105 protein-coding genes, 1 tRNA gene and 1 pseudogene (1 of these 107 running past the window's edge) are annotated in these 115,003 nt (G+C 67.1%); 68 read left to right on the top strand and 39 right to left on the bottom strand.

Annotated elements, in window-relative coordinates; genetic code table 11:
* Positions 1-14: 14 nt before the first annotated feature.
* The 3 genes and pseudogenes from J2W14_RS13575 to J2W14_RS13570 all read right to left on the bottom strand — a co-directional run bounded on the left by J2W14_RS13575 (position 15) and on the right by J2W14_RS13570 (position 605).
* Entirely contained in the window at positions 15-227 is a 213-nt protein-coding gene (locus J2W14_RS13575) for a hypothetical protein (RefSeq protein ID WP_307463284.1), read from the bottom strand.
* Positions 224-407 (bottom strand): annotated as a pseudogene (locus J2W14_RS21235) (hypothetical protein); the annotation flags it as partial. The gene J2W14_RS13575 and the pseudogene J2W14_RS21235, both read right to left, overlap by 4 nt.
* A gap of 51 nt (positions 408-458) precedes the next feature.
* Positions 459-605, bottom strand: a complete 147-nt coding sequence (locus J2W14_RS13570; RefSeq protein WP_307463280.1) for a hypothetical protein — start codon at positions 603-605, stop codon at positions 459-461.
* A 334-nt stretch (positions 606-939) separates the two neighbouring features.
* Between J2W14_RS13570 and J2W14_RS13565 the strand changes: the two genes are divergently transcribed.
* On the top strand, positions 940-1,620 hold the full coding sequence (locus J2W14_RS13565; RefSeq protein WP_307463277.1) for a hypothetical protein: 681 nt from the start codon (positions 940-942) through the stop codon (positions 1,618-1,620).
* Between the two features lie 17 nt (positions 1,621-1,637).
* Here J2W14_RS13565 and J2W14_RS13560 read toward each other — a convergent pair whose 3' ends face one another.
* Positions 1,638-2,003 carry a recombinase family protein gene (locus tag J2W14_RS13560; protein WP_307463430.1) on the bottom strand — a complete coding sequence of 122 codons (366 nt, stop codon included), beginning with the start codon at positions 2,001-2,003 and terminating at the stop codon, positions 1,638-1,640.
* Between the two features lie 26 nt (positions 2,004-2,029).
* On the opposite strand from J2W14_RS13560, the gene J2W14_RS13555 reads away from it, so the two are divergent.
* The 3 genes from J2W14_RS13555 (at position 2,030) to J2W14_RS13545 (ending at position 4,757) form a co-directional block, all read left to right on the top strand.
* Positions 2,030-2,473 carry a hypothetical protein gene (locus J2W14_RS13555; protein ID WP_307463274.1) on the top strand — a complete coding sequence of 148 codons (444 nt, stop codon included), beginning with the start codon at positions 2,030-2,032 and terminating at the stop codon, positions 2,471-2,473.
* Positions 2,474-3,099: 626 nt separating this feature from the next.
* Positions 3,100-3,459 (top strand): hypothetical protein, encoded by a 360-nt coding sequence (locus J2W14_RS13550; protein ID WP_307463271.1) that lies wholly within the window; start codon positions 3,100-3,102, stop codon positions 3,457-3,459.
* A gap of 683 nt (positions 3,460-4,142) precedes the next feature.
* On the top strand, positions 4,143-4,757 hold the full coding sequence (locus tag J2W14_RS13545; RefSeq protein WP_307463268.1) for a hypothetical protein: 615 nt from the start codon (positions 4,143-4,145) through the stop codon (positions 4,755-4,757).
* 347 nt (positions 4,758-5,104) lie between these two features.
* Here the strand turns inward: J2W14_RS13545 and J2W14_RS13540 are convergent, their stop codons facing one another.
* The 4 genes from J2W14_RS13540 to J2W14_RS13525 all read right to left on the bottom strand — a co-directional run bounded on the left by J2W14_RS13540 (position 5,105) and on the right by J2W14_RS13525 (position 7,802).
* Complete coding sequence (locus J2W14_RS13540) at positions 5,105-5,602, bottom strand: hypothetical protein (protein ID WP_307463266.1); 498 nt, start codon at positions 5,600-5,602, stop codon at positions 5,105-5,107.
* 93 nt (positions 5,603-5,695) lie between these two features.
* Positions 5,696-6,235, bottom strand: coding sequence for an NUDIX domain-containing protein (locus tag J2W14_RS13535; protein ID WP_307463264.1), 540 nt, complete (start codon positions 6,233-6,235; stop codon positions 5,696-5,698).
* Between the two features lie 122 nt (positions 6,236-6,357).
* A complete protein-coding gene (locus J2W14_RS13530; RefSeq protein WP_307463261.1) occupies positions 6,358-7,185 on the bottom strand; it encodes a peptidase M56 family protein in 828 nt (275 codons plus the stop codon).
* Entirely contained in the window at positions 7,185-7,802 is a 618-nt protein-coding gene (locus J2W14_RS13525) for an RNA polymerase sigma factor (protein ID WP_307463258.1), read from the bottom strand. Before J2W14_RS13525 ends, J2W14_RS13530 begins: the two co-directional genes overlap by 1 nt.
* Positions 7,803-8,056: 254 nt before the next feature.
* Here J2W14_RS13525 and J2W14_RS13520 point away from each other — a divergent pair, with 254 nt between their 5' ends.
* Together J2W14_RS13520 and J2W14_RS13515 are read left to right on the top strand one after the other, a co-directional pair.
* Complete coding sequence (locus J2W14_RS13520; RefSeq protein ID WP_307463256.1) at positions 8,057-8,395, top strand: hypothetical protein; 339 nt, start codon at positions 8,057-8,059, stop codon at positions 8,393-8,395.
* A gap of 363 nt (positions 8,396-8,758) precedes the next feature.
* Complete coding sequence (locus J2W14_RS13515) at positions 8,759-9,358, top strand: recombinase family protein (protein WP_307463253.1); 600 nt, start codon at positions 8,759-8,761, stop codon at positions 9,356-9,358.
* A gap of 114 nt (positions 9,359-9,472) precedes the next feature.
* Here the strand turns inward: J2W14_RS13515 and J2W14_RS13510 are convergent, their stop codons facing one another.
* Together J2W14_RS13510 and J2W14_RS13505 are read right to left on the bottom strand one after the other, a co-directional pair.
* Positions 9,473-10,186: a response regulator gene (locus J2W14_RS13510; protein WP_307463251.1), complete on the bottom strand. Its 714-nt coding sequence runs from the start codon at positions 10,184-10,186 to the stop codon at positions 9,473-9,475.
* Positions 10,183-11,907, bottom strand: a complete 1,725-nt coding sequence (locus J2W14_RS13505) for a sensor histidine kinase (protein WP_307463248.1) — start codon at positions 11,905-11,907, stop codon at positions 10,183-10,185. Before J2W14_RS13505 ends, J2W14_RS13510 begins: the two co-directional genes overlap by 4 nt.
* Positions 11,908-12,045: 138 nt before the next feature.
* On the opposite strand from J2W14_RS13505, the gene J2W14_RS13500 reads away from it, so the two are divergent.
* The 11 genes from J2W14_RS13500 (at position 12,046) to J2W14_RS13450 (ending at position 23,107) form a co-directional block, all read left to right on the top strand.
* Positions 12,046-13,392 carry a cation:dicarboxylate symporter family transporter gene (locus J2W14_RS13500; protein WP_307463246.1) on the top strand — a complete coding sequence of 449 codons (1,347 nt, stop codon included), beginning with the start codon at positions 12,046-12,048 and terminating at the stop codon, positions 13,390-13,392.
* 319 nt (positions 13,393-13,711) lie between these two features.
* Positions 13,712-14,611, top strand: a complete 900-nt coding sequence (locus tag J2W14_RS13495) for a ParA family protein (protein WP_307463244.1) — start codon at positions 13,712-13,714, stop codon at positions 14,609-14,611.
* 8 nt (positions 14,612-14,619) lie between these two features.
* A complete protein-coding gene (locus tag J2W14_RS13490; protein WP_307463241.1) occupies positions 14,620-15,468 on the top strand; it encodes a segregation and condensation protein A in 849 nt (282 codons plus the stop codon).
* Between the two features lie 95 nt (positions 15,469-15,563).
* Positions 15,564-16,190 (top strand): SMC-Scp complex subunit ScpB, encoded by a 627-nt coding sequence (gene scpB, locus J2W14_RS13485; protein WP_307463428.1) that lies wholly within the window; start codon positions 15,564-15,566, stop codon positions 16,188-16,190.
* Positions 16,191-16,301: 111 nt separating this feature from the next.
* A complete protein-coding gene (locus tag J2W14_RS13480) occupies positions 16,302-17,576 on the top strand; it encodes a pseudouridine synthase (protein WP_307463238.1) in 1,275 nt (424 codons plus the stop codon).
* 2 nt (positions 17,577-17,578) lie between these two features.
* The gene (locus J2W14_RS13475) at positions 17,579-18,688 is read left to right on the top strand and encodes a prephenate dehydrogenase (protein WP_307463235.1); all 1,110 of its coding nucleotides are present in this window, start codon (positions 17,579-17,581) and stop codon (positions 18,686-18,688) included.
* A complete protein-coding gene (cmk, locus tag J2W14_RS13470) occupies positions 18,688-19,416 on the top strand; it encodes a (d)CMP kinase (RefSeq protein ID WP_307463232.1) in 729 nt (242 codons plus the stop codon). The genes J2W14_RS13475 and cmk overlap by 1 nt, the downstream gene beginning before the upstream one ends.
* A gap of 79 nt (positions 19,417-19,495) precedes the next feature.
* A complete protein-coding gene (locus J2W14_RS13465; RefSeq protein ID WP_307463425.1) occupies positions 19,496-20,176 on the top strand; it encodes a lysophospholipid acyltransferase family protein in 681 nt (226 codons plus the stop codon).
* Positions 20,173-21,723, top strand: a complete 1,551-nt coding sequence (der, locus tag J2W14_RS13460) for a ribosome biogenesis GTPase Der (protein ID WP_307463228.1) — start codon at positions 20,173-20,175, stop codon at positions 21,721-21,723. The genes J2W14_RS13465 and der overlap by 4 nt, the downstream gene beginning before the upstream one ends.
* 166 nt (positions 21,724-21,889) lie before the next feature.
* Positions 21,890-21,966 (top strand) — tRNA-Pro (locus J2W14_RS13455).
* Positions 21,967-22,156: 190 nt separating this feature from the next.
* Complete coding sequence (locus tag J2W14_RS13450) at positions 22,157-23,107, top strand: carbon-nitrogen hydrolase family protein (protein WP_307463227.1); 951 nt, start codon at positions 22,157-22,159, stop codon at positions 23,105-23,107.
* 23 nt (positions 23,108-23,130) lie between these two features.
* On the opposite strand, the gene J2W14_RS13445 is transcribed toward J2W14_RS13450, so the two are convergent.
* Complete coding sequence (locus J2W14_RS13445; protein ID WP_307463224.1) at positions 23,131-24,000, bottom strand: Fpg/Nei family DNA glycosylase; 870 nt, start codon at positions 23,998-24,000, stop codon at positions 23,131-23,133.
* Positions 24,001-24,146: 146 nt separating this feature from the next.
* Between J2W14_RS13445 and gcvH the strand changes: the two genes are divergently transcribed.
* The 5 genes from gcvH (at position 24,147) to J2W14_RS13420 (ending at position 27,278) form a co-directional block, all read left to right on the top strand.
* Entirely contained in the window at positions 24,147-24,533 is a 387-nt protein-coding gene (gene gcvH / locus J2W14_RS13440) for a glycine cleavage system protein GcvH (RefSeq protein ID WP_307463222.1), read from the top strand.
* Positions 24,534-24,699: 166 nt separating this feature from the next.
* Entirely contained in the window at positions 24,700-25,176 is a 477-nt protein-coding gene (locus J2W14_RS13435) for an FHA domain-containing protein (RefSeq protein ID WP_307463219.1), read from the top strand.
* A gap of 23 nt (positions 25,177-25,199) precedes the next feature.
* On the top strand, positions 25,200-25,916 hold the full coding sequence (gene ftsR, locus J2W14_RS13430) for a transcriptional regulator FtsR (RefSeq protein WP_307463216.1): 717 nt from the start codon (positions 25,200-25,202) through the stop codon (positions 25,914-25,916).
* A complete protein-coding gene (locus tag J2W14_RS13425; protein ID WP_226762347.1) occupies positions 25,916-26,419 on the top strand; it encodes a bifunctional nuclease family protein in 504 nt (167 codons plus the stop codon). Before ftsR ends, J2W14_RS13425 begins: the two co-directional genes overlap by 1 nt.
* Before the next feature lie 262 nt (positions 26,420-26,681).
* Positions 26,682-27,278 (top strand): MerR family transcriptional regulator, encoded by a 597-nt coding sequence (locus J2W14_RS13420; RefSeq protein ID WP_307463212.1) that lies wholly within the window; start codon positions 26,682-26,684, stop codon positions 27,276-27,278.
* Between the two features lie 121 nt (positions 27,279-27,399).
* Here J2W14_RS13420 and J2W14_RS13415 read toward each other — a convergent pair whose 3' ends face one another.
* The gene (locus J2W14_RS13415) at positions 27,400-28,251 is read right to left on the bottom strand and encodes a ParA family protein (protein WP_307463210.1); all 852 of its coding nucleotides are present in this window, start codon (positions 28,249-28,251) and stop codon (positions 27,400-27,402) included.
* Between the two features lie 360 nt (positions 28,252-28,611).
* On the opposite strand from J2W14_RS13415, the gene J2W14_RS13410 reads away from it, so the two are divergent.
* Positions 28,612-32,007, top strand: a complete 3,396-nt coding sequence (locus J2W14_RS13410) for a pyruvate carboxylase (protein ID WP_307463207.1) — start codon at positions 28,612-28,614, stop codon at positions 32,005-32,007.
* 94 nt (positions 32,008-32,101) lie between these two features.
* Here the strand turns inward: J2W14_RS13410 and J2W14_RS13405 are convergent, their stop codons facing one another.
* Positions 32,102-33,922: an AMP-dependent synthetase/ligase gene (locus J2W14_RS13405; protein ID WP_307463204.1), complete on the bottom strand. Its 1,821-nt coding sequence runs from the start codon at positions 33,920-33,922 to the stop codon at positions 32,102-32,104.
* 181 nt (positions 33,923-34,103) lie between these two features.
* On the opposite strand from J2W14_RS13405, the gene J2W14_RS13400 reads away from it, so the two are divergent.
* Positions 34,104-35,195 carry an ROK family glucokinase gene (locus J2W14_RS13400; protein ID WP_307463201.1) on the top strand — a complete coding sequence of 364 codons (1,092 nt, stop codon included), beginning with the start codon at positions 34,104-34,106 and terminating at the stop codon, positions 35,193-35,195.
* Positions 35,196-35,267: 72 nt separating this feature from the next.
* Here the strand turns inward: J2W14_RS13400 and J2W14_RS13395 are convergent, their stop codons facing one another.
* From J2W14_RS13395 to J2W14_RS13385, 3 genes are read right to left on the bottom strand one after another with little or no spacing between them, the layout of a single operon-like run.
* Positions 35,268-35,948, bottom strand: coding sequence for a hypothetical protein (locus J2W14_RS13395; protein WP_307463197.1), 681 nt, complete (start codon positions 35,946-35,948; stop codon positions 35,268-35,270).
* A complete protein-coding gene (locus J2W14_RS13390; RefSeq protein ID WP_307463195.1) occupies positions 35,941-36,744 on the bottom strand; it encodes an alpha/beta hydrolase in 804 nt (267 codons plus the stop codon). Before J2W14_RS13390 ends, J2W14_RS13395 begins: the two co-directional genes overlap by 8 nt.
* Positions 36,741-37,565, bottom strand: coding sequence for an alpha/beta hydrolase (locus tag J2W14_RS13385; protein ID WP_307463192.1), 825 nt, complete (start codon positions 37,563-37,565; stop codon positions 36,741-36,743). Before J2W14_RS13385 ends, J2W14_RS13390 begins: the two co-directional genes overlap by 4 nt.
* A 111-nt stretch (positions 37,566-37,676) precedes the next feature.
* Here J2W14_RS13385 and J2W14_RS13380 point away from each other — a divergent pair, with 111 nt between their 5' ends.
* Both J2W14_RS13380 and J2W14_RS13375 read left to right on the top strand, forming a co-directional pair.
* Entirely contained in the window at positions 37,677-38,420 is a 744-nt protein-coding gene (locus J2W14_RS13380) for a lysophospholipid acyltransferase family protein (RefSeq protein ID WP_307463189.1), read from the top strand.
* A 124-nt stretch (positions 38,421-38,544) separates the two neighbouring features.
* Positions 38,545-39,933 carry a class II 3-deoxy-7-phosphoheptulonate synthase gene (locus J2W14_RS13375; protein WP_307463423.1) on the top strand — a complete coding sequence of 463 codons (1,389 nt, stop codon included), beginning with the start codon at positions 38,545-38,547 and terminating at the stop codon, positions 39,931-39,933.
* A 138-nt stretch (positions 39,934-40,071) separates the two neighbouring features.
* Here J2W14_RS13375 and J2W14_RS13370 read toward each other — a convergent pair whose 3' ends face one another.
* Both J2W14_RS13370 and J2W14_RS13365 read right to left on the bottom strand, forming a co-directional pair.
* Positions 40,072-42,240 carry a Stk1 family PASTA domain-containing Ser/Thr kinase gene (locus J2W14_RS13370; RefSeq protein WP_307463420.1) on the bottom strand — a complete coding sequence of 723 codons (2,169 nt, stop codon included), beginning with the start codon at positions 42,238-42,240 and terminating at the stop codon, positions 40,072-40,074.
* A gap of 149 nt (positions 42,241-42,389) precedes the next feature.
* Positions 42,390-43,778, bottom strand: coding sequence for a lytic transglycosylase domain-containing protein (locus J2W14_RS13365; protein WP_307463186.1), 1,389 nt, complete (start codon positions 43,776-43,778; stop codon positions 42,390-42,392).
* 309 nt (positions 43,779-44,087) lie between these two features.
* Between J2W14_RS13365 and J2W14_RS13360 the strand changes: the two genes are divergently transcribed.
* Positions 44,088-44,441 (top strand): Rv2175c family DNA-binding protein, encoded by a 354-nt coding sequence (locus J2W14_RS13360; protein ID WP_307463183.1) that lies wholly within the window; start codon positions 44,088-44,090, stop codon positions 44,439-44,441.
* 132 nt (positions 44,442-44,573) lie between these two features.
* Here the strand turns inward: J2W14_RS13360 and J2W14_RS13355 are convergent, their stop codons facing one another.
* Positions 44,574-45,668 (bottom strand): polyprenyl synthetase family protein, encoded by a 1,095-nt coding sequence (locus J2W14_RS13355; protein WP_307463181.1) that lies wholly within the window; start codon positions 45,666-45,668, stop codon positions 44,574-44,576.
* The gene (locus tag J2W14_RS13350) at positions 45,665-46,198 is read right to left on the bottom strand and encodes a hypothetical protein (protein WP_307463177.1); all 534 of its coding nucleotides are present in this window, start codon (positions 46,196-46,198) and stop codon (positions 45,665-45,667) included. Before J2W14_RS13350 ends, J2W14_RS13355 begins: the two co-directional genes overlap by 4 nt.
* A 149-nt stretch (positions 46,199-46,347) precedes the next feature.
* Here J2W14_RS13350 and dinB point away from each other — a divergent pair, with 149 nt between their 5' ends.
* The 23 genes from dinB to dnaE all read left to right on the top strand — a co-directional run bounded on the left by dinB (position 46,348) and on the right by dnaE (position 74,242).
* On the top strand, positions 46,348-47,535 hold the full coding sequence (gene dinB, locus J2W14_RS13345; protein ID WP_307463418.1) for a DNA polymerase IV: 1,188 nt from the start codon (positions 46,348-46,350) through the stop codon (positions 47,533-47,535).
* A 277-nt stretch (positions 47,536-47,812) separates the two neighbouring features.
* Positions 47,813-48,187 carry a DUF3040 domain-containing protein gene (locus J2W14_RS13340; RefSeq protein ID WP_282383623.1) on the top strand — a complete coding sequence of 125 codons (375 nt, stop codon included), beginning with the start codon at positions 47,813-47,815 and terminating at the stop codon, positions 48,185-48,187.
* 382 nt (positions 48,188-48,569) lie between these two features.
* Positions 48,570-48,998: a division/cell wall cluster transcriptional repressor MraZ gene (mraZ, locus tag J2W14_RS13335; protein ID WP_160666519.1), complete on the top strand. Its 429-nt coding sequence runs from the start codon at positions 48,570-48,572 to the stop codon at positions 48,996-48,998.
* Between the two features lie 196 nt (positions 48,999-49,194).
* On the top strand, positions 49,195-50,193 hold the full coding sequence (gene rsmH, locus J2W14_RS13330) for a 16S rRNA (cytosine(1402)-N(4))-methyltransferase RsmH (RefSeq protein WP_307463172.1): 999 nt from the start codon (positions 49,195-49,197) through the stop codon (positions 50,191-50,193).
* Complete coding sequence (locus tag J2W14_RS13325) at positions 50,190-50,864, top strand: hypothetical protein (RefSeq protein WP_307463170.1); 675 nt, start codon at positions 50,190-50,192, stop codon at positions 50,862-50,864. Before rsmH ends, J2W14_RS13325 begins: the two co-directional genes overlap by 4 nt.
* A gap of 42 nt (positions 50,865-50,906) precedes the next feature.
* Positions 50,907-52,709 (top strand): peptidoglycan D,D-transpeptidase FtsI family protein, encoded by a 1,803-nt coding sequence (locus tag J2W14_RS13320; RefSeq protein WP_307463168.1) that lies wholly within the window; start codon positions 50,907-50,909, stop codon positions 52,707-52,709.
* Positions 52,710-52,835: 126 nt separating this feature from the next.
* The gene (locus J2W14_RS13315; RefSeq protein ID WP_307463166.1) at positions 52,836-54,494 is read left to right on the top strand and encodes a UDP-N-acetylmuramoyl-L-alanyl-D-glutamate--2,6-diaminopimelate ligase; all 1,659 of its coding nucleotides are present in this window, start codon (positions 52,836-52,838) and stop codon (positions 54,492-54,494) included.
* A gap of 6 nt (positions 54,495-54,500) precedes the next feature.
* A complete protein-coding gene (locus J2W14_RS13310; protein WP_307463164.1) occupies positions 54,501-56,036 on the top strand; it encodes a UDP-N-acetylmuramoyl-tripeptide--D-alanyl-D-alanine ligase in 1,536 nt (511 codons plus the stop codon).
* Positions 56,033-57,142, top strand: coding sequence for a phospho-N-acetylmuramoyl-pentapeptide-transferase (mraY, locus tag J2W14_RS13305; RefSeq protein ID WP_307463161.1), 1,110 nt, complete (start codon positions 56,033-56,035; stop codon positions 57,140-57,142). Before J2W14_RS13310 ends, mraY begins: the two co-directional genes overlap by 4 nt.
* Positions 57,124-58,725: a UDP-N-acetylmuramoyl-L-alanine--D-glutamate ligase gene (murD, locus tag J2W14_RS13300; RefSeq protein WP_370871293.1), complete on the top strand. Its 1,602-nt coding sequence runs from the start codon at positions 57,124-57,126 to the stop codon at positions 58,723-58,725. Before mraY ends, murD begins: the two co-directional genes overlap by 19 nt.
* Positions 58,726-58,727: 2 nt before the next feature.
* Positions 58,728-60,293 (top strand): putative lipid II flippase FtsW, encoded by a 1,566-nt coding sequence (ftsW, locus tag J2W14_RS13295; protein ID WP_307463154.1) that lies wholly within the window; start codon positions 58,728-58,730, stop codon positions 60,291-60,293.
* A 6-nt stretch (positions 60,294-60,299) separates the two neighbouring features.
* A complete protein-coding gene (gene murG, locus J2W14_RS13290; protein ID WP_307463152.1) occupies positions 60,300-61,457 on the top strand; it encodes an undecaprenyldiphospho-muramoylpentapeptide beta-N-acetylglucosaminyltransferase in 1,158 nt (385 codons plus the stop codon).
* A 4-nt stretch (positions 61,458-61,461) separates the two neighbouring features.
* A complete protein-coding gene (gene murC, locus J2W14_RS13285) occupies positions 61,462-62,907 on the top strand; it encodes a UDP-N-acetylmuramate--L-alanine ligase (protein ID WP_307463149.1) in 1,446 nt (481 codons plus the stop codon).
* Positions 62,900-63,781, top strand: coding sequence for a cell division protein FtsQ/DivIB (locus J2W14_RS13280; protein WP_307463146.1), 882 nt, complete (start codon positions 62,900-62,902; stop codon positions 63,779-63,781). The genes murC and J2W14_RS13280 overlap by 8 nt, the downstream gene beginning before the upstream one ends.
* A 211-nt stretch (positions 63,782-63,992) precedes the next feature.
* Positions 63,993-65,213, top strand: a complete 1,221-nt coding sequence (gene ftsZ / locus J2W14_RS13275; RefSeq protein WP_282383607.1) for a cell division protein FtsZ — start codon at positions 63,993-63,995, stop codon at positions 65,211-65,213.
* Positions 65,214-65,312: 99 nt separating this feature from the next.
* Positions 65,313-66,122 carry a polyphenol oxidase family protein gene (locus tag J2W14_RS13270; RefSeq protein WP_307463142.1) on the top strand — a complete coding sequence of 270 codons (810 nt, stop codon included), beginning with the start codon at positions 65,313-65,315 and terminating at the stop codon, positions 66,120-66,122.
* 12 nt (positions 66,123-66,134) lie between these two features.
* Positions 66,135-66,881: a YggS family pyridoxal phosphate-dependent enzyme gene (locus J2W14_RS13265; RefSeq protein WP_307463140.1), complete on the top strand. Its 747-nt coding sequence runs from the start codon at positions 66,135-66,137 to the stop codon at positions 66,879-66,881.
* An 88-nt stretch (positions 66,882-66,969) separates the two neighbouring features.
* A complete protein-coding gene (locus J2W14_RS13260; protein ID WP_307463137.1) occupies positions 66,970-67,500 on the top strand; it encodes a cell division protein SepF in 531 nt (176 codons plus the stop codon).
* A gap of 138 nt (positions 67,501-67,638) precedes the next feature.
* Entirely contained in the window at positions 67,639-67,947 is a 309-nt protein-coding gene (locus tag J2W14_RS13255) for a YggT family protein (RefSeq protein WP_307463135.1), read from the top strand.
* A 150-nt stretch (positions 67,948-68,097) separates the two neighbouring features.
* Positions 68,098-68,784, top strand: coding sequence for a DivIVA domain-containing protein (locus J2W14_RS13250; protein ID WP_307463132.1), 687 nt, complete (start codon positions 68,098-68,100; stop codon positions 68,782-68,784).
* 147 nt (positions 68,785-68,931) lie between these two features.
* Positions 68,932-69,516 carry a signal peptidase II gene (gene lspA / locus J2W14_RS13245; protein WP_307463129.1) on the top strand — a complete coding sequence of 195 codons (585 nt, stop codon included), beginning with the start codon at positions 68,932-68,934 and terminating at the stop codon, positions 69,514-69,516.
* Entirely contained in the window at positions 69,506-70,591 is a 1,086-nt protein-coding gene (locus tag J2W14_RS13240) for an RluA family pseudouridine synthase (protein WP_307463126.1), read from the top strand. The genes lspA and J2W14_RS13240 overlap by 11 nt, the downstream gene beginning before the upstream one ends.
* A gap of 93 nt (positions 70,592-70,684) precedes the next feature.
* Positions 70,685-74,242, top strand: coding sequence for a DNA polymerase III subunit alpha (gene dnaE, locus J2W14_RS13235; protein ID WP_307463123.1), 3,558 nt, complete (start codon positions 70,685-70,687; stop codon positions 74,240-74,242).
* Positions 74,243-74,356: 114 nt separating this feature from the next.
* Here dnaE and J2W14_RS13230 read toward each other — a convergent pair whose 3' ends face one another.
* The gene (locus J2W14_RS13230) at positions 74,357-74,815 is read right to left on the bottom strand and encodes a flavin reductase family protein (RefSeq protein WP_307463415.1); all 459 of its coding nucleotides are present in this window, start codon (positions 74,813-74,815) and stop codon (positions 74,357-74,359) included.
* Between the two features lie 208 nt (positions 74,816-75,023).
* Here J2W14_RS13230 and J2W14_RS13225 point away from each other — a divergent pair, with 208 nt between their 5' ends.
* The 3 genes from J2W14_RS13225 (at position 75,024) to nrdR (ending at position 77,719) form a co-directional block, all read left to right on the top strand.
* The gene (locus J2W14_RS13225; protein WP_307463120.1) at positions 75,024-75,617 is read left to right on the top strand and encodes a hypothetical protein; all 594 of its coding nucleotides are present in this window, start codon (positions 75,024-75,026) and stop codon (positions 75,615-75,617) included.
* An 84-nt stretch (positions 75,618-75,701) separates the two neighbouring features.
* Positions 75,702-77,093: a histidinol dehydrogenase gene (hisD, locus tag J2W14_RS13220; RefSeq protein WP_307463118.1), complete on the top strand. Its 1,392-nt coding sequence runs from the start codon at positions 75,702-75,704 to the stop codon at positions 77,091-77,093.
* A gap of 134 nt (positions 77,094-77,227) precedes the next feature.
* Positions 77,228-77,719: a transcriptional regulator NrdR gene (gene nrdR, locus J2W14_RS13215; protein WP_307463116.1), complete on the top strand. Its 492-nt coding sequence runs from the start codon at positions 77,228-77,230 to the stop codon at positions 77,717-77,719.
* 144 nt (positions 77,720-77,863) lie between these two features.
* Here nrdR and ppgK read toward each other — a convergent pair whose 3' ends face one another.
* Together ppgK and map are read right to left on the bottom strand one after the other, a co-directional pair.
* Complete coding sequence (ppgK, locus tag J2W14_RS13210) at positions 77,864-78,667, bottom strand: polyphosphate--glucose phosphotransferase (RefSeq protein WP_282383593.1); 804 nt, start codon at positions 78,665-78,667, stop codon at positions 77,864-77,866.
* Between the two features lie 89 nt (positions 78,668-78,756).
* Positions 78,757-79,635 carry a type I methionyl aminopeptidase gene (gene map / locus J2W14_RS13205; protein ID WP_307463112.1) on the bottom strand — a complete coding sequence of 293 codons (879 nt, stop codon included), beginning with the start codon at positions 79,633-79,635 and terminating at the stop codon, positions 78,757-78,759.
* A gap of 70 nt (positions 79,636-79,705) precedes the next feature.
* Here map and J2W14_RS13200 point away from each other — a divergent pair, with 70 nt between their 5' ends.
* On the top strand, positions 79,706-79,873 hold the full coding sequence (locus tag J2W14_RS13200) for an SPOR domain-containing protein (RefSeq protein WP_307463109.1): 168 nt from the start codon (positions 79,706-79,708) through the stop codon (positions 79,871-79,873).
* Between the two features lie 353 nt (positions 79,874-80,226).
* On the top strand, positions 80,227-82,260 hold the full coding sequence (locus J2W14_RS13195) for a phage holin family protein (RefSeq protein WP_307463106.1): 2,034 nt from the start codon (positions 80,227-80,229) through the stop codon (positions 82,258-82,260).
* Between the two features lie 54 nt (positions 82,261-82,314).
* Here the strand turns inward: J2W14_RS13195 and J2W14_RS13190 are convergent, their stop codons facing one another.
* The 4 genes from J2W14_RS13190 to panB all read right to left on the bottom strand — a co-directional run bounded on the left by J2W14_RS13190 (position 82,315) and on the right by panB (position 85,126).
* Positions 82,315-83,073, bottom strand: coding sequence for an MBL fold metallo-hydrolase (locus tag J2W14_RS13190; RefSeq protein WP_307463104.1), 759 nt, complete (start codon positions 83,071-83,073; stop codon positions 82,315-82,317).
* A 13-nt stretch (positions 83,074-83,086) separates the two neighbouring features.
* The gene (locus J2W14_RS13185) at positions 83,087-83,404 is read right to left on the bottom strand and encodes a carboxymuconolactone decarboxylase family protein (RefSeq protein WP_307463100.1); all 318 of its coding nucleotides are present in this window, start codon (positions 83,402-83,404) and stop codon (positions 83,087-83,089) included.
* A gap of 107 nt (positions 83,405-83,511) precedes the next feature.
* Complete coding sequence (locus tag J2W14_RS13180) at positions 83,512-83,907, bottom strand: SHOCT domain-containing protein (RefSeq protein WP_307463097.1); 396 nt, start codon at positions 83,905-83,907, stop codon at positions 83,512-83,514.
* 253 nt (positions 83,908-84,160) lie between these two features.
* Complete coding sequence (panB, locus tag J2W14_RS13175; protein ID WP_307463095.1) at positions 84,161-85,126, bottom strand: 3-methyl-2-oxobutanoate hydroxymethyltransferase; 966 nt, start codon at positions 85,124-85,126, stop codon at positions 84,161-84,163.
* Positions 85,127-85,392: 266 nt separating this feature from the next.
* Between panB and glnA (J2W14_RS13170) the strand changes: the two genes are divergently transcribed.
* The 4 genes from glnA (J2W14_RS13170) to J2W14_RS13155 all read left to right on the top strand — a co-directional run bounded on the left by glnA (J2W14_RS13170) (position 85,393) and on the right by J2W14_RS13155 (position 90,897).
* The gene (gene glnA, locus J2W14_RS13170) at positions 85,393-86,733 is read left to right on the top strand and encodes a type I glutamate--ammonia ligase (protein WP_282383217.1); all 1,341 of its coding nucleotides are present in this window, start codon (positions 85,393-85,395) and stop codon (positions 86,731-86,733) included.
* Between the two features lie 9 nt (positions 86,734-86,742).
* Positions 86,743-89,754, top strand: coding sequence for a bifunctional [glutamine synthetase] adenylyltransferase/[glutamine synthetase]-adenylyl-L-tyrosine phosphorylase (locus J2W14_RS13165; protein ID WP_307463091.1), 3,012 nt, complete (start codon positions 86,743-86,745; stop codon positions 89,752-89,754).
* Between the two features lie 127 nt (positions 89,755-89,881).
* Positions 89,882-90,298: a VOC family protein gene (locus J2W14_RS13160; RefSeq protein WP_307463089.1), complete on the top strand. Its 417-nt coding sequence runs from the start codon at positions 89,882-89,884 to the stop codon at positions 90,296-90,298.
* A gap of 83 nt (positions 90,299-90,381) precedes the next feature.
* The gene (locus J2W14_RS13155) at positions 90,382-90,897 is read left to right on the top strand and encodes a GNAT family N-acetyltransferase (protein ID WP_307463088.1); all 516 of its coding nucleotides are present in this window, start codon (positions 90,382-90,384) and stop codon (positions 90,895-90,897) included.
* A 40-nt stretch (positions 90,898-90,937) separates the two neighbouring features.
* Here J2W14_RS13155 and J2W14_RS13150 read toward each other — a convergent pair whose 3' ends face one another.
* Positions 90,938-92,512: a hypothetical protein gene (locus J2W14_RS13150; protein WP_307463086.1), complete on the bottom strand. Its 1,575-nt coding sequence runs from the start codon at positions 92,510-92,512 to the stop codon at positions 90,938-90,940.
* 169 nt (positions 92,513-92,681) lie between these two features.
* Here J2W14_RS13150 and J2W14_RS13145 point away from each other — a divergent pair, with 169 nt between their 5' ends.
* Positions 92,682-92,882 carry an AsnC family protein gene (locus tag J2W14_RS13145; protein ID WP_307463083.1) on the top strand — a complete coding sequence of 67 codons (201 nt, stop codon included), beginning with the start codon at positions 92,682-92,684 and terminating at the stop codon, positions 92,880-92,882.
* A 93-nt stretch (positions 92,883-92,975) separates the two neighbouring features.
* On the opposite strand, the gene glnA (J2W14_RS13140) is transcribed toward J2W14_RS13145, so the two are convergent.
* Positions 92,976-94,400 carry a type I glutamate--ammonia ligase gene (glnA, locus tag J2W14_RS13140; RefSeq protein ID WP_307463079.1) on the bottom strand — a complete coding sequence of 475 codons (1,425 nt, stop codon included), beginning with the start codon at positions 94,398-94,400 and terminating at the stop codon, positions 92,976-92,978.
* Positions 94,401-94,696: 296 nt separating this feature from the next.
* Between glnA (J2W14_RS13140) and J2W14_RS13135 the strand changes: the two genes are divergently transcribed.
* A complete protein-coding gene (locus J2W14_RS13135; protein ID WP_307463077.1) occupies positions 94,697-95,134 on the top strand; it encodes an RDD family protein in 438 nt (145 codons plus the stop codon).
* Between the two features lie 279 nt (positions 95,135-95,413).
* Here J2W14_RS13135 and J2W14_RS13130 read toward each other — a convergent pair whose 3' ends face one another.
* The 4 genes from J2W14_RS13130 to lipB form a co-directional block, all read right to left on the bottom strand.
* Entirely contained in the window at positions 95,414-95,776 is a 363-nt protein-coding gene (locus J2W14_RS13130) for a DUF3817 domain-containing protein (RefSeq protein WP_307463074.1), read from the bottom strand.
* Positions 95,777-95,890: 114 nt separating this feature from the next.
* A complete protein-coding gene (locus J2W14_RS13125) occupies positions 95,891-96,652 on the bottom strand; it encodes a DUF4191 domain-containing protein (RefSeq protein ID WP_307463072.1) in 762 nt (253 codons plus the stop codon).
* 89 nt (positions 96,653-96,741) lie between these two features.
* Positions 96,742-97,749 (bottom strand): lipoyl synthase, encoded by a 1,008-nt coding sequence (gene lipA, locus J2W14_RS13120; protein ID WP_282383234.1) that lies wholly within the window; start codon positions 97,747-97,749, stop codon positions 96,742-96,744.
* A complete protein-coding gene (gene lipB, locus J2W14_RS13115) occupies positions 97,746-98,414 on the bottom strand; it encodes a lipoyl(octanoyl) transferase LipB (RefSeq protein ID WP_307463071.1) in 669 nt (222 codons plus the stop codon). The genes lipA and lipB overlap by 4 nt, the downstream gene beginning before the upstream one ends.
* A gap of 167 nt (positions 98,415-98,581) precedes the next feature.
* On the opposite strand from lipB, the gene J2W14_RS13110 reads away from it, so the two are divergent.
* From J2W14_RS13110 to J2W14_RS13085, 6 genes are all read left to right on the top strand, one after another.
* Positions 98,582-99,883, top strand: a complete 1,302-nt coding sequence (locus tag J2W14_RS13110) for an APC family permease (RefSeq protein WP_307463070.1) — start codon at positions 98,582-98,584, stop codon at positions 99,881-99,883.
* Positions 99,884-100,059: 176 nt separating this feature from the next.
* Positions 100,060-101,508, top strand: a complete 1,449-nt coding sequence (locus tag J2W14_RS13105) for an APC family permease (RefSeq protein ID WP_307463068.1) — start codon at positions 100,060-100,062, stop codon at positions 101,506-101,508.
* Positions 101,505-101,951: a hypothetical protein gene (locus tag J2W14_RS13100; RefSeq protein WP_307463065.1), complete on the top strand. Its 447-nt coding sequence runs from the start codon at positions 101,505-101,507 to the stop codon at positions 101,949-101,951. The genes J2W14_RS13105 and J2W14_RS13100 overlap by 4 nt, the downstream gene beginning before the upstream one ends.
* A 3-nt stretch (positions 101,952-101,954) precedes the next feature.
* Entirely contained in the window at positions 101,955-103,298 is a 1,344-nt protein-coding gene (locus tag J2W14_RS13095) for a dipeptidase (protein WP_307463063.1), read from the top strand.
* A gap of 114 nt (positions 103,299-103,412) precedes the next feature.
* Complete coding sequence (locus J2W14_RS13090; protein WP_307463060.1) at positions 103,413-105,029, top strand: serine/threonine-protein kinase; 1,617 nt, start codon at positions 103,413-103,415, stop codon at positions 105,027-105,029.
* Positions 105,002-105,241, top strand: a complete 240-nt coding sequence (locus J2W14_RS13085) for a hypothetical protein (protein ID WP_307463059.1) — start codon at positions 105,002-105,004, stop codon at positions 105,239-105,241. The genes J2W14_RS13090 and J2W14_RS13085 overlap by 28 nt, the downstream gene beginning before the upstream one ends.
* 45 nt (positions 105,242-105,286) lie before the next feature.
* Here the strand turns inward: J2W14_RS13085 and J2W14_RS13080 are convergent, their stop codons facing one another.
* Entirely contained in the window at positions 105,287-106,189 is a 903-nt protein-coding gene (locus J2W14_RS13080; protein WP_307463056.1) for a TIGR01777 family oxidoreductase, read from the bottom strand.
* 74 nt (positions 106,190-106,263) lie between these two features.
* On the opposite strand from J2W14_RS13080, the gene J2W14_RS13075 reads away from it, so the two are divergent.
* The gene (locus J2W14_RS13075; RefSeq protein ID WP_307463053.1) at positions 106,264-109,896 is read left to right on the top strand and encodes a S41 family peptidase; all 3,633 of its coding nucleotides are present in this window, start codon (positions 106,264-106,266) and stop codon (positions 109,894-109,896) included.
* A gap of 135 nt (positions 109,897-110,031) precedes the next feature.
* Here the strand turns inward: J2W14_RS13075 and J2W14_RS13070 are convergent, their stop codons facing one another.
* The 5 genes from J2W14_RS13070 to J2W14_RS13050 all read right to left on the bottom strand — a co-directional run.
* Positions 110,032-110,460 (bottom strand): OsmC family protein, encoded by a 429-nt coding sequence (locus J2W14_RS13070; RefSeq protein ID WP_307463050.1) that lies wholly within the window; start codon positions 110,458-110,460, stop codon positions 110,032-110,034.
* Between the two features lie 204 nt (positions 110,461-110,664).
* The gene (locus J2W14_RS13065; RefSeq protein ID WP_307463048.1) at positions 110,665-111,015 is read right to left on the bottom strand and encodes a hypothetical protein; all 351 of its coding nucleotides are present in this window, start codon (positions 111,013-111,015) and stop codon (positions 110,665-110,667) included.
* Positions 111,016-111,197: 182 nt separating this feature from the next.
* Positions 111,198-112,991: a 2-oxoglutarate dehydrogenase, E2 component, dihydrolipoamide succinyltransferase gene (gene sucB / locus J2W14_RS13060; RefSeq protein WP_307463046.1), complete on the bottom strand. Its 1,794-nt coding sequence runs from the start codon at positions 112,989-112,991 to the stop codon at positions 111,198-111,200.
* A gap of 125 nt (positions 112,992-113,116) precedes the next feature.
* Positions 113,117-114,502, bottom strand: a complete 1,386-nt coding sequence (lpdA, locus tag J2W14_RS13055) for a dihydrolipoyl dehydrogenase (RefSeq protein ID WP_307463044.1) — start codon at positions 114,500-114,502, stop codon at positions 113,117-113,119.
* A gap of 252 nt (positions 114,503-114,754) precedes the next feature.
* Positions 114,755-115,003 carry the final stretch of a leucyl aminopeptidase gene (locus tag J2W14_RS13050; RefSeq protein WP_307463042.1) on the bottom strand. Its footprint extends 1,278 nt past the window's final position, so only the last 249 of its 1,527 coding nucleotides appear in the window; its start codon lies off the right edge, out of view; its stop codon occupies positions 114,755-114,757.

Below are 115,003 nucleotides of genomic sequence, written 5' to 3'. Positions count from 1 at the left end.
CGCCCCGGCCGCGTTCACCGGGCCAGGTCCAGCAGCCAGTCCCGCAGCTTCCAGGTGCTCAGGCAGTCGTACTGGCTGTAGTCCTTGATGGCGGCGAAGATGTCCTTGGCGACCCGTTCGCCCGAGCCAGCTACTGGCAGGGGGGGGAGGAAACCGGCGGCCGCGTAGTGCTCCGATTGGATGACCAGAGCTTGTACTTGGCCTTCACGGCTGTCAGGCGCGGTCATGGTGATCGAGTTCGTTTGAGTAACCTTGACCGGACAATCGCACCGGGGACAACTGCGGCGATGGCCTCAATCTCGACGAGTTGGTCGCGGCAGCCAAGAACAGTGACGCCCATCAGCGTGCTCGGCACATCGTGGCCGCCAAATGCCTCCCGAACCACGGTCCCACGCCGTTACCAGATCGAAGCGACACCCTGTTACGTCCGACGCACGAACTCCGGGGGCTGGGTACTGCTATCGGACGTCGCGGCTCTTGAACTCTTCGTCGAGCTCATAGTGCCGGAACTCGGTCTCCGGGTTCGTTTCTCCCTCAGAAATGACCTCGAAGTCGAGCTGGCGCTGGATTTGGCTGTCCAGGACCTGCAGCTGTCGATCTTCCACCTCGGCAAGATTTTGAGGGAAATTTTCCGCAGGGGTGAGATGCAATTTCTCGGTCATCGTGTCTCGCCCTAAGGTCATGCCGGTTCAACTCCGGACTCCTGCAACGTCAAAATTCTAGGGCAACACGATGCGATGTCTCGCGTGTTTCCCTCGGACGACAACGCCTTTTCTCTCATGGCGAAAAGAAGCCCTGAACTGCTACGCCCCTGACGTCTCAAACCTTAGGGCTGGGGCGTCCCAGGAAGTCGCCTGAACGGCTGCTGCCGGCGTTCTTCAGGTTGTTTAGGCTAGGGAAAGCGAGACATCAATCCAGAGAAGAGGAGCAGCAACTCCCTTGACTATCCCTCGGCCGCCCGTCGCGGTTCTGCCGGACACCGCCGATACAAGGCTCTTGGTAGACCTCACCAGTCACGCCAACGACCTTTCGGAAGCCTCGCACGCCCTCGGGTGCGCCTTAAGCGCGGGCGAGGAATCAGAGCTGTGGATGCCGCTTACGTCGCATGCTGTCACGGCGTATATTCGCCCCTTCATCTTCTCTAATGTACGCAGGCGACTCGACGAGATGCCGGGTATCCCAGCCGTTCCGGCCGCCCTTCAAACGGTGCACGACATCATTCGAAAGTATCGCAACACCACCATTGCGCACTCGCAATCAAATCTGGTCATGCCGCTGCCTGTTGCCATCTTGGATGCCGAGGGGCAAGGGGTCGATGTCATGGGTGTGTCTGTCATCCATTCGATGCCATTAGCCGTGGCCGAACGCTTCGCCAACCTGATCGGTGCGATGGAAGGAAATGTTGAACTTGCAACGCAGCCAATTCTGGAGCGTCTGCGGACCTGGCTGAAGGACCAGGCCCCGGAAACTATCGCCGGTTGGCAGCTACCGGAAGTCATACATGCCATTGACTTGGAGTTCACGGCTGTACACCGAAGAAAACGAATACCGCACTTTACTAGCTACTGGCGCATTGAGCAGCCCGGTGAAGAACCGCACTATGAACAATTCTCTGGGTAAGATCCGCTGACATACCCCTATCTGCGCAGCCTGCAACCTCGTGGTCTATTAGAGGTATTGGTAGACCGTGGCGCGGGAGACTCCGAGCATCTTGCCGATGTCGGAGGCACTGATGCCTTTGCCTTTGGGCTCTTGGCCCGGGCAGCGGCAGCGTCGTCTACTTTTCGTGGCCTTCCGCCGTGGCGATTGTTGGCTGCGGCCGCGGCGAGTCCGGCCCTGGTGCGTTCGATCATCGTGTCGCGCTCCAGCTGCGCGAAGGCGGCCATGATCGTCAGCATCGCCGTGGCCATGGGTCCGGTCGCTTGAACAATGACAGGAACCAGATCGACCTGTAATGATGAGCCTGGCTCCGGCTCTCTGGCCGGGGGGCAAATAGCTGACACTTCGCTAGCTGGGGGAAGATTCACACATGTTTGAAGTCGAAGTGACCAAAGACGGCCTTGAACACCGTGTCATCGACCGGGGCACCGGCATCTACCTGAAGTGGCTAGTGGTGGGCGGCCCCTACTTCACTGAAGTTTTCAACCTCGTGCATGCAGACGGAAGTATCCCCTTTACGACGGCGCGGGAACGAAGTGTCGACCCTGAAACAGGCCTACCCTTCTTCGTATTCAAATTCCTAACTTTTGGGAGCGCCCCGAAGGCGCACAGAAATACTAAAGACCTGGTCAACCGCACCTTCGATGATGAAACCGAAAAGCGACACTGGATGAAGACTGCAGCAGAGGCTCTATTAGTATTCGGGTCCGGCTATAACGGCCTGAAACTTCCACATCCTAGCTACACCCGGGTTGACCTCGATGGGGAAATTTACACTCTTAAGGACTTCGGCTACACCCTCAGCTCGAAATAGGGTTAACCCTGCTCCGCGTCGCCTATCTGGCTGGCTTCACAGAGTCAGGAGTGCTCGATGGTTCTCCATACTCGGTGCGTGTCCCTGACTGGCCCCTGCTCACAGCAGGCTGGATCGTCCTGGCATTCTTTGCCTCACACATATGGCTGCCCTTGGGATGGAGTCAGCCTGCAGAGAACTCCACCGCTTCGGACGGCCTTTGACAGGCACTTCACAGCCGCGGGGGCGAACTCCGGACGATAACCCTCTGCGGCACCGTCCACGAGGGGATCCCTCTTCGGGGCTGCCGGGCGACAAAATAATCGCCGAACGTAACGGATGCCGTCGCGATCCGTCTCGGGGTCTATTAGAGTGACCGCCATGACTGAGATCGTCGCCCCTTGCTTTGCTGCTGCCGCCGCGACAACCCGTCAGCCTGGCGTGATGAGAGGATGTGCCCGGCTGGTCATCCACGGTGGAGGCTGTTTCGGGCATACGCATGCCTCCTCCACGGGGCCGGGGTCTTGATGGGGCAGAGCAGGGCACTTCCTGGCACGACTATCAACGACAGCATTCATGGTCCGAATGGGGAACCGGCTTATTACATACACACCTTCCCTGTGCGCCCGGGTCAGCGGCTTCGGGTTGTGTTCGAGGAAGTCAATGCTCCGTGGCAGCAGGGAATGTTTATCGCGACCGAAGGCAGTTTGACCCTCGCTGATGTGACGTCCCGAGCGCTGGTCCTGTGGCAGGACAGCGCTCCTCCGGAAGTCGACATTGATGTTGTTGAAAGCAACGGCACAATCACGATTCACAACGTCTGGGACTCCGGGAGGAACCTTGGCCGGTTTGAGTCGCAGATGGCCACATCCGGAATGCTTGTCGAACGTCTTGAACCTCACGGCTGGCGCTACCGCTGCAATGACATCGGCTTCAACCCAGATTTCAAGAAGCTAGTGGTGCGAGTGGAAGTTGTGGACGAGGCACCTTTCGAAGCCAGCTCCTGACAATCAAGGCAGCAGGCGACTCACGGCCATCCGCCGGCAGAGTGGCCCCCTACCGTGGGTTGGGCGCCACTACCTTGGAAGGCGCGATAGCCCTGACAAAGTGGCCGACCAAACGCGACGCAAGCAGGTGGCCGAAAGGTGACATCGACCTTCGGGGCGCGCCCTGGTGACGGATCTGTCCTATAGGGGATCCTTGAACGGACGCTTTAGGTTTCGACTGCTTACGACTGGCTTACCCACAATCAGTATCAGGGCCCAGAAATCGCATCCGCGGTCACGAGGACGTAGCAGCACATGCTAGGTCTACGCGCTCAAGGCTCGGCTCATGCAAATACTTCGCAAGATCCGGCAATCCGGCCGCTGGAGCACGCGGTCCTTCTGCTGTTCCTACTTGCCCGATGCAGCAGAAGCACCATGATTACTTGGGCGGACCAGCCCGGTGGCGCAGGACGCCGGCAGCGCCGTGTCGCTGGCCGATATCGGAAGTCCAGGAATATCCTGCGCAAATCCTTCGCCACTATGGATCCAGATCTTTGGATCGCAGCGTTACGCTTTGGAAATCTTCGGAAAGCGTCTTGCAGTAGCCATTTCTACAAGACCCGAGGATCGTTCAGCGCATCCCAGAACCGCATTCCGGGGAACGCGGACCAATACTCACGGAATGCAGCTTGGGGGAGCGCAAGATGAGTTTGAATTTCCTACGCAAGAAAACGATGATGGCTGCGTTGCTGGGACTGGTCTTGATATTTACCGGAATGCAGGGCGCAACGGCGGCCGTCAGTGAGACTGACCAGGAGATCATCGCAAAGATCAAAACCGTCGTTGCCAACATCGAAGGTGCCGGACTGACTGGCGCCGACAAGGCGTTTCTGGCACAGCATCCGGAGATCGCTGACAAAATTGTTGACCCGTCAAAAACAACGCATTCCGTGAAGGTGTCGAAGGACCAGGTCCAGACAATGGCCTCGTGCTACTACTCCGACCGCTACTCAATCTGGCGCTCGATCACGGGCGGAATCGTCTATCAGTACCACACCGCGGGAAATTTTTGTTACACCGGGTATTCCTCGTCAGTAAACAGCAACTACGGTTATTTCGATCGCGTAGACGGTATCTACGTGGTTCAGAATTCCAACGAAGTCAACAATAGAATCGCCTCTGGCAGTGCGACCATTCTGCACACCCAAGGCAAGATCAACGAGTGCATCCTCTACTATGGCTGCTTCCAGTCGTTCTATCCTTGGGGTAAGACGACGATCTACGCAAACGGCGCCATGTCGTTCCAATACGGAGGCTAAGCATGCGCAAACTCTTACTCGCCCTTCTCGGAGTCGCCCTGACCGTTGCCATCTGGTACGGGCTATGTTGGGGTGTCTCCCGCCTGGGGAGGCTCGAGACCTGGCATGTAGGTGTTATCTTCATCGTTGCCGTTATCGCAGCTGTGATGATCTGCAAGCGCGTCGGTCGCAGAATGCGAAAGGCGACTGCGATTGGGACCACTCGGGCTTAGTAGGAGTATTTGAGAGGGGCTGCCCGTCGTTGACCGGCAGCCCCTCTCGCGTTCCAGAGGCGACGTACCTCTCAGTCTGATTCGGGCTCCCAACGGGCTCGTCAGCTACACACCGCGCGCCCGCAAGCCAAACGTTCAGTGGGCCTGCTTTTGGCCGGTGGAATGGTATCGGCGGATAAGCCGTCGAGTATGAAAGGCTGCCAGCAACCCGGAGACTGCGGCGAAGCCGGCTCCAAATCCTGCCAGCGCCAACCCGGTTGCTCCCAGTGTATGGAAGGCGATGACGGTGTAAACGGCCGTCACCGCGGCTGCTCCCAATCCAGCGGTGAGCGCGCGTGGCAGCACAACTGATAAGGAGGTACTGGCGTCAATCCAAAGCGCCGCTACCGAACCGGCACCCGTTGCCAGCCCGGCAACGGCTCCGATAACGAGCCCAAGTATGGCGATGAAGAATATCTGGCCGCCATTCATGCCCCAGGGCCCAAACTGCTCCGGATACAGAGCTGCCTGAATGGTCGAAAACACTGAGGTGCCCGCGCCGATAAACGTACCCAGCAACGCACCGGTGGAAACAGCCCGGACCAGGAGAGGCAACGCTACTGTCTTTACATTTCGCACGGCTGCCTGACCCATATTCGACACCCTAGCGGACGGCATAGGAGCAGTAGCGCCACCTGCACTGGCAACAGTGGACGGCGGCTGTTCGCAGCCGATCGCGTCAACCAATCAGTGAATCAGTGTGATTGCCCTGCGCCGGACGTATTTCAGGCGCGCGCCGAAGCCTGTTGGCACCTGATCGGGCAATTCGTCGATTGGGAACCATCGGACGTCCTCGCTTTCGTCACTCACGGCGATGTCGACTTTAGGGTCGATGGTTGCAGCGAATCCAATATCCCAGTGGGCGGTGCATGAGAACCCTGCGTGCAGATCGTGGCGGTCAAGATCAACGATCGCGCTAGATAGTAGGACAAGGTCGCCAACTCCGGACTCCTCCCGGGCCTCCCTCTCTGCGGCTTCCGCCACCGATGCGTCGTTCGACTCGATGTGACCGCCGAACTGCACCCAGAACTGCCCCTTGCGGTGGAAACACAGAAGAACACGATCGAATGCAGGCGAAAAGACGAAGCAGGACCCTGTGACATGCTCCGGGCCGCCATCGCGACGCAACGCCGCGTCCCCGGCAAAGGTCACGAACCGAAGATAGTCGTCTCGCGAACCTGACTGAGGAACTTCCTTGAGGCGGGCGAGCAGATCTTGAAGAGGCATGCTGACATCTTGGCGCATAAGACAACGAACAACTCAATGCCACGACCAAGGGACCAGTGTCGGTTGTCGAGTCGCGCCCGTAAGACGAACCCTGTGCGAGCAGCCAGGGCAGAGAACAAGCCCTAGCCCGCAGGGTCTGCCGTGGAGTCCGGTGACGAGATTGGCGATCTGGATGGATATGCAGGTATTCCCCCTCCCGAACCCGCTGCCAAGAAGACCCCAACTTGGGTTTCCCCGTCGCTGAGGAATACCGGGATCTCGCGGGGTGGGCGTGGAGTGTTGAAGTTTTTCGCCGCGTCATCGGGGCTAGTCGGCATTGGCCCGCCGTAGAGGTCTTTTGCGTACGCGTAGCCGGATGATCCGTTGGTTGCCATCACGGCGATCAGATCGGGGGCCCCGTTTTCCGGGCTTTCAACGCCGTAGGTTTCACCTTTGGCATTGACGCCCAGTTGGGTCCGTTCCTGCTCCACGTACTTTGCGGAAAGCTGCCAGCGGTTACCCGGATCCGTCCTAATCGTTATGCTGTCCTGCCCTGGGGCCAGAGGAATGGTGTAGCCCGAAGAATTGAAGCGTGAGTCAGTACTTATTTCGGTGAAACTGGCACTTGCGCCGTCTGGGAACTGGAACCACCCAGGAGAAAGTGCGGTCAACGTCATTTCAATCCCGGTGGCACCAGCGGGAGGTTCACCGAGCCCCACGGTTGCTGTTCCCGTGTGGATCTCCATCACGGGCGACGCCAGCGGTGTCACTTGCTCCGTCCCGGGGATCTGAAACAAACCGGCGGCGGTTGCCCCGATACCGCCGAACAGGAATGCGCCGGCCAGTGCTCCGCCACCGAGCCAGACGCGGGTGTGTCGGCGAGCCCGCACCGGCGCCGGCGGGTGGACCTGGGCGACGAGTTCTGCTCGAAGTGCGTTGCTGAACCGGTCATCGACATCGAACTGTTTCATTAGCGTTCTCCTTCCAAAACCGAGGTTGCGTGGCTGCGGGCAGCAGGAGCGCCCGTGCTGGTTGTGCCAGTAAGGGCGGCTTTCATCCGTTGCTTTGCCCGGTGCATCCGGGTCTTCGCCGCGCCGGGAGTCAGATTCAGGACCACCGCTGCTGCGGCCAGAGGATAGTCCTCGAACACGACCAGACTCACCAGGTGCAGGTCCACAGCGCTTAGCGTTCCGAGAGCTTTGGCGAAGTCCTTGTCCAGCGTCCCTTGGGTGCTCGCGAAAAGCTCATTCTCCATGGCCTCTGGCGTCCCTTCGGTACGCGGCAGTGCATTCAGCAGCTTCCGGTAGCGGAGGGCTGCCCGCCCGTTATTGCGGGCCATGTTGGTTGTCGTGACGAGCAGCCAGGGAAGGATCGACCCTGCTACTAGACGCACCTTGCCGCGCCGCCGCCAGAGCTCCAGGAAGGCAGCAGCCATGACGTCTTCGGCGTCGTGATGGCTTCCCGCGAGCCTGTACGCGTGGCGGAAGACCCGGTCACGATGCCGGTCGTACAGCACCCCAAACGCATCGCCGTCACCACTTAGGCTGCGGGACCAAAGGCGGTCCTCGTCAATCTCCAGGTTCCCCATGCACTGTATTGTCCGGGACAACTGAAAAGGTTACACAAACCTAAAAATCTCCTGGAAAATCTTTGGGCCCTGACAGTGTCAATTGAATAGAACCAAACAGGCGGCCCGAACGGTTCCCACCTGAGGGCGACGCTCGAGGCATGCCCGGCGTCACGTAAGACCGTGAGTAGCTGCTGAATTGCGGCAATGGACCCACATACTCCTGGATGATAGGTTCACTATTTCGAGGTAGTTATCGATTTATTGGGGGAATCATGGCTAGGAATACTAAGCTCCTCGGTCTGGCTATCGGGCTCGCGGCGACGCTGAGCCTCGGTGCAGCCGCTGCATACGCTTCGGCGGAGCGACCTTCGAAGGACGATTCACCTGTGGTGACTTCGGAGGTGGCGTCAGATCACCCTGAATGCTACGACCCGGCCAAGTTGAACGACCCGAACGACTTCTGCTTCAAGACCATCGGCCCATGGAACAGCGTCCGCTCAAGTGACGATGAAGTCCGGGCGCTGATGCCGGTAGAGCGAATGGTCCAGGCCGGCAAGACCGTGGAGGAAATTCGACGCTACTACCCCACCTATTCGCCCGAGGATAAGTAGACCTCGTCCGGTCTGATCTTGAGGGGTCGTTCCTGTTTGGCTATTGACGAATGAGAACGTGTCCCCGCCGCTTGCTTTCCTGGAAGGCATCTCGTAACTCACGCTGCACCACCTCGCTCAAATTGGCCGGTACCGCGCCCACAAGGGGAATCAGGTAGAGCACTCCTTTTGGCCACCGAATTAGTGGCGTCGTCCCGTTAGGGGTCTGTCCGGATTGACATTCAAGCCGTCCCGTAAGCCGGTCCTCCACCGGTCGCACACACCGCTGAACTGCATCATTGCGAGCTAGGTTCCATCACCGTCCCGTAAGACCCGTCCGATGAATTGACCGGCAAGGGAGTCTTATATGACACACTATTTTTTATGTCTCAAATACTGGTCGGCTACGCGCGCGTGTCCACCGAGGCGCAAGACCTCACAGCGCAGCGTGATGCCCTGGCTGCCCTTGGCGTTGAGTCTGAACGAATTTATGTTGACCATGGCTTTACTGGCACAAACAAGAACCGTGTCGGACTTCGCGAAGCCCTGGCCGCGTGCCGGGCGGGGGATACCTTCGTCGTCACGAAACTTGACCGCCTGGCCCGTTCCGTCCGGGATGCCCACGAAATTGCAGATGACCTCGCTAAGCGCGAAATCAAACTCAGCATTGGTGGATCCGTCCATGACCCCGTTGACCCGATGGGCAAACTGCTGTTCAACGTGTTGGCGATGATCTCCGAGTTCGAAGCCGACCTCATCCGCATGCGCACCCGTGAAGGAATGAAGGTTGCCAAGGCCAAGGGCCGGCTACGAGGGAAACAACCGAAACTCACCGTCAAACAGGAAAACCACCTCCTCGAACTACACGCCGCGGGGGGATACAGCAAGGCAGAGTTGGCCGAGCTGTTTGGCGTCGGTCGCTCCACGGTCTACCGGGCAATTGAACGCGGGCAACGCAGGACGGCCGAACCATTGCGCCCCTGAGAATCATTTGTGCGTAGGAGTACTGAGCGAGGGGTGCGAAGCGCGCAGGGGATTACTGAAATGACAGGCAGTTAATGTGGCGGTATCCGTCGACACTGAGGCAAGTGCGTCCGCTTAGTTTTGCCTCCAGCGGTACTCGTTCTCCGGCCGGCCGGGCGCGCCATAGCGCGCGGCCCGGGTGACCGTGCCGGCGTCGGCAAGGTATTCCAGGTAGCGCCGGGCGGTCACCCTGGACATCCCCAGGGCTTCCATCACCTCGCTGGCCGACACGGCCCCGGACTGCAGCTTCACGAAGTCCTGCACCGATTCCAGTGTGGACGCGGACAGCCCCTTGGGCAGCGGCAGCTCCGAGGGCGCCCGTAGGCTCGCGAAGGCCTGGTCCACGTCGCTCTGCGACGCACCGGGGCCGGCCTGCCCGGCGGCGGGGGAGGCCAGCTGCTCCCGGAAGAGCCGGTAGCTGGTGAGCTTGTCCGCGAACGTGGCGAAGGTGAAGGGCTTGATCAGGTACTGCACCACGCCGGTGGCCACCGCGCTGCGGACGATGTTCAGTTCCCGGACGGCGGTGATGGCGATGATGTCCGCGAACAGCCCGGCGGCACGCATCCGCCGGGCGATGTCGAGGCCATGCAGGTCCGGCAGGTTCATATCCAGCAGGACCAGGTCCACCGGAGTCCCCGCCGCCGCGAAATCCGTCATCAGCCGGAGCGCCGACTGCCCGTCCGGGGCCGTGCCCGCCAGCGTGAAGCCCTCCAGCCGGCCGATATAAGCGGCATGGGCGGCCGACGCGATGGGCTCGTCTTCGACGACGAGTACTCGGATGTCGCTCATTGCTGTCCCTTGCTGGTCAGTGGTGCCGGCGTTGTGGCCGGTGGTGAGGCAGCCGGCGACGGCGGCGTTAATGCCGCCGGCGACGTTGGCAGCGTGACACGGAACAGCGCCCCGGCAGGGCTGGTGATGGTCATGGTGCCGCCGAGCCGCTGCACCGCCTGGCGGACCAGGGCCAGGCCGAGGCCCCGCCCGAACGGTCCCGGGGCCTTGGTGCTGAAGCCGTGCCGGAAGATGTCCTCGACGGCCTGCGGGTCGATCCCCGGACCGCTGTCCTCCACCGTGATCTCCAGGGCCTCGGCGGAATTTTCCACCGTGAGCTCGACGAGCTTCGGGGCCGGAGCCTCGGCCGCGGCGTCGATGGCGTTGTCCAGCAGATTGCCCAGGATCGCCACGAGGTCCTGCACGGCCAGCCCGGACACGCCGGCAGGGCCGCTCCCGGTGCCCGCGGTGTTCAGGGTCAGCTCGACGCCGCGTTCGTGGGCTTCCGCGGCCTTGCCCATAATGAGCGCGCCGAGCACGGGTTCCTCCAGGGAGCCCACCACGTCATCGGTCAGCCGCTGGCTCAGCTCGAGGTCCTGGGTGGCGAAGTCCAGGGCCTCCGCGCCGCGCCCCAGTTCCATCAGCGAGACGATCGTGTGGAGCCGGTTGGCGTGCTCGTGGGTCTGGGCGCGCAGTGCATCAGAGAGGGTGCGCATGGTTTCCAGCTCGCTGCCCAGCGACTCGATTTCGGTGCGGTCGCGGATCGTGGCCACGGTCCCGTACACGGCCGCGCTGCCGCGCCCGCCGGCAGAACCGGGCCCGACGGCCGGTCCTTGGTTCACCACGAGGATCCGCGAGCCGGTCAGGTGGATCTCGTCCAGGGCGGTCCGGCCCGATTCGAACAGCTCCCTGAGGCTGGGGGCCAGCGGGAGCTCCGCGAGCGACGGCGCGTCCTGCCGCCCGCCGCCGGCCGGGGTGCCGGCGTCGTCGGAGGCGCGGGGAGTGAGACCCAGCAGTTCGGCGGCCTGGTCGTTGTACATCACCACCTTGCCCCTGGGGTCGATCAGGATGACACCTTCGCGGACCGAGTGCAGGACCGACTCGTAGTAGGCGAAAAGCTGGGCAAGCTGCTCCGGTCCCCAGCCGCGGGTGACCTGGCGCAGGTACCGCCCCAGCAGCCAGGACGCCACCGCTCCGCCGGCCAGGAGGGCCAGCCCGATGGCCAGCAGCGCCGGCAGCCTGCCGGAGACGGCGACGTCCACCGTATTCACGGTCACGCCGGCCGCAACCAGCGCCCGCACCGTGCCGTCCGCGTCCTTGACAGGGGCGATGGTGCGCACCGACGGGCCGAGCGTGCCGGCCGTAATCTCGGTGAACACCTGCCCGTCCAGGGCGGCGTCGACCGAGCCGATATAGGGCTTCCCGAGTTCCTCCTCCCGGGGGTGGGTCCACCGGGTGCGGTCCGGCGCCATGATCGTGATGAAATCCGCGTCCGCGTCCTCGGTCACCTTCAGGGCATACGGCTGCAGCAGGGCGGTGGGATCCGCGGCTTCCGCCGCCTCCAGCACGAACGGGCTGTCCGCCACCGCGGTCGCGACGGCGGCCATCCGCCGGCCGGCCTCGTCGTAGGCGTGGTCGCGCGCATCAACGAACGTCGCGGTCCCGACGATTGCGGTGAGCGTCAGCATAAACAGCAGATGGGCCACAAACAGCCGTCTGGCGATGCTCCAGCGGTGGATCATCCACACCTTCCATGACCAATATGAACGCAACGGTGATGCGCGTCACTCCATCCCCAATGATGGTGGAACACGCAGAACGGACGCGATGGGCCCACAGCCTGTGCCGCACCGACGTCCAGCCTATCCAAGGAGAACACCATGACCTCTCAACGAGGAGAGTCGGCCGTGACGCCGGTCAAGAAGCGCAAGGGTCTCGACAAGTCCCATTATCTCTACATTGCGGTCATCGCGGCCGTCATCCTAGGCGCCCTCGTCGGGCTGCTGTTCCCCGAGTTCGCCAAGTCCCTGAAGCCGCTGGGCGACGGGTTCATCAAGCTCATCAAGATGATGATCGGCCCGGTCATCTTCTGCACCATCGTGCTGGGCATCGGTTCGATCGCCAAGGCGGCCACGGTCGGCAAGGTCGGCGGCCTGGCCCTGGGCTACTTCATGGTGATGTCCACCTTCGCACTGGCCATCGGCCTCGTCGTCGGCAACCTGATCCACCCGGGCGAGGGCCTCAAGCTCGCCCCCTACGACCCGAGCAAGAAGGCCGCCACGGACAGCACGGTCGAGTTCCTGCTGGGCATCATCCCGGGTGACATCCCGGTCCTGCCGACCCTGCTCGCCGCCCTGCTGGTCGGCTTCGCCCTCCAGCAGATGGGCACCCAGGGCGCTCCGATCCTCAAAGCCGTCGGCTACGGCCAGGCCCTCGTGTTCCGCATCCTGGTCATGATCATGTGGCTGGCCCCGGTCGGAGCCTTCGGTGCGATCGCCGCCGTCGTCGGCGCCACCGGCATGCAGGCCATCCTCAGCATGGCCACCCTGATGGGCGCCTTCTACATCACCTGCGCACTGTTCATCGTCGTGATCCTCGGCGGCCTGCTCAAGGTCGTCGCCGGCCTCAACATCTTCCGGCTGATGAAGTACCTCGGCCGCGAATACCTGCTCATCTTCTCCACCTCGTCCTCCGAAGCCGCCCTGCCCCGCCTGATCGCGAAGATGGAACACCTCGGCGTGTCCAAGCCCGTCGTCGGCGTCACGGTCCCCACCGGCTACTCCTTCAACCTCGACGGCACCGCCATCTACCTGACCATGGCTTCGCTGTTCGTCGCCAACGCCATGGGCACCCCGCTGGACCTCGGCGCTCAGGTGTCGCTGCTGATCTTCATGATCATCGCCTCCAAGGGCGCTGCCGGTGTCACCGGCGCCGGCCTGGCCACCCTGGCTGCCGGGCTCCAGGCCCACAAGCCGGAACTGCTCGGCGGCGTCGGCATGATCGTCGGCATCGACCGGTTCATGTCCGAGGCCCGCGCCCTGACCAACTTCACCGGCAACGCCGTTGCCACCGTCCTGATCGGCACCTGGGTCAAGGAGATCGACGGCGCCCAGGTCGAGCGTGTCCTCTCCGGAAGCGAACCTTTCGACGAGCAGACCATGATCGCCGGACACGGCGCACCCGAGGAAGCACCCGCACCGGCACAGCCCGTGCTGGCCAACGCCTGAGCTGTTCCAGCACCCCTCACGAACCACCAATGACCGCCCGGACGCCCGCCAGCGTCCGGGCGGTTTTTCGCGCCCCGGCAGGAACCTTCTACTTCTACCAGAAGGTTGAGGCTCAAAAATTGGCCGCTGTCAAGGTCCGCGGAATACCGTGTCGGGCGCTGTAACCTTGGGAGGAAATAAGATCCGCGCTGGAAGTCCAGCACAGAAAAATCAAGCCTGCAGCACTATCAAACCTGCGGAAGTATCAAGTAGGCAGCAGTGCTAAGCACGACAATCACCAGGCACGACCATCACCGTCATCGAAAGTGTGGATAGATACGTGAGCAGCGAACAGGGTTCAGCAACTCTGGAAGGCACCGAACTCGATCTGGAAGACGCCGTCATGGGCCCCACCGGGCGCCCTCAGCGCGACTTTCCGGAGCCGGCACGGCTGTCCTCCCACGGTCCCGCCCGGGTCATCGCCATGGTCAACCAGAAGGGCGGAGTGGGGAAAACCACTTCCACCATCAACCTTGCGGCAGCGCTGGCGGAATTCGGCCGCCGGGTGCTGGTGGTGGACTTCGACCCGCAGGGTGCCCTCTCCGCGGGCCTGGGCATCAACCCGCACGAACTGGACCTCACGGTTTACAACGTCCTGATGGACCGCAAGGTCGACATCCGCGACGCCATCCACAAGACCGGCGTGGAAAACCTGGACCTGCTCCCGGCCAACATCGACCTCTCCGCCGCGGAGGTCCAGCTCGTCAACGAGGTCGCCCGCGAACAGGTGCTGGACCGGGCCCTGAAGAAGGTCGAGGATGACTACGACGTCGTCCTGATCGACTGCCAGCCCTCCTTGGGCCTGCTCACGGTCAACGCCCTGACGGCCTCCCACGGTGTCATCATCCCGCTGATCTGCGAGTTCTTCGCGCTGCGCGCCGTCGCGCTGCTGGTGGAAACCATCGACAAGGTCCAGGACCGGCTGAATCCGCGGCTCCAGGTCGACGGCGTCCTCGCCACCATGTACGACGCCCGAACCCTGCACAGCCGCGAGGTGATCTCCCGCCTGGTGGAGGCCTTCGGCGACAAGGTCTTCGAAACCGTCATCAAGCGGTCCATTAAGTTCGCGGACGCCACCGTCGCGGCCGAGCCGATCACCAGCTACGCCGGCAACCACATCGGCGCCGACGCCTACCGCAACCTGGCCAAAGAACTGATCTCGCGCGGCGGCGCGCCCTAGTCAGGGCCGTGGCAGCGACAGGCACCCCGACCGCGGAGCTTTCGCCGGCCGGGAAGAAGCCCGGCTTCGAGGTCCGGCTGGCCAACTTCACCGGCCCCTTCGATCTCCTCCTGGGCCTGATCTCCAAGCACCAGCTGGACATCACGGAGGTGGCGCTGTCCACCGTCACCGATGAGTTCATCAAGTACATCAAGCGTTTGCAGAACCTGGGCGAGGAATGGGCCCTTGATGAGGCCAGCGAATTCCTCGTCATTGCCGCCACCCTGCTCGACCTCAAGGCGGCCCGGCTGCTGCCTGCCGGCGAAGTCGAGGACGAGGACGACATTGCCCTGCTGGAAGCCCGCGACCTGTTATTCGCGCGGCTCCTGCAGTACAAGGCGTTCAAGCAGGTCGCGGGCATGATGGGTTCTACCCTCGAGCTCGAGGGCCGCCGCTACCCGCGCCAGGTCGCGCTCGAAGGGCACTTCGCGGCCCTGCTTCCGGAGCTGCTCTGGAAGCACACCCCGCAGCAGTTCGCCGCCCTGGCCGGGAAGGCCCTCGCGGCCAGGGACGCCCCGCCCACAGAGATCGGCCTCGCCCACCTCCACGGCACCCCGGTCAGCGTCAAGGAGCAGGCCGAACTGATCGGCCTCCGGCTGCAGCGCGGCGCCCCGCTCACCTTCCGGGCGCTGATCGCCGACGCCGAATCCACCCTCGTGGTGGTGGCACGCTTCCTGGCGCTGCTGGAGCTGTTCCGGGACAAGGCGGTGGCCTTCGAGCAGCTGCAGCCGCTGGGGGACCTGACGGTCCGCTGGACCGCCGACGGCGGGCCCTGGAGCAGCGACACACTGAGCGAAGAATATGAGGAACAGCCGTGAACGATCTTCGAACCGGACAGGCAGCCGGAGAGGCAGCCGCCGACCCGGCAGCACACGACGCCAGTCGAGGCGACGCCGGTTCCGGCTTTGACGGCCTGCCCGACGTCGGCAGCCTGCCCGGCGGCGCCCGCGCCGCCCTTGAAGCAGTCCTGATGGTGATCGACGAGCCGGCGACGGCGGCCGGGCTCGCCGCCGGGCTTAACCTGACCGTCGACGTCGTCGAGGAACTGCTCGCGGAACTGCAGCGGGAGTATAACGGCTATACTGTTAATGCCCCGGATGTGCACGACGCCAGTTTCAACGGCTTCGGCGCCACCCCCCGGGGCTTTGAATTGCGGAATATCGCCGGAGGCTGGCGGATCTATTCCCGCGCTGAGTTTGCCGACATTGTCGGTGGATTCGTGCTGGAGGGACAGACAGCCAGGCTGACGCAGGCGGCGCTCGAAACTCTCGCCGTCATCGCTTACCGCCAGCCCGTATCAAGGGCGCGGGTGTCTGCAATTCGAGGAGTTAATGTTGACTCTGTCGTGCGGACGCTGACGCAGCGGGGGCTGATCGAGGACTCGGGAACAGATCCTGAGTCCGGGGCCATCCTCTACCGCACGACGTCGTATTTCCTGGAGCGGATGGGAATCGGCTCGGTGGCGGAATTGCCGCAACTTTCACCCCATCTTCCGGGGCTGGAAGGCATCGAAGAGTTCTACGACGCAGCAAGAATGTAGGCAGGAAAAACTGCCTGCGCACGAGAATCCACCGGGGCAGAAGCTTTTTGCCCCAGCAGGCGGGTGTTGTCGGGAGACAGCGGCCGTCGGCCAACAAACGAAGGACGGGTCATGACACAGGCGGGACGCCAGGGTTCACCACGTAACGGTTCGGGACGCAACAGTGCCGGACAAAACTCAGCGCAGGGCTCAGGCCGAGGCGCACAGGGCGGCTCAGGCCGCAGCGGCGGAGCCGACTACAAGGGCGGCTCAGGCCGCGGCCCGCAGGGCGGCGGAAGCCGCACCGGGGGAGCAGGCTTCAAGGGCGGAGACCGCCCCTTCAAGCACCCCAAGCCCCGCGAAGAGGCCTTCATCGATCCGGACCTGCAGGGTCCCGACGGCACGCCGCCGGCAGCCCGGCCGGCTTCCGGCGACTGGAAGTCCAAGGCGCCCTCCGGCAAGGAGGCAGCCCGCAAGGCCGCCGCCCGCAAGCCCGGCTTCGGCAAGGCCCCCGGCACGCCCGGTGCCCTCAAGCCCAAGCCGCGCACCGGCGCCCCCAAGGCCGCGGGCCCCCGCGCCTTCGGCAGCGAACGCTTCGGCCAGAACCTCGGGCCCGTGCGCAAGCCGGCCCGCAAGCGCGGCCCCCGCGCCGAGGTGCCCCAGTCCGACGCGCACGACCAGGACGGCATCCGCCTCCAGAAGGTCATGGCCTCGGCCGGCGTCGCCTCACGGCGTGTCTGCGAGGAAATGATCGCCGAGGGCCGGGTTGAGGTCGACGGCCAGGTCGTCACCGAGCTCGGCGTCCGCGTCGACCCGAAGAACGCCGTGATCCACGTGGACGGTCTGCGCATCCAGCTCGACGAGAACATGGTCTACATGGTGTTCAACAAGCCCAAGGGCGTTGTCTCCACCATGGAAGACCCGGACGGCCGCCCCTGCATCAGCGACTTCGTCCGCAACAGCCACGGCGAACGCCTGTTCCACGTCGGACGCCTCGACGTGTCCACCGAGGGGCTGCTGCTGCTGACGAACGACGGCGAACTCGCCAACCGCCTCACGCACCCGTCCTACGAAGTCCCCAAGACCTACCTCGTGCAGGTCCGCGGGCCGTTCCCGCAGGGCATCGGCGCCGAGCTCAAGGCCGGCGTGGAACTCGAGGACGGCATCGCATCGGTTGACTCCTTCAAGCTGGTGGACTCCACCCCGGGCCACGTGCTGATCGAGGTCGTGCTGCACTCGGGCAAGAACCGGATCGTCCGTCGTCTCTTCGACGCCGTCGGCTTCCCGGTGCTGCGCCTGGTCCGCGTGAAGGTCGGCCCCATCGGCCTGGGCGACCAGCGCCAGGGCAGCATCCGCAACCTCGGCAAGCAGGAAGTCGGCCACCTGCTGGCATCCGTAGGGCTGTAGGCATGTCCGCCTTTCGCACCCACGGCCGCGGCCACCTCAACGGTCCGGTGGTGGTCGTGGGGACCGGGCTCCTGGGCACCAGCATCGGGCTGGGCCTGCGGGGCCGCGGAGTGGCAGTCTTCCTCTCCGACCCTTCGCCCACCAACCAGGCCGTCGCCGTCGACATCGGCGCGGGCCTGCCTTTGGCGCGCCTTGACGGCGAGCAGCCGGAACTCGTCGTGGTCGCCGCACCGCCCGACGTCACGGCCGATGTCGTGGAACGCGCCCTCACGGACTACCCGGCGGCCACGGTCGTCGACATCGCCAGCGTCAAGGCCGGCATCCAGGCCGAACTCCGTGCCCGCGGCGCCGACCTCAGTCGCTACGTGGGCACCCACCCGATGGCCGGCCGTGAAAAGTCGGGCCCCGTAGCAGCCCGCGGCGAACTCTTCACCTCGATGCCGTGGGTCCTGTGCCCCGCGGACGAGACCCAGCCCCGGGCCCTGCAGGCAGCCCGTGCGCTGGCCGTGGACCTGGGCGCCGTGGTGTCCGAATTCGGCGCCGAGGAACACGACGAGGCCGTGGCGCTCGTGTCGCACGTGCCGCAGGTCGTGTCCTCGCTCGTGGCCAGCCGGCTGCAGGGCACCCCCCTGCACGCGCTGTCCCTCGCCGGAAACGGCCTGCGGGACGTCACCCGGATCGCGGCCAGTGATCCGACCCTGTGGGTGCAGATCCTCGGCGCGAACGCGGACAAGGTCGTGGAGATCCTGCACGGCCTCCGCGAGGACCTCAACCGCCTCATCGGGACGCTTGAGAACCCGACCGCGCCCGGTGCCCGGCTCGACCTGGCCCAGCTGATCAGCGAAGGCAACGCCGGCCAGGCCCGCATCCCGGGCAAGCACGGCGGACCCCCGCAGGCCTACTCCTGGCTGACCGTCCTGGTGGATGACACACCCGGACAGATCGCCAGGCTGCTGACCGAGATCGGCGAAATCGGCGTCAACCTCGAGGACCTCCGGCTGGACCACTCCTCGGGCCAGAACGTGGGCATGGTGGAAATCTCCGTGCTGCCGAACAAGCACGAACTGTTAATCGAAGCCCTCAATGACCGTGGATGGCGGGTACTCCAGTAATGACCCAGGAACTAATCGAAACCGTGGACGTCCTCCGCCCCGGAAAGAGCCTTGTCGTCGCCATCGACGGGCCGTCCGGATCGGGCAAGTCCAGCGTCAGCAAAGAGGTGGCACGCCGGCTCAAACTGGCCTACCTCGACACCGGCGCCATGTACCGTGCCCTGACCTGGTTCTGCCTGGACAGCGGCACGGACCTGGACGACGGCGCCGCCGTCGAGGCCGCCTCCAAGAGCTTCCCGCTGGAAATCAGCACCAGCCCGCTGGAGGAATACGTGCTGGTGGGCGGCACCGACGTCACCCTCGCGATCCGCGAGCCGTCGATTTCCGCCGCCGTCAGCGCCGTCGCCACCACCCTCGGCGCCCGCACCGAACTGATCCGCCGGCAGCGCGAGCTGATCGAAAAGCACCACCGCCGCATGGTGGTCGAGGGCCGGGACATCACCACCGTCGTCGCGCCCCACGCCGAGGTGCGGATGCTCCTCACCGCGAGCGAAGAGGCGCGCCTGCGCCGCCGGGGCATCCAGCTCGGCGGAAGCCAGAACGCCGAACAGCTCGCAGCGCAGGTCACCCAGCGCGACGCGAAGGATTCGACCGTGGTGAACTTCACCCGGGCCGCCGACGGTGTGGTGACGCTGGACTCCTCGGAGCTCGACTTCGCCGAGACCGTCGACGCCGCACTCAGCATCGTGAACAGCGTCGTCAACCATCAGGCCCTCCACCGTGACTGACGCCGGGCAGCAGCCGGCTGTTCCGTCCACGGCCCGGGCCGCGCTGCCGGCCCGCTGGACCACCATCTGGAGCCGGCCCGTGGGCTGGACCCTGAACCACGTCCTCTACCGGACGTCGGTCACCGGGCGGTCCAACGTGCCGGCGACCGGTCCGGTGATCTTCGCCGGGAACCACATCAGTTTCCTGGACGGACCGGTGATGTTCGGGGCGTCACCGCGCGCCATGCACATCCTGGTCAAGCAGGAAATGTTCACCGGCTTCCTCGGCCGCGTGCTGCGGGCCTCCGGGCAGCTGGCGGTGGACCGCTCGGGCGACCGGGCGGCACTCCTCGCGGCCAAGGGTGTGCTCGACGCCGGACGGTGCGTCGGCATCCTTCCCGAAGGCACGCGGGGGAGCGGTGAGGCCTCCGCCATCAACAAGGGGGTGGCCTGGCTCGCGCTGAACTCCGGCGCGACCGTGGTGCCCGTGGCCATCCTCGGGACCCGGATGGGCGGCGAACACCTCGACGCCGTGCCCCGGCTGCGCCGCAGGCTGCACGTCAGCTTCGGCGGAGCCCTCAATGTCAGCCGCAGGCCCGGCGAGACCGGGCGTGTTTCAATGGACAGGGCCGGAACCGAGATCCGCGCCGCGCTGGCCCGCCACGTCCAGGACTCGATCCTAAGAACCGGGCAGCCCTTGCCCGACGCGGATTCCCCGCAAGAACGTCATGAAGCAGTAGCCGGGACGCCGGCAGATCACCCCATAAGGAAAGTGCAATGAGCGATACGACTCAAACCTCCGGCCCATTTGGCGCCGGCGAAGACGAATACACGCCCACCGGCACGGACCAGGTGGCCGAGCACCTCGCCGCCCTGGACGATGAGGAAGCCGAGGTCCGCGCGGCCTCCCTCCGGGCCGGCCTGGACGACTACGAGCTGGACGAAGACGACGCCGCCCTCCTGAGCGGCGAGTTCGACGATGAGGATTTCGACGGCCCGGTCAAGCTTGACCCGGTCCTGGCCATCATTGGCCGGCCCAACGTGGGCAAGTCCACCCTGGTGAACCGCATCCTGGGCCGCCGCGAAGCCGTGGTGGAAGACACCCCCGGCGTCACGCGCGACCGGGTGATGTACTCGGCCACCTGGAACGGCCGGAACTTCACGGTCGTCGACACCGGCGGCTGGGAGCACGATGCCCGCGGCATCCACGCCCGCGTCGCCGAACAGGCCGAGATGGCCGTGGAACTCGCCGACGCCGTGCTGTTCGTCGTCGACTCCGCCGTGGGCGCGACCGCCACCGACGAAGCCGTCGTGAAGATGCTCCGCAAGTCCAAGAAGCCGGTCATCATGGTGGCCAACAAGGTGGACGACTTCGCGCAGGAAGCCGACTCGGCCACGCTCTGGGGCCTCGGCTTCGGCGAACCGTACCCGGTCTCGGCACTGCACGGCCGCGGCGTCGCCGACCTGCTGGACCATGTCATGGACACTCTTCCCGAGTTCTCCACGATCGAAGGCCTGGAGCGCTCCGGCGGTCCGCGCCGCATCGCCCTCATCGGGCGTCCGAACGTGGGCAAGTCCTCGCTGCTGAACAAGCTGGCCGGTTCCGAGCGCGTTGTCGTGGACAACACCGCCGGCACCACGCGTGACCCGGTCGATGAGTTCATCGAACTCGGCGGCCGCACCTGGCGCTTCGTGGACACCGCCGGTATCCGCCGCCGCCAGCACATGGCGCAGGGCGCCGATTTCTACGCCTCACTGCGCACGCAGAGCGCGCTCGAAAAGGCGGAGGTCGCCGTCGTGCTCCTCGCGGTGGACGAGGTGCTCAGCGAGCAGGATGTCCGCATCCTGCAGCTGGCCATCGAATCCGGCCGTGCCCTCGTTCTCGCGTTCAACAAGTGGGACCTGCTGGACGACGAGCGCCGCATCTACCTGGAGCGTGAAATCGAGCAGGACCTGGCCCACGTGGCCTGGGCGCCGCGCGTCAACATCTCGGCGCTGACCGGGTGGCACAAGGACAGGCTGGTCCCGGCCCTGGACACGGCCCTGGAAAGCTGGGACAAGCGCATTCCCACCGGGCGGCTCAACGCCTTCCTCGGCGAGCTCGTCGCGGCACACCCGCACCCGGTCCGCGGCGGCAAGCAGCCCCGCATCCTCTTCGGCACGCAGGCCTCGAGCCGTCCGCCGAAGTTTGTGCTCTTCACCACGGGCTTCCTGGACCCGGGCTACCGCCGCTTCATCACCCGCCGGCTCCGGGAAACCTTCGGTTTCGAGGGCACGCCGATCGAGGTCAACATGCGTGTGCGGGAAAAGCGCGGCAAGAAGCGTTAATTCCGGACCGCCCGCCGAGGGAAAAAGTTCCGTGGCATGCTGAAAGTGTCACGGGCACCCTCCGGAATCGTGTAAGCTTTTGGAGGTGGTTCGGCCGGACTGCTCAGATGAAATTCTTTTGGAAACACAAGAGAATGACATCGGGAGCGGAGAACGGCGGAACCAGCGGGCTGTAGCGCAGCTTGGTAGCGCACTTGACTGGGGGTCAAGGGGTCGCAGGTTCAAATCCTGTCAGCCCGACCATAGAAACAGCAGGTCAGAGGCCGTTTCCGGAGAAATCCGGAAGCGGCCTTTGCTGTTCAACAAGGGCGCCGCGAGCCCTCGTCAAGCCCGAGCGCGATGACGGCGTATTCGCGGGTCCCTGCCCGATCTGCTGACCCATGGACCGCTGCGGTGTTGACGAGGCGCGGGATTGCATGCCAACGTTCCGTTTATGTTCACAGGAACTGTGCGCGTCGCTGCGATTCAGGCCACCCCGGTGATCCTCGATGCGGAGGCATCGGTGTCAAAGGCGCTCCATCTTCTGGGCGAGGCATCGGGCCAGGGCGTGAAACTCGCGGTCTTCCCTGAAACGTTCATCCCCCTGTACCCGTCAGGGGTATGGGGGCGCGAGGCTGCCCGGTTCGACGGATTTGATGAGATGTGGACCCGTCTCTGGGCCAACTCTGTCGACGTCCCCGGTCCCCACGTCGACCGTTTGATCAAGGCATGTGCCGAGCACGGTATCTACTGCGTGCTTGGAGTGAACGAACGGGAATCCGATAGGCCCGGAACTCTCTACAACACCATGGTCTTGATTGGTCCTGAAGGGTTGCTCTGGAAACATCGCAAGTTGATGCCCACGATGCACGAACGCCTCTTTTACGGCGTCGGTTACGGACAGGATCTGCATGTCATCGAGACTCCAGTCGGGAGGGTTGGCGGCCTCATCTGCTGGGAGAACCGCATGCCGCTCGCTCGATATGAGCTCTATCGTCAGGGAGTTCAGATCTGGACGGCCCCGACGGCTGATGACGCTGACGGCTGGATCTCCACGATGAGTCACATTGCGATCGAATCCGGCGCGTTCGTGGTTTCGGCCCCTCAGTACATCCCCCGCTCTGCGTTTCCCGAAGACTTCCCGGTTCAGTTGCCAGACGATGGGAAGGCGCTCGGACGTGGCGGAGCGGCGATCTTCGAGCCACTTCAGGGCCGTGCCTTAGCAGGTCCTCTCTATGATCAGGAAGGGATTGTTGTCGCGGACGTGGACCTAGGTCGCTGCATGACCGCGAAGCGATGGTTCGACGTCGTGGGGCACTACAGTCGTGAGGACGTCCTCCACCCGCCGGCCCCAACCAGTCACGCTTCGGACGGCCCGGCATCAAGCCGGCCCTCTGGCCCCTGACCCGCTTCCCCTGGTGCCGGCGGCTACTTCAGGAAACGCGACGTCCGGCGGTCGGCCAGGATCTTCCCGTGCGTCTGGCAGCTGGGGCAGTATTGCAGGGCCGTGTCCGCGAACGACACCTCGCGGACGGTGTCCCCGCACACCGGGCACGCCTCGCCGGTCCGCCCGTGGACCCTCATGTGGCTGCGTTTGGTGTCCTTGAGTTCGCCGGGCGGTTTGCCGCTGGCTTCCCGCAGCGCGGTCCCCAGAATGTCGTGGATCGCGTCGTAGAGCCGCTGGACGGCCTCCCGGTCCAGGGACCTGGCGATGGCGAACGGCGAAATCCGTGCCGCGTGCAGGATCTCGTCGCTGTAGGCGTTTCCGATGCCGGCGATGACGCTCTGGCTCCGCAGGACACCCTTGATCTGCTGCGAACTGGAACTCAGGATTCCCGCGAAGGCATCGACGTCGAACCCGGCGCTGAACGGATCCGGGCCCAGCGCGGCAATCCCGGGAACGTCGGAGGGATCCCGGACGACGTACACCGCAAGGCTCTTCTTCGTGCCGGCCTCGGTCAGGTCGAGATCCACGGGGCCGGAGGGGCCGGAAAATGACAGCCGCACCGCGATGTGCCCCTTTCCCATTTTCAGGGATGTGCCCGTGGGGGCCTCGGTGAAGCGGACCCAGCCGGCCCGGGCCAGATGGAAGACAAAACTCAGTCCGCCGGCCTCCAGGCTGACGAACTTGCCGAAGCGGCGCACCCCGGTCACGGTCCGGCCTGCCAGTTCGGAGATGGGGGGATCCGCCGTTTTGAGCACCGCGAAGGAGACGATCTGGATCTTCGTGACGGCAGCGCCGAGCAGGTGCACGGCCAGGAAGTCCGTCAGGGCAGCTACTTCGGGAAGCTCGGGCATTGCCTAGCCGATACCGGGAATTTCCGTCATCGCCCCATCATGCCAGAGTCCTCCCCGGGCCCGACCGGATATGCCTATACTTTCAGCGGCGGACCGTTCACGTTCCCGCCGTCGATATTGGTGATTGACCCGATGAAAGGCCCGTCATGAGCATCATTCCCGAAGAGCTGTCCTACACCGCAGAACACGAGTGGGTTTCCGCCCCGAACGCCGACGGTGTCGTGCGCGTGGGCATCACTGATTTTGCCCAGGACGCCCTTGGGGACGTCGTCTATGCCCAGATGCCGGAGGTCGGCACTACGATCAAGGCAAACGACGTGATCGGCGAGGTCGAGTCCACCAAGAGCGTCAGCGACATCTACGCCCCGGTTTCCGGTGAAGTGGTCTCCCGCAACGAGGCACTGGACACGGATTCCGCCCTGATCAATTCGGATCCCTACGGCGAGGGCTGGCTGATGGAAATCAAGCTGGCGGAAGCCGACGCGATCGAGTCGCTCCTCAGTGCATCGGAGTACGAACAGCAGGTAGGCTAAAGCTAAAGACCATTCGGTCCGGGTCGTTGTTCCCTTCGTTGGGAAACCAGCTGGGAAACCAGCCAAAACGACGCCCCGCCGAAGGGTTGAATCCCGGATTTGCCAGACACTTCCGGACGGCATGCGTTGTTTGCAGGGGGGACACCTGCAGCGAATGGAGGAATCAATGTTTGGGCACGAACGCAACAACACCGGTGACGGTTTTGGCACGGGTGGAGTGAAGTCTTCGGAGACCACGTCGATCAACCTCACGCCGGTCCGCGATGAACCCACGATCACCCCGAAGCTCTCAGCGGAGGAGCGGACCGCCGTGGAGGCGCTGCCGTACGGCTCGGCCCTGCTCGTCGCGCACAGCGGCCCGAACATGGGCGCGCGCTTCCTGCTGGACTCGGACGTCACGACGGCGGGCCGGCACCCGGACGCCGACATCTTCCTTGACGACGTCACGGTCTCACGCCGGCACGTCGAATTCCGCCGCACGGCGCGCAGCTTCGAAGTTGTGGACACCGGAAGCCTGAACGGGACCTACGTGAACCACGACCGCGTCGACAGCGTCGAGCTGAAGTCCGGCAACGAAGTGCAGATCGGGAAGTTCCGCCTCACCTTCTACCTGAGCCCTGCCCGCGCAGCAGGCAACGTCTGATTCCGGGGTAGCTGCCTGTGGCCATGGCACAAGCGGAACGGCGCGGACCCCAGGTTCTGAACATCGGGGAAGTCCTGGCTCAGCTGAGCGACGACTTCCCCAGCATGACCGCGTCAAAAATTCGGTTCCTTGAGGAAAAGGGACTGATCAACCCCCAGCGGACCCCCGCCGGGTACCGGCAGTACGGCGAGAACGACGTCGAGCGGCTGCGTTTCGTGCTCGCCCTCCAGCGCGATCAGTACCTGCCGCTAAAGGTCATCAAGGACTACCTCGACGCGATCGACCGCGGCGAACGTCCGGACAACCTGCCTCCCGGCGTGACGGTCTCGCCGCGGATCGTCTCCGAGGAACTGGCGTCCGAGCTCCAGAACCGGGTCCGCCGGCTCAGCGAGGAACAGCTCCGGACCGAGTCCGGCGCCAGCGTGCCGCTGGTCGAATCGCTCCTGAGCTACGGCCTGATCGGCCACGTCAACGGCAAATTCGATGAGCACGCCCTCCAGGTCGCACGCGCCTGCGTCCAGCTGGAGAGCCACGGCCTGGAACCACGGCACCTGCGGCCGTTCCAGGCCGCCGCCGAACGCGAGTTCGGCCTGGTGGAGCGCGCGGTGGCCACCCTGACCTCCCGCAAGGATGCCGCGTCCCAGGCCCGTGCCGCCGAGGCCGCCCGGGAGATCAGCGAGCTGTGCCTGACGCTGCACCGCGCGCTGGTCCAAGACCGCATCTCGAGGATGGACATCTGATGATTGAGGTGGAAATTGTAGGCGTGCGGATAGAGCTTCCGTCCAACCAGCCGCTCGTCCTGCTCAAGGAGATCCACGGGGAGCGGCATGTGCCGATCTGGATCGGCACCCCCGAGGCCAGTGCCATCGCCCTGGCCCAGCAGGGGGTCGTGCCGCCGCGCCCCATGACCCATGACCTGCTGATCGACGTCGTCGAAACCCTCGGCCACTCGATCGTCAGCGTCAACATAGTGGCCGTGGAGGACAACATCTTCTACGGGCAGCTGCAGTTCGAGAACGGGACCACGGTCAGTTCCCGGGCCTCCGACGCCCTCGCGCTGGCCCTCCGCGCCAAGTGCCGGATCTGGTGCGCCGACGCCGTGATGGAAGAGGCCGGCGTGCGGATTACCGAACACGACGAGGGCGAGGACACCCACCCGGGTCCCGCGGTCGACGAGGAAGGGGAGCTGCGCCGTTTCCGCGAGTTCCTCGACGACGTCGAACCTGAGGATTTCGCGGGCTGACATCACGTTAAGGTTAAAGTCGAGGATGAAAGTTTCGACACGCCCCGGCAATACCCCGAACGTCTTTGACCTTGGGCCCCGGCAGGCCTAACGTCAGAAGTACAAGTTCCCATTGCACGCAACAGCCGCTCAGGTCACACTGGAAGGTGCAGCCCGGCGGAATTACACGGATGAATTTTATCCACCCGTGGTTTCTTTTCGCTAGGGATAACCGGTTGTTACTGCAAATGTCCGCAGGGGAGCCATGACAAGGAGGATCCACGTGAGTCCGAAAGGCGAAGCAGGCGAGCTTAACCAGCCCTCGACGGCCGGTGTAGCCGTGCCGGCCAGCGGTGCCCAGGGTCTGCTGTTCACCGAGGATCTCCCTGTTCTGGACGAGGACGCGGGCTACCGCGGCCCGACGGCCTGCAAGGCCGCGGGCATCACCTACCGCCAGCTGGACTACTGGGCACGCACCGGGCTGGTCGAGCCCGCCGTCCGCGGCGCCGCAGGTTCCGGTTCGCAGCGCCTCTACGGTTTCCGCGACATCCTGGTCCTCAAGGTAGTCAAGCGACTCCTGGACACCGGCGTTTCGCTGCAGCAGATCCGCACCGCCGTCGAGCACCTCCGGGAGCGCGGCGTCGAGGATCTTGCCCAGATCACCCTGATGAGCGACGGCGCCAGCGTGTACGAGTGCACCTCGGCCGACGAGGTCATCGACCTGGTCCAGGGCGGACAGGGCGTCTTCGGCATCGCCGTCGGCCGTGTCTGGCGGGAAGTGGAAGGCAGCCTCGCGGCGCTTCCCAGCGAACACGCCAGCGTGCAGTCCTTCCCGGACGACGAACTCAGCAAGCGCCGGGCCACCCGCAAGATCGGCTAGCACCGGCCCCCACCAACGCCCCAAAAAGCAACGCGGGGTCACTTGGCGCCCATCACCGCGTGACGGATGGGCGGAAAGTGACCCCGCGTTGCTTTATTTTTTGACGGGGACCGGGGCGTGGCTAGCGGTTAACGCGATCCCGGACCCGTGCAGCTGCCGGCTGGCTGTCCGCGGCCAGCAGGTTGGCCAGCAGGGCGTCGAACAGGGCGGCAGCGTTTTTGGCCGACTCCCCGGGCCAGTGGTGGATGGAGTGGGCGGCGCCCTGGATTTGCTGCCAGTTGGCCTGCTCCGGGATGTGCGGTGACAGCAGCAGCCCTCCGAACATGGACTCCATCTCGGAGAGCCGGAAGGTGTGCTCGGCGGATCCGCTGCGCACCCGGTTCGCGACGATGCCGGCAGGGGAGAGGTTCGGGGCAAATTCCCGCCGGAACAGCTGGATGGCCCGCATGGTGCGTTCCGTGCCCGCCACCGAGAAAAGCCCGGGTTCGGCCACAAGGGTGACCTTGTCGCTGGCAGCCCAGGCCATCCGGGTGAGCCCGTTCAGGGAGGGCGGGCAGTCCACCAGGACCAGCTCGTACTTGGCCGCGCCGGCCAGTACTGCGGAGAGCCTGCGCAGGTCGCGGCGTCCGAGGTCGGGGCGGTCATAGATGCCGGTGTAGGCGGAGCCGACGGCCACGTCCAGGATGGCCGGCGACCCGCCGGCGGGTGCCGCGCCGTTGGCGGCAGCGCGCTCCACCCAGCCGCTGGGGACCACGTTTTCGGACAGGCGGGCCCGCCGGGGGGACTTGAGCATCCGCCCGATGTCCTGCTGGTCTCCCGGCCGGACTCCGAGGGCCGTACTCGCATCCGCGTGCGGATCAAGGTCGACGACGAGGGTGGGGATACCGGCGGCCAGTGCCGCGGACGCCAATCCGGTGGTCACCGATGTCTTGCCGACACCGCCTTTGAGGCTGCTGATGCTGACTACTTGCACTTGAAAAACCAATACCTAACGCCGGTTGCCGGGACGGGGTCCTGCCGGCTCCTGCGTTCTCCGGAGCCGTGGCGAGCATGCGCCACCCACCTCCTCATCATATGTTGCCGCCCCGCCTAAACCTGCCTTATCTGGTGCCGGGGCGGCAGATCATGGATATGCTTCACCCGGGGCCGGGATCCGGCCCCGCCTGAACTACCCGGCTGATGCACTTGACCCATGCAGGTGCTTGGTACTTGCCCAATCCGGCATACGTGACGCGCGTCGCTGTGACGGTCGCCACAATAATTTGTGTTTGTCGGTGCAGGTCTTAGACACTGTGACCAATTACCGATACACCCGCGATGATGCAGGAGAAGTATGTTTTCGAAGATTCTGGTGGCCAATCGCGGCGAAATCGCGATCCGTGCCTTCCGCGCCGGCTACGAACTCGGTGCCAAAACTGTCGCCGTCTTCCCGAACGAGGACCGCAACTCCATCCACCGCCAGAAGGCCGACGAGGCCTATCTGATCGGTGAAGAGGGCCACCCCGTCCGGGCCTACCTCGACGTCGACGAAGTGGTGCGCGTGGCCAAGGAATCCGGGGCCGACGCCATCTACCCCGGGTACGGCTTCCTGTCCGAAAACCCGCGCCTGGCCCGGGCCGCGGCCGCGGCCGGCATCACCTTCGTGGGTCCGCCCGCCGAGGTCCTCGAACTGGCCGGCAACAAGGTCGCCGCCCTCGAGGCGGCCCGCAAGGCCGGCGTCCCGGTCCTGAAATCCAGCCAGCCCTCCAAGGACCTGGACGAACTCATCGCTGCCGCCGACGAGATCGGCTTCCCCATCTTTGCCAAGGCCGTCGCCGGCGGCGGCGGCCGCGGCATGCGCCGCGTCGAATCCCGCGACGCCCTGCCCGAAGCACTGCAGGCAGCCATGCGTGAAGCCGACGCGGCGTTCGGCGACCCGACCATGTTCCTGGAACAGGCCGTGCTGCGCCCCCGCCACATCGAGGTCCAGATCCTGGCCGACGCGGAGGGCAACGTCATGCACCTCTTCGAGCGCGACTGCTCCATCCAGCGCCGCCACCAGAAGGTCATCGAGATCGCCCCGGCGCCGAACCTCGACGAAGGCATCCGGCAGGCGCTCTACCGCGACGCCGTGAAATTCGCCAAGGCGCTGAACTACGTCAACGCCGGCACCGTGGAATTCCTAGTCGACACAGTGGGGGAGCGGGCCGGACAGCACGTCTTCATCGAAATGAACCCGCGGATCCAGGTCGAGCACACCGTCACCGAGGAAGTCACCGACGTCGACCTCGTCCAGGCACAGCTGCGCATCGCCGCCGGCGAGACCCTCGCGGACCTGGGCCTCTCCCAGGAGACGGTCCAGCTCAAGGGCGCCGCCCTGCAGTGCCGCATCACCACCGAGGACCCCGCCAACGGCTTCCGGCCTGACGTCGGCAAGATCACCGGCTACCGTTCAGCCGGCGGCGCCGGCGTCCGGCTCGACGGCGGCACCGTCTACTCGGGCGCCGAGATCAGCCCGCACTTCGACTCGATGCTGGTCAAGCTGACCTGCCGCGGCCGCGAGTACCCGGCCGCCGTGGCCCGGGCACGCCGGGCCCTCGCCGAGTTCCGCATCCGCGGCGTCTCCACCAACATTTCGTTCCTGCAGGCCGTCCTGGACGACGCCGACTTCATCGCCGGCAACGTGGCCACCTCCTTCATTGACGAACGCCCGGAACTGCTCAAGGCCCGGGTCTCCGCGGACCGCGGCACCAAGCTGCTGACCTGGCTCGCCGAAGTCACCGTGAACAAGCCCAACGGCGAGCTCACGGTCCACAGCGATCCCGCCGCCAAGCTCCCGGCACTGGAGGACGACGCCGCCGCGCAGGGCTCCCGCCAGCGGCTGCTGGAGCTCGGTCCGGAAGGCTTCGCGAAGGCCCTGCGCGCGCAGAACGCCGTCGCCGTCACGGACACCACGTTCCGCGACGCCCACCAGTCCCTGCTCGCCACCCGGGTCCGCACCCGCGACCTCGTGGCAGCCGGCCCGGCGGTGTCCAAGCTCCTCCCGGAACTCCTCTCCGTCGAGGCCTGGGGCGGCGCCACCTACGACGTCGCCCTGCGCTTCCTCGGCGAGGATCCCTGGGACCGGCTCGCGGCGTTGCGCAAGGCGCTGCCCAACGTCTGCCTGCAGATGCTCCTCCGCGGCCGCAACACGGTCGGCTACACCCCGTACCCGGAAGAGGTGACGGTGGCCTTCGTCAACGAGGCGGCCGCCACCGGCATCGACATCTTCCGCATCTTCGACGCGCTCAACGACGTCAACCAGATGGCCCCGGCCATCCGCGCCGTCCGCGACACCGGCACGGCCATCGCGGAGGTGGCCCTGTGCTACACCGCTGACATGCTGGACCCGGACGAGACGCTCTACACCCTGGACTACTACCTGGAGCTGGCTCAGAAGATCGTCGACGCCGGTGCGCACGTCCTGGCGATCAAGGACATGGCGGGGCTCCTGCGTCCCGCCGCCGCCGCCCGCCTCGTGACGGCCCTGCGCGAACGCTTCGACCTCCCGGTCCACCTGCACACGCACGACACCGCCGGCGGCCAGCTGGCCACGCTGCTGGCAGCGGTCGACGCCGGGGTGGACGCCGTGGACGTGGCCTCCGCCTCGCTCGCGGGCACCACCAGCCAGCCCTCAGCCTCCGCGCTGGTGGCGGCCCTGGCCCACACGCCCCGCGACACCGGGCTGAGCCTGGCGAACGTGTGCGCCCTGGAACCGTACTGGGAGGCCGTCCGCCGCGTCTACGCACCGTTCGAGTCCGGCCTTCCGGGCCCCACCGGCCGGGTCTACCAGCACGAGATCCCCGGCGGTCAGCTCTCCAACCTGCGCCAGCAAGCCATCGCGTTGGGCCTGGGGGAGCGGTTCGAGGCCATCGAGGACATGTACACCGCGGCGGACCGGATCCTCGGCCGGCTGGTGAAAGTCACCCCCTCCTCCAAGGTCGTCGGCGATCTGGCCCTGCACCTGGTTGGTCTCAACGCCGACCCGGCGGACTTCAACGAGAACCCGCAGAAGTACGACATCCCGGATTCCGTGATCGGCTTCCTCTCCGGCGAACTGGGCGATCCTCCCGGAGGCTGGCCGGAACCGTTCCGTACCAAGGCGCTGCAGGGCCGCACCGTCAAGGTCCGCGACGTTGAGCTCAGCGCCGAGGACAGCGCCGCCCTGCGGTCCGATTCCAAAACCGTGCAGCGGACCCTGAACCGGCTGCTCTTCGCCGGCCCCACCAAGGACTACCAGAAGAGTGTGGAGTCCTACGGCAACCTCTCGGTGCTGGACACCCGCGACTACCTCTTCGGGCTGCAGCGCGGCGCCGAGCACGAGATCGAGCTGGAGAAGGGCGTCAACCTGATCGCCTCGCTCGAAGCGGTCTCCGAACCGGACGAGAAGGGCATGCGCACCGTGATGTGCACGCTCAACGGACAGTCCCGCCCGGTGGTGGTCCGTGACCGTTCCGTGGTCAGCAATGTCAAGGCCGCCGAACGCGCCGACACCTCCCAGCCGGGCCAGGTGGCCGCACCGTTCGCCGGCGCCGTCACGCTGACCGTCAAGGCCGGCGAGACGGTCAAGGCCGGCGACACCGTCGCCACGATCGAGGCCATGAAGATGGAGGCGTCCATTACGACGCCGGTCGCCGGCACGGTCTCCCGGCTCGCCGTGGGAGCAATCGAACAGGTCCAGGGCGGAGACCTGCTGCTGGTCGTCGAATAGCCGCCAGCACTACCGCGCAGCAGCGCCGCACGACAACAAAGAAGGGTCCTTCCGGCCGAGAGGCTGGAAGGACCCTTCTTTGTTGGTGTGCCGCTTAGACCTGGGCGGGACGCGGGGTGCCGTACATTTCCTCGATGACGTTCTCGAAGTCCTTCATCACCTGGGCGCGCTTGACCTTCATCGACGGGGTGAGGTGCCCGGAGGCTTCGGTGAAGTCGGCCGGTACGATCCGGAAGGACTTGATGGCCTCGGCCTGGGAGACCGTCTGGTTGGCGCCGTTGATGAGTTCCTGCACCGCGGCCTTGACCACCGGGTTGTCGGTGGCCTCGGCAAGGGTCGTGGAGGCAGGCAGCCCGTGGCGGTGCAGCCAGCCGGGCAGGGCCTCCTCGTCCAGGGTGACCAGCGCGCCGATGAAGGGGCGGTTGTCACCGACCACCAGCACCTGCGAGACCAGCGCGTCGGCACGGATCTGGTCCTCCAGCAGGGCCGGCACAACGTTCTTGCCGCTGGCCGTGACGATGATTTCCTTCTTGCGACCCGTGATGGTCAGGAAGCCCTGCTCATCGAGCTGGCCGATGTCGCCGGTCCGGAACCAGCCATCAACGAAGGACTCGGCGGAGAGGTCCTCACGCTTGTAGTACCCGCGCATGACGCAGACACCCTTGGCGAGGATCTCGCCGTCGTCGGCGATCTTCACGGCATTGCCGGGAATCGGAGCTCCGACGGTGCCGATCTTGATCAGATCCGGCGTGTTCACGGTGACAGGGGCCGTGGTCTCGGTGAGCCCGTAGCCTTCCAGGATCTGCATGCCGATGCCCTGGAAGAAGTGGCCCAGCCGCTCGCCCAGCGGGCCGCCGCCGGAGACGGCATGGGCCACCTCGCCGCCCATGGCCGCGCGCAGCTTGCTGTAGACCAGCTTGTCGAAGAGGGTGTGCTTGAGCTTGAGGCCCAGGCCGATCTTGCCGGCTTGGCGGGCGCGGGAGAACTCGATGGCGGTGTCCGCGGCGCGGTGGAAGATGGCGCCCTTGCCGCCGTCCTCCGCCTTGGTCAGTGCCGAGTTGTAGACCTTCTCGAAGACCCGCGGCACCGCGAGGATGAAGGTCGGTTTGTAGCTCTGCAGGTCCGGCAGGAGGTTCTTGATGTCCGGTGTGTGCGCCACCGTGACGCCGGCGGCGACCGCGAGCACCGAGATGAAGCGCGCGAACACGTGGGCCAGGGGCAGGAACATGATGGTCCGGGCCTGTTCGTGGACGATCTTGTTCAGCGAGGTGGCGAGCGCGTTTTCGGAGAGTTCCACGAAGTTGCCGTGGGTCAGCTCGCAGCCCTTGGGCCGTCCGGTGGTCCCCGAGGTGTAGATGATGGTGGCGAGGTCGTCCAGGGAGGCCAGGGAGCGCCGTGCCTCCAGCTCCTCGTCGCTGACCGTGGCGCCGGCGGCGCGCACCTCGTCCAGGCCCGCGCCTTCGAGCTGCCAGACGTGGGCCAGCGCGGTGAGGCCTTCGGAGGTGGCGGCCTGCCGGATGACGTTCTCATGGTGGGCGGACTCGCCGAACGCGGCGACGGCGCCGGAATCGCCCAGGTTCCAGGCGACCTGGGAGGGGGAGGAGGTCTCATAGATCGGCACGGAGACGGCGCCGGCGAACCAGATGGCGAAGTCGATGAGGGCCCACTCATACCGGGTGCGGGACATGATGCCGACCCGGTCGCCGGCGCCCACGCCGCTGGACATCAGGCCCTTGGCGAGCAGCGAAACATCCGCCAGGAAATCGGTGGCCCGGATGTCCTGCCATTGTCCGGCCGCGTCGAGGCGGGAGAACAGGGCCGGGTTGGACGCCTTCGCGGCCTGGCGCAGGACCAGGTCGGTGACGTTCGTTTCCGGGGGGACGGTGACCAGGGGCGGGACACTGATTTCTCGCACGTTAGCTCCTTTGATATCCATGGACCCGCGAGGGGTACGACTAACACTAGTATGCGGTCGAAGGCATGTGCGTTCCACCACACCTACTGGCGAGTAACCTTACGGTTTGGTAACCCCTGGTTCCGACCGCAGCGGTGATGCGGCCGGTGCCCGGCCGCTCCGGAGAATAGGATTGGGAACCATGCACACACCTACACCCGGCCAGCAGCCCGGACCGTACCGCAGGACCGCCGCCTGGCGGCGCAGGACGCTGGCGGGAGCGGCCGCCGGTCCCTCCGGGCAGGGCCTCCGGGAGCACCTGCGGCTGGGCCGGAAAGGCCTCGCCATCGGCGTGGACATTGGCGGGACCAAGGTGGCGGCCGGTGTGGTCGACGCGGAGGGCAGGATCCTTGCCCAAGCCAAGCGGTCCACTCCAGGCAACGACCCCCGTGCGGTCGAACAGGTGATTGTCGAGCTGGTGGAGGAGTTGGGCGAGGGCCATCGGATCTGGTCGGTCGGAATCGGTGCGGCCGGCTGGATGGACCTCGACGGCGGAACCGTGCTGTTCAGCCCCCATCTTGCCTGGCGCAACGAGCCCCTCCGGGACAACCTGCAGCGGCTGCTCCGCCGGCCCGTGCTGTTGACCAACGACGCCGATGCGGCCGGCTGGGCGGAATGGCGCTTCGGGGCCGGGCAGAGCCAAAGCCGCCTGGTCTGCATTACCCTCGGCACCGGGATCGGCGGTGCCATGGTGATGGACGGCCGGCTGGAACGCGGCCGCTTCGGCGTGGCCGGGGAGTTCGGCCACCAGATCATCATGCCCGGCGGCCACCGCTGCGAGTGCGGCAACCGGGGCTGCTGGGAGCAGTACGCTTCCGGCAACGCGTTGGGCCGTGAAGCCAGGGAACTCGCCGCCGCCAATTCACCGGTGGCCCAGGAGCTGCTCAAAGCGGTGGACGGCCACGCGGAGCGCATCACCGGAGTGATTGTCACCGAACTGGCTAAGGCCGGTGACCCGACCTCCCGGGAGCTGCTGGAGGATGTCGGGGAGTGGCTTGGTTTGGGCCTCGCCAACCTCGCCGCCGCGCTGGATCCGGGGAAATTCGTGATTGGCGGCGGACTCTGCGACGCCGGCGAACTGCTGGTCGGCCCGGCAAGGAAGGCTTTCGCCCGGAACCTGACCGGCCGCGGGTTCCGGCCGGCGGCGGACATCGAGCTCGCGGCCCTGGGCCCGAATGCGGGCCTGATCGGTGCGGCGGACCTGTCCCGGGTCAGCAGCCGCATGCACAGTTAGCCGGACCCAGGCCGGCCCTCGCCCGACCTGCGCGGACGGAAGCACATTGCCCGGTCGGCCGCACCAGGTCAGTTAGATGCGTGCGCCGTCGTCGTGTTCGTCTTTTTCGCCCGGCAGCTTCATGATCAGGAAAACCACCGACGCAGCGAAGGCGGCCACCATTCCCAGGATGGCCATCAGCGGGGCGGAGCGCCAGAACATCGCGGAGATCAGGAGCGCCACGGGGCCACCGACGGCTCCCAGCCAGGCCAGCACCGTCAGCGGGTCGGTTCCGGCGAGGCTGGGCGGTTCCTCCGGCACGAACTCGCCCGGGCCCAGCGGATCGTCCTCCGCGCCCTCGTAGTCCCGCGGCCCGGGGGCAGCCCCGGGGCGATCGGCAGCGGCGCCGGCCGCGGGGCTTCCGTCCGCGTGGCGCTGCTCCTGCCGCTCCTCGGCGGAAAGTTCAATCGGCACCCCGACGGAAAGCCCCAGCGGGTCAAAGTCGCTGAAGGGCCGCGGGCCGGAGCCGGCGGGGTCCGCGGCGGGCGCATCGTCCGTGCCGGGTGCGTCCGAGCCCTCCGCGCCTTCCACGGCGCCGCTGCCTTCCCTACCGTGCCTGGCTTCCGGACCTCCTGTGCCTTCCGTGGCTGCCGCGGTCACGGGACCGGCGGCCGCGTCCGTGTCCCTGCCTTCCAGCCTCGCGACCAGGTCCAGCCAGACGGCGTCGTCCTGGTTGGCGCTGGAATCCGCGGAGTTGGGGTCCGGTCTAGTCATCTGCCGTGTCCTTCTGGCTAGCGTGGGCGGCGTCCGGGCCGCCTCCCGCGCCCAGCGACCGGATAAATTCGGCCGTGCCGCGGAAGATCTCGGGCGCGTCGTTGTCCATCGTAGCCACGTGGTAGCTGTTTTCCAGCCGGATCACGTCCAGCGGCGCGTGGGTCAGCCCGCGGCGCAGGGCCACCATGCTCGAGTCGGAGACCACATGATCCACTGCGGAACGGTAGACCCGCACCGGGGCGGTGATCCGGGGGAGCAGCCGCACGGTGTCCTTGAACATCCTGTTCAGTTCGTGTGCCGCGGCAACGGGTGTCCGGGGGTAGGCCCCTTCGTCGATGCCTTCTTTGAGGATGTCGTTGGCGATCGCCGGGGTGCTCTTGAGCACGAATTTCAGGATGCCCGCCAGCGGCGCCCGGGGATCGTCAATGACCAGGCCGGGGTTCACCAGCACAGACCCCGCGACCGGACGCGTGGCCGCAATCCGCAGCGCCAGCGCCCCGCCCATCGACAGCCCGGCCACGACGACCTGCTCACATTCCCCGGCGAGCTCAAGGTAGGCGGCGTCCAGCGCCGCGTGCCAGTCCTGCCAGCGGGTCCGGGCCAGTTCCTGCCAGCTGGTGCCGTGCCCGGGCAGCAGCGGCATCCGCACGGCGTAGCCGGCGTCGGCCAGCGACCTGGCCCAGTCCCGCACGCCGTGCGGGCTGCCGGTGAAACCATGCGACACGACGACGCCGGTGCGGGTCCCGGTTCCGGTGAACGGGCTGCTGAACGGTGTGTGGTCCAGGGGAATGGTCATGGGGTCTCCGGGGTGCTGGTGGCGGGCTGGTCTGGCCCCGCCGCGGACGGCGGCGCGGCGGCTGCGTGGTGCAGGAAGAACCGGACGGACTGCTCGAAGATCAGCGGAGCGTCGACGTCGAGCGTGGCCACATGCCCGCTGGCGGGCAAACTGACCACTTCCAGCTCCCGGGACCCCAGTCCCTTCCGCAGCAACTCGATCGAGGAGGGCGGGACCACGATGTCGGTGGCGGACTTGAACACGAGCGCCGGGGCGGCGACGGCAGGCAGTTCGCGCCGCGCCGCCTTGAAGAGCCTGCTCAGCTGGTGGACGGCTTCCAGCGGAGTGAGCGTGTAGTCACCGTCCTCGGTGGCGGACGCCGTCGGATGCGGTTCCTGGACCGGGACGGTGGTGCGCTGGACGTGCTTGAGCAGGCCGATGTAGCGCACCCTTCGGTCATAGAAGCTCAGTCCAGGGTTGACGACGGCGACGCCGGTGACGTTGTGGCGCGCTGCGGTGCGCAGGGCGATGGTCCCGCCCATGGACAGCCCTGCCACGTAGCAGTGCCCGGTCCCGGCGGACAGTTCCAGATAGGCGGTCTCAAAGGCCCGGTACCAGTCCTGCCAGCCGTGCCGGGCCAGGTCGCGCCAGTCCGTGCCGTGTCCCGGCAGCAGCGGGACGGACACCGCGAAGCCCTGCCGGGCCAGATGCTCGGCCCAGGGCAGGACGCTCAGGGGGCTGCCCGTGAAGCCGTGGCAGATGGCCACGCCGATGCCCGCGTTGGCGCCGTGGCCGGGATAACTGAACGCTGCGGGCGCCAGGGGAGTGCTGCTTCCGGTCATGTGCCCATCGTGTCACTGTTCCGGACAAAACTCACTAGAGTAGGGTGTCATTGAAGTGCCGGCCGGGTCCGATGGAGGGCCGGCCGGACACGTCCCGGAGAGGTTCACCACGTGTTTTATTGGTTCATGAAGACGTTCGTTCTCGGACCCGTTCTGAAGACGCTTTTCAGGCCGTGGGTCAAGGGCCTGGACAACGTCCCCGCCGAAGGCGCAGCCATTCTGGCTTCCAACCATCTCTCCTTTTCCGACTCCATCTTCATGCCGCTGATGGTGCCCCGCCCCGTCGTGTTCCTCGCAAAATCGGAGTACTTCACCGGAAAGGGGATCAAGGGCAGGCTGACGGCCACCTTCTTCCGGCTGACTAACCAGCTGCCGATGGACCGCTCCGGCGGTGCCGCGTCCGCCCGCTCACTCGATGCCGGCATGGACGTGCTGAAGAACGGCTCGCTGCTGGGCATCTACCCGGAGGGCACCCGCAGCCCGGACTCCCGGCTCTACCGCGGCAAAGTGGGGGTGGCGCGGCTGGCCCTGCAGGCCCGCGTCCCGGTGATCCCGGTCGCGATGATCGGTACGGACAAGGTCCAGCCGATCGGCAAGCGGATGCCCAACATCCGGCGCATCGGGATGATCTTCGGCGAGCCGCTGGACTTCAGCCGGTACTACGGCATGGAGGACGACCGGCTGATCCAGCGGTCCGTGACCGATGAGATCATGTACGAACTCATGCGGCTCTCCGGCCAGGAATACGTCGACGAGTACGCCGCCGTCGTCAAGCTCCGGCTGGCCGGGAAAGCCACCGAAGTGCCTGGGGACGGCACGGCCGACACCGGACCTGCTGCCCCGGAGAGTGTGTGACCGGAGCGTGTGACGGGCCGGGCGCAATCAATGACGGCCCGGGTCCGACGATCGCCACGGAGGCAACTATCCTTAGAGGGTGACTGAGCTATCTGCGCCTTTGGCCTCCCCCCTGAACAGTTCCCTGAGCGGCTCGCCCGTGGCGGGCTCTGCCCTCACCAGCACCGCCCAGAGCGGTGCCGCCAACTATCCCGGCCTGGACCACTGGCGGGAGCTGCCGGCCTCCCAGCAGCCGAGCTGGTCGGACAAGGCCGTGTTCGAAGCCTCCGTCAAGGAACTCTCCGTGCTTCCGCCGCTCGTGTTCGCGGGCGAGGTGGATATCCTGCGCGAACGCCTCGCCGCGGCGGCGCAGGGCAAGGCGTTCCTGCTCCAGGGCGGCGACTGCGCGGAAACGTTCGAGGCCGCCACGGCCGACAAGATCAGCGCCCGCGTCCGCACCATCCTGCAGATGGCGGTGGTCCTCACCTACGGTGCCGCCATGCCGGTCATCAAGATGGGCCGGATGGCCGGACAGTTCGCCAAGCCGCGCTCCTCCAACGATGAGACCCGCGAGGGCGTCACGCTGCCGGCCTACCGCGGCGACATCGTCAACGGCTACGACTTCACGCCGGAGTCCCGGGCCCACGACGCCAGCCGGATGCTGAAGGCCTACCACACCTCCGCCTCCACCCTGAACCTGATCCGTGCGTTCACCCAGGGCGGCTTCGCGGACCTCCGGCTGGTGCACCAGTGGAACAAGGGCTTCACCGAAAACCCTGCCCACGCCCGCTACGAGTCGCTGGCGCGGGACATCGACCGGGCCATCAAGTTCATGTCGTCCTGCGGTGCGGACTTCGAGGCACTCAAGCGCGTGGAATTCTACGCCAGCCACGAAGCGCTGCTGCTCGACTACGAGCGCGCCCTGACCCGCATCGACTCCCGCACGGGCTTCCCGTACGACACCTCCGCCCACTTCCTCTGGATCGGTGAGCGCACCCGCGAACTGGACCACGCCCACGTCGACTTCCTCTCGCGGGTCCGCAACCCGATTGGTGTGAAGCTGGGGCCGGGCACCAGCGGCGACGACGCGCTGCGCCTGATCGACAAGCTGGACCCGGACCGCGAACCCGGCCGCCTGACCTTCATCACCCGGATGGGCGCCGGCAACATCCGCGAGAAGCTGCCCCCGATCGTGGAGCGGGTCACCGCGTCCGGCGCCCAGGTCCTCTGGGTCACCGATCCGATGCACGGCAACACGGTCACCTCGCCGAACGGCTACAAGACCCGCAACTTCGACGACGTCATTGATGAGGTGCGCGGCTTCTTCGAGGTCCACCACACGCTCGGCACGGTCCCCGGCGGGCTGCATGTCGAAATGACCGGCGACGACGTGGCCGAGTGCCTCGGCGGGGCCGATCCGGTGGACCAGGAGTCCTTCCTGGACCGTTACGAATCGGTCTGCGATCCGCGCCTGAACCACATGCAGTCCCTTGAGATGGCCTTCCTGGTGGCCGGGGCCCTGGCCAAACGCTAAGGAACGGTCCGGGCACCAGAAAGCTCCGCCCGGCTGGTTTCAGCCGGGCGGAGCTGTTTAACGCTGAGCCTGATCAACGCGCCTGATCAACGCGGAGGCGGCTTGACGCTGACCTGCTGGACGCCGGGCCCCACGCGGTCAGACCACGGTCAGGGTGATCACGGAGCCTTCCGGAACCTTCTTGTTCACGGGGTCCTGGTAGCGGACCGTGCCGAAGAACCCGCCCAGGATATCCTCCACTTCGACCTTAAACCCCAGGTCCTCGAGTGCCTTGCGGGCCTCGTCGACCTGCTTGCCGACGAAGCTCGGAACGTCAACGAGCCTCGGCCCCTTGGACACGGTCAGGGTCACCGCGCCGCCCCGGGTGAGGTTGCCGGAGGCCGGGTCCTGCGCCACTACGGAGCCCTTGGGCACGGTCCGGTCAAAGACGGTTTCCGGCGAGATCACGGCCTTCAGACCGGCGGCTTCGATGGCCTTGACCGCGTCCCCCTGCTCCTGGCCCCGCACGTCCGGCACCGGAAGGGGCTGCGGGCCCTTGGACACGGTGAGGTCCACCGGGGTGCCGTGCCGGACCGGATTGCCGCTGCGGGGTGCCTGCGCCAGGACGGTGCCGGCAGGCTCGGATTCGTCAAAGGTCTCGGTGATCTGTCCGAGGGCCATGCCCGCGCCGTTGAGGGCGGTCTTGGCCTCGTCGAGGGACGTCCCGACCAGCTCCGGCAGCGGGAACAGCTCGGGGCCCTTGGAGACCGCGAGGGACACCGGCTGGAACTTCCGGATGACTTCCCCGGCTGCGGGTTCGGATCCGACCACCAGCCCGGGGGCGACGTCGTCGTGGAACACGTCCTGGATGGTGGACTGGAAGCCGGCCGTGCGGAGCAGCTGTTGGGCCTCGGCCACCGTCTTGTTCTCGACCTCCGGAATCGTGCCGGGGGAGCCCGGCCCCATGCCGAAGAACCAGCCGGCTCCACCGGCCAGTAGCGCCGCGACGACCAGGACCAGCACCCAGAGCAGTCCCCGCCGCCGGGAATTCCCCTCGCGCAGGCTCCGGACCGGCGTGGCCGCGGCACGCTGCCGTGCCTTCTCCTCGTCGCGGTCGTGTTTGCGCTGCGCCCGCTTGCTGGCAGGGACCGCCGAGTCGTCTGTGTCGTCGTGGCCGTAGTAGCTGTCGTGGTTGTCGTGGTTCACGTCGTCGGGGGCGGACAGCGGGCCGTAGCCGGGGTGCCGCGGGGCCGCGGACATCACCGTGGTCGGGTTGCTGCTGCGGGCGATGAACTCCGTGGGCTGCTGCCGTCCGCCGATGACTTCGGTGGCGCCGTCGCCCTCGCGCGGATCAGGCGAGCCGCCTGGGCGCGGATCAGGCGAGCCGCCCGGGCGCCGGGCCGGCGGACCCGGCGGGGGCGGCGGGGGCGGCACGGCCGGCATCGCCGGACGCGCCGCAGGGGGCTGGAGGTCGAGTTCGGCGTCGCTGAGGTTCCTCCGGATGTGCCGGAGCTCGGAGAGCAGGGCGTACCCGTCGACGGGGCGTTTGTCCGGGTCGTTGGCCGTGCACCACTGCACGAGTTCGTCGATTTCGGCGGCGAGTCCGGGCACCAGCACGGAGGGGGCGCCGACGGAGGAGTTGACGTGCTGGTAGGCGACCTGGATGGGGACCTCGCCGTCGAACGGCTGGCGGCCGGTGATCATCTCATAGAGCATGATCCCGACCGAGTAGATGTCACTGCGTGCATCGGCCTGCCGGCCCAGCACGAGTTCGGGGGAGAGGTACGCCACGGTGCCGATCAGCGCGCCGGTACTGGTCGACGTCGAAATGGCACGTGCCAGCCCGAAGTCGCCGAGCTTGATCCGCCCGTCGTCGGCGATCAGCACGTTCTCGGGTTTGATGTCCCGGTGGATGAGGCCCGCTTCGTGGGCCGCGCCCAGGCCTTCGACGACGGGGTCGATCAGCGCCAGGGCCAGGCGGGGCGGAAGTGCGCCTTTTTCCTTGAGCACGTCGCGCAGCGTGTGGCCCTTGATGTACTCCATCACCAGGTAGGCCACCCGGTCATCCTCGCCCTGGTCCAGCACGCCCACAACGTGCGGGTGCGACAGCCGGGCGGCGGCCTTGGCCTCACGGCCCAGCCGGTCGAGGAACTGCGGGTCGCCGGCCATGTGGGGGTGCAGCACCTTCAGCGCCACATCGCGCTCCAGCCGGCGGTCGGTGGCCACGTACACCGTGGACATGCCGCCGCTGGCGAGCCTGGACTGAATCAGGTAGCGGCCATCCACCAGGGTGCCAACGAGAGGGTCCGACGAATAATCCTGCACTATACGATCCTAATCGCTGCACGGAAACGGGCCCGAATCAACATGCGATCCGGGCCCGTATCGTTATCCTTCGGGGCTTGGCAGTGCCTTGGCCGTGCCCTGGCCGTGCCTGGGCCGGAGGCTGGCGCCGCGGCCGTTGTTGCCCTGGATTCCTAGCCGAAGTTCTTCTGGTGTGCCTTGATGGACTCGACGTAGCGCTTGGTGTCCTCGTACATGCCGTATTTGCTGACCGAGTACTGGCCCTGGTAGTAACCGGCGATGGCACTGTCCTGGTCCGGGCTGGTGCGGATCAGCTGGCGGATGATCGCGACGCCGGCCGTGACGTTGTCGTACGGGTCCAACAGGTTCAGCTGGCGGCCCACGAGGTCCGAAGCCCACTCGCCCGAGGAGGGGATGACCTGCATGGTTCCGATCGCGTTGGCCGGGGAGACCGAGCGGTGGTCGAAGCTGGATTCCTGGAACGCGAAGGCCAGGGCGAGTGACGGGTCGACGCCCATGCGGCGGGCGGTGTCGGCGATGATGGTCTTCATCTGTTCGCGGCTGGGCACCGGCGAGGCGTTCAGCAGGGCCTTGTTCTGGTTGGCGGAGCTGACGACGGCAGCCGGATACGTGTAGCCGAGGAAGGTGCTCGGGACGAGCGGGGTGACCGTGGCAGCGGGCGGAGTGGCAGCCGGGGCGAGGGACGCGCCCGTTAGCGCCAGCTTCTGGCCGGGGTAGATGATGCTGGACATGGTCAGGCGGTTGGCGGACAGGATGTCGGCGAGCTTGACGCCGTTCCTGGCGGCGATGCCGGAGAGGGTGTCGCCGGACTTGATGGTGTAGGAACCCGAGGCCGGAGCCGGAGCCGGTGTCGCGGCCGGCGCCACCGGGGCGGGGGCAGCCGGGGCCGGGGCGGGTGCCGACGGGGCCGGTGCCGCGGCGCCGCCGCCGATCTTGATCTGCTGGCCGGGGTAGATGATGGAGCCCAGGTTGAGCCCGTTCCAGCCGAAGACCTCGGAGAGCTTGACGCCGTGGCGGGCTGCGATGGCGCCGAGGGTGTCGCCCGACTTCACGGTGTAGACGCTGCCGGCGGCAGCGGCGGCGGGAGCCGCCGGCTCCGGCTCCGGCGCCGGGGACGAGCCGGCGAGCCTGATCTTCTGGCCGGGGTAGATCAGGGTGTTCGCCTGCAGCCCGTTCAATTCCAGGATGGCGTCGGTGTCCAGACCAAACTTGCCGGCGATTCCGCTGATCGTGTCACCGCGGGCAATCGTGTACTCCTCGGGGACGGAGACCTGGGCGGGCCGGAACGCGGACGGCACAGCCGCCGGCACCGAATTGGCAGGGATCAACGCCGAACCCAGCGAGCGGGCGGTCTGTCCCTGGGCCTGTGCCTGCATGGCCGCGGCGAGGGTGGCCGGGATGGCGCGGGTGCGGGATTCGGCCGCAGCCGGCTGGGCCATCGCCAGTGAAGAAAGAACGACGGCCGGGAGGGCAGCCGTCGTGGCCGCAATCATCGGCAGGCTGGACCGCGTGGCGGGCTTTGGCGAACGTGACGTCGTCATGGGAAAGGTCCTCTTCTCAGCGGCGAACGCTGCGGGTCTGGCCGGCAATACTGGTGTTACCAGTGTGACTCAAGTTATACCTGTTACAAATGTGATCCATGTGAATCTCTCATGATTTGGGAATTAGCACAAGAACTGTTTGACATTCCGCAAACAACTGTTTGCGGAGTGTCGGTCCGGGAGGCGCCGCGGAAAGAAGCCGCAGCCGCGGCAGCCGGCATTTGAAAAAAAGCCGCAGCCGGGGCAGCCGGCATTTAATCGGCGGGCGTCGACTAGGCGCAGAGCCCGCCGGCATGGCAATCTTGATCCGTGAGTAATGTAGAAAGCCTTGTGGGCGAATGGCTGCCCCTGCCCGATGTCGCACAGCTTCTGAACGTTTCGATTACGAAGGTCCATGCCCTCCTTGACGAGCGCGCGCTGGCGGCACTGCGGGTCGGTGAACGCCGGATCCGTTGCGTTCCTGCCGACTTCATCCAGGACGGCCACGCCGTGGAAAGCCTCAAGGGAACGATTGTGGTCCTCGCGGACGCCGGCTATTCCGACGAGGAACTCATTACCTGGTTGTTTACGCCGGATGAATCGCTGCGCGGCCGTCCGATCGATGCCCTCCGCGAGGGGCGCAAAACGGAAATCCGGCGCCGGGCGCAGTCCTTGGCCTGGTAGCACCGAAGTACGCTCCGGTCTTTAACTACTGCAGGCCCTGCACCTCACATGTGAGGTGCAGGGCCTGCAGTAGTTAATGCCGGAGTTAATGCCGGAGTCAATGCCGGCGTGGAGTGCCGCCGGGGCTGCGGCTCAGGCCGCGCGGCTGACCGTGGCCTCGGCCAGCTTCCGCAGCGCCGTCTTGGGCAGTTCGTCCAGCGGCAGCAGATCCAGGGCAGCGAAAGCCGCCCGGCCAAATTCCTCGATCAGCACCTCCGTGGCCTGGAGTGCGCCGCAGTCCGCGATGATGCGGCGGATTTCATCCACGTCGGCGTCGCCCAGCCCCGGGCTGCCGAGTTTCGCGTCGATGAACTCGGACTCGGCAGGGCCGGCCAGGTCCAGGGCAAAGGCGATCAGCACGGTCCGCTTGCCTTCACGCAGATCGTCTCCTGCAGGCTTTCCGGTGGTGACCGGATCGCCGAAGACGCCCAGAACGTCGTCGCGGAGCTGGAAGGCCTCGCCCAACGGAAGGGCGAAGGCCGAGTAGCCACGCAGCAGCTCGTCGCGGGCTCCGGCCAGGGCGCCGCCCAGGGCCAGCGGATGCTCGGTGGAGTACTTGGCCGATTTGAAACGGATGATGGACTGGGCGCGGCTGACTGCTCCGGCCCGGTCCCGCCGGGGTCCGGCAACCTCCTCGAGGATGTCGAGGTACTGGCCCGCCATGACCTCGGCGCGCATTAGATTGAAGATCAGCCGTGCCCGGCTCCCGGAGGCTGCGCTCTCCCCGATCTCGGTAAAGGACTCCTCGCTGAACGACAGGCACAGGTCACCGGTCAGGATGGCGGCGGCGTGTCCGAACCGTTCCCTGTCAAGTGCCCAGCCCTGCGTCTCGTGCAGGTCGCTGAAGCGCCGGTGCACGCTGGGGCCGCCCCTGCGGGTATCAGAGCGGTCAATGATGTCGTCGTGGATCAGGGCAGCTGCCTGGAACAGCTCCAGCGCGGAGCCCGCCGTCACGATCTCGTTGGCTCCCGCTCCGCCGCCGGCGCCGCGCCAGCCCCAGTAGCACATCAGTGCCCGGAGGCGCTTGCCACCGGTGACGAGGTTCGAGATGGATCCCATCAGCGGATCGATGTCCGGGGAGATCGAGGACATCACCGCCTGGCGGCTGGCCAGGAAATCGGTGAGTTTTCCGGCGACGGCGGCCACATAGGCCGCTTGTTCCAGGCGCAGCTGCTCCGCGAGGGTCACTTGACGGACTCGGCGGCGACGTTCGCACCGATGGTGAAGGTGGAGACCCCGGCGGTTTCCAGCACCGAAATGTTGACCGTTTCGGTCTCGCCGCGGAGGAAGTCCTTGGACGGTACCGCCCCGACAGTTTCCCCCGGAACCGCCTTGAAGCCCTGGGCTTCCAGTTCCTTCGTGTAGAAGGCAAGCACCTCGGCCGACGGCGCGGAGATGCTGCCGACGAGGGCCACCGTGGCGGGCTCCGTGGTCTTGTCAAAGCTGCTGGAGACGACCTTCGCTGCGGGCATCACCGGCAGGAGCGTTTCCGGGAACCCGGGAACCATTGCGCCGACGGTGGCCGATGTCCCGGGTGCAGCGGAGGGGCTGGCCGGCGCGGTCGTGGTGGGCTGGGCCGCGGACGGCGCAGCCGAGACCAACGAGGAGCCCGAGGCAGCGGCCCCGGGGTTGGCGGGGGTGCATGCCGCCAGGGCCATCAGCGTGCCCGCCGCCAAAACGGCTGCCGCGGCACGCTTGCGCTGTCCAAATACCTTCACAGGGACTTTCCTCCTGGTGTTGACGCCGGATTCAGCCTCCAGTTTAGTCAGTCCCGGGGCATAGGATTGAAGTTGTGGGGGCGGACGAGGATAAACAGCAGCGGGAGCAGTCTCCCCAGGGCGCAGCCAGGCGGCCCAGCGAAGCGGAAATGCGGGAGCTCCGGCGGAGCAGCATCATGCACGTCGACATGGACGCGTTCTTTGTGTCCGTGGAGCTGCGCAGCCGTCCGGCGCTCGTGGGCAGGCCCGTCATCGTGGGCTACCCCGCGGACCGGTCCGTCGTGCTCTCCGCCTCCTACGAAGCCCGGAAATTCGGCGTCAAATCCGCCATGCCGATGGTGGTGGCCATGCGGATGTGTCCCTCTGCCGTCGTCATCGAGCCCCGGCACAAGCTGTACTACGAGGTCTCCGGCCAGATTATGGAGATTTTCGGGTCCATCACCGAACTGGTGGAGCCGCTCAGCGTAGACGAGGCCTTCCTCGACGTCGGGGGAGCGATCCGCCGGCTGGGCCCGCCCCGCGCGATCGGCGAACTCATCCGCACCCGGGTCCGCAGTGAACTGGGCATCACCGCGTCCGTGGGGATAGCCGCCAGCAAGTTCGTGGCGAAGATTGCCTCCACCCGGTGCAAACCCAACGGGCTGCTGCTCATCGGTCCGGAGGAGACCGTCCCGTACCTGCACAGCCTTCCGGTCAGTGCCCTCTGGGGCGTCGGCGCCAAAACGGTGGAGGTGCTGTCCCGGATGGGCATCCGCACCGTCGCCGACGTCGCGGCCTCCCCGCTCCCGTCCCTCCGGAAGGTGCTCGGTGCTTCCGGGGAACACGTTTACCGGCTGTCGTGGGGAATTGACCCCCGCCCGGTGACCCCCGTCCGGCTCGAGAAAAGCATTGGCGCGGAAGAGACCTTCGCGGTGGACACTGCCGACGAGGCCCTGCTGCACCGGGAACTGCTTCGCCTGTCGCACCGCACGGCGGAGCGGCTCCGCGGTGCCGGCATGCATGCCCGTACCGTGGCCCTCAAGCTGCGCTATGCGGACTTCTCCACGATCACCCGCAGCCGCACTGTCAGCACCCCGATCGACAGCGCCCAACTGCTGTACGCTGTCGCCGTCCAGCTCCTGGAGTCGGTCGGTGACCGCCCCATGACCGTGCGGCTCGTGGGCATCCGCGCTGAACAGCTCGAAGAGGCCGCGCAAGCGCCCCTTCAGCTCAGCCTTGACCGCCGGGACGACAACTGGCGCGCCGCGGAGCAGGTCCTGGACCAGGTGACCAGGAAATTTGGCACGAAATCCGTGCTTCCGGCCAGGCTCCTGGACCCCGGGAGCAATTCAGGCTGATCCCGGGTTGTCAATCACGCACTTCTTGAAGTCAAGGGGACGTTTGGCATCTTTCAGAACAGGGCGCGACAAACTATCCTTATTTATACGTAAGTTTGGAACGACTGGAATGAGCGTTCGGACTAATGCAGGACCAGCTGAACACCCCGGAAGGGGTCGTGGAGAACCCCATTCGAACAACGGCGGCGATTGGGAACCACGCGGGGATCCCGCACGTTGTGGGTTTAGGGACACTGGCCGCGTCAGTCTGGACGTCGGCCGATTTAAGGAGGTCGTGATGCCGCTCTCGGAGCACGAACAGAAGTTGCTGGAGCAACTTGAGAAGCAGCTGCATGAGGACGACCCAAAGTTCGCCAGCTCGATGGGCTCGGACGCGGGACGTTCATGGTCAACCCGCCATTTGGTGATCGGCGTCCTGGCCACATTGGCCGGCGTCGTGCTCCTGCTCTTTGGCGTGACGATCCAAAACATCTTCGTTGGAGTCTTAGGCTTTGTGGTCATGGGGGCCGGTGTCTACTACGCCACCATGCGCGGTGCTGCTGCCGGCAAGGCCAAAGCCTCTGGTGCGGCCCGGAAGTCCGGGAAGCCCAGGAGTTCGTTCATGAGCAATCTTGAGGAACGCTGGGACGAGAGGCACCGCGGGGAACCCTAAGCCCCGGCCCGGTTCACCGAACCTCCAGTCCGTTCTCCACTTTCCACCACAGGGAAACCCTAGGTGGCATAGAAGACCCGCCCCGGCGGGTCTTTTGTCGTTAACCCGGGTTAGTCATGCCCGGACAGGGCCAGGAGCGGCGGTGCGCGCCGGATGCCGCGGCTCCGTCCGGCAGATTCCCTCCACTTACCCTCCACTGCGCCCCACCGGCCCCGATTCCCAGCCATTACGGAGAAGAAAGAGGCCATCGCCCCACGAATTGACACCGAATCGTTCGGCGTGTCGTTGACTGGGGAGGGATGTGGAGTAATGTGGAGGACGTAAGAGGGTAGTGGCAGCACAGGGGACGTTGGGCTTCCTACGATCAGACAGGCGGTGGGCCGTGTTTCTCGGCACACATTCGCCGCGTCTGGACGAAAAGGGTCGAATCATCCTTCCCGCGAAGTTCCGTGAGGAGCTTGCCGGGGGACTGGTCCTCACAAGGGGCCAGGAACGCTGCATCTACGTCTTCAGTGAGGCGGAATTCGGCCGGGTTCACGAGCAAATGCGGGAGGCCCCAATCTCCAGCAAGCAGGCTCGTGACTACATCCGTGTTTTCCTCTCTGGAGCCTCCGACGAGGTACCTGACAAGCAGGGGCGCGTGACGATTCCGCCGGCGCTCCGGGAGTACGCAGGGCTCGGCAGGGAACTCGCCGTTATTGGTGCAGGAACCCGCGCTGAGATTTGGGACGCCCAGGCCTGGAACGAGTACCTCGCCGAAAAGGAAACGGCCTTCTCGGAGACCGACGACGCAATACCGGGGATTCTCTGAATCCCCACAGAAACCAGGCGGCACTGCACGATTCTTGACCGAGATCTCCAGCCGCCCATCCGGTTGTTTTCCTGGCTCACTTCCCCGGAGCCAGGCAGACGCAGGGTAGGCGCGGATGGGGATCTGGATTAAGAAGCGGCACGCCCAGCCAGCACCGCACTCCAGAAACCAGCCGGACAAACGAAAGGACGCAGGCATGACGGACCATGACCAGTCGAAGCCCACGTCCGAACGCCATGTACCGGTCCTCAAGGACCGGTGCATCAATTTGTTGGCACCAGGGATCGAGGCGGCGCGCAGCCGCGGCGAGACCCCCGTGGTCATCGACGCCACCCTGGGCATGGGCGGCCACGCCGAGGCCATGCTGCAGCGCTTTCCGGACCTGCACCTGATCGGCATCGACCGTGACGAGGAAGCCCTGGCCCTCGCGGGGGAGCGCCTCCAGCCCTTCGCCGGCCGGATTGACCTCGTGCACGCTGTGTACGACGAAATCCCCGACATCCTTGCGGACCTCGGCTTCGCGGAAGTCCACGGGGTCCTGATGGACCTCGGCGTCTCCTCGCTCCAGCTGGACGAACGGGAACGCGGGTTCGCGTACTCCTTCGACGCCCCGCTGGACATGCGCATGGACACGAGCCGCGGCCAGACCGCCGCGGACGTCGTCAACAACTACAGCGAAGAGGACCTGGTCCGGATCATCCGGAAATGGGGCGAGGAGAAGTTCGCCGGCCGCATCGCCAACCGGATCGTCACGGCCCGCGCCGTGAAGCCTTTCACGACAACTGGGGAGCTCGTCGAGCAGATCCGTGATGTTGTCCCCTCCGGCGCCGCAAAAACGGGCGGACATCCGGCCAAGCGCACCTTCCAGGCGCTCCGGATCGAGGTCAACGAAGAACTCGATGTCCTGGAACGCGCCGTCCCCGCGGCCATCAACGCCATCGCCGTCGGCGGCCGCGTGGTCGTCATGTCCTATCACTCGCTGGAAGACAAGATCGTCAAGGGGTTCTTCCAGGCAGGATCCAAATCCTCCGCACCGCTCGGCTTCCCCGTGGAACTCGAAGAGCACAAGGCCGAGCTGAAAACCCTGACGAAGGGCACCGAAGTGCCCACCGCCGCCGAAATCGCCGAGAATCCACGCGCCGCGTCCGCCAGACTCCGCGCCGTGGAACGCATCAAAGCCAGGAGGGCCGCATGAGTACCGCCGCTGTCAACAGATTCCCCGTTGCCACAGGCGCGACGGCCCACGCCCTGCCCGGGATCACTCCCGGCACCGGCCCCGCCCGGAAGGCGCGCACCCCGCTCTCCCTGGTCCGGTCAACCCCGCAGAAGCGCCGCGCCCCGTTCGTTGTGCTCTGCTTTGGCCTCCTGGCCGTGGCGCTGATGGCGGTCCTGGTCCTCAATATTTCCGTGTCCACCGCGCAGTACCAGCTGGTGCAGCTGCGGAGCGAGCAATCCACGCTGACGAAACAGAACCAGGACCTGACCCAGCAGGTGCAGAACTTTGACGCCCCGCAGAACCTGGCTGCCAAGGCCACCGAGCTTGGCATGGTGGCTTCCACCGCCAAAGGCCAGATCGACCTTTCCACCCTGACCGTCACCGGAAAGGCCAAGCCCGCGGTGAAGGGCGACGCCCCCGGCGCCGTCATTGCCGCCCCCGCTGTGGCCGGACAACTCAGCGTCGTGCCGCCGGCCACCGTGAAGGAGCCGCTCGCGAATCGCAAACCCGCAGCGGCCCCTGCCGCCAAACCGGCTGCCGCTGCCGCCAAACCGGCCGCCGAGGCCGTGCCGGTCCCGCCGGCAAAACCGGCAGTCGAACTCCACGGAGGCTCCGTTCCCGCCCCCGCGCAGAAGGTGCCGGGACAGTAACGCAGGACGGACCACCAGCCAGGCAATCAGCAAGGAAACATCGTGGCCCAGAACACCGGCAAGGCACGCAAAGCGAAAGCGCCGAGCGCGACCCGGCGGCTCCGGCTGGGCCTTGGCGTCATGCTGACGCTCCTGCTCGTCGTCGGCGGAAAACTCTTCCTGGTCCAGGGCCTCGACGTCGGCGGCATGGCCGAGGCCGCCCTGCAGAACAGGCTCACCCCCATCGAACTGCCCGCCGAGCGCGGCAGCATCCTGGATGCCAACGGCACAGTCCTGGCCAGCAGCGTGATCCGCTATAACCTCGTTGTCGACCAGACCGTTAACACCAAGACCGAGGAGTTCCGCCGGCTGGAGCCGGTGGACGGCAAGGAAGAGCTCGTCAAGGTCTCCCGGGACCAGGGCATCAACGAACTCGCAGCCGTGCTGGGAATGGCCAAGGACACCCTGAAGGACGCACTGACGGGGGACCAGCGCTACTACATCGTGGCCAAGGACCTGAAGCCCGACGTCGAGGACCGCATCGCCAAGCTCCAGATCCCCGGCATCGTCACCGAAGGCACCAGCAAGCGGGTGTACCCCAACGGCTCGGTGGCCGGCGGGATTGTTGGCTTCCTCAAGGACGGCACCACCGGCCAGGCCGGCCTCGAACAGACCCAGGACGAGATCCTCCGGGGAACCGCGGGCAAGCGGCTCTTCGAAATCGGCGCCGACGGGCTGCGCATCCCGGTCGGAGTCGACCAGCTGACCCCGGCCGTCAACGGCAAGGACATCAAGCTCACCCTGAACGCGGACCTCCAGTACTTCGCCCAGCAGGCCATCCAGAGCCAGCGCGACAAGCTCAGCGCCGAGTGGGGCGTGGTGATCGTCCAGGACATCAAGACCGGCGACATCATCGCCATGGCGGACACCAACTCGCCGGACCCCAACGACCCGGGCAAGTCCGATGCCCAGGACCGCGGCGTCCGTGCCGTCACCGCGGCCTACGAACCCGGATCGGTGCAAAAAATGATCACGGCCGCCGCCCTGATCGAGGAAGGCAAGTCCTTCCCGCTGGACAAGTTCACCATCCCGTCCTCGTACACCGTGGACGGGCAGACGTTCAGCGACTCCTTCGCGCACGGCACCGAGGAACGGACCCTGGCCGGCATCCTGGGCTGGTCGATGAACACCGGCACGGTCATGGCCGGGGAGCGGCTCAGCAAGGAGCAGCGCTACGACTGGCTGAAGAAGTTCGGCATCGGCGAAGCGCCGGACATCGGACTGCCTGCCGAGGCCACGGGCATCCTGACCCCCCACGAGCAGTGGGACGGCCGCCAGGAGTACACCGTGCTGTTCGGCCAGGGCGTCTCGCAGTCCACGCTCCAGACCGTCCGGGCCTTTCAGAGCGTCGGAAACAACGGGGTGATGCTCCAGCCGCGGCTGATCGACAGCTACATCAACCCGGACGGCACTGAGGAGAAGGTTCCGGCGCAGCCGTCGCGGGAGATCGTCACTCCGGACACCGCCCGGCAGGTGCGGGACATCCTCGAGAGCGCCGTCACGGAGGGCCAGATCAAGGAGGCCGGCCTGGACGGCTACCGGGTCGGGGCGAAGACCGGCACCTCGCAGTCCCCGTGCGACGACGGCACCGCCGGCTTCTGCGGCTTCACGGCGTCGATGGTGGGGATGGCGCCGATGGACGATCCGCGGTTTATTGTTGAAGTGGTCCTGCAACGGCCCAAGGGCGATATCTACGGCATCTCGAACGGACCGGTGTTCCGGTCCGTGATGAGCCAGGCGCTGCGGACGTACAACGTCCCGCCGTCCACCGGTGAACCCGTCCGGCTGCCGCAGTTCGTCAAGTAGCACCCGCGCTGGAACCAGCACCACGCACGTCCGCCACCAACCTGTACCGGGAATACTGAGCCTGCGGGCCGGAGCAATCCTCCATGCGCAGCGCCAGATCCATCAGCACCACCAACGGAGATCCACGTGTCAGACCAGAATGCCCCCGGCGCTTCCGCCGCGCCGTCCGGCCCGGGCTCCACCCCGGGCTTCCGGCCCACTGCGGTAGCTGCCGTGCCGCTGGCCACCATCGGCGAGGCAATCGGCGTCGTGGTCCCCGGGGCGTCCGGCTCCGTCCCGGTCACCGGGATCTCCCTGAATTCCCGCACCGTCGAGCCCGGCGACCTCTACGTGGCCCTGCCCGGAGCGAGCCGGCACGGCGCCGACTTCGTCTCGCAGGCCGTGGCGGCCGGAGCGGCCGCCGTGCTGACGGACGACGCCGGTGCGCGCCTGCTGGCGTTCTCCCACGACATCGCCGTGCCGGTGCTGCTGGCCGGGGAACCCCGCAGCCTCGTGGGCCGGCTCTCCGCCCTGATCTACCGGAGCCGGCCGCAGGACGGGCCCGCTCCGGCCCTCTACGGCGTCACGGGCACCAACGGCAAGACCACCACGACCTACTTCATCAACGCCCTGCTGCAGGCCCTCGGGCAGAAGACAGGACTGATCGGCACCATCGAGATCCTGGCCGGCGGGGAGCCGATCCCCAGCCTCCTCACCACCCCGGAGTCCACCGACGTCCACGCGCTGCTGGCCCTGATGCGCGAACGCGGCCTCGACGCGGCCTCGATGGAGGTCTCCTCACACGCGATCTCCTTCCACCGCGTGGACGGCGTCGAGTTCGACGTCGCCGGCTTCACCAACCTGACCCAGGACCACCTCGACCTGCACGGCAGCATGGAGGAGTACTTCCAGACCAAGGCCCGGCTCTTCACCCCCGGGCGGGCCCGCCGCGCCGTCGTGACCGTCGATGACGACTGGGGCGTGCAGCTCGCCGCCTCCGCCGGCATCCCGGTGACGACCCTGGCCACGCACGTCACCGGCGGCGGGACAAGTCTGCCCGCGGCCGCGGACTGGGCGGTCCTCCAGCCGGCCCCGCGCGGACTCGGCACGGTCTTCACCCTCCGCCACCGCGACGGCACCGAGCTGCGCGTCCACACCGGGCTGCCCGGAAGCTTCAATGTGGCCAACGCCGCGCTGGCAACCGTCATGGTGCTCGCGGGCGGACACGATGCCGCTGCGGTCCAGGCCGCCCTCGACACCGGCGACCCCTTCACCGTCGCCGTCCCCGGCCGCATGCAGCTCGTCTCCACCGCCCCCGCCGCGGTGGTCGATTTTGCGCACAACCCCGATGCCCTGGCCCGCGCACTGGAGGCCGTCCGCTCCCCGGAGCCGGGGTCCCGGGTGATCATCGTCTTTGGCGCCACCGGACAGCGGGACCAGGGGAAGCGCCCCGCCATGGGTGCCATCGCCGCCCGCCTGGCCGACATCGTCATCGTCAGCGACGACGACCCGCACGACGAGGACGCCGCGGAGATCCGCGCCGACGTCCTGGTGGGCGCGGTCGAGGCCAAGGAGCACGAGGGCCTGGACTGCAGCATCATGGAGGTTTTCCCCCGCGACGCCGCCATCCGAAAGGCCGTGGAACTCGCGGAGCCGGCCGACACCATCCTCGTCGCAGGACGGGGCCACGAAATTTGGCAGGAAGTCAAGGGCGTCAACCTCGCCCTTGACGACAGGGTGGAGCTCCGCTCTGCCTTGACAGCCCGGGGATTCACCGTTCTCGAAGACCACCGGATAGAGTCCTAAACCGAGATGATTGCATTTACCGCGGCGGAAATCGCCGACATAACCAACGGCCGGCTGGCCGCCGAACCGGGGACCACCCCCGGCTCCGTGGTCACCGACTCCCGGGAAGCCACCCCGGGTTCCCTCTACGTGGCCAAGCCGGGCGAGACGGCCGACGGCCACGACTTCGTCGGGGCTGCCTTCGACCGCGGCGCCGTGCTGGCCCTGGTCGAGCAGGACGTCGCCGACCCCGCCGGCCGCAACTACCCCGCCGTCGTGGTCCAGGACGCGGTCCTCGCGATGGGCGCCCTGGCCGCGGAAACGGTCCGGCGGATCCGCGCGAGCCGCGCGGCCGACGGCGAGCCGCTGACCGTGATTGGCATCACCGGATCCGCCGGCAAGACCACGACCAAGGACCTGCTGGCCGGGATCCTGGCCGCGGAAGGCAACACGGTTGCCCCGCAGGGTTCCTACAACGGCGAAGTCGGGGTCCCGCTCACCGTCTTCATGGCCGGGGTCGACACCCGTTACCTCGTGATCGAGATGGGCGCCACAGGCGTCGGACACATCAGCTACCTCGCCGAGATGGTCCGACCCGACATCGGGGTGGTCCTTGGCGTCGGCACGGCCCACGCCGGTGAATTCGGCGGCGTGGACAACATCGCCCTCGCCAAGGGCGAGCTCGTCGAAGCCCTGCCGGCCACCGGCACCGCCGTCCTCAACCTGGACGACGCCCGCGTCGCCGCCATGGCCGCGCGCACCCGGGCCACCGTGCTCGGCTTCACCGCCCAGCCGACCCGCGACGGCCTGACGGCCGCGGTCCGTGCCGAAGGCCTCGAGCTGACGGCCGGCGGCAGCCCCGAATTCGACCTTTTCCTGCCGGGTGAAAACTCCGGGCACCACGTCGCGGCCCGCCTGATCGGCGCCCACCACATCGCCAACCTGCTGGCAGCCGCGGCGGCGGCCCACGCCGCCGGTGTCCCCGCCGCACGCATCGCCGCCTCGCTGAGCGCCCAGACCGCCGCCAGCCGGTGGCGGATGGAACGCACCGAACGGCCCGACGGCGTCACCGTCATCAACGACGCGTACAACGCCAACCCGGAATCCATGCGCGCCGCGCTGCGCACCCTCGCCGACCTCGGCCGGGGCCGCCGCACCTGGGCCGTGCTCGGGGCCATGCTGGAACTGGGCCCCGACTCCATCCGTGAACACATGGCGGTGGGCACCCAGGTGGTCCGGCTCAACATCTCCCGGCTCGTCGTCGTCGGACGCGAGGCCCGGTCGCTGTATGTCTCAGCCGTCAACGAGGGGTCCTGGGGCGACGAATGCGTCTTCGCCGAGACCCCGGAGGAGGCCTACGAGCTGCTGCAGGCCGCGCTGGAACCCGGTGACCTGGTGCTCTTTAAGTCCTCCAACAGCATCGGACTGCGCCACCTGGGCGATCGGATAGCATTACCCCCACAGACCCCCGGGGCCCCTGCCGGTCCCGCTGAGGGAAGGGCTGCCGGAAACGCAGCCGGACACGCTGCCGGAACCGCCACTGAAGGGAGTGCGCTGCTGTGATTGCACTGCTGATGGGCTCTGGACTGGCCTTGCTGTTCGCCTTTCTGGGCACCCCGCTCTTTATCCGTTTCCTGGTCCGCAAGAGCTACGGACAATTCATCCGGGATGACGGACCCACCACGCACCACACCAAGCGCGGCACCCCCACCATGGGTGGGACAATCGTGGTCCTGGCGGTGCTCGCCAGTTACGGCATCACGCACGGCGTGATGTGGATGATCAACCCGGCATCCCCGGGCCCGTCCGCCTCGGCCATGCTGCTGTTGTTCCTCATGGTCGGCATGGGGCTGGTCGGCTTCCTGGATGACTTCATCAAGATCTCCAAGCAGCGAAGCCTGGGCCTGAACGCGAAGGCCAAGCTGTTCCTGCAGGCCGCCGTCGGCATCATCTTCGCGGTCCTGGCCCTGCAGTTCCCGGACGAGAACGGTGTGACCCCCGCGTCCTACCAGATCTCCCTGGTCCGCGACATCCCGTGGCTGAACCTGGCCTTCGCCGGCACCCTGATCGGCGCCATCCTCTTCGTGCTGTGGTCGAACCTGATCATCACCGCCGCCACCAACGGCGTGAACCTCACGGACGGCCTCGACGGCCTCGCCGCCGGCGCCTCCATCATGGTCTTCGGCGCCTACACGCTGATGGGGATCTGGCAGAGCAACCAGTCCTGCGGCTCGCCCCGGCAGGCCGGCGCCGGCTGCTACACCGTCCGCGACCCGCTGGACCTGGCCCTGCTCGCCGCCATCCTCAGCGCGGCGCTGGTCGGCTTCCTGTGGTGGAACACCTCACCGGCCAAAATCTTCATGGGCGACACCGGGTCGCTGGCCATCGGCGGCGCCGTCGCCGGCTTCGCCATCCTGTCCCGGACCGAGCTGCTGCTCGCCTTCATCGGCGGCCTCTTCGTCCTGATCACCCTCTCGGTGATCATCCAGGTCGGCTACTTCAAGATCACCAAGGGCAAACGTTTCTTCAAGATGGCCCCGCTCCAGCACCACTTTGAACTCAAAGGCTGGGCCGAGGTCACCGTCGTCGTCCGGTTCTGGATCCTGTGCGGACTCTTCGTCGCCGCAGGCCTGGGCATCTTCTATGCCGAATGGGTGGTCCTGCTGTGACCGGTCAGATTCCCGCACCCCTCACCACCTCACCCCGGCTCCAGGGCCTGGTCAGCTGGGACTCCGACTGGGCCGGACTCCGCGTCGTCGTCACCGGCATCGGGGTCTCCGGCTTCGCCGCCGCCGACACGCTGATCGAACTGGGCGCCCGCGTGGTCGTGGTGGACGCCGCCACCAGCCCCACCGCGCAGGCCCAGGCGGACACCCTCCGGATCGTCGGCGCCGCCGACGTCCTGCTGGGCGAGGACGCCGTGGAGACCGTTCCCAAAATCGATGGCGCCAAGCCGGACCTGATCGTCACCTCCCCGGGCTGGCGGCCGGACCAGGCGCTGCTCGCCGCCGCGGCCCGGGCCCACATCCCGGTCTGGGGCGACGTCGAACTCGCCTGGCGGCTCCGCGAACGCCAGGGGCGCAAGACCGCCGACTGGCTGACCATCACCGGCACCAACGGCAAGACGACCACCGTCGGGCTGACCGAGTCGATGCTGCAGGCGGCCGGGCTCAAGGCCATCGCCGTCGGCAACGTCGGCACGCCGATCCTGGACGCCCTGCGCGATCCGGTGGACTACGACGTCTTCGCCGTCGAGCTCTCCAGCTTCCAGCTGCACTGGAGCCACTCGATCTCGCCGGTGGCGAGCGTCTGCCTCAACGTCGCCGAGGACCACGTCGACTGGCACGGCTCCTACGCGTCCTACCTGGCGGACAAGGCCAAGGTCTACGAACACACCCAGAAGGCGGCCATCTACAACGCCGAGCAGATCGAAACCGAACGCATGGTGGAGGACGCCGACGTCGTCGAAGGCTGCCGTGCGGTGGCCTTCACCACGCTCACGCCGGCCGTCAGCATGCTCGGCGTCGTCGAAGGTCTGCTGGTGGACCGCGCCTTCATCGCCGAGCGCAAGGACAGCGCCGCCGAACTGGCAGCGGTGTCGGACCTCGGCCCGGTGGCTCCCCGCCACATGGTGGCCAATGCCCTGGCCGCCGCTGCCCTCGTCCGGGCCTACGGCGTCGAACCGGCCGCCGTCCGCAAGGGCCTGCTGGACTTCCTGCCGGGGGACCACCGCATCCAGCCCGTCGCCCGCCACGAAGGTATCCTCTGGGTCAACGACTCCAAGGCCACCAACCCGCATGCCGCCGCCGCCTCGCTCTCCGCCTTCGAGAGCGTCGTGTGGATAGCCGGCGGGCTGTCCAAGGGCGTGAACTACGAGCCGCTGGTCCAGCAGCACGCCCGGCGGCTCAAGGCCGTGGTCCTGATCGGGGCCGACTCCGGCGATCTCCGCTCCGCGCTGCAGCGACACGCACCCGATGTCCCCGTGATCGATGCGGGGAAGGGCGAAAATGAAGACGTGCAGACTGCCGGGACGGCCGGCGCCGTGGCAGGACCGTCACCGACTAGCGGTGCGACTGTGATGGCACAGGCCGTTGCGTCGGCGGCGCAGCTGGCCGCCTCCGGGGACACTGTGCTCCTGGCCCCGGCGGCAGCATCCATGGATCAGTTCTCTTCCTACGCTCACCGTGGCGACGCCTTCATCGAAGCTGTCCGCGAGCTCGTGGAAGGGCAGGCTCAGACCAGCGAGGAGTAACAATGGTCAGCACGCCCACACGTCACCCCGCGGCCGCATCGGCCGCAGCCAAGACGCCCGTCGCGAAGGCACCGTCAGCGAAAGCCCCGGCGCCCGGGGCAGCAACAGGCCCGCAAGCGGCCGTCCGGAAAGCCCAGGGCTGGCACCGGGCCTTCTGGTCCGCCCTGGAAGGAACCGGGAAGTCCCGCAACGGCTCCACCTACTACCTGATCCTGGGATCGACCCTCGCGCTGACAGCCATCGGCATCATGATGGTGCTGTCCGCTTCCAGCGTCGAAGCCATCGCTGCCGGGGAGTCGCCCTACACCGCGGCCCTGAAACAGGGAATGTTCGCCGGGATCGGCCTGTTCTTCATGTTCCTGCTCTCGCGGGTGAATGTGGTCTGGCTCAAGCGCGGGGCCTGGATCGCCATCCTCGTGGCGTTCGTGCTGCTGGTGCTTGTGCTGCTGATCGGCCGCAGCGCCCTCGGCAACCAGAACTGGATCGACGTCGGACCCTTCACCTTCCAGCCCTCCGAGGCGGCCAAACTCGCGCTTGCCCTGTGGATGGCCACCGTCCTGGACCGCAAGGCCAAGCTGCTGTCCCAGGCCAAGCATGCCCTGATTCCGGTGGTGCTGCCGGGCGCCGCCGGCGTGATCGGGCTCATCCTCATGGGCAACGACCTCGGCACCGCCATGATCGTCATGATGATCACCGCCGCCGCCCTGTTCTTCGCCGGGGTGCGGCTGTACCTGTTCGGCATCGCCGGGATCTTCCTCGCCGCGGCCACCGCCGTCCTAGCCATCACGAGCCCCAACCGTGTCTGCCGCATCCTGTCCTGGACCGGGCAGACCTGCGCGGACGGCTCCGACCTGAACTACCAGTCCACCAACGGGCTCTACGGGCTCGCCTCCGGCGGATGGTTCGGCGTGGGGCTGGGCCAAAGCCGGCAGAAGTACAGCTGGATCCCGGAAGCCCACAATGACTTCATCTTCGCCATCATCGGCGAGGAGCTCGGCCTCGTCGGTACCCTGGTGGTGCTGGTCCTCTTCGCTATCCTCGGCACGGCCATCTACCGCGTAGTGGTGGCCCAGAAGGCCATGTTCCACCGGGTCCTGGCCGGCACCATCATGGTCTGGCTGCTCGGCCAGGCGACGGTCAACATGGCCGTGGTCACCGGGCTGGCCCCCGTGGTGGGCATCCCGCTCCCGTTCATTTCCTACGGCGGCTCGGCGTTGCTCATGTCACTGTGCGCGATCGGCGTAGTCTTGTCACTGGCCAGGGCCCAGATGGCACCCGGCCTCCAGCCCAAACGGCTGTTCAGGTTCGGCCCGGCCGGACTCGCCGCGTCCCTGAGGAAGCGGACCGCGGCGCGTGCCGCGGCCGGGAAACCCGGAAAGCCGGAAAAATCCGGCAAGCCCGGAAAGCCGGAAAAGGCCGGCAAGCCCGGGAAGGCCGGCAACGCTCCGGCTGCCAGGGCCACCGCGGCCCGAAAGGCCAACGTCACTGCGGCCACCGAAACACCGGCCCCCGGAGCACGGACCGCAAGAACGCCCGCCCCCAGCAATCCCGCACGAAAGCGTAATTAGGCCTCCATGAACACCGAATCCTCCTTGTCCGTCGTCCTCGCCGGCGGCGGAACAGCCGGGCACATCAGCCCGCTCCTGGCCATCGCCAACGCACTCCGCGAGGCCCGCCCCGGGGTGCGGCTCCTGGCCGTCGGAACGCCCGGCGGGATGGAAGCCCGGCTGGTTCCGGCCGCGGGACTGGACCTCGCCACCGTCAGCCGGGTGCCCTTCCCGCGCAGGCCTTCCGTGGACCTGCTCCGGCTCCCCGGCCGGCTGGCCGGTGCGGTGAAGCAGGCCGGCGTCATCCTCGAGGAGGCCGAAGCGGACGTCCTGGTCGGCGTCGGCGGGTACGTCTGCACCCCGATGTACCTCGCCGCCTGGCGCCGGAAAATCCCCATCGTCATCCACGAGGCGAACACCCGCCCGGGACTGGCGAACCGCGTGGGTGCCCGGCTGGGCGGACACGTCGCCGTGGCCTTCGCCGACACCAGGCTGGGCGCCTCCCGGCACGTCGGCATGCCGATGCGCAGGGAAATCTCCGGCCTTGACCGGACCGCAGCCAGGACCGCCGCCCGGGCCGCCCTCGGCCTGGACCCGGACCGCCCGGCCCTGATTGTCACCGGCGGCTCCTCGGGCGCCCAGAGCATCAACCGCACCATCGCCGCCTCGGTCGGCCTCCTGGCGGAGGCCGGCATCCAGACCCTGCACCTCACCGGACGCGGCAAGGCAGTCCACGACGCCGGCGGCAAGCCCCTCGCCGCACCCGGCTACCAGCAGCGCGAATACGTCGACGGCATGGAAACCGTGTACGCCGCGGCAGACCTGCTGCTGGCCCGGTCCGGGGCCGCGACGGTCTGCGAGGTCGCCGCCGTCGGCCTGCCCGCCGTCTTCGTTCCGCTGCCGATCGGCAACGGCGAACAGGCGCTCAACGCCGCCGGACTCGTCGCAGCGGGAGGTGCCCTGCTCGTGGAGGACAGCACCTTCTCGCCCGGCTGGGTCAGCGAGCACATCATCCCGCTGCTCCAGGACCCCGACAGGCTCGCCCGGATGGCAGCCAGCGCCGAAAAGCTCGGCATCCGGGACGCTGACCAGCGCATGGCCGGCCTCGTCCTTGAAGCGGCGGCCTCGGCAAAAGCAAAGTCGCTGAAAGCAAAGCCCTCGACGCAGCACAGCAGGAAGCGGTAACGGAATGACCCAGCCCGAACACCAGCACGCCCCCGCGGCGGCCCGCACCGGGGACGACCTCGGCCGGGTGCACTTCATCGGCATCGGCGGCGTCGGGATGTCCGCCGTGGCCCGCATCCTGGTGGCCCGCGGCCTGCCGGTCAGCGGCTCCGACGCCAAGGACCTGCCGGTCATGGCGGACCTGGCCGCCGCCGGCGCCCGGATCTGCGTCGGCTACGACGCCGCCAACCTGGGCGACGCGCAAAGCGTGGTCGCCGGTTCAGCCATCCGCCCGGACAATCCTGAACTGGCCGCGGCCCGGGCCGCCGGCCTGCCCGTGCTGCACCGCTCCGAGGCCCTGGCGGCCGCGATGGCACAGGACACCGCCGTCACCGTGGCCGGCACGCACGGCAAGTCCACCACGACGTCGATGATCACCGTCCTCCTGCAGGGCGCCGGCCTGGACCCGTCCTTCGCCATCGGCGCGAACGTCCCGGCGCTGGGCGTCAACGCCGCCAGCGGCAGCTCGCCGGTCTTCGTCGCGGAGGCCGACGAATCCGACGGCTCCTTCCTGAACTACCGCCCGCAGATCGCCGTCGTGACCAACGTGGAGCCGGACCACCTCGACTACTACGGCACCGCCGAGGCCGTCTACGCCTCCTTCGACCGCTTCACCGCCCTGCTCCCGGCCGACGGCGTGCTGGTTGCCTGCGCGGACGACGCCGGCGCCCGGGCCCTTGCGCAGCGGACCCTGGAACGCGGCAACACCCGCGTCGTGCTGTACGGCACCGGTGATGACGCCCAGGTTGTCCTGCACGACGGCGGCCCCGGGGACGTCGCGATCACCACCCCCGCCGGACGCTTCCCCCTTGAGCTGCACGTGCCCGGCCGGCACAATGCCCTGAACGCGGCGGCCGCCTTCGCCGTCGCCCTGGAACTCGGAGTGGACCCCGGCACGGCAGCCGGGGCGCTGGCCCACTTCACGGGGGCGTCCCGGCGCTTCGAATTCAAAGGCGAGGGCCGCGGGGTCCGGGTCTACGACGACTACGCCCACCACCCCACCGAAGTGCGGGCGGCCCTGTCCGCAGCCCGGTCGGTGGCCGGCGGCCACAAGCTGCACGTCCTCTTCCAGCCGCACCTGTTCTCCCGGACCCGGGAATTCGCCGGGGAGTTCGCCGCGGCGCTCAACACCGCCGACACCGCACTGGTCCTGGATATCTACCCCGCCCGCGAAGATCCGATTCCGGGCGTCAGCAGCCAGCTGATCGCGGCGCACCTTGGCTCCGGCGGCCGGCTCGTCGGACCGGGCGACGAGGCGGTGCAGTCCGTTGTCTCGGCCGCCGAGGCCGGGGACATCGTGCTCACGGTCGGAGCCGGCGACGTCACCGCCTACGGGCCCCTGATCGTCACTGCCCTGAACAGCGGTGCCCCGAACCACGGTGCCCTGAACAACGGTGCCCACGGTGCCTAGCACCCGCCGCCCCAGCTACCGGGCGGGCGCACGCCGGCCGCCCACGGCCCGCGGGGAGTCGGGGTCCTCCGACGTCATCTCCGCTTCCAAGGACAGCCCGGCGGGCGGCCATGCCACCGGCCCGGCGGCGCCGCCGGCGCAGCCGGCCCCCGACAACGTGCTGTCCTTCCCGGAACCCAAAGCCAAACGGCGCAGGCGCATCCTGCAGGGCACCATCGCGGCCCTGGCGGTGCTGGTCGCGGGCATCCTTGCCGCGGCCGTCTACTCGCCGGTCCTGGCCCTCCAGACGGTCACCGTGGAAGGGACCAAACTGCTGACACCGGACCAGGTCCGGACGGCCCTGGCACCGCTGCAGGGCAAGCCGCTGCCACAGATCAGCGACAACGACGTGACAGCCCTCCTGCAGCCGCTGGTCCAGGTCAAGAAGGTCACGGCCGAGGCCCGCCCGCCGTCGACGCTGCAGGTCACGGTGACCGAACGCGTGCCGGTGGCGCTGGTCAAACAGGGCGAGGCGCACCAGCTCGTCGACGTCGACGGTGTGAAGCTCAGCGACACCGCCGACCCGGCGTCGATTCCGCTTCCGGTCATCGACGGCGGAGGCGGCACCCTGCCCAAGGACCTGTTCCATGCGATCACCGGAGTCCTGGGGGCCCTGCCGGCCGATGTGCTGGCCAGGCTCTCAAACGCCTCGGCGAAGTCAGTGGACGCCGTTGAGCTCAAGCTCGTCGACGGCCAGACGATTGTCTGGGGCAACGCGGGGGAGAAGGAGCTCAAGGCAAAGGTCCTCGAAGCCCTGCTGAAGGCGCCGGCGGACCCCAAAAACCCGGTGCGGACCTACGACGTCAGCGTGCCGCGGCACCCGGTCACCCGATAGCCGCCGATCACTTCCGGGAAGCTATTTCACCGGTATTACCGCGACACGCGGCGCCGGTAATTGAATGTCTCCGGCATAGGAAATAGCGTCACAACATGAGTTACTTGACATAACTATAACCTTCAACTCGAAGGTTAGGGTTTAAAGCTTCAAGCCCGACTCCATCAGTTTTCGCAATAGCGCAATAGAACACGAACAAGGGACACGTAACGTGGCAGCTCCGCAGAATTACTTGGCCGTCATCAAGGTCGTCGGCATCGGCGGCGGTGGCGTGAACGCAGTCAACCGCATGATCGAGGTGGGTCTTCGCGGCGTCGAATTCATCGCGGTCAACACCGATGCTCAGGCACTGTTGATGAGCGATGCAGACGTCAAGCTCGACATCGGGCGTGAGCTGACGCGCGGCCTGGGAGCCGGTGCGAACCCGGAGGTCGGCCGGCAGGCTGCAGAGGACCACGCCGAGGAAATCGAAGAGGTCATCCGCGGCGCGGACATGGTCTTCGTTACCGCCGGCGAAGGCGGCGGCACCGGCACCGGCGGCGCTCCCGTCGTGGCCCGCATCGCCCGGTCGCTCGGCGCGCTGACCATCGGCGTTGTCACCCGCCCCTTCACCTTCGAAGGCCGCCGCCGCGCCGGCTCCGCCGAAGCCGGCATCGACGCCCTCCGCGACGAAGTCGACACCCTGATCGTCATCCCGAACGACCGCCTGCTCTCCATCAGCGACCGCAACGTCTCAGTCCTTGACGCGTTCCGTTCCGCCGACCAGGTCCTGCTGTCCGGTGTCCAGGGCATCACCGACCTGATCACCACCCCGGGCCTGATCAACCTCGACTTCGCCGACGTCAAGTCCGTGATGCAGGGCGCAGGCTCGGCGCTGATGGGCATCGGCTCGGCCCGCGGCGAGGACCGCGCGGTCAAGGCTGCGGAACTCGCCATCGCCTCCCCGCTGCTGGAAGCATCAATCGACGGAGCCCACGGCGTGCTGCTCTCCATCCAGGGCGGTTCGGACCTCGGACTCTTCGAAATCAACGAGGCGGCCCGCCTGGTCCAGGAAGTCGCCCACCCCGAGGCCAACATCATCTTCGGCGCAGTCATCGACGATGCCCTCGGCGACGAGGCCCGCGTCACGGTCATCGCGGCCGGCTTCGACGACGTGAAGGCCACCTCGCCGTCCATGGACCAGTCCCTTCCGCAGTCTGCTCCGCAGCGTCCGGCAGCACCGGCAGCAGCCCCGGCCCAGGCTCCGGCCTCGGCCCAGGTCCAGCCGCTGCACGCCACGGTCGGCGCCTCGGGCTACGGCGGATGGGGCCAGCAGCGCCCGTCCGCAGTCCCGGCAGACTCCGGCTTCGACGTCGACCTGCCCTCCGTCGTGGAGCCGGACCTGTCCGGCCGCCACTCCGACGACCTGGATGTCCCTGACTTCCTCAAGTAGATCCTGAAGCACCATGGCACTGCCGGATGGCAGTGCCATGGTGCTTTCTCGTAGGATCGAAGTTCTGCAAACAAGTTTGGCAACGATTCGGGGTTTTGAGTGTTCTCGTGGCGGGCGGAAGTCCGGCCCGGCGTGTGGGTGGCTTTCACCGACGCCGCCGCCGGCAACCTGGCGCTCCATGTCGGCGACGACCCGGCCGACGTCCGGCGCCGGCGCCGGACCATCGAAGCGGCGCTGGGGCTTAGCGGCCGGCCCTTCCAGTACATGAACCAGGTCCATGGCAACAACGTCGCCGGCATTGGCGCCGCCTCGGCGGAGGCTGCCGGTTCTGGAGTCCCGGCGGCCGGTGCCCCGACTGTCGCCCTGACGGCCGGTGTCCCGGCTGCCGGCGCCCCCACCGCCGACGCCATGGTGTCCTTCGGCGAACCCCTGGCCGTGATGGTGGCGGACTGTGTGCCGATCGTCCTGGTGGGGGACAGGGCCGGTGGGAAAGCCCCCGTCCTGGCGGTAGTGCACGCAGGACGCCCCGGCGTCGCGTCCGGCGTCGTCCCGGCGGCGGTGGCGCGCATGCACGCACTGGGCGCGGTGGGGCTGGGCGCCTGGATCGGCCCGTCCGTCTGCGGGCGCTGCTACGAGGTCCCCGCGGACATGCGCGACGACGTGGCCGCCCGCGTTCCCGCGGCCCGGTGCACCACCTCCCGCGGCACCCCCGGCCTGGACCTGCCGGCCGCCGTCCGCAGCCAACTGCAGGACGCCGGCGTCAGGGTCGAATACTCCGGGGGATGCACGCTGGAGGACGACACCCTGTTCTCCTACCGTCGTGATCCGAACACCGGACGATTCGCAGGACTTGTATGGACCGACGCCGGGCACACCGGCCAGGGACCCGTCGGGCGAATGAGCAAATGAGTGAATGAGCGGATGACTGAACACGAGCCCGCACCCGGGCAGCACGACCCCCGGCTGGACCAGCTCCGCGAGCGGCTTGCCGCCGTCCGGCAGCGCATCGACACCGCCGTCGCGGCGGCCGGCCGGCAGCAACAGCCGCCCCAACTGATCGTGGTCACCAAGTTCCACCCCGCCGACGACGTCCGGCGGCTCGCCGCGCTCGGCATCACCGACGTTGGCGAGAACCGGGACCAGGAGGCTGCGGAGAAGGCCGCCGCGCTGGGCGGACTGCAGCTCCGCTGGCACTTCATCGGCCAGCTCCAGAGCAACAAGGCCAAGTCGGTCGTCAAATACGCCCACGCCGTGCACTCCGTGGACCGGCCGCAACTGGCCGGCGCCCTGGCCAAGGCCATGGCCGCCGAACAGGAACGCACCGGGCGGGCGCCGCTGGAGTGCTTCATCCAGGTCAGCCTCGACGACGACGCGGGCGCCCACCGCGGCGGCGCCCTTCCGGCAGACGTCCCCGCGCTGGCTGACCAGCTGGCCGCTGCGGAGGGCCTCCGCCTGGCCGGCGTCATGGCGGTCGCCCCCTTCGGCGCGGATCCGGTTCCGGCATTCGAGAAGCTCGCGGAGCTGTCCGCCGAACTGGCCGCCGTCCATCCCGGCGCCACGGGCATTTCCGCGGGCATGAGCCAGGACCTGGAACAGGCCGTCCGGTTCGGGGCGACACACCTGCGCGTTGGCTCCGATATTCTCGGTCCGCGTCCGGCGTTGCGGTAGGTTCAACGTATTGGAAGGTAATGGCGGGGATTCCAAGGCTACTAAGTCAAACGATCGTCCCGCTGACGGACACGATTAGGAGTCGACCATGGCCGGCGCTCTGCGCAAGACAATGATCTATCTTGGGCTCGCCGATGGCGACGAACACTATGAGTCCGAGCACCAAACATCGCACAAGGATGAGGACAATTCCATGGATCATGACCGCGAGGAACGCCGCGCACCGGCGCCTGTCCGCGAGGTCCCCAAGGAAGAGCCCTACGCCGCTGAAGAGGAATATCGCGCACCTGTGACACCCATCAAGCGAGCGGCATCAAGCCGTGAAGAGCACACCGGACTCCGCCAGATCACCACGATCCACCCGCGGTCCTACAACGACGCGAAACTCATCGGTGAAAGCTTCAGGGACGGCATCCCCGTCATCATGAACGTCACCGACATGGGCGAAGCGGACGCCAAGCGACTCGTCGACTTCTCCGCGGGGCTGGTCTTTGGACTCCGCGGCAGCATCGAGCGGGTCACCAACAAGGTCTTCCTGCTGTCGCCGTCGTACGTTGAAGTCATCGGCGATGACAAGAAGGTCAGCGAGACACAGGCGAGCTTCTTCAACCAGAGCTAGCCGAGGATTCTTCCGACGGATGCCAGGCAAGGACACCTTGTCTGGCATCCGTGCTGAAATTTCCGTGTTGAAATAGAGGCGTAACTATCAAGAGGACACTGCGGTATCCGGAATGAACATGGAGATATGAGTTAACTCATGGGAATTGTTTTCGGACTTGTCTATATCGCCCTGCTGTTGTTCTTTGTTGCCCTCATCATCCGACTGATCTTCGACTGGGTGCAGATGTTTGCGCGGAGCTGGCGACCGCACGGCGCGGCCCTCGTCACCGCGCACGCTGTGTATTCGGTCACAGACAGGCCCCTCAAACTGCTCCGTCGGCTCATCCCGCCGCTGCGGCTGGGGGGAATCTCCCTGGACCTCGGCTTCCTGCTGCTCTTCGTGGCGGTCACCATTGCCATGGCGGTAGCCAAGTTCCTGGTGTTCTCCCAGCCCGTCGTTGCGTAGCCGGGCCGCGGACCCTGTCCGCAGCCACCAACAGATAGAAAACTCCGGTTTGACACTGCGGTGTTGAATTAGAGTAACCAGACCATATTTAGGTACCGTAGTTTGATGGCCGAAAGGCCTACTGACTAACTAGACCAACGAGGTGACCAGATGGCTTTGACGCCAGAAGACGTTGTCAACAAGCGCTTTCAGCCGACCAAGTTCCGCGAAGGCTACGATCAGGATGAAGTTGATGACTTCCTGGACGAGATCGTCGTCGAACTGCGACGCCTGAACCAGGAGAACGACGAGCTCCGCAAGAAGCTCGCCGAACTGGGCGCCGGCACGCCTGCCAGCTCCGCCGCCGCGGCTCCGGTCGTGGAAAAGGTTCCGGCACCCGTCAAGGTCGAGAAGGATGACCGCGCCAAGGCCGAGGCCGAGGCCAAGGCCGCCGAAGCTGCCAAGGCTGCTGAAGCTGCCAAGAAGAAGGAAGCCGAGCAGGCAGCCGCCCCGGCACGCACCGTCGCCTCCCCGGCAGCCGAGTCCGCTGCAGGCCTGCTGGCCATGGCGCAGCAGATGCACGACAAGCACGTCGCCGACGGCGAGCAGCAGCGCGACAAAATCATCGCCGAAGCGCAGATCGAGGCCAGCAGCCTCGTCAACGACGCCCAGGAGAAGTCCCGCAAGATCCTCGGCGCCCTCGAGCAGCAGCGCTCCGTGCTGGAACGCAAGGTCGAGCAGCTCCGCGGCTTCGAGCGCGACTACCGCTCACGCCTCAAGGCCTACATCGAAGGCCAGCTGCGTGACCTGGATGCCCGCGGCTCCGTCGCGGCCCCTGAGGTCGAAGCCAACAGCTAGGGCGATAAGCAAGTATTCTGAAAGCCGGTGGCTGAGGATTCCTCGGCCGCCGGCTTTTGGCATTAACCAGTGACATTCATCGGTCCCCGGCGGCCGTGACCAAGCACCAGCTCCCAGTCCCCGCACTGGCCCCTGAACGAAAGCCCTATGACTGACGCACCAACACCTGACGCCACGCAGCCCGCCGAGCCGGCCCTCGCTGGTCCCGCCAGACCGCGGCCGCGCCGTGCCCTGCTGCTCGCCGTCTTCTTTGGCCTGGCGGTGTTCGCCTACGTCTTCGACCAGCTGACCAAACTGTGGGTTACCGGGAACATGACCGAGGGGGAGAGGATCCCGGTGCTGCCCCCGCTGCTGCACTGGTACTACATCCGCAACTCCGGCGCTGCGTTCTCGATCGGCGAGAACGTCACCTGGGTGTTCACCATCATCATGACGGCGGTCTCCATCGCCATCCTGCTGCAGCTTCGCAAACTGGGGTCGCTCTGGTGGGCCCTGGCCCTCGGCTTGCTGCTCGGCGGCGCGCTGGGCAACCTCACGGACCGGCTCTTCCGCGAGCCCTCGTTCGCCATGGGCCACGTCGTGGACTTCATCCAGCTCCCCAACTTCGCGATCTTCAACATCGCCGACTCCGCCGTGGTGTCCTCCGTGGTGATCATCTGCCTGCTGACGCTGCGCGGGATCTCCCTGGACGGCACGCACCTGACGAAGGACACAGTGAAACATGACTCCTGAGCGTACGGCGCCGGAGCACAATACGCCCGAGGACCTGGCCCCCGAGGACCTGGCCCCCGAGGACCTGGCCCCGGCCGGTGCCCCGTCGGAGGACATCCTGCCCGAAGACGTCGACGACGACACCGACGCCGGCGGCGCCACGGCTGCCGCCTCCTACCGGTTTGTGGTGCCCGATGAACTGGCGGGAAGCCGGGTGGATGCCGGGCTGGCGAAACTCATGGACATTTCCCGCTCACAGGCCGCCGTGCTGATCGCGGAGGGCAACGTCATCAGCAAGGACAGGGCGGTCGGAAAGTCGCTCAAGCTTGCCCCCGGCGCCGTGCTCGACGTCACCGTCCCGGCACGCCGGGACCCCCTGGAAATCGTGGAGGAAGTCGTGGAAGGCCTGAACATCCTGCTGGACGATGACGAATTCGTCGTCATCGACAAACCGGTCGGTGTGGCCGCGCATCCCTCGCCGGGCTGGGTGGGACCCACTGTCGTCGGCGGCCTGGCCGGCCTCGGCTACCGGATCTCCACCTCCGGCTCCCCGGAGCGCGCGGGCATCGTCCACCGGCTCGACGTCGGGACGTCCGGGGTGATGGTGGTCGCCAAGACCGAAGAGGCGTACACCGCGCTCAAGCGGGCCTTCAAGGAACGCACCGTGGACAAGGTCTACCACGCCGTGGTCCAGGGCCTTCCGGATCCGCTGGCCGGCACCATTGACGCGCCGATCGGCCGTCACCCGGGCCACGACTGGCGTTTCGCCGTGATCGAGGACGGCCGGGACTCCATCACGCACTATGAGGTCCTGGAGGCCTTCGGGAAGGCCTCGCTCGTGGAGGTCCACCTCGAGACCGGCCGCACGCACCAGATCCGGGTCCACTTCGCCGCACTGCGCCACCCCTGCGCCGGCGACCTGACCTACGGCGCGGACCCGCGGCTCGCCGCCACCCTGGGACTCACCCGGCAGTGGCTGCACGCCCGGCAGCTGGGCTTCGACCACCCCCGCACGGGGGAGAGGGTCACGGTCACCAGCGAGTACCCGCAGGACCTGCGGTACGCGCTGGAGGTCCTGGAGTCCGGACAGGCCTGACGCCCCTGCCGCGCCGCGGGATGTGACCTGTCCGATCCGGCGGCGGCCGGAGTGCCGCGCCGAAAGGTCGGTGCGCGGCACTAGAATGATTCGGTGACTTCCAGCAACGACTCGTTTGTCCATCTCCACAACCACACCGAGTACTCGATGCTGGACGGCGCCGCCCGGCTCAGTGAACTGTTCGACGAAACCGAGCGGCTCGGCATGCCGGCCCTCGCCACGACGGACCACGGCTACCTGTTCGGCGCCTTCGACTTCTGGAAACGGGCCACCGACCAGGGCATCAAACCGATCATCGGCGTCGAGGCCTATGTCACGCCCGGGACGGCACGCACGGACAAGACCCGCGTCCGCTGGGGCGAGGAAAACCAGCGCAAGGACGACATCTCCGGCGGCGGCGCCTACACGCACATGACGCTGCTCAGCTACAACAACGTGGGCATGCGGAACCTGTTCCGTGCCTCGTCGATCGCCTCCCTGGACTCGGTCTTCGGCAAATGGCCCCGGCTGGACCGCCAGCTGCTCAACACCTACTCCGAAGGCTTGATCGCCACCACCGGCTGCCCGTCCGGCGAGGTCCAGACCCGGCTCCGGCTCGGGCAGTACCGGGAAGCCGTCGAGGCGGCAGCCGAGTTCCGCGACATCTTCGGCGCGGAAAACTACTTCTGCGAACTTATGGACCACGGCCTGGACATCGAGCGGCGCGTCACCGGTGACCTGCTGCGCCTGGCCAAGGAACTGAACCTGCCGCTGGTGGCCACCAACGACCTGCACTACACCCACGAGCACGACGCGAAGGCGCACGAGGCCCTGCTGGCCATCCAGTCGGGCTCCACCCTGCTGGAGCCCACGTATGACAACGGCGGCTCGCGCTTCGCCTTCTCGGGCAGCGGATACTACCTGAAGTCACCGCAGGAAATGCGGGAGCTGTTCCGCGACCACCCGGAGGCGTGCGACAACACACTCCTGATCGCCGAGCGCTGCGAAGTGTCCTTCAACACCGGCGCCAACTACATGCCCCGGTTCCCCTGCCCCGAAGGCGAGGATGAAACGTCCTGGCTGGTCAAGGAAGTCGACAAGGGACTCCAGTACCGCTATCCCAAGGGCATCCCGGACAAGGTGCGCACCCAGGCCGACTACGAACTCGGCGTCATCACGTCCATGGGGTTCCCGGGCTACTTCCTCGTCGTGGCCGACTTCATCAACTGGGCCAAGAACAACGGCATCCGGGTGGGTCCCGGACGTGGTTCGGGCGCCGGGTCCATGGTGGCCTACGCCATGCGCATCACCGACCTCGATCCGCTGCACCACGGCCTGATCTTCGAGCGCTTCCTCAACCCGGACCGCGTCTCCATGCCCGACTTCGACGTCGACTTCGATGACCGGCGCCGCTCCGAAGTCATCGACTACGTCACCCGCAAATACGGCGACGAACGCGTCGCCATGATCGTCACCTACGGCACCATCAAGACCAAGCAGGCGCTCAAGGACTCCTCCCGCGTGCTGGGCTACCCGTTCAGCATGGGCGAACAGCTGACCAAGGCCCTTCCGCCGGCCGTGATGGCCAAGGACATCCCGCTGGCGGACATCCAGAACAAGGACTCCAAGCGCTACAGCGAGGCCGGTGACTTCCGGCAGCTGATCGCCACGGACCCCGAGGCCGCCAAGGTGTTCGAAACGGCGCTCGGCATCGAGGGCCTGAAACGCCAGTGGGGCGTCCACGCGGCCGGCGTCATCATGTCGTCGGACCCGATCATCGACGTCATCCCGGTCATGCGCCGTTTCCAGGACGGCCAGGTCATCACCCAGTTCGACTACCCCACGTCCGAGGGCCTCGGACTGATCAAAATGGACTTCCTCGGCCTGCGGAACCTCACGATCATTTCCGACGCCCTCGAGAACATCAAGATGAACCGCGGGGTCGACCTGGACCTGGAGGCGCTGGAACTCGACGACACGGCGTCCTACGAGCTGCTGGCCCGGGGAGACACCCTCGGGGTGTTCCAGCTCGACGGCGGACCGATGCGCTCCCTGCTCAAGCTCATGAAGCCTGACAACTTCGAAGACATCTCCGCCGTGCTGGCCCTCTACCGGCCCGGCCCCATGGGCGCCAACGCACACACCGACTACGCCCTGCGCAAGAACAAAATCCAGGAAGTCATCCCGATCCACCCCGAGCTGGAGGAACCCCTCTCCGAAATCCTCGGTGGCACCTACGGCCTGATCGTGTACCAGGAGCAGGTCATGGCCGTGGCGCAGAAGCTCGCCGGCTACACCCTGGGCCAGGCCGACATCCTGCGCCGCGCCATGGGCAAGAAGAAGAAATCCGAACTGGACAAGCAGTTCGCCGGCTTCTCCCAGGGCATGCAGGACAACGGCTACTCCATGGCCGCGGTCAAGACCCTCTGGGACATCCTGCTGCCGTTCTCCGACTACGCCTTCAACAAGGCCCACTCGGCCGCCTACGGCGTGATCTCCTACTGGACCGCCTACCTCAAGGCCCACTATGCGCCCGAGTACATGGCCGCCCTGCTCACCAGCGTCGGGGACGACAAGGACAAGTCGGCGATCTACCTCAACGAATGCCGGCGGATGGGCATCACCGTGCTGCCGCCGGACGTCAACGAGTCCGCGCTGAACTTCACCCCGGTCGGCACCGACATCCGCTTCGGCATGGGGGCCATCCGCAACGTCGGCGTCAACGTCGTCGAGGCCATGGTGGCCGCCCGGGACAAGGAAGGCGCCTACACCTCCTTCAAGGACTACCTGGTGAAGGTCCCGGCGGTGGTGTGCAACAAGCGCACCATTGAGTCGCTGATCAAGGCCGGCGCGTTCGATTCCCTTGGCCACCACCGGCGCGCCCTGGCGATGATCCACGAAGAAGCGATCGACTCCGTCATCACGCTCAAGCGCAACGAGGCGATCGGCCAGTTCGACCTCTTCGCCGGGTTCGACGAGGCGGAATCCGAGGCCTCGTTGAGCATCGAGATCCCGGATCTTCCCGAATGGGAGAAAAAGGACAAGCTCTCCTTCGAACGGGACATGCTCGGCCTGTACGTCTCGGACCACCCGCTGCAGGGGCTTGAGGGGGTCCTGAGCCAGCACGCCGACCAGTCCATCACCTCGCTCATCGCCGAGGACGGCCCCCACGACGGCACCATCGTCACCATCTCCGGCATGATCACCTCACTGAGCCGGCGGATCGCGAAAGCCAGCGGCAACGCCTACGCCCGTGCGGAGATCGAGGACCTGGGTGGTTCCGTCGAGGTCATGTTCTTCGGCCAGGTCTACGGCCCCATCGCGTCCGTGCTCGCCGAAGACCTGATCGTGGTGGTCAAGGGAAGGCTACAGCGCCGCGACGACGGCGCCGTCGCGCTCAACTGCATGGAACTGTCCGTCCCGGACCTCAGCGAGGGCCTCAACGGCCCGGTGGTGATCACCATGCAGACCCACAAGGCGACCGAAGCGGTCGTGACCGAACTCGGAGACGTGCTGCGCACCCACCGCGGCAAGTCCGAGGTCCGGTTGCACCTGCAGGGCGACTCCAGGGTGGAGATCATGGGCCTGCCGGTGCATCTGCGCGTGAACCCCAGCCCCTCCCTGTTCGGGGACCTGAAGGTCCTGCTCGGCCCGACCTGCCTGGACAACTGATATGCAGGGGTTCGCAGGCCCGGGTTGGGCTGCGCACCCCTGAGGTGACACTTAACGCCCATGCCACTCAAAGACATGGGCGTTAAGTGTCACCTCGCAAGGCGAGGTAGCCGGTCAGATCTCGTAATCGAGCGGGGCGGGCTGGCCGTAGGCGCCGGAGTGGTAGAGCAGGGGAGCGCCGTCGGCGCCCACCTCACCTTCCACGACCTCGACCACAACCACGGCGTTGTTCTCGAAGGAGAGCCGCATCTGGATCTTGCCGATCAGCCAGCCGGCCACGTCATTCAGAATCGGCACTTCATGGGGCCCGAGCGCCCAGTGATCGCCCTCGAAGCGGTTGCTGGTGCGGGCGAAGCGGTCGGCCAGCGACTGGTTCTCCAGCCCCAGCATGTGGACGCCGATATACGTGGTGTTGGCCACGGCCGGCCAGGAGCTGGAAGTGCGGGCCATGTTGAACGTGAACCGGGGCGGCTTCGCCGAGAGCGAGGCCACGGAGGTTGCCGTGAAGCCGAAGGGGACGCCGTTGAAGTTGGCGGTGATGATGGCCACGCCGGCCGCGTGCCGGCGGAACATTTCCTTGAAGGTTCCCTCGAAGGCTTGGTCCTCTGTGGCCACTGCGATCCAACTCCCTGCTGCACGTGTGTGATGTTCCTACCTGCCAGCGTATTGCGCCTGCGAACGGCGGCGGTACTTATTTACCCGGAGGCGTCATGTGGAACGTCACCCGCGGACACACAGTGTTATGTGCCCCGCCGGGGGAAAGCTTGTTAAGGTTTGTTGCATGACACAGCCCGCAGTGCACGGCCAGGTCCCGCAGGATCCCCCGGGAGCGACTTCCCGGTTCCCGCTCACTGGGTCCGGTCCGGACGCTGCATCCGGCCAGCCGGTCCACGTGGCCGGCGTCCGCGCCACGTCGTGGCGGAAGGCCGCCGTCATCGCCGCCGCAGGCATCCCCGTGGGGCTGCTCTGGTGGCTCCTGGCGCCCTCCGGGCTGAACCTGCTCTCGGGCAATCCGGAGCTGCGGAGCGGCGGCAACACGGAAGGGTGGCTGCCGCGGGACCTCGTGCTGGCGGGCCTGTTCCTGCTCGCCGGCTGCATTTCGGGCGCAGTCGCCTCCGGCAGCAAACACAACCCGCCGTTCGGCCGGGACGTTGTCCTCGCCGTCGGAGCCGGCGCGCTGGGCGCCCTCGCAGCCTGGGGAACCGGCGTCGTGTGCGGCCTCTGGTGGGGAGCGCCCGAAGACACCTCGGCCAGCGCCAGCATTGCCTTCTCGCTGCGGTCCTTCGCCGTCCTCGCGATCTGGCCCGCCGCAACCGCACTGACCATCTTCCTGAACACTGTCTTCACGACGCCGGACACTGGTCCCGGGGCCTGACTACGATGCCGCCGAGCAGACCCGAACCCGCAGTCCCGATGTAACAGGCGCGGGACCCGCCGGGGCTGCCCGTAAAATGAACGGGTGACCCCTACAGCTGACAGCTCCGTGCCCGCCGTTACTGCGCCCCCGGTTCCCGCCGATCTCAACTTCCGCACCGTCGACCTCCGCGGCCGGCGGCTGACCCTCGCCGGCCTCCGCGCCGCGGTGCCCCGGGCGCAGGCCGGCACCATGGCCGATGCCGAGCACAAAGTCCTGGACATCATCGACGCCGTCCGGACCCGGGGCTTCGAGGCGCTCAGCGAGCTCGCCCTGACCTTCGACGGCGTGGAGCAGTCACACCCCCGGGTCCCCGCCGATGCGCTGACGGCGGCCCTGGCCGGGCTCGACCCCGCCGTGCGGGCGGCACTGGAAGAGTCCATCCGGCGCGCGCGGCTTTTCGCCGACGCCCAGCGGCCGGCGAACACCGACGTCGAACTCGGCGAAGGCGCAGTGGTCAGCCAGAACTGGGTCCCCGTTGCACGCGTTGGCCTCTACGTCCCGGGCGGGCTGGCGGTCTACCCGTCCTCCGTGATCATGAACGTCGTCCCGGCCCTCGCCGCCGGCGTCGAATCCATCGCCCTGGCATCTCCGCCGCAGAAGGACTTCGGCGGGCTCCCGCACCCCACGATCCTTGCCGCGGCGTGCCTGCTCGGGATTGACGAGGTCTACGCCATCGGCGGCGCCCAGGCGATCGCGGCCTTCGCCTACGGCATCCCGGCCGGGGAGGACCGGGCCGGGCTGGACCCGGTGGACGTCGTCACCGGCCCGGGCAACGTCTTCGTCGCCACGGCGAAGCGCCTCGTCAAGGGGGTCGTCGGCATCGATTCCGAGGCCGGCACCACCGAGATCGCGATCCTCGCCGACGCCACGGCACAGCCGGGGCTCGTTGCGGCTGACCTGATCAGCCAGGCCGAGCACGACCCCAAGGCGGCGTCCGTGCTGATCACGGACTCCGAGGACCTCGCCGCCGCCGTCCGGGTGGAACTGGAGCGCCAGGCGGCAGCGACCAGGCACAGCGCGCGGGTCCGCGAGGCCCTCTCCGGCCCGCAGTCCGGCGTCGTCCTGGTGGACAACCTGGACGAGGGCATCGCGGCGTGCAACGCCTACGCCGCTGAGCACCTGGAGATCATGACGGCGGACGCGGCAGTCGTAGCGGGCCGGATCCGCAGCGCCGGGGCGATCTTCGTGGGGGACTACAGCCCCGTCAGCCTGGGCGACTACTGCGCCGGCTCCAACCACGTGCTGCCGACCAGCGGCACCGCAGCGTTCTCCTCGGGGCTGAACGTGACCACCTTCCTGCGCGCCATCCAGGTGGTCAACTACACCCGGGCCGCCCTGGCAGAGGTCAGCGGCCACATCGTGAGCCTGGCCGGGGCGGAGGACCTGCCGGCGCACGGCGAGGCGGTCACCGCCCGGTTCCCGCAGGGCGCCTGACCACAACATGTAGTAATTACAGGCTTGTTATTCAGCTACATCTAGTCGTAAACTGATGGCGGAGCCAACCGCTCCGGCGATCTGCAACGGCGATCACCGTCCGGCCATTCGCTTGCGACAGGGGAGGAAACGTCATGTACTGTCCGTTTTGCCGTAACCCTGATTCGCGTGTGGTGGACAGCCGGATCGCCGACGACGGTTCCGCCATCCGGCGTCGCCGGCAGTGCCCCGAGTGCGGCCGCCGGTTCACCACGGTCGAAACCACCAGCCTGACCGTGATCAAGCGGTCGGGTGTCGGTGAGCCGTTCAGCCGCAGCAAGGTCATCAACGGCGTCCGCAAGGCCTGCCAGGGCCGTCCCGTCACCGAGGACGACCTCGCGATGCTGGCCCAGGAAGTCGAAGAGGCGATCCGTGCCTCCGGCGCCGCGGAAATCGACGCGCACGAAGTCGGTCTCGCCATCCTGAACCCGCTCCAGCGGCTCGACGAGGTCGCCTACCTGCGCTTCGCGAGTGTTTACCAGGCCTTCGAATCCCTGGAGGACTTCGAAGCGGCCATTTCGCTGCTCCGCCACGAGGCCGAGACCAAGGGCCGCGAGGGCACGAGCCAGCAGAAGAGCGCGCTCTAAGCCGGTTCCAGGAGCGCCGGCTCACAGACTCCGGTGGTGGCAACGGAGGGGAAGCCGCGGCCACCACCGGCACCACACAACAAAGAGCTATCACTCCGGGTCGTTCCCAGCGTTCAGAACGACCCGGAGTGATAGCTCTTTTGGCTACTTGGCGAGCTTGTGTTTCAGTGCGATCTCGAGCGCGGCGCCGACGATGCCGGCGTCGTTCTTCAATTCGGCCGGAACGATGGGCGTGCGCAGCTGCAGCCGCGGAAGGTATTCGTCTGCGCGCTTCGAGATGCCGCCGCCGATGATGAACAGTTCGGGGGAGAACAGGAACTCCACGTGCGACAGGTAGCGCTGCAGCAGCACGCTGTACTCTTCCCAGCTCAGGCCGTCCCGCTCACGCGCCACCGCCGAGGCCTTGCTTTCGGCGTCGAACCCGTCAATTTCCAGGTGTCCGAGTTCGGCATTGGGGACAAGCTTCCCGTCGAAGATGAAGGCGGAACCAATACCGGTGCCGAGCGTGATGACGAGCACGGTGCCCTCGATAAATTCACCGGCGCCGTAGCGTGCCTCCGCGAGGCCTGCGGCGTCGGCGTCGTTGATGACCTCCACGGGCCGGCCCAGGCGGGCGGTCAGCATTGCGTCGATGTCCATTTCCAGCCAGGACTTGTCCACGTTGGCGGCGGAGTGAACCACGCCGTGCTGGATGATGCCGGGGAAAGTGACGCCCACCGGCGAGTCGGGGGCCGGAGCATCGGGCCGGGCGGACAGCTCGGCGACAACCTGGGCCACGACCTCGGCCACGGATTCGGGTGTGGAGGGCTTCGGGGTGGGCATGCGCAGGCGGTCACCGACCAGCTTCCCCTTCTTCAGGTCCACGATCCCGCCCTTGATGCCGGTGCCACCGATGTCAATGCCGATCAGCGGGGCGTTCTTCTTCGACTTCTCGTCCTTCTTGGCCAATGTGGTTCCGTTCGTGGCAGGGGGCGGGGCTAGGAGGGTGCGGCCCAGGGCCGACGGGCGAAGACCGGGATCTTCTGGTGGAGCGGGAATCAGGGGAGCGTCAGAACTTCGGCGCCGGACTCCGTGACAAGCAGGGTGTGCTCGAACTGTGCGGTGCGTTTGCGGTCGCGGGTCACGACGGTCCAGTCGTCGGCCCACATGTCCCAGTCCACGGTGCCAAGCGTCAGCATCGGTTCGATCGTGAAGACCATTCCGGCTTCGATGACGGTGTTGTAGGCGGGGGCGGCGTCGTAGTGCGGGATGATCAGGCCGGTGTGGAAAGCCTCGCCCACGCCGTGACCGGTGAAGTCGCGGACCACACCATAGCCGAAGCGCTTGGCGTAGGACTCGATGGTCCGCCCGATCACGTTGATTTCACGGCCCGGGGCCACGGCACGGATGGCGCGGTTCAGGGACTCCTGCGTGCGCTCTACGAGCAGCCGGGATTCCTCGTCGACGTCCCCGGCCAGGAAGGTGTAGTTGGTGTCGCCGTGCACGCCGCCAATGAAGGCCGTGATGTCGATGTTGAGGATGTCCCCGTCCCGGACCACCGTGCTGTCCGGGATGCCGTGGCAGATGACTTCGTTCAACGACGAACACAGGGACTTGGGAAAGCCTCGGTAGCCGAGGGTGGACGGGTACGCCTTGTGGTCGAGCAGGAACTCGTGGCCCACCCGGTCCAACTGGTCCGTGGTGACGCCGGGCTGGATGTGCTTCCCTACCTCCACGATCGCCTGCGCGGCGATCCGTGAGGCGATTCGGATCTTCTCGATGGTCTCCGCCGATTTGACCTCGGAGCCGGTGAACTTGGCCGGTGCGGGCTTACCCACGTATTCGGGACGCGGGATCGACGCCGGAACGGGAAGCTGCGGACTGACGGCTCCCGGGACCAGGGTACCGATGGGTGCAGTCGAGGCTAGAGAAGGCATACATTGATCATATAAGGCACGGCCGGAGGCAAATAAACAACGGCCACGAAATATCAGTGAAGGAGCATCGATGCCGGAGTACTGGTACAACGTCAACACGCACGAGGTTGAAGAGGACGCCATGTCCGACTGGAGCCAGCTGATTGGCCCGTACAAGACCCGGGAAGAAGCTGAACACGCCCTCGAGAAGGTCAGGGCCCGCAACGAGTCCTGGGAAAAGGGCGACGAGGACGACTAGGGTCGATCACCCAATACGGAGCTGGAGGCACTCCTGGCAAGGGCCTCAAGGGCGCTGGCCAGGGTGGATGCTCCGGGACCGTTGCAGGGAATTCGTGCCCGGCCGTGGAAGGTTTCCAGTCAGGGAAGGGCTCCGGGCAGTTCGAGGCGGGGGTCCCGGCCGGGGTCCTGACCGAATGATGAAGTCGGAGGCGGTGGAGCCCGCCTTCAGCACGGCCGTGCCCCGAGGTCCGGCCGTCGGGCCCTGCCGGTGAGAGCGTCCCGGGCAGCCCAACGCATATGCTCCCTCGGGGCTGATTTTTCTCACCCGGTGCGGATGAGTGCCCGCCGGTCGCCGCGGGCCATACTGGGGAAATGCCGACGAGCGATACCCGCACCCGCGGCGTCCGAGTCACCGACCTGACCCGGCTGGGCGCTGCCTGGGCCGCCTCGACGGTTGCCCTCATCGTCACCGGTGCGCTGCTGCCGGGGTTCTCTGCTTCCAGTTGGTGGGACTACGCCGTCGTGGCAGCAGTGGCTGGCGTCGTCGGTCTGGTCCTCCGCCCCGCGCTGGTGGAGATCTCGGCCAGGGTGGGCTGGCTGGCGGTGCTCCTTACTGCTGTTGTCGGTCAGGCCCTGATCATGTATATCGCCATCCGTCTGGTGCCCGGTATCGAGTCGACGGCGTGGACCGCCCTTGCCGCAACCTGGATCAGTGCCGTCGTGGCTACCCTCATTTCGTGGGCCACCACGGCCGGTACTGATGACGGCCTGATCACCTCCCTGGCCGGCAGGGCACGCCGGCAGAACACGGTCACCGACCCGGAGGTTGACGGCGTCCTGATCGTGCAGCTCGACGGTGTGCCTTTCCCGGTGCTGCAGTGGGCGGTCCAGTCCGGGGCGGTACCGCATATCCGGCGCTGGCTGTCCTCGGGGGACTACACGTGCCGGGAATGGACTCCCCAGCTCCCCTGCACCACCCCAGCCAGCCAGATGGGCATTCTGCACGGCACCGTTGACGGGATCCCCGCTTTCCGGTGGTACGACCGGGAGCTCAAGCGGGTTCTGGTGGCCAACCGTCCGGCGGACGCCCGGGTGATCGAGGAAAGGCACAGCACCGGACAGGGCCTGCTGTACGACGACGGGGTCTCCATTTCGAACCTGTTCACCGGTGACGCGCCCCGGTCGCTCCTGACGATGAGCCGGGTAGAGGTCCGGCGCGGCTCCACACAGACGCGTCGTGCGTTCGCTTGGTTCTTTACCTCACCGAACGGGTTCATGCGCAGCCTCACGCGGACCGTAGGGGAGGTCCTCAAGGAGCGGTGGCAGGCCCGACGACAGGTCCGGCGTGACTTCGACCCGCGGGTGCACCGGGACTGGACCTTCGCCCTGCTGCGGGCAGTGACCAACAGTCTCCTGCGTGACCTGAACACGGCCCTGGTGGCCGAGGAGCTGCGTCGTGGCACGAAGTGCATCTACGTCGACTACGTGGACTACGACGAGATCGCCCACCACGCAGGCGTCTTCCGGCCCGAGTCGCTCGCCTCCCTGGATGGCCTGGACCGCACGCTGGGGTCCCTGGCCCGGCTCGCCGGTTCCGCTCCCCGCCGCTACCGGCTGGTCGTGCTCTCGGACCACGGCCAGTCCCAGGGCACTCCCTTCGCTGACCGGTACGGCCAGACGCTCGGCGATCTGTGTGCCGACCTCATGCAGGAACACGTACAGACTGTGGACGCGTCCGTCGAAGGGCTGGGGCGCGCCGACTCCATCGCCGGCGACATCGCGGCCGGGGGGATGACCGGGAAGCTCGCCGCCCGCGCCGACGAGGGGCTGACCAAGGCCCAGCGGACACAGGATCACGGCAACGCCGCCGAGGAGCCGGTGGTCGTGCTCGGCTCGGGCAACTTGGGCCTGGTCTACGTGCGGGGCGACCGGCGCTGGACGCTCGAGGCGCTCGAGAGGGAGTGGCCGGCGCTGGTCCCCGGCCTGGTGGGCCATCCAGGCGTCGGGTTCGTTGCGGGCATCGATGAAGACGGCCGGGAATGGGCGGTCGGGAACGGCGGACGCCTCGACATCGCGAGCGGTGCGGTGGAGGGCTTGGACCCGTTGGCCGGCTTCGGTGCGCACGCGGCGAGGGTCCTCCGGCGGGCCCTGATGGATCCCGCGGCTCCGGACCTCTACGTCAACAGCATGGTTGATCCGGTGACCAACGACGTCGCGGCCTTCGAGGGCCTGGTCGGATCCCATGGCGGCCTCGGCGGCTGGCAGGACCGCGCCATGCTGATCGGTCCTGCCGATCTCATGGCCGGGCTGCCCGAGCGGATCGAGGGGGCCGATGAGCTCCACCGGGTCCTGGTGGGGATGCTCGAGGCCTGTGGCCAGCGCGCCACGACGGCGTTCCCGCGTTGACTGACCGGACCATTTGCGGTGGGCTGGCCCGAGGGGCGGTTCACGGGCCCCGGCTCACGCCGGCGCGGCCCACGAGTCGCCGGGGGAGAGGACGACGGCCGTGCAGCCGGGGGCCTGCTCCGCCACCGCGTCGGCGAACCGGCGCCCGGGCAGCTCGAGCCAGCTCCGGGCAAAGTGTGTGACGAAGGGAGGGTGCAGCGTTCCCCAGTGCACCGGCAGGGCGTACCGCGCGCCGCTCCATGCGACGGCGCGGGCCGCAGTCTCGGGGTTCAGGTGCCCCGCCGAGAGCCTCGGCCCCCACCCCCAGACCGGCACCACGGCGACATCGATCGAACCGCCCGCCATGTCAGGGATCCCGGCCATCCCGGCGAACAGCCCCGTGTCACCCGCGATCCAGACGGTGCCTGAAGGACCCCGAACCAGCTGCCCGTGGGCGTCGTTGGGCCGGTGCGGCATCGGGCGGTGACGATGCTCCGCCGGGACCTGGCGTATCTCGACGCCGCGGCCTGCCGGGGTCCAGCCGTCGCCCAGGGGGACTGTGTTCAGGAACTTGCGGCGGTGCAACCAGGCGACGTTCGCCGGGGCACTCATCAGGGCCGCTCCGGGCAGCATGCGGAGGGAGCGCAGCTCCGCGTGGTCGTGGTGGAGGTGGGAGAGGAGTACGACGTCGGGCCGGCTCCACGACGCCGGGTCCGGCCGGGGTGCCAGCCGCCGCAACAGCCCGGCATGAGGACGAAGCAACGGATCGGTAAGGACCCGTACGCCGTCGAGATCCAGGACCACCGAGGAATGGCCCAGCCAGGTAAGTCTCATACCGGGACCCGCGTTACTCCGTTTCTTCCTCCATGACGGCGATCGCGAAACCTAGTGCCTCGGTGATGTTGATCGCGGCCGACATCGTCCGGGCCGTTCCGATGATGGGGGCCACGGCGACGAGCACGTTTTGAACATCCTTCGCCGTAACCCCTGACTCGATCGCGGGGCCAACGTGGGCAAGGTAGGAGATGGGCCGGGCGTCGACGGCGGCCAGGGCTGCGATGCGAATCATGAGCAGCGCGTCGGCCGGCAGGTCGGAGCGTCCCAGGGAGGCGTCAGTAATGGCGCCGATGGTCTCCAGAACCGGGTTCTCACTCTGAGCGGACATGGTCGATCTCCTTCACATGGGTAGCCAGGACAGCCCCGGGATGGTGCTGCCGATCGTGCAGAGCTATGAACGCGCCCCGGACACCGGGCGCAGCCCGTCGACTCGGGTCAGGCCATGGCCTTTGCTTTGAGGGACTCAAACTCGGTCTGGCTGATGGCTCCGGAATCAAGCAGGGCCTTGGCATCGGCGATCTGGCTGGCCGGGCTGGCCGACTTGCCGGCCACCTTCTGGATGTACTCCTGCTGGGCAGCCTGTTGTTCGGCCACGAGGGCCATCTGCCGCTCGGTCATGCTGCGGCCGCGGGCGATCAGGTAGATGAGGGCGCCAAGCCAGGGCACGAAGACCAGCAGTATCACCCAGCCGGCTTTACCCCAGCCGCTGAGCGATCGGTCGCCAAACAAGTCGAACAGGCAGCGGAACCACACCATCAGGGCCGCTATCCAGATAAAGAACCAGAAACTCCACAGCAGGACGTCCCAGAAGTCAGTCGTAATTGAGTCCATGGCTACTCCTCCACTAGTGTCCGCCGGTGTCTGGCCCGTCGCGTCGCGCACGAGTCCGGCCGGAATGGCGGAGCATCTGCCGGGGCCTGATGCAGGCCCTCAATGGCCAGACTGCCCGGACGGGCGGAACACCGCATCGTTCGTGAAGGATGAGGTGGCCCTGCAAACCGGCAGCCGTGGCTCGGAAGGTCGGCCCGCGGTGGCGTGGAGGCTAGCCCGCGGTGACCCGGGGGACCGGCCCGCGGCCGGCCGCCTAGAAGGAGTGCTCGGGGCCGGGGAACTGGCCGGAGCGCACGTCCTCGCCGTAGGCCTTCGCGGCGTCGCTGAGCGAGGTGCGCAGGTCCGCGTATTGCTTGACGAACTTGGCCATCCGGCCGCCGCGGAGCCCCGCCATGTCCTGCCACACCAGTACCTGGCCGGTGGTCGCGTTGCCGGCGCCGATGCCGATGGTGGGGACATCGACGGCGGCGTCCACGGCAGCCGCCGTGGCCGCTGGCACCATTTCCATCAGGACGCAGAACGCGCCGGCGTCGGTGAGGGCGACGGCGTCGTCGATCAGCCGCTGGGCGTCATCGCCGCGGCCCTGCACCCGGTAGCCGCCGAGGGCGTGCTCGCTTTGCGGGGTGAATCCGATATGCGCCATGACGGGAATGCCGGCCTGGACCATGGCCCGGACGGTTTCGGCATAGAACTTCCCGCCCTCGATCTTGACCGCGTGGGCGAGTCCTTCCTTGAGGAACCGGACGCCGGTGGACACCGCCTGCTGGGCGGAGACCTCGTAGCTGCCAAAGGGAAGGTCCGCCACCACGAGGGCGCGCTTGGCGGAGCGGGTGACGGCGCGGCACAGGGGGAGCAGCTCATCGACGGTGACGGGCAGGCTGGTTTCGTTGCCGAAGACATTGTTGGAGGCTGAGTCGCCAACGAGGAGCACCTCGATGCCGGCCTGGTCGAAGATTTCCGCCGTGTACTGGTCGTACGCGGTCAGCATGGCAAAGCGCTCACCGTTGAGCTTGGCCTGGCGCAGGTGGTGGGTGCGGATCTTCGCCACCGGCTTCCGGGCGCCGGGCTCCTGGCCCGCCGTCGAGCCCGGGGTCGAGCTCGGGGCCGCAGCCGGGGACGTCTCCGCAGCCGCGGACGTGCCCGCGGGAGCCGGGCCGTTGCCGTAGGGGGCGGCTAGTTCTGCGGGCATGCTGGAATCGGGGCTTGTGCTTGAGGCCATGGCACGAGCGTAGTGCGACACCTCGCGTCCTAGCTACTGGGCTTCAGCCCGTGGGCGCGTGAGTCACATCACACGACTCCCGGCGGAACGACCCGGGAACCGGTCTGGGGCGTCGAATTCGGGGCTCCCGGTGTTAACGCCGTGTTACGCGGGGCAGCCGCGCCAGCAATCGGTGGCAATGATTAGTAAAGTGAACGGTGAGCAGCTGCGGGACCCATGCACGACGGGCCTGGGGCACGGACGAAAGAACCGGAAAGAGGGCCAGTATGGACCGCCAGCAAGAGTTTGTCCTGCGGACGATCGAAGAGCGCGACGTGCGGTTTGTGCGGCTGTGGTTCACCGACGTCGTGGGATCGCTGAAGTCCGTGGCGTTGGCCCCGGCCGAAGTGGAAGGCGCGTTCGAGGAGGGCCTGGGCTTTGACGGTTCCTCCATCGAGGGCCTCGCCCGTGTTTTCGAGTCCGACATGCTGGCCCAGCCGGACCCCGCCACCTTCCAGATCCTGCCGTGGCGCGGCGAGACCGAAGCGACGTCCCGGATGTTCTGCGACATCCTGACGCCCGACGGCGAACCCTCCGCCGCTGATCCGCGCAACGTCCTCAAGCGCAACCTGGCCAAGGCCGCGGACATGGGCTTCACCTGCTACACCCACCCCGAGATCGAGTTCTACCTGCTCAAGTCCCAGCAGCCGGGCCCGGACGGTGCCCCCGTGCCCGTGGACGAGGGCGGCTACTTCGACCACGTTCCCGGCGGTGTGGCGCAGGACTTCCGCCGCACGGCCGTGACCATGCTGGAATCGGTCGGCATCTCTGTCGAGTTCAGCCACCACGAGGCCGGCCCCGGCCAGAACGAGATCGACCTGCGCTACGCGGATGCCCTGCAGACCGCGGACAACATCATGACGTTCCGCACGGTGATCAAGGAGGTCGCACTCCAGCAGGGCACGTACGCCACCTTCATGCCGAAACCGTTCACGGCCCACCCGGGTTCCGGCATGCACACCCACTTCTCGCTCTTCGAGGGCGACACGAATGCCTTCTACGAGGCCGGTGCGGAGTTCCAGCTTTCCGAGACGGCCCGGCAGTTCATCGCCGGCATCCTCAAGCACGCCCCGGAATTCACCGCCGTCACGAACCAGTTCGTGAACTCCTACAAGCGGCTCTGGGGCGGCGGGGAAGCCCCCAGCTACCTCAGCTGGGGCCACAACAACCGCTCCGCCCTGGTCCGCGTCCCGCTGTACAAGCCCGGCAAGGGCCAGTCCGCGCGGATCGAATACCGCGGCATCGACTCGGCCGCCAACCCCTACCTCGCCTACGCCGTGCTGCTCGGCGCCGGGCTCAAGGGCATCGAGGAGGGCTACCAGCTGCCCGCCGCCGCCGAGGACGACATCTGGTCGCTGAGCTCGGCCGAACGCCGCGCGATGGGCCACGACCCGCTCCCGGCCAGCCTGCACGACGCCATCCGCTCGATGGAGGACTCCGAACTCATGCCGCAGATCCTGGGTGAGCAGGTGTTCGAACACTTCCTGCGCAACAAGCGTGCCGAATGGCAGGACTACCGTCTCCAGGTCACGCCCTACGAGCTGCAGCGCAACCTCGGCATCCTTTAGGCGGCCCCGGTGAGCCTGGCACGACGCCTCATCGCCGCCGGTTTCAGCGATCTGGAAAACGGCGAACGGTGGCTGGCGGCCCCGGAACTGGAGGGCCTGGACCAGGACCTCCTCTTCTCCGGGCTGCAGCTGGCCGCGAATCCGGACACGGCGCTGCAGTCGCTGGTCCGGCTGATCGAAAAGCACCCGGACCTGCGGAAGCTGGCGGTCGCGGACCCGGAACGCAGCGAACCGATGTACCGGGTGCTGGGCGCCTCGGAGGCGCTGGGTGAGTTCCTGATCCGGCACCCCGAGCACCTTGATGTCTTCGAGGTGACCGCCAGCCCGGAACCGCGGGCAGCGGACGCCGCAGAACTGCGCGCCCGCCTGCTGCGCTCCGTGCAGGCCGACCCGAAATCCGCCCGCCCGGTCGCGGCGCTGACCGGGCAGGAAGGCTACGTGGCGCTCCGCACGGAGTACCGGCGCGGCCTCGTCGAGCTCGCCGTCAAGGACCTTTGCGCCGCCGATCCGCTGGACTTTATGCCCGCCGCGGGTGCGGAACTGGCGGATCTGGCCGGCGCCGCGATCGAGGCGGCCCTGGCCGTCTCGCGGGCCGAGGCCGCCGAGCACTTCAGCGCCACCGAGGTGGCCGACGTCGGACTGGCCGTCATCGGCATGGGCAAATGCGGTGCCCGCGAGCTCAACTACATTTCCGACGTCGACGTCATCTACGTGATCGAGTCCGGCGAGCTCGACGATTCACGGGCCAACACGATCGGATCGGCCCTGGCCTCCGGCATTTCCCGGGCGATCATGTCCATCGGCCGCGAACCCGGGCTGTGGGAGGTCGACGCCAACCTGCGCCCGGAGGGCAAGTCGGGGCCGCTGGTGAGGACCCTTGCGTCGCATGAGAGCTACTACGCCCGCTGGGCCGAGAGCTGGGAATTCCAGGCCCTGCTCAAGGCCCGGACCATCGCCGGGGACACCGAGCTCGGCGCCCGCTACGAGGCCGCGGTCGCGCCGCTGATCTGGTCCTCCGCCGGCCGGGAAGGCTTCGTGGAGTCCGTCCGTTCGATGCGCCGCCGGGTCACCGAACACATCCCCGCCGAGGAGGAGCAGCGGCAGATCAAGCTGGGCCGGGGAGGACTGCGCGACGTCGAATTCACCGTCCAGCTGCTGCAGCTGGTGCACGGCAAATCCGACGAGAGCCTGCGCTGCCGGGACACCACCTCGGCCATTGCCGCCTTGTCAGCGGGCGGCTACATCGGCCGCTCGGACGCAGCCGAGTTCGACCGCGACTACCGCTACCTCCGGCTCCTCGAACACCGGATCCAGCTCTTCCAAATGCGCCGCACCCACCTCATGCCGGTCAAGGAAGCCTCGCTGCGGGCACTCGCCAAAGCCGTGCTCGGGCCCTTCTCCAGCGAACGGCCCAAACCCGACGCCCTGGTCGCGGCCTGGCGCAAGACCAAACGCTCCGTCCGCGAGCTGCACGAACGCATCTTCTACCGGCCGCTGCTCAACACCGCGGCTGCGCTCAGCAGCGAGGAAGCCAGGCTCAGCCCGGAAGCCGCGCAGGGGCGCCTCGCCGCCCTGGGCTACCTCGATCCGAGCGGCGCCATGCGCCACATCGAGGCCCTCACCGCCGGAGTCAGCCGCCGCGCCGCGCTCCAGCGCCAGCTCCTGCCGATCCTGCTCGGCTGGCTCGCGGAGGGTGTGGACCCCGACGCCGGGCTGCTGGCCTTCCGGCGGGTCAGCGAAGCGCTCGGCACCACGCACTGGTACCTCGGGATGCTCCGGGACTCGACGGCGGCGGCCGAGCGGCTCTGCCACGTGCTGTCCAACTCCCGCCTGATCGCGGACCTGCTGGAAGTCTCACCCGAATCCGTGGCCTGGCTCGGCTCGGACAAGGAACTGGTGCCCCTGACCTTCGAGGCGCAGTGGCTGGAGATCGTGTCGAAGATGTCCCGGCATGCGGAGCCGGAAAGCGCGATGCGCCTGATCCGGCTGATCCGCCGCCGCGAGATCCTGCGGATTGCGATCGCGGACAGCGCAGGGCTGCTGGACCAGGACCAGGTCGGCGCGGCGCTGGCCGACACGGACCGGGCCGCGGTCCTGGGCGCACTGCGCGTAGCGGAAACCATGGTCACCGCCGACGAGCCGCTCAAGACACATGTGCTGGTGGTCGCCATGGGACGGCAGGGCGGCCGGGAGATCGGCTACGGCTCGGACGCGGACGTTATGTACGTGCACCGCGGGCTTCCCGGCGTCCCGGAGGACGAGGCCCAGCAGCAGGCCCTGCAGATCGTCAGCAGGCTCTCCAACCTGCTGACCCAGCCGCTCAAGCCCGCCATCCTCGCCGAGCGCGTCCTCATGGTGGACGCGGACCTGCGTCCGGAGGGCAAGAGCGGGCCGATGGTGCGGTCGCTGGAGTCCTACGCGGAGTACTACCGCCGGTGGTCGCTCGTATGGGAGGCGCAGGCGCTGCTGCGTGCCCGCCCGATGGCCGGCGACGACCAGCTGGCCGCCGGGTTCGTGGCACTGATCAACCCGATCCGCTACCCCGAGTCGCTCTCCGAACAGGACGCGCGCGAGGTCCGGCGCGTCAAGGCCCGGGTGGAGGCGGAGCGGCTGCCCCGCGGCGCGGATCCGGCCCGGCACCTGAAGCTGGGCCGCGGCGGCCTGAGCGACGTCGAATGGCTGGCCCAGCTGCTCCAGCTTCAGCACGCCGGACGGCATCCGGAGCTGCGGACCACCTCCACCGTCGAGGCGCTCGAGGCGGCTGGCGCCGTCGGGCTCCTCGATGCGGGGGACGTGGTGATCCTGCTCCGCGCCTGGCGCCTGGCGAGCCGGATCCGGTCCGCCAACGTGATCTGGACCGGCCGGGCCTCGGATGTACTGCCTTCCTCCCGTCGGGACCTGGAGGCGGTGGCCCGCTGGTGCGGCTACGGGCAGGGCAACGCCGCCGCGCTCGAGGAGGACTACCTGCGGCTCAGCCGGCGCGCCCGGAGCGTGTTCGAGCGGGTTTTCTACGGCCAGTAGCGTTGACCGCCGGGCTAGCGGGCGGGCTTCCGGCGGACTCCTGCTGGGGTCCGCCGGGTCCGCGAGGGGCTCACGCGGTGGCCGCCGAGGGCTGACACGCGCCGGGCGCCGGTGCTACTTTGGGCCCATGGCCAAGCAAATGTTCCTGAACCTCCCCGTTAAGGACCTCGACAAATCGGTGCAGTTCTTCACCGCGCTGGGGTTTTCCTTCAATCCCGATTTCACCGACGAGAACGCCACGTGCATGATCATCAACGATGACGCGTTTGTGATGCTGCTGGTGGAGAACTACTTCAAGACCTTCACGTCCAAACCCATTGCCGACGCCCGCAGCACCACCGAGGCGATCTTGTCCTTCTCCCTGGACAGCCGCGAAGCCGTGGACGAGGTGGTCAGGACGGCCCTCACCGCCTGTGGAACCCCGTCCGAGGAAGCCCAGGACTACGGCTTTATGTACACCCACAGCTTCCAGGACCCTGACGGCCATCTGTGGGAAGTCTTCTGGATGGACCCGGCCGGGCCGCCTAAGGACGCGGCACTCTGAGCTGACCGAAGCACCCGGAGGCGGGGCAAGCTGACCGAAGCGTCCGGAGGCTGGGCACCCGCCGGCGTGGGTAGGCTTCTTTTATGGCTGAACACGTGTGGCTGCTGCCGCTGAAGGACCTCGACGACGACGCGCGCGCCATCAAGCTCGGGGAGATTGCCGAACTCGAGGTCCTGGAAGGCCAGCGCAGGTTCGTTGGCGAGCCGCTGCGGATGGTGCTGATCGGGCTGGAAGAGGAGTCCCGGCACCCCTTTGCGATCGACGCCAACGGATCCGCCGTCGGGGTCCTGACCCTGCAGACCGGAGCCGCGACCCTGGCCGGCTGGGCGGACGACGACTCGGTCTGGCTGCTGAGTGGATTCCTGATCGACCGCCGGCTGCAGGGCAAGGGCCTGGGCACGCGGGCAGCGGAGGCCGCCGTGCGGGCCGCCGCTAAACTCACGGCAGCCCTCGGCGGCGGGCAGGCCGGCGTCGTGCTCTCGGTCAACGAACATAACCCCGCCGGGCAGGCCGCCTACCGCAAGGCCGGGTTCGAGGACCGCGGCCAGTACCTGGGCGGCGACGCCGTCCCGCAGCGGACAATGTACCGGCCGTTCTGATCCGCAGAGGGCTGACGGGCGCCGTGGGTCCCAGCAGGTCCTAGGAGGCTTTCCGGCCCGCAATCCTTAGCACCGAAGCACGCAGCGGGCGTATGACCCAGACCAGGCCGGCGGCGATCAGGACCCCGGCGATTGTGAAGAATACGGGCAGCGGGTTGAAGGGGTTGGCTGTCGCCTGTGTTGCGGCGGCCGCCTGTCCTGATGGTGACGACGGCGACGGCGACGGTCCCGCGGTGTCAGCCGGTGCCGGGGCCGCGGGGGCGGATTCCGTCGGGGCAACAGCAATGTCGGCCGGTTCGACAGCGCCGGTAACGGCAGCCTGCACCGGTCCTGCGGCCTGGGGCTGGACGTCACCGACGGTTTCCGCCGGAACGTACTTCTGCGCGGGGGACGTCCGGGCCAGCGGCTGGACTGTAGGGGACTGAGGGGCAGGTGCCTGAAGGGCGGGTGCCTCGTCGGCGGGTGCCGGTTCCGGGGGTGCCGGGTCGGCGGGTGCCGGGACGGGCGCGGGTTCCGGGGCAGGTTCCGGGACCGGCACGGGGACGGGCGCGGGGGCCGGTTCGCCGCCGGGCTCCACTCCTTCGTTCCCGCCCGAGTCGCCGTCGACGATATCGTTGTACAACGTCGTCTGGGCGTTCGGATTGTAGCCCGGCGCCGTTGCGGTGACCCTCGCCCGGACCCAGTGTCCGCTGTCGGCGGCCACGACGGTGTAGGTGCTTGCGGTGGCCCCGGCGATCGCCTGGCCATCCCGCTCCCACTGGTAGAGAAGAGTCACCAATTCGCCACCGGCATACCACCCTTGGCTGCGTTCCACACTGAGGGTGCTGCCGACCTTGTCCCCGCCGGACAGCCACATTTCATCGGTGGGCTCGATGAAACCGGGAGTGACCGCCGTCGAAGTGTTTGACATGGATACGCTGGGCACGCCGGCCGAACTCCCGGTCGCCTTCAGGGTCACCACCTTGCCCAGGTCGGCCGCCTTGATCGTGTAGGTGTCTGCGATGGCCCCCTCGATGTCCACGCCGTCGGCCTGCCACTGCAGCTTCAGGATCATCCAGCCGGGAGACCAGGTCCCCAGGCTGTGGACCTCCAGCGTGGATCCGACCCTGGTCCAGCCCCCCACGGTCGGAACTTCGCCGGTGATGCCGGGCCGGGCGGTGTACTCCGCGGTGTTGGTATTACTGACCTTCGGGGACGGCAGGGTTGTCTCGACCCCGTCGTTCACCCCTGGGGCGGACGCGCTCACACGCAGCGCCAGGGAATGGTCAGTGTCGGACTTCGTGATCCTGTAGGTTTCCCCGACGGCTCCGGGGATGCCGACACCGTCGCGCAGCCACTGGTATTTCAGCGTGTTTGTTCCGGACCCCTCGCCGTAGAGCCATACGCCTGGGGAGGATGTGAGGGTTTGTCCCGCTTTGAGGATGCCGGTGAAAGTCGGCTGCTCCGCCGCCCGAACCTTGGCAAGGCCCGCGGCGCTTTCGCGGTAGTCGCGGCACGTCGACCCCGGACCGCTCCAGCAGGCCTCAGTGGCTTGGGCGGGGCCGGCGAAGCCGGCGGTGGACAGGATGATGGCGGCGCCGACGGCTGATGCCGCGCGCGACAGAGATCTCTTCAATTTTTCCCCCAAAGAATGCCCTTGCCGTGACCGGGAAGGGACTAAGGATAGATGCTACAAGACAAATCAGCTTGCTCCGTTCCGGCGAACCGATGGACCGCCACAACATCGTCAACTTACGTTGACATCCGAAGAATGTGTCAACTAAGGTTGACGCCAGGAGGTGCCCATGAGAACACTGATCGGTTCGATGGACGGCAAGGGCCCGGCGGAGGCGCTGTATGAGGTGGCCGAACTGCGCAAGGAAGTGGCCCGCGCCGAGACGGAAGTCGTCCTCCGTGCCCGCCAGGCAGGGTTGTCATGGGAAGCCATAGCAACGTGTCTCGGCGTCAGCAAACAGGCCGTGCACCGGAAGTATGGGAAGCGCTGAACCGGGTTGCGGTCGGCACATGCTTTAAAGTCGAACGGCCCCCACCGAAAGGTGGGGGCCGCCGTCGTGCAATCCCTGGGGGACAGCTTCTAGTTAGACGCCGTAGTACAGCTCGAACTCGAACGGGTTCGGGCGCAGCGAGAGCGGACGGATCTCGTTCTCGTACTTGTACTCGATCCAGGTGTCGATCAGGTCCTGGGTGAAGACGCCGCCGGCCTGGAGGAACTCGTTGTCCTCGGCCAGGGCATCCAGGGCCTCTTCGAGCGTGCCCGGAGCCTTGGGGATGTCCTTGGCTTCCTCGGCGGGGAGCTCGTAGAGGTCCTTGTCGATCGGGGCCGGCGGTTCGATGCGGTTGCGGATGCCGTCAATGCCGGCCATCAGCTGGGCAGCAAAGGCCAGGTACGGGTTGGAGGAGGGGTCCGGCGCGCGGAACTCGATGCGCTTGGCCTTCGGGTTGGAGCCCGTGATCGGGATACGGATACCGGCGGAGCGGTTGCCCTGCGAGTAAACCATGTTGACCGGAGCCTCGAAGCCCTTGACCAGGCGGCGGTAGGAGTTCACCGTCGGGTTGGTGAAGGCCAGCACGGCGGAGGAGTGCTTCAGCAGCCCGCCGATGTACCAGCGGGCCATGTCGGACAGCCCGGCGTAACCCTTTTCGTCATAGAAAAGCGGCTCGCCATTGGTCCACAGCGACTGGTGGCAGTGCATGCCCGAACCGTTGTCACCGAAGACCGGCTTCGGCATAAAGGTGACGGACTTGCCCCAGGCGTCGGCCGTGTTCTTGACGACGTACTTGAACTTCTGCAGGTCATCAGCCGCGTGGGTCAGCGTGGTGAACTTGTAGTTGATCTCAGCCTGGCCGGCGGAACCGACCTCGTGGTGGCTGCGCTCAACCTCAAGGCCGGCTTCGTCCAGGGCGACGCACATGGCGTCGCGGAGGTCGGCCTGCTTGTCGGTTGGGGAGACCGGGAAGTAGCCGCCCTTGATCGGGGTCTTGTAGCCGAGGTTTCCGCCCTCTTCTTCGCGACCGGTGTTCCAGTGTGCTTCCTCGGAATCGATCTTGTAGAAGCTGCCCTGCGGGGAGGACTGGTACTGCACGTTGTCGAAGACGAAGAACTCGGCCTCGGGTGCAAAGAATGCGGTGTCGGCGATGCCGGTGGAAGCCAGGTAGGCCTCGGCCTTCTCGGCTACGCCGCGCGGGTCGCGGTGGTACGGGTCACCGGTGCGCGGGTTCACGATCGAGAAGTTCAGCGCGAGGGTCTTCTCCATGCGGAACGTGTCGAGGAACGCCGTCGTCACGTCCGGGATGAGCTGCATGTCCGACTCGGCGATGCCCTGGAAGCCCCGGATCGAAGATCCGTCGAAGAGCTGGCCGTTGACGAAGAAGTCCGCGTCAACGCTCTTGGCCGGCACATTGAAGTGCTGCTGCACGCCAGGGAGATCGGTGAAGCGAATATCGACGAACTTAACGTCTTCGTCTTTGATGAACTTGAGGACTTCGTCCGCAGTCTTGAACATCTATGCTCCTTATGCATGTGAAAGATCTGGCCGTCAGGCCGTGTGGTCCAGCGCAATCCGACAGCGGGGAAAACACAAAAGTGTCCCCGCTCCTATGCCGCTAGCAACTGTTACCACCCTAAGGACACGGGATTTCCCCGCGGTGTCCGCTTTGTTTCCGGCAGGTTACAGAATGCCCTGACAGGTAAACGGTAGTCGCTGTCCACAACGTGGCCTATCCGTGACCAGAGTGTGGCCCCTGAATGTCCACACTGTGAACAGCGCGGGGAGGCATCCATTGCCGATAGTCTTGGAGGGTGGTTGATCGTAAAGACATAGGTTCATGGCTCACCGGGCCGGACACGTCCGGTATTTCGAAGTACCCGGGGGAGCGGCTGGGCCTGCCGGAGTCCGGGCCGGGATCCATTGCCCGTGCCGGCCGGCGCATCGTCGCCATCTGCGTTGACTGGGCCATCGCGCTGGTCATCAGCAACTACGTTTTCGCCGGCGACCCCTGGGCGACCCTAGCCGTGTTCGCCGTCGAACAGGCGCTGCTGGTCGGCACCCTGGGCTACAGCATCGGCCACCGCCTGGTGGGGATCCACGTCGTCCGGCTCGGCGGCGGTCCCGCCGGCCCCGTTCCGGCCCTGGTCCGCAGCCTCCTCATATGCCTCGTGATCCCCGCCGTCATCTTCGACCCCGATCACCGCGGGCTCCACGACAAGGCCATGAACACCGTCCTGGTCCGGATGTAGCCTCCGCCGGACCAGCAGGGACTCCTTGGCCGCCGGGTCGCGCTAGGTCGCACCGCAATGTCGTCGGTTCGCCACGAACGGCCGTTACGCCTCGTCGGTTCGCCACGAACGGCCGTTACGCCTCGTCGGTTCGCCACGAACGGCCGTTACGCCTCGTCGGTTCGTCACGAATGGCCGCTAAACCTCCCGGTTTAGCGGCCATTCGCGTCAGATGGGTGCGACACCGGGGTGGGTCTTGGGTGGCCCCGCAGGGGAGCAACCGAGCGGACACCGATCGGGCTAAACCCCGGCCGTCTCCTGCGCCGGCTGAGTAGCATCCTGTCCGGCCTTGACCGTCAGGTACCCGTGGCGGCCCGCCCACCGCTCAAACCAGACTGTGGCGAACGGGAACACCGCTGACAGCCCCGCGAACAGGGCCACCCGGAACGGCCAGCGCTGCATGCCCCACAGGCTCAGTGCCGCGATCCCGTAGCCGATGAAAAACGCGCCATGGATCGGTCCCGCGATCTCCACCCCGAGTTCCGTGGTCCGGGTGACCCACTTGAGAAACATTCCCACCAGCAGTGCGGCCCAGCTGAAGGCCTCGGCGATGGCGAGGATCCGGAAGATGCGGATCACGGCAGAAGTGGACGGACGTTTCATGGCGGAGTCTCCGGGTTCTGTCCCGAGGGGACGGTATGAGCTGGGCAAAGAAAACGCCCCGGCTGCCGGCCTGAGAGGCGGTTACCGGGGCGTTCCTGCGGGCTGGCGTGTGGCCTAGCGTCCGCGGGCCGCCTTGCGGTCCGGGCGGGCCTTGTAGGGATCAATGCCCTTGGGGATGGGCAGGCGGCTTCCGAGCGATGAGATGCGCTTGGAAACCGTGCTGACCTCGAGCTTGGTCAGCTCATTCTTCATCTTGGTCATCTTCTTGGAGACCTGGCTGATCGGAACCTGACCCTCGCCACGGCCGCTTTCAATCACGTGGATGGTGACGTTGGGCAGGATGCGCGCGAGCCGCTTGCGTTCGGCGTCGAGCAGCGGCTTGACCCGGTGGCTGGGGCCCTCGCTGACCAGGACAACGCCGGGTCGGCCGATGGCGCGGAAAACGGCGTCCTGGGTGCGGGGGTTCACTGCGACGGGCTGCTCTTCGACGATCCAGCCGCGCTTGAGCGTGCCCAGCGCGGCGCCCGATGCTCCGGGCTGGTTTTCAATCCGTGCGAAGGCGGCGCGCTCGGCGCGGCGGGACAGGATCAGGGTGGCCGCCAGAAGACCCAGCGGGATGCCGATCAGCAGGCCCGTGATCCAGTTCTCCAGCACGAACCCGACGACGAAGCTGACAGCGACCACGCCGAGGAACGCGAGCAGCATAAGCCACGGAACCATCGGATCGTGCTGGCGGGTCATCTGGAAGACCTCGCGGATCTGCTTCAGACGGCTCGGCTTCTTGACCTTGGCCACCTTGGGCTTTCGGGAAAAGAGACCACGCTTCGGAGCATCAGAAGCCGGAGTGGAGTTGCTGGAATCAGGGGAATTCGCCATAGTGCCTTAATTCTACGTGATGGACGGTGAAAGGCCGGACGCCGGATTCCTCCGGTGCCGGCCTTTCGCCGCAATCATTACAACTGGATTCAGGCGCGCGCCGCGAGCAGCGAGCTGGCTTCCTGGCGGGTGCTGCCCGAGCTTTCGATGTGGGCCAGCTGGGCCGGGATTTCCAGCCCCTTCTTGCGCATCGCGGTGGCCCAGAGCCGGCCGGCGCGGTAGGAGGAACGCACCAGCGGACCGCTCATGACGCCGAGGAAACCGATCTCGTCGGCTTCCTGCTGCAGGTCCACGAACTCCTGCGGCTTGACCCAGCGGTCAACCGGCAGGTGCCGCTCGCTCGGGCGCAGGTACTGGGTGATGGTGATCAGGTCGCAGCCGGCGTCGTGCAGGTCCCGGAGCGCCTCGGAGATTTCCTCGCGGGTCTCGCCCATGCCCAGGATCAGGTTGGACTTGGTCACCATGCCGAGGTTGCGGCCCTGCGTGATGACATCCAGCGACCGCTCGTAGCGGAAGGCCGGACGGATGCGCTTGAAAATCCGCGGGACGGTCTCGACGTTGTGCGCGAACACCTCGGGCTTGGAGTCGCAGATCGCTTCGATGTGCTCTGGCTTGCCGGAGAAGTCGGGAATCAGGAGCTCGACGCCGGTGCCCGGGTTGAGTTCGTGGATCTTGCGGACCGTTTCGGCGTAGAGCCAGACGCCCTCGTCAGCGAGGTCGTCGCGGGCCACACCCGTGACCGTGGCGTAGCGGAGCTGCATCGCCAGGACCGAGCGGGCCACCTTCGTGGGTTCGAAAACGTCCACGGGGGAGGGCTTGCCGGTGTCGATCTGGCAGAAATCGCAGCGCCGGGTGCATTCGGAGCCGCCGATCAGGAAGGTCGCTTCCTTGTCTTCCCAGCATTCGAAAATGTTGGGGCAGCCGGCCTCTTCACACACGGTGTGGAGGCCCTCTTTTTTGACGAGGTTCTTGAGCTGCACGTACTCGGGACCCATCTGGACCTTGGCCTTGATCCATTCCGGCTTGCGTTCCACCGGGGTGGCCGCATTGCGCTGCTCGATTCGCAGCATTTTCCGGCCTTCTGGTGCCAGGGTCACAGTAGAGCTCCTTCATGGGTTGCAACTAGCGCTTCTTCATTGTTGCGCAGTTCTTCGATGATCCGCGACACGAGGTCGGCGGGGGTGACGTCCCGGCCCGTCTCCTGCGAGATGGTGGTGACGCCGGCGTCGGTGATGCCGCAGGCGATGATCTGGGCGTACGGTGCCAGGTCGTTGTTGCAGTTGATGGCGAAGCCGTGCATGGTGACGCCCTCGTGGACGCGGATGCCGATCGCGGCAATCTTGCGTGCGGGGCCCTTCTCGTCCTGCTCGATCCAGACGCCGGCACGGCCCTTGATCCGGACCGCCTCGATGCCGTAGTCGGCCAGGACGGCGATGATGACGGCTTCCAGCCGCTCCACGTAGTCGCGAATCCCGGCGGGGTTCGCGAGCTTGATGACGGGATAGCCCACGAGCTGTCCCGGGCCGTGCCAGGTGAGTTTGCCGCCGCGGTCCACCGGGACCACGGGGGTGCCGTCAAAGGGGCGTTCGTGGTCTTCGGTGCGTTTGCCGGCCGTGTAGACAGCGGCGTGCTCCAGCAGCAGGACCGTGCTGGGGGCGGTACCGGCGAGGACCTTCCCATGGAGTTCGCGCTGGATGTCCCAGCCGCGCGTGTAATCGACGAATTCCGGGTCGAGACCCAGCTGGGAGAACTCAAGAGTCATGGCATCCAGCTTAGACCCCGTCCAGCATCCGTCCCGATTGTGTGCTCAACCTCTCATCCCGACCCGTCAAGAATCCACCCTGTGGAGGGGTTCCACCGAATGGGAGGCGGTGGTACAGTCCCGGCGAGGCCGTTGCCTGCAAGCGCCCGGCCGCAGGAAGGGACGCCATGTCGAGCACCATTCCGAAAAAGCAGATGACCGTCATTCAGGCGGCGTTCATCGGAGTGGGGTCGATGGTGGGCGCTGGCATCTTCGCGCTGCTGGGAGCGGCGGGCGCCGTCGCAGGCTCGGCGGTGTGGGTCTCTTTTCTGGTCGCCGGTGCCATCGCCGGCCTTCAGGGCTACTCGTTCGCAAAGCTCGGCGCCGCCTACCCCTCGGCCGGGGGCATGCTCGCCTACCTCGCCCGCGGGTTCGGTGAGGGTCATATCACCGGGATCGTGTCGTGGCTGTTCTATGTGACCGGCGCGATCGTTGGGGCAATGGTGGCGTCGTCCTTCGGTGGTTATGCCAGCGCGGTCCTGACGGACCGTGATCCTGGCTGGGCCAAGGTGTTCGCGGTCGCACTCATCCTGGTCATGACGTTCCTGAACGCGGTCGGCTCCAAGGCGGTCGCTAGAGTCCAGTCACTCATCGTGAAGATTGTGCTGGCCATCCTGTCCGTCTTCGCGATCGTCACAATCGTCAACTGGGACCCCTCGCTTCTCGACCCATCCGGCTACCCCGGCATCCGCGAGATCGTCGCGAGCGTGGCCTTGACCTTCTTCGCCTTCCTCGGATTCGGCGTCATCACCTTCACCGCCAAGGACCTGCCGGATGCGTCCCGGCAGCTGCCGCGCTCCATGTATCTGGCCCTGGCGATCGCCACCACGGTCTACGTCGCGGTATCCCTGGGCGTGTTCGGGACACTGACTTCCGACCAGGTCGTCGAATACGGCGCGACAGCGCTGGCCGAGGCTGCCAAGCCCACCCTTGGCCAGTTCGGCTACGTGCTGATGGTGATCACGGCGCTGCTCTCCACCGCCGGAGCCGTGAATGCCAGCCTCTACCCTTCCGTGGGAATGACCCAACACCTCGCCTCGGTCGGGCAGTTTCCGCCGGTGTTCGGCCGGTCCGTGGGTCATCGGCGGGTGCCCGTCGGACTGCTGGTGATGGCCGGCCTCGCGGCTGTCATGGTGCTGGTATTCAACCTGAACAGCATCGCGTCGCTGGGAAGCGCGGTAGCCCTGCTCGTATTCTCCGCGGTGACCCTGGCGCACTTTAAGGTGTACCGGGAAACAGGCGCCAAGCTCTTCATGCTCATCACAGCCCTGATCGCGACTTTGGGAACGTTCCTTGTGTTTTGCACAACCACACTCGTCAACGAGCCCGCCACCGCCACGGCGCTGGTGGTGATCCTTGCCCTTGCCCTGATCATCGATCTGCTGTGGAAGCGCACGCGTTTGGCCGGGAATAGCACCGCGGGGGCATGAAGTAAAGAGGAAATAGAGACTATTCCAAGCGAATTCCAAGGTCCATGCTGTAGGCATCCAGCACACTATGTGATAGAGGGCAGTGGAATGTACAAATTTTCGCTTCGCCCCAGACGGTGTCGCGCCGTCCGGCCCATTTCGCAGACCCTGCCGGGCATACCAGGATGGTGGTTGCTGTGAGCAGCGCTGATCAGGCACTGGCCCGCCCGAAGGTGCCCACGACTGTTTGGATCTCCTGGATTGCACTGGCGCTGATGACCACCAGTTCGGTGGCCAGCCTGCGAGCGGCACCGACCATGGCCGTCTACGGCCTGGCTTCCGTTTTCCTCTACCTGGTTCCGGCGATCGTCTTTCTGCTGCCCACCTCGCTAGTCGCTGCTGAATTGGCGTCCGGGTGGAAGGGCGGTATCTACAAATGGGTCGCGACAGGTATTTCCAAGCCGATGGGTTTTTTGGCGGTGTGGTGCCAGTTCGCCATGACGATCTTCTACTATCCGACCCTGCTGGGGTTCGTCGCGAGCACCCTCGCTTATGTCTTCAACCCGGCGCTGGCCAGCAACGGCGTGTGGACAGCGTTGGTGATCGTAGTGTTCTACTGGGCGGGCGTGTACGTCTCGTCCCGGGGCACGAAGGGCGTCGCGGGTCTGGCCAGCGGTGGCCTGATCATCGGAACCCTGATCCCGGGCACATTGCTCGTCGTCCTGGGCATCATGTTCCTCGGGCAGGGCAATGAATCGGCCGCCCCGATGACCGCGGCGAACTTCTTCCCGCAGTGGGCCGGGCTGGCCAGCCTGGTGCTGATCGTGAACAACTTCCTCTCCTATAGCGGCATGGAGATGAACGCGGTGCACGTGTCCTCGTTGAAGGACCCGGCCAAGGAGTTCCCCAAGGCGATGTTCTTGGCGATGGGCCTCGTTTTGCTCATCTTCATCCTGCCGGCACTGGCAATCAGCTGGATCGTCCCGGCCGAGGAACTGTCCCTCACCGCGGGTGTCATGCAGGCTTTCGACGCGGTCCTGGCATCATTCAACCTGCAAGTGCTGACACCGGTCCTCGGAATCATGCTGGTTGCCGCATCCCTCGGCGGGATGCTTACTTGGCTGGCCGGTCCGTCAAAGGGCCTACTCTTGATCTCCCGCGAGGAGGGCTACCTGCCCCCGTTCCTGCAGAAGCTGAACAAGAACGGCATACAGCAGAACCTCCTGGTCGTGCAGGGGCTCATCACCACCGTCATCGCGCTCGGCTATGCGCTCATCCCGGACGTCTCCAGTGCGTACTGGATCTTCTCGGTCATCACCACGCAGGTCTACCTGATCATGTACCTGCTAATGTTCGTGGCCGCGATCCGGCTGCGCCGCAACGACCCGGACCACCCGCGCGGCTACCGGGCGCCGATGCTGGTCGGGCTGGCCGGCGTCGGATTCTCGGCCTCCCTGGCCGCCCTGCTCGTCGGTTTCATCCCTCCCTCGCAGTTCGGTGGTGGCAACCCCGCCGTCTACGTCCTGATCGTCGGTGCCGGCGCACTGGGGCTTGGCCTGCTTGTTCCGTTCCTCTTCTACAAGATGCGCAAGCCCTCCTGGAAGCTTCCCGAGCAGGAGGCGCAGACGGAGGTGAAAGAGTCATGAGCACGCATTTGGAGTCCTCAACCAAGCGGGGGCGCTCGGTCCTGTATATCGTGTCCATGGTCCTGCTCGTGGTGTTCACCGTCATCGGCGTGCTGATGTTTAAATCGGCAAGGGACACCCAGCAAGCCCTGGAGAAAGCCGATCAGCTGATCGCATCGATCAATGAGGCCGGGGGAACGGCACCCTCGCGCGAGCAGATCGCCCGGGTTCTGGGCGAGGACGGCGGTGCGGTCTGCGCGAACCCGAATGAGGCACTGAGCCGGGCCATTCTCTTCAGTCAGCTGGCGAACGGTGCCAGCGGGCCAGGAAGCAGGCCGGTGATCACGGACAGCCGGTTATTCCAGGGCGAGCTCCGGATCATCCAGATTTATTGCCCGGAGGAGCTAGACGAATTCCAGAAGTTCGTTGACGAGCTCCAGACCTACCGTTCGGGCGGTGCGTGAGCTATGGACCTGCGCTCTCGCATCAGCGAGCTGATGCGGCCGGCGCGGGACGAACTTGCCGAGTTCGTGGCCATCCGCTCGGTGGCCGACCCCCGGCAGTTTCCCCCGGAGGAGTGTGCCAGGGCCGCCCAGTGGGTGCTCGACAAATTCGCCGGGCTCGGTTTCTCGGATGCCCGCCTCGAGCGGACGCCGGACGGGTCCGACGCGGTGGTCGGCTCGAGACCGGGACCCGGTCCGGACGCGCCGACGGTGCTCCTCTACGCGCACTACGACGTGCAGCCACCACTCGATGATTCCGCGTGGCGCACCCCGCCCTTCGCACTCACCGAGGTGGGTGGCCGCTGGTACGGACGGGGCGCCGCCGACTGCAAGGGCAACATCATCGCTCACCTGCTCGCGCTGCGGGCGCTCGGCAACGACCTGCCCGTGAACCTGAAGCTGGTGGTCGAAGGGTCGGAGGAACAGGGGACCGGCGGGCTCGAGGCTTTTGTGGCCAGCCACCCCGAACTGCTCCGGGCCGACACCATCCTCGTCTGCGACACCGGCAACGCCGCCGTGGGACGTCCCGCGGCGACGGTGACCCTCCGCGGGATGGTCAACGTCGTGGTGACGGTGGAGGCCATGGCATCCGAGCTCCACTCCGGCATGTTCGGCGGCGCAGCCCCGGACGCGCTCGCGGCCCTGATCTCGATGCTCGCTACCCTGCGCGACAAGCAGGGCAACACCACGATCATGGGCCTGGACAACACCCAGACCTGGAGCGGCGCACCATATCCGCCCGAGCAATTCCGCTCCGATGCCGGAGTGCTCGAGGGCGTCACGTTGCTGGGGGACGGCAGCGTGTCCGACATGCTCTGGGCACGGCCGGCCGTCACCGTGCTCGGCATTGATTGCCCGCCGGTGACGGGTTCAACGGCGGCCATTGTGCCGCGGACCTCCGCCCGGCTGAACCTGCGTGTCCCGCCAGGCATGGACGCCGACGACGCGCACACCGCCCTAGCCGACCAACTCCGGGCAGCGGCACCCTGGGGCGTCCACGTCTCGGTGGACTTGGAGGCCATAGGGTCCCCGTTTCAGGCGGCGGTCGGCGGGCCGGCCTTTGAAGCCATGAGTGCCGCGATGTTCGAGGCCTACGGAAGCCCGATGACAACGCTGGGGCAAGGGGGATCGATCCCGCTCTGCAATGTCTTTGCGGACACCTATCCGGACGCGGAGATCATCCTGATGGGGGTCGAGGAACCGCTCGCCCTCATCCACGCACCGAACGAAAGCGTCGATCCGAACGAGATCCGGGCCATGGCCGTAACCCTGGCCCTCTTCCTCCAGCGTTACGCGCGACACGCCTGACGGGCCCGGTCCCGGGCCCACGCGGGGCTGGCCCTGGTCGAGCTTTCGGAGCGCAGGCCCGGGAGGCTGTGGATAACTTCTGCGCCGGCGAGCGGAATCGGTTATTCCTTGTACATGGAAAACTTCGGTCATGGCAGCGGCTCCGCGGAAGCGGGCACCCCCGAGCTTCGGGGCTACATCGTCGGCCGCGAACTCGGACGGGGCAGCTCCGCCGAAGTCTGGCTCGTGACCGAGGAACTCAGTCGGCGCGACTTCGCTCTCAAGAGTTTTGTACTGCCGGAACAGCCCTCCTCCCAGCACCCGCACGTCGGTGCCGAGGATGCCGAGAACGCTGTCCGGCGCGAGATCGGGATACTCTCCGTCCTCGACCACGAGCACCTGGTCAAGGCATACGACGTCGTCCGGCTGGACGGGCCGTGTGCCGGGAGCCTCGGGCTGATCATGGATTACGCCGCGGGCGGCTCGCTGGGGCAACTCATGGCCGGCCGGGGAAGCCTGGGGCCGGGGGAGACCGTGACCGTCCTGACTCCGATCGCCCAGGCCCTCGCCTACCTGCACGGTCACGGCTTTACCCACGGCGATGTCGCTCCCGGCAATGTGCTGTTCACCGCCCACGGCAAACCGCTGCTGGCCGATCTGGGCGTGGCCCGCATGGTGGCTGACGCCGCCGCGGTGCCCGACGCCGGAACCGAGGGCTTCCGCGACCCGGCGCCCGTGGACGCCGTCCGGGCCGGGCTGCAACCGGAGCGCGATGTGTATTCGTTAGCGGCCCTTGGGTGGTACTGCCTGACCGGCCGCGCCCCTGAACCGGGCGCGCAGCGGCCGCCGCTGCCGCTGCTGGTACCCGGGGTTCCGGCTGCGCTGGCCGCGGCGCTGGAATCCGGACTCCAGGAGGACCGCAGGCTCCGGCCCACGGCCACCGAACTGGCCTCCGCCGTTCACCGCAGCGCCGTGGCCGCGCCGGTGGACCTCTCGGTGTCCGTCCACCCCACGGTCATTCCGCAGCTGCTGACCCGGCGCACCCTGCCCGGTACGGCACGGGCGCGTCGGGTCGAACAACTCCGGACCCTGCCGGGCCGTTTCCGCAGGCCACGCGCGGACGCCCCGCTGCCAGCCGCCGCGGCATCTGCTTCCGGGGTTCCCTCGTCAATCCGTGCGGGCGCCGGGCGCGGGGCCGGCGGCTATGGCGCGCGCCGCTCGGCCCGCCGGGGCATCACCGGCAGGCGCCCCTTCCGGCCCGGGTCCGCCCGGCCCGGCTCGGCCCTGCCTCCCGCCGCGAGTCCGGCACGGCCGGGCGGACGCGGTATCCGGGCGGTGGCCGTCGGCCTGGCGCTCATGGGTGTCCTTGCCGCCGCGTGGGGGTTGCCGGGGCCAGTCTGCCGGCGGCGTTCCCCGGCTTTGCCGTCAACGACGCCGGGTCCGCTACCGAGTCCGCCGCGGCGTCCGACCCTGGCGCGGTCCGCCCGGCGCCCGCCCCTGACGCTGGTGCTGGTGCCGGTGCGGCTGCGGCGGCCCTGGCGCCCGATCTGCAGGCACAGCTCGCATCGCCGGACCCCGGCGAAGCCGTCCGCGGACTGGCCCGGCTTCGCTCCCTGGCGTTCAGCTCGGGGGATTTCGGCCTGCTGGAGCAGGTCAACGTGCCGGCGTCGGCGGCGGCAGTGGAGGACGGGCGGATCAGCGCCAGGCTCAAGGATTCCGGCCGGGTGCTCGCGGGATTCACGACCATCGTGACCCAGGTGGCACATGATGCGGCCCCGCCGGGGGACAGCGGCCCATCCCTTGCCGTCGTGGTCGTCACGGCGGGCACCTCCGCCTACCAGGAACGCGACGCGACCGGGGCGGCGCTGGCGGACGCGGCGGCCGCACCGGAACAGCAGCTACGGCTCGTCCTGGCGACGGTCGAGGGACGCTGGCGGATTCAGGACATCCTTCCCGCAGCCTGAGCCCCCACCGAGATGGTCAGGGAGGCCCCGGCCGCGGGCCGGGGTTCAGGACTTCGGGCCGCGTTCCGCCACCCAGGCGGCGGCCTCGGCGAGCGAGGGGTGCTGCCATTCGAAGCCTGCCTCGCTCAGGACAGCCGGTTCCATCCGCTGGCTGGAAAGCAGCAGCTCCTCGGCAAGCTTGCCCATCACCAGCCGCAGCACCGGGGCGGGAACGCGGAACACCGCCGGCCGGTGCAGGGCCGCGGCCAGCGCCGCGATCAGCGAGTTCACGTCAGCGACCTCCGGTGCGCAGAGGTTCACGGGCCCGGACAGCCGGCTGTTGAGCAGAAAACCAAAGGCACCGGCCACATCCGGGAGCGTGACCCAAGGCCAGTACTGCCGGCCGTTGCCCAGGGGACCGCCCACGCCCAGGCGCAGCAGCGGCATGAGCCGTCCCAGGGCGCCACCCGAACGGCTCAGCACGACGCCGGTGCGCGGAGTGACCACCCGGACACCGGCCGGAGCCTCGTGCGCGGCGGCTTCCCAATCGGCGCAGATCCGGGCCAGCACACCGTCGCCGGCGGGGGCGTTCTCGCGGAGCAACGCCTGTCCGGCGTTGCCGTAGTAGTTGGAGCCCGACTGGCTCAGGAAGACCGCCGGCGGAGTGTCCAGGCGCCCCATGGCCGCGGCCAGCGTCCGCGTCGGCCCGAGCCGGGAGTTGCGGAGTTCGTTGATCCGTGACCGGGTCCAGGGCCGGTCGCCGATGCCGGCGCCGGAGAGGTTGATGACGGCGTCGGCCCCCTTCAGCGCGGTCTCGTCGATGCTGCCCTCCGCGGGGTTCCACTGGAACTCGGACGCCGCCGCGGGCGCCCGCCTGACGAGCGTGCCGACGTCGTGCCCGGCGCTGCGCAGGGAGCTGGAAATGGCGGTTCCGATCAGCCCTGAGGCTCCGGCAATAATGATTCGCATGATCCATCTCACCATGCCCGGCTCGGCAGGGATACCTCCCGGGCGGGAGGGCCCGTCTTGACTATGATCTAACGATGACCTCTTCGAGTTACTTCCGTTTCCCGCATCTGCACGGCGATCTGGTCACCTTCGTGGCCGAGGACGACGTCTGGATTGCGCCCCTCGGCGGGGGCCGCGCCTGGCGCGTTTCCTCGCTGCAGCTGCCGGCCCGCAACCCCCGCTTCACGCCGGACGGCAAGCGCCTGGTGTGGACGGTCGTTCAGGGGACGGCCCCGGAAGTTGTCACGGCGGACGTCGACGGCGGCGGCTACCGGCAGTTGAGCTACTTCGGCCACGCGACCACCAAGGTCAAGGGCTTCACCCCCGACGGCGACGTCCTGGTCACGAGCGCCTTCCGCCAGGCCGACAGCCGCCTCGCCCACGCCTACAGCCTGCCCGTCACCGGCGGCTGGGCCTCCGAGCTTCCGCTGGGCCCGGTGGAGTCCGTTGCATTCGGCCCGGTAGTCGGCGACGAACGCCCCGTCGTCCTCGCCAGTGTGCTCTCCCGTGAACCCGCGTGGTGGAAGCGCTACCGCGGCGGCGCTGCCGGCAAGCTCTGGATCGACGCCGACGGAAACGGCGAATTCGAACGCCTCGCCGCCGAACTGGACGGCAATCTGACCGACCCGATGTGGGTCGACGGCCGGATCGCCTTCCTCTCCGACCATGAGGGCTATGGCAACCTCTACTCCGTGCTGCCCAACGGCTCCGAACTGCGCCGCCACACCGACCACGAGGACTTCTACGTCCGGCACGCCGCCACCGACGGCCGGCGTGTCATCTTCGAATCCGCCGGTGAGCTGTGGCTGCTCCCGGACCTCGGCTCGGAGGCCATCAAACTTGAGATCTCCCTGGGGTCCGCGTCCCAGGCCCGCCGCGGAGCGCCGTTGAAGCCGTCAAAGCACCTCGGCGATGTGGTTCCGGACCGTACCGGCGGCTCGAGCGCCGTCGAGTCCCACGGCACCCTGCACTGGCTGCGGCACAAGGACGGCCCCTCGCGGGTCCTGGAAGCCACCCCCGGCGTCCGGGCCCGCCTGCCCCGCCCGTTCGGCGCGGGCCGGATCGCCTACGTCGCCGACCATGACGGCGTCGAAGCCCTGTACCTGAAGGCGATCGCCGCGCCCCTGGAGACCGGATCCGTGGATTCCAAAAACAACGATGCCGGAAACACGGATTCCGCAAATCCCGCAGGAAACCCCGCCGGGCACGAGTCCGGGGGGCAGCCGGCCGCGCCGGCCGTGCAGAAGGCAGCCCATTCGGGCGGGGATTCCGATGCCGGCACACCCCTGCCCAGCCCGGTCCCGGCCGCGGCCAGCGCCCGTCCGGGCACCGTAGCCGCCGTCCCGGCAGCGCATCTGGTCACCCCGGACGACGCTGCAAGCCCGGCCACCCCGGCCACCCCGGACGACGCCGGTGCTGCCGACACCGCCGGGCCTGCGGACGGCAACGTCCCGGCGCGGCAGGAACCGTCCGGCCGCCTGACCAGGATCGATTTCCCCAAGCCGACCAGGGCCAGCGCCATCGAGGCCAGCCCGGACGGCAACTGGATCGCCGTCGGCACCGCCTTCGGCGACATCTACCTCGCCGACACCCGGACCGGGGCCCTGTCCCTCGTGAGCAGCATCGGCGAGGGCAGCATCGAAGGCTTCAGCTGGTCCCCGGACTCGGCCTGGCTGGGCTGGTCCGAGCCGGTGACGTCCTTCGGCTCCCGCAGCCGGCTGCGCCTCACCGGCGTGGACAATGCCGGCGCCGCAGCGGACGGGAAGCGCACCATCATCGAGGTCACCGACGGGCGCTTCCGCGACGAATCGCCGTCGTTCACCCCGGACGGCAAGTACCTGGCATTCCTCTCCAACCGCAGCTTCGACCCGGTCTACGACGGTCACTCCTTCGACCTGTCCTTCCCGAGCCCGATCAAGCCCTACCTCGTGGCCCTCGCCGCGGACACCCCCTCGCCCTTCGGCCCCAGCGTGGACCTGCAGGACGACGCCGGCGCCGGCGCGGATGCCAAAGCCGAGGGTGCCGACAAGGACCAGGTGCCCGCGGTCCGGGTCGACGCCGAAGGCCTGGCCCACCGCGTCATCAGCGTGCCGGTACCGCAGGGCAACTACTCCGCCCTCACCGCTACCGACGGGGCCCTGCTCTGGCTCGACCACGAGCTTTTCGGCGTCACCGGCGACGGCCGCGCCAGCCTCGAGGACAAGAACGCGGCGCCCTGCCTCGTCCGCTTCGACCTGGCCCGGCGCAAAACCACCACCATCGTGGAGGCCCTGGACAGCTATCGGCTCTCCGGCGACGGCGAGAAGGTCGTCATCCTGCAGGACAAGCAGATCCGCGTCTCGCCCGCCAACGCCAAAGCGGACGAGGAATCCGGGCAGCTGGTCAAGGTCGACCTCAGCCGCATCCGCGTGCAGCTCGACCCGCTCAGCGTCTGGGGACAGGCCTTCGACGAGGCCTGGCGGCTCCAGCGCGACTTCTTCTGGACCGAGGACATGGCCGGGCAGGACTGGGACTCGGTGCACGCCCGCTACCGTCCGATCGTGGACCGGCTCGGTTCGCACGACGACCTCGTGGACCTGCTGTGGGAGCTCCACGGTGAACTGGGAACCTCGCATGCCTACGTCCGTCCGTTTGCTGTCACCGAGAACGGCAGCAACGGCCAGGGCCGGCTCGGCGCGGACCTTGCCTTCACCGGAGAGGGCTGGGAGATCACCCGGATCCTCGCGGGGGAGTCCTCAGACCCACTCGCCACCTCGCCGCTGACCCGCCCCGGCGCGGACGCGAAAACCGGCGACGTGCTGCTGGCGATCGACGGCGTCGAACTGACCGAAGTGCGCACGCCCGCCATGCAGCTGGTCGGCGCCGCGGGACGCGCCGTCGAGCTCACGCTGCGCAACGGCGCCGGGCACGGCAGCCAGGCAGGGAAGCAGCGCCGTGTGGCCGTGGTCCCGGTCAAGGACGAGGAACGGCTGCGGTACCAGGAATGGGTGGCCGCGAACCGCCGGACCGTCCGGCAGGCCTCACAGGGGACCTTCGGCTACCTGCACATCCCCGACATGATGGCTAACGGCTGGGCCCAGCTGCACCGCGACCTCGACACCGAGACGGCCCTTGACGGGCTGATCGTCGACGTCCGCCGCAACCGCGGAGGGCACACCTCCCAGCTCGTCGCGGAGCTCATCGGCCGCAAGGTCACCGGCTGGAGCATGCCGCGCGGGGAGCGGCCGCGGACCTACCCGCACCACGCACCGCGGGGACCGGTCATCATCCTGACCGATGAATTCGCCGGGTCCGACGGCGACATCATCACCCAGGTCTCCAAGCTGCGGGGGATCGGCCCGGTCATCGGCACCCGGACGTGGGGCGGCGTCGTCGGGATCGACAACCGCTTCGCCCTGGCCGACGGGACCGGAGTGACCCAGCCGCGCTACGCCACCTGGTTCTCCGGCGGCGTGGGCTGGGGGGTCGAGAACTTCGGCGTAGCCCCGGACATCGAAGTGACTTTCCCGCCGCACGCGTACGCCGCCGGCACCGACCCGCAGCTGGAATACGGCATCGGCGCCCTCAAGGAAATGATCCAGGAGCTGCCCACCGACCGGCCGCCCCTGCGCGAGGGCTACCGACAGGTCCGGCCCGCCCCGCTGCCGGCCCGCCAGCCCGGCAACTAGGCCCAGCGCCCGCTGCCAGCCCGGCAACTAGGCGGCAGCGCCCGCCGCGGCCCACCCACGGCGCGTCCGCCCACGGAGAAGGCCCCCGTTCCCTTGGTCAGGGAACGGGGGCCTTCGCCGTTAATGCGTCGGAAGCTAGGAGGCCAGGGTGGCGTCCAGGGTGATCTTGAGGCCGGTGAGGGCGCCCGAGACGGGGCAGCCCACCTTGGCTTCCTCGGCGATCCGCTGGAAATCGTCTTCCGTGATGCCGGGGATCCGCGCGTTGACGGTCAGGTGGCTGTCGGTGATGCCGGTACCGGGCACGAAGGTCACATCGGCCTTGGTGTGAACTTCCTCGGGGGTGTGGCCGGCCTGCGCGAGGGCATGGCTGAACGCCATGGAGAAACAGGCCGAGTGTGCTGCGGCGATGAGCTCTTCGGGGCTGGTCTTGCCCTCGGAGGCCTCGGTGCGCGCCTTCCAGGTGACATCGAAGTTACCCAGGCCGGAGCTGTCCAGCGTGGTGTTGCCTGCGCCCGTCATCAGGTCGCCGTTCCATACAGTGTGTGCGGTGCGTGTAGCTGCCATGTCCACTCCTCAAGTTTGTTGAAATCCCACAGACCCGGCGAAACCGGATCATGCCGTGTCCCATCCTAGGGATTCGGCGCCTCCGGCGCACCGGTGTCCGCTCTCGGAGGATTATGACCACGTGCCCGGACGACGACGGCGACGCACCCCCGCGGGGGTACGTCGCCGTCGTTGCCGGCAGGAGAGCTGTTGCCAGCGGGCGGGCTACTGCCAGAGGGTGGCGATGGCCACGTTGAGCAGGGCCAGGCCGCCGACGGCGTGCGCGAGGCCGTTGCCGACCTCCTCGCCCTTCTTGTACTTGCGGCGGCCGATGAAGGCCAGAACGGCCACGGCCAGGGCCACGGCCAGCTTGATGCCGAGCTTGGCGTAGTTGGCATCCATGTCCAGGGCCGGGATGAGCCCCATCATGGCGATGCCGGTGAGCAGCTGCAGCATGGCGCCGTCGAACTGGCGCGGGTGCACGGTGGGCTGTTTCATCTGGCCGATCCAGATGCCCACGATCATGGCGGCTCCGACGATGTGCAGGAAGACCATGAGGTTATAAACGATATTCATGGCCCCAGTCTAGCCAGAACATTCTACGCTCCGTAGTAAGACCCGCCCGGTCCGGGAACGCGCCCTGCCGGCCATTAACGCGCCTGCCGGCCAACAAAAACGGCGACGGCGGCGCGGGTTCCAGTGGTTTCCCACCGGTGTCCCGCACCGCCGTCGCCGTCGGTGTTCCGTGCCCTTGGAGGCTAGAGCCCCAGGTCGGCCTCGAAGGCGCCTTCCTCAAGGCGTGCCTTCAGCGTCTGCAGGAAGCGTCCTGCGTCGGCGCCGTCGACCAGACGGTGGTCGTAGGTCAGGGAGAGGTACATCATCGAGCGGATGGCCAGCGAGTCATCGCCGTTCTCATCGGCGACGACGACAGCCCGCTTGACGATCGCCCCGGTGCCGAGGATGGCAACCTGCGGCTGGTTGATGATCGGCGTGTCGAAAAGGGCGCCCACGGAACCGATGTTGGTGATGCTGAAGGTTCCGCCGGAGAGCTCGTCCGGGCCGATCTTGCCGTTGCGGGTGCGGTCCGCAACGTCGGCGATCTTGCCGGCCAGGCCGGCGAGGTTCAGGTTGCCGGCGTCGGCGATAACCGGTACCAGCAGGCCCTTGTCCGTGTCCACCGCAATCGCCAGGTGCTCGGCGTTGTGGTACGTGATCTCCTGCTTGTCCTCGTCGTAGGAGGCATTGACCTTCGGGTGCTGCTTCAGGGCCTCGGCCACAGCCTTGGCGATGAAGGGCAGGAAGGTCAGCTTGGAGCCGTTCTGGGCCTGGAAGGAGTTCTTGGCCTTGGCGCGCAGCTTGGCGACCTTGGTCATGTCGACCTCGTGCACCTGGGTCAGCTGGGTGGAGATGTCCAGCGACTCGCGCATACGGCGGGCAATGACCTGGCGGATCCGAGGGGCCTTCTGCACGGTGCCGCGCAGCGACGACTGGTCAGCGGAGGGACGCGCCGCCGGAGCAGCGGACGGAGCCGGGGCAGCCGCAGCGGGCGCCGGGGCGGCCTTGGCTTCTGCCGCCGCCAGCACATCCTGCTTGCGGATGCGCCCGCCGACGCCGGTGCCGGAGAGCGAGGAGATGTCCACGCCCTGCTGGTTGGCCAGCTTGCGGACCAGCGGGGTGACGTAGCCGGACTCCGCGGCCGCGGCGGCCGGAGCAGCAGCTGCGGGCGCAGCCGGGGCGGCTTCCGCTGCCGGCGCGGGGGCTTCCTGCTTCGGTGCTTCCTGCTTCGGAGCCTCCTGCTTCGGTGCCTCCTGCTTCGGAGCCTCAGCCGGGGCGGCTTCATGCTTCGGGGCTGCTGCCGCTTCCTTCGGGGCTTCCTTGGCGGGAGCCGCCGCGGGAGCCGCGCCGGAACCGATCACGGCGAGGACCGAACCGACCTCGGCCGTCTCATCCTCGGCGACACGGATTTCCTGCAGGGTGCCGGCGACCGGTGACGGGATCTCGGTGTCGACCTTGTCGGTGGACACCTCCAGCAGCGGCTCGTCGACCTCGACGGTGTCGCCGATGCTCTTGAGCCAGCGGGTGACGGTGCCTTCGGTGACGCTCTCGCCCAAGGCGGGCAGCGTGACCTCGTGGCCTTCGCCGGCAGGAGGAGCGGCCTCGGCGGCGGGTGCTTCAGCTTCGGCGGAAGGTGCTTCCGCTTCGGGGGCCGGAGCTTCGGCGGCGGACGGGGCCTCGGCGGCGGGCGCTTCAGCCTCAGCTGCCGGCGCTTCCTCGGCCGGTGCCTCGGCGGCGGGGGCTTCGCCCGATCCGGCGGAACCGGAGCCGATGCGCACCAGCGGTGCGCCAACTTCAGCGGTCTCGTCTTCGGCGACGAGGATTTCCTCGATCACGCCGGCGATCGGAGAGGGGATCTCGGTGTCTACTTTGTCGGTGGAAACCTCGAGCAGCGGCTCGTCCACCTCTACCCGGTCACCTACCTGCTTGAGCCAGCGGGTGACGGTTCCTTCGGTGACACTCTCACCGAGGGCGGGCAAGTTAACGGATTCAGACATGTCGTCCCCGTTCTCCTTATTGATCTTTGTGCGGATGATTGCTGCCTTGGTCGAGCTTAGTGCACCCGGCGTTTCGGGCCGGGTGCACTAAGCACGAAGTTCTTGCGGTGGTGCGGGCGGAACTGTTAGCCGTGCAGGGGCTTGCCGGCCAGAGCCAGGTGGGCCTCGCCCAGGGACTCGTTCTGGGTCGGGTGTGCGTGGACCAGCTGGGCCACGTCCTCCGGGTAGGCTTCCCAGTTCACGATCAGCTGGGCCTCGCCGATCTGCTCACCCATGCGGGCGCCGATCATGTGGACGCCGACGACGGGGCCGTCCTTCTGGCGGACCAGCTTGACCAGGCCGCTGGTGCCCAGGATGGAGCTCTTGCCGTTGCCGGCGAGGTTGTATTCCTGGGTCTGGACCTGGTCGTCACCGAACTTGGCCTTGGCGGCCTTTTCCGTGTAGCCCACCGTGGCGATTTCCGGCTCGGAGTAGGTGACCTTGGGGATGTTGACGTCTTCGACGACGACGGGCTTCAGCCCGGCGATTTCTTCGGCGACGAAGATGCCCTGCTGGTAGCTGCGGTGTGCCAGCTGGACGCCGGGGACGATGTCGCCCAAGGCGTAGACATTGCCGACACCGGTGTGGAGGCGCTCGTTGGTGATGACGAAGCCGCGGTCGATGGTGACGCCGGCTTCCTCGTAACCGAGGTTGGCCGTGACCGGACCGCGTCCAACGGCGACGAGCATGAGGTCCGCTTCGAAGGTCTTGCCGTCCACGAGGGTGACCTTGACGCCGTCGGCGTTCTGCTCAACACCCTGGAAGAAGGTGCCGGTGGAGAACTTGATGCCGCGCTTCTTGAAGGCACGCTCGAAAGCCTTGACGATCGTCGCGTCCTCGTTCGGGACCAGCGAGGGCAGGCCCTCGATGATGGTGACGTCGACGCCGAAGGACTTCCAGACCGAAGCGAACTCGACGCCGATCACGCCGCCGCCCAGGATGATCGCGCTCTTGGGGATGAAGTCCATGGTGAGGGCTTCGTCGGAGGTGATGACCTTGCCGCCGATTTCCAGCCCCGGCAGCGAGCGGGAGTAGGAGCCGGTCGCGAGGACAATGTTCTTGCCCTTGTACGCGGTGCCGTTCACGACGACGGTGTCGGTGCCCTGGAGCTTGCCTTCGCCCTCGATGACGGTGATGCCCTTTTTGCCCTTGATGAGGCCCTGCAGACCCTTGAACTTGCCGGCAATGATGCCGTCCTTGTAGGCGTTGACAGCGGTGATGTCGATGCTGTCAAGGGTGACGTTGACGCCGTACTTCGCCGAGTCACGGGCGTGGTCGGCCAGTTCCGCCGAGTGCAGCAAAGCCTTGGTGGGGATACAGCCGTTGTGCAGGCAGGTCCCGCCCAGCTTGCCCTTTTCGATCAGGCCGACGGTGAGGCCGAGCTGAACGGCACGCAGGGCAGTTGCGTAGCCGCCGCTGCCGCCGCCGAGTACCAGGATGTCGAATTCTTGCGCAGTTGCCTGATCGGCCACTAAAACGCTCCCTCGCGTGAACGATGACACGAGAGTACGCATCATCTGGTCTTGGAACTTCCCTGCCGTGATTATGCCAGCAGGTAAGCTCCCTTTCATTTGTGACTACCGGTGTTCACCTTAGCGAACCACTAATACATGCTCCACCTTGCCGTGGCGTTTGTGGAGCGCTTGTGTCCAGAGTCACGCGGCCCTTGTGGCCGGGGCAGGTTGCCCGGCCACCAGCCCGCGCGACGGCTGGGCGGATTGCGCCTAGGCGGTTTTGGCCGAAATGTCCTCGACGTAGGCCACCAGCGTGCGCACGGTGCAGCCCGTCCCCTGCTTGTGGTTGTAGCCGTAGGGGCTGCCGTTGTTGAACGACGGGCCGGCGATGTCGATGTGGGCCCAGGGGATCGGCTCGCCGTCCCTGCCCTTGCCCACAAACTCGCGCAGGAACACGGCCGCCGTCATCATGCCGCCGTGGCGTTCGCCGATGTTGGCGATGTCCGCAACCTGCGAGTC

This window comes from Pseudarthrobacter oxydans, from assembly GCF_030812335.1.
GTDB classification, from domain to species: domain Bacteria; phylum Actinomycetota; class Actinomycetes; order Actinomycetales; family Micrococcaceae; genus Arthrobacter; species Arthrobacter oxydans_B.
Note: the sequence above shows the minus strand (reverse complement) of the source record. Positions and strands in the feature narration are given on the sequence as shown.

Excerpts from the sequence above, each read along its gene's own strand:
- J2W14_RS13575 (WP_307463284.1), bottom strand. The coding sequence starts at position 227 with ATGACCGCGCCTGACAGCCGTGAAGGCCAAGTACAAGCTCTGGTCATC.
- J2W14_RS13555 (WP_307463274.1), top strand. The coding sequence starts at position 2,030 with ATGTTTGAAGTCGAAGTGACCAAAGACGGCCTTGAACACCGTGTCATC.
- J2W14_RS13545 (WP_307463268.1), top strand. The coding sequence starts at position 4,143 with ATGAGTTTGAATTTCCTACGCAAGAAAACGATGATGGCTGCGTTGCTG.
- J2W14_RS13540 (WP_307463266.1), bottom strand. The coding sequence starts at position 5,602 with ATGGGTCAGGCAGCCGTGCGAAATGTAAAGACAGTAGCGTTGCCTCTC.
- J2W14_RS13535 (WP_307463264.1), bottom strand. The coding sequence starts at position 6,235 with ATGCCTCTTCAAGATCTGCTCGCCCGCCTCAAGGAAGTTCCTCAGTCA.
- J2W14_RS13530 (WP_307463261.1), bottom strand. The coding sequence starts at position 7,185 with ATGAAACAGTTCGATGTCGATGACCGGTTCAGCAACGCACTTCGAGCA.
- J2W14_RS13525 (WP_307463258.1), bottom strand. The coding sequence starts at position 7,802 with ATGGGGAACCTGGAGATTGACGAGGACCGCCTTTGGTCCCGCAGCCTA.
- J2W14_RS13520 (WP_307463256.1), top strand. The coding sequence starts at position 8,057 with ATGGCTAGGAATACTAAGCTCCTCGGTCTGGCTATCGGGCTCGCGGCG.
- J2W14_RS13515 (WP_307463253.1), top strand. The coding sequence starts at position 8,759 with ATGTCTCAAATACTGGTCGGCTACGCGCGCGTGTCCACCGAGGCGCAA.
- J2W14_RS13510 (WP_307463251.1), bottom strand. The coding sequence starts at position 10,186 with ATGAGCGACATCCGAGTACTCGTCGTCGAAGACGAGCCCATCGCGTCG.
- J2W14_RS13505 (WP_307463248.1), bottom strand. The coding sequence starts at position 11,907 with ATGATCCACCGCTGGAGCATCGCCAGACGGCTGTTTGTGGCCCATCTG.
- J2W14_RS13500 (WP_307463246.1), top strand. The coding sequence starts at position 12,046 with ATGACCTCTCAACGAGGAGAGTCGGCCGTGACGCCGGTCAAGAAGCGC.
- J2W14_RS13480 (WP_307463238.1), top strand. The coding sequence starts at position 16,302 with ATGACACAGGCGGGACGCCAGGGTTCACCACGTAACGGTTCGGGACGC.
- J2W14_RS13475 (WP_307463235.1), top strand. The coding sequence starts at position 17,579 with ATGTCCGCCTTTCGCACCCACGGCCGCGGCCACCTCAACGGTCCGGTG.
- cmk (WP_307463232.1), top strand. The coding sequence starts at position 18,688 with ATGACCCAGGAACTAATCGAAACCGTGGACGTCCTCCGCCCCGGAAAG.
- der (WP_307463228.1), top strand. The coding sequence starts at position 20,173 with ATGAGCGATACGACTCAAACCTCCGGCCCATTTGGCGCCGGCGAAGAC.
- J2W14_RS13450 (WP_307463227.1), top strand. The coding sequence starts at position 22,157 with ATGTTCACAGGAACTGTGCGCGTCGCTGCGATTCAGGCCACCCCGGTG.
- J2W14_RS13445 (WP_307463224.1), bottom strand. The coding sequence starts at position 24,000 with ATGCCCGAGCTTCCCGAAGTAGCTGCCCTGACGGACTTCCTGGCCGTG.
- gcvH (WP_307463222.1), top strand. The coding sequence starts at position 24,147 with ATGAGCATCATTCCCGAAGAGCTGTCCTACACCGCAGAACACGAGTGG.
- J2W14_RS13435 (WP_307463219.1), top strand. The coding sequence starts at position 24,700 with ATGTTTGGGCACGAACGCAACAACACCGGTGACGGTTTTGGCACGGGT.
- ftsR (WP_307463216.1), top strand. The coding sequence starts at position 25,200 with ATGGCACAAGCGGAACGGCGCGGACCCCAGGTTCTGAACATCGGGGAA.
- J2W14_RS13425 (WP_226762347.1), top strand. The coding sequence starts at position 25,916 with ATGATTGAGGTGGAAATTGTAGGCGTGCGGATAGAGCTTCCGTCCAAC.
- J2W14_RS13410 (WP_307463207.1), top strand. The coding sequence starts at position 28,612 with ATGTTTTCGAAGATTCTGGTGGCCAATCGCGGCGAAATCGCGATCCGT.
- J2W14_RS13400 (WP_307463201.1), top strand. The coding sequence starts at position 34,104 with ATGCACACACCTACACCCGGCCAGCAGCCCGGACCGTACCGCAGGACC.
- J2W14_RS13395 (WP_307463197.1), bottom strand. The coding sequence starts at position 35,948 with ATGACTAGACCGGACCCCAACTCCGCGGATTCCAGCGCCAACCAGGAC.
- J2W14_RS13390 (WP_307463195.1), bottom strand. The coding sequence starts at position 36,744 with ATGACCATTCCCCTGGACCACACACCGTTCAGCAGCCCGTTCACCGGA.
- J2W14_RS13385 (WP_307463192.1), bottom strand. The coding sequence starts at position 37,565 with ATGACCGGAAGCAGCACTCCCCTGGCGCCCGCAGCGTTCAGTTATCCC.
- J2W14_RS13365 (WP_307463186.1), bottom strand. The coding sequence starts at position 43,778 with ATGACGACGTCACGTTCGCCAAAGCCCGCCACGCGGTCCAGCCTGCCG.
- dinB (WP_307463418.1), top strand. The coding sequence starts at position 46,348 with ATGCGGGAGCTCCGGCGGAGCAGCATCATGCACGTCGACATGGACGCG.
- J2W14_RS13340 (WP_282383623.1), top strand. The coding sequence starts at position 47,813 with ATGCCGCTCTCGGAGCACGAACAGAAGTTGCTGGAGCAACTTGAGAAG.
- rsmH (WP_307463172.1), top strand. The coding sequence starts at position 49,195 with ATGACGGACCATGACCAGTCGAAGCCCACGTCCGAACGCCATGTACCG.
- J2W14_RS13325 (WP_307463170.1), top strand. The coding sequence starts at position 50,190 with ATGAGTACCGCCGCTGTCAACAGATTCCCCGTTGCCACAGGCGCGACG.
- J2W14_RS13310 (WP_307463164.1), top strand. The coding sequence starts at position 54,501 with ATGATTGCATTTACCGCGGCGGAAATCGCCGACATAACCAACGGCCGG.
- murD (WP_370871293.1), top strand. The coding sequence starts at position 57,124 with ATGGGTGGTCCTGCTGTGACCGGTCAGATTCCCGCACCCCTCACCACC.
- ftsW (WP_307463154.1), top strand. The coding sequence starts at position 58,728 with ATGGTCAGCACGCCCACACGTCACCCCGCGGCCGCATCGGCCGCAGCC.
- murG (WP_307463152.1), top strand. The coding sequence starts at position 60,300 with ATGAACACCGAATCCTCCTTGTCCGTCGTCCTCGCCGGCGGCGGAACA.
- murC (WP_307463149.1), top strand. The coding sequence starts at position 61,462 with ATGACCCAGCCCGAACACCAGCACGCCCCCGCGGCGGCCCGCACCGGG.
- J2W14_RS13265 (WP_307463140.1), top strand. The coding sequence starts at position 66,135 with ATGACTGAACACGAGCCCGCACCCGGGCAGCACGACCCCCGGCTGGAC.
- J2W14_RS13260 (WP_307463137.1), top strand. The coding sequence starts at position 66,970 with ATGGCCGGCGCTCTGCGCAAGACAATGATCTATCTTGGGCTCGCCGAT.
- J2W14_RS13255 (WP_307463135.1), top strand. The coding sequence starts at position 67,639 with ATGGGAATTGTTTTCGGACTTGTCTATATCGCCCTGCTGTTGTTCTTT.
- J2W14_RS13250 (WP_307463132.1), top strand. The coding sequence starts at position 68,098 with ATGGCTTTGACGCCAGAAGACGTTGTCAACAAGCGCTTTCAGCCGACC.
- lspA (WP_307463129.1), top strand. The coding sequence starts at position 68,932 with ATGACTGACGCACCAACACCTGACGCCACGCAGCCCGCCGAGCCGGCC.
- J2W14_RS13240 (WP_307463126.1), top strand. The coding sequence starts at position 69,506 with ATGACTCCTGAGCGTACGGCGCCGGAGCACAATACGCCCGAGGACCTG.
- J2W14_RS13230 (WP_307463415.1), bottom strand. The coding sequence starts at position 74,815 with ATGTTCCGCCGGCACGCGGCCGGCGTGGCCATCATCACCGCCAACTTC.
- J2W14_RS13225 (WP_307463120.1), top strand. The coding sequence starts at position 75,024 with ATGACACAGCCCGCAGTGCACGGCCAGGTCCCGCAGGATCCCCCGGGA.
- nrdR (WP_307463116.1), top strand. The coding sequence starts at position 77,228 with ATGTACTGTCCGTTTTGCCGTAACCCTGATTCGCGTGTGGTGGACAGC.
- map (WP_307463112.1), bottom strand. The coding sequence starts at position 79,635 with ATGCCTTCTCTAGCCTCGACTGCACCCATCGGTACCCTGGTCCCGGGA.
- J2W14_RS13200 (WP_307463109.1), top strand. The coding sequence starts at position 79,706 with ATGCCGGAGTACTGGTACAACGTCAACACGCACGAGGTTGAAGAGGAC.
- J2W14_RS13195 (WP_307463106.1), top strand. The coding sequence starts at position 80,227 with ATGCCGACGAGCGATACCCGCACCCGCGGCGTCCGAGTCACCGACCTG.
- J2W14_RS13190 (WP_307463104.1), bottom strand. The coding sequence starts at position 83,073 with ATGAGACTTACCTGGCTGGGCCATTCCTCGGTGGTCCTGGATCTCGAC.
- J2W14_RS13185 (WP_307463100.1), bottom strand. The coding sequence starts at position 83,404 with ATGTCCGCTCAGAGTGAGAACCCGGTTCTGGAGACCATCGGCGCCATT.
- J2W14_RS13180 (WP_307463097.1), bottom strand. The coding sequence starts at position 83,907 with ATGGACTCAATTACGACTGACTTCTGGGACGTCCTGCTGTGGAGTTTC.
- panB (WP_307463095.1), bottom strand. The coding sequence starts at position 85,126 with ATGGCCTCAAGCACAAGCCCCGATTCCAGCATGCCCGCAGAACTAGCC.
- glnA (WP_282383217.1), top strand. The coding sequence starts at position 85,393 with ATGGACCGCCAGCAAGAGTTTGTCCTGCGGACGATCGAAGAGCGCGAC.
- J2W14_RS13160 (WP_307463089.1), top strand. The coding sequence starts at position 89,882 with ATGGCCAAGCAAATGTTCCTGAACCTCCCCGTTAAGGACCTCGACAAA.
- J2W14_RS13155 (WP_307463088.1), top strand. The coding sequence starts at position 90,382 with ATGGCTGAACACGTGTGGCTGCTGCCGCTGAAGGACCTCGACGACGAC.
- J2W14_RS13145 (WP_307463083.1), top strand. The coding sequence starts at position 92,682 with ATGAGAACACTGATCGGTTCGATGGACGGCAAGGGCCCGGCGGAGGCG.
- glnA (WP_307463079.1), bottom strand. The coding sequence starts at position 94,400 with ATGTTCAAGACTGCGGACGAAGTCCTCAAGTTCATCAAAGACGAAGAC.
- J2W14_RS13130 (WP_307463074.1), bottom strand. The coding sequence starts at position 95,776 with ATGAAACGTCCGTCCACTTCTGCCGTGATCCGCATCTTCCGGATCCTC.
- J2W14_RS13125 (WP_307463072.1), bottom strand. The coding sequence starts at position 96,652 with ATGGCGAATTCCCCTGATTCCAGCAACTCCACTCCGGCTTCTGATGCT.
- lipB (WP_307463071.1), bottom strand. The coding sequence starts at position 98,414 with ATGACTCTTGAGTTCTCCCAGCTGGGTCTCGACCCGGAATTCGTCGAT.
- J2W14_RS13110 (WP_307463070.1), top strand. The coding sequence starts at position 98,582 with ATGTCGAGCACCATTCCGAAAAAGCAGATGACCGTCATTCAGGCGGCG.
- J2W14_RS13100 (WP_307463065.1), top strand. The coding sequence starts at position 101,505 with ATGAGCACGCATTTGGAGTCCTCAACCAAGCGGGGGCGCTCGGTCCTG.
- J2W14_RS13095 (WP_307463063.1), top strand. The coding sequence starts at position 101,955 with ATGGACCTGCGCTCTCGCATCAGCGAGCTGATGCGGCCGGCGCGGGAC.
- J2W14_RS13090 (WP_307463060.1), top strand. The coding sequence starts at position 103,413 with ATGGAAAACTTCGGTCATGGCAGCGGCTCCGCGGAAGCGGGCACCCCC.
- J2W14_RS13080 (WP_307463056.1), bottom strand. The coding sequence starts at position 106,189 with ATGCGAATCATTATTGCCGGAGCCTCAGGGCTGATCGGAACCGCCATT.
- J2W14_RS13075 (WP_307463053.1), top strand. The coding sequence starts at position 106,264 with ATGACCTCTTCGAGTTACTTCCGTTTCCCGCATCTGCACGGCGATCTG.
- J2W14_RS13070 (WP_307463050.1), bottom strand. The coding sequence starts at position 110,460 with ATGGCAGCTACACGCACCGCACACACTGTATGGAACGGCGACCTGATG.
- J2W14_RS13065 (WP_307463048.1), bottom strand. The coding sequence starts at position 111,015 with ATGAATATCGTTTATAACCTCATGGTCTTCCTGCACATCGTCGGAGCC.
- sucB (WP_307463046.1), bottom strand. The coding sequence starts at position 112,991 with ATGTCTGAATCCGTTAACTTGCCCGCCCTCGGTGAGAGTGTCACCGAA.